The sequence below is a fragment of the Rhodococcus sp. p52 genome, from assembly GCF_000763325.2.
Classification (GTDB): Bacteria; Actinomycetota; Actinomycetes; order Mycobacteriales; family Mycobacteriaceae; genus Rhodococcus; species Rhodococcus pyridinivorans.
Genome location: NZ_CP016819.1, coordinates 3,204,854 through 3,319,644, shown reverse-complemented (window position 1 = coordinate 3,319,644; position 114,791 = coordinate 3,204,854). Strand labels below are relative to the sequence as shown.

Sequence of the window (114,791 nt, the reverse complement as noted above, 5' to 3'; positions counted from 1 at the left end):
GCGGAGTCGGCGCGCCGGACGAAGGCGTAGACCAGTCCCCTGCCCTGAGCAGCGTCGCGTTCGAGTGTGGCGGTGGCCAGCACCGACGACAGCATCGGCAACCACCCGAAGGGATGGGTGTCGAGCAGGGCCCGCGTGATCGACGTGCCGTCGATACCGGTGGCAAGCAGGCGCTCGGCAAGTCCGTGGGCCTGCGGGCGACCCCAGCGGAACGATCCGGTGTCGGTCACCAGGCCCGCGTACAGGCAGTGCGCGAGTGCGGCGTCGATCTCGACACCCCACACGTCGAAGAGGTCGGCGAGCACCATCGCGGTGGCCTCGGACTCCGGGTCGACGAGGTTGTGGGTGCCGAACCGCGTGTTGGACAGGTGGTGGTCGATCACCAGGACGTTCGGGGCGGTCTTCAGACGGTCGCGCAGGACACCGAGACGGCCCGCGGTACCGCAGTCGACGGTCACCACGAGATCGGCCTCACGGCGTACCTCCGCGACCGGCGTGACCAGGTGTGCGCCCGGCAGCGACCGCATCGAGTCCGGCATGTTCGCGGGCGAACCGAACGCGACCTGCACGGCGACACCGCGTCGCTCGAGCGCCAGCCCGAGGGCCAGCCCGCTGCCGAGGGTGTCGGCGTCGGGGTTGATGTGGCACAGCACCGTCACGGTGGCCGCCGCGTCGAGCAGTGCGGCGGCACCGTGCAGATCGACGGATCCTGCCGGGCCGGACGGGACGCCGGCATCGTCCCGGTGCGACGGGACCACCGGAGGAGTCGGGTCGGGCACCGGTGCGTTATTCGTCGTCGTCACCGGCGTCGCGCTCACGGGATTCCTTGTAGGGATCGGCATCGCCGGCCGGAACGGCGCCCTCACGGGCGCGTGCGACCTCGTCGTCGGCCGCGCGAGCGCGCGCGAGGAGTTCCTCCATGTGCCGTGCCGTGTCGGGCACGGTGTCGGTGACGAACGTCAGCGTCGGGGTGAACCGCACACCGGTGCCGGCGCCGACCTTCGAGCGGAGCACGCCCTTGGCCTTCTCGAGGCCGGCAGCAGCGGCCTCGTGATCGGGTTCGGTGTTCAGATCCGCGCCCCGGACCGTGTAGTAGACGGTGGCGTCGTGCAGATCCGCGGTGACCTTCGCGTCGGTGATCGTCACGAACTCGAGGCGCGGATCCTTGATCTCGAGGTCGATGGCGGTGGCCACGATGGTGGCAATGCGCTTCGCGAGTCGGCGAGCCCGTGCTGGATCGGCCATGTCGTTCGTTCCCTTCTGTAGCCGCCGGCAGGCGGCCTGTCGTGCGGCCGGGATCAGTCCTCGGGCCCGTACAGCCTGCGTCTGACCGACAGCAGGTCGAGTTCGGGCCGCTGGGCGACCAGCCGCTCACACTTGTCCAGTATCTCTCCGACGTGCGCGAGGTCGGGGGCGACGACCGCCACACCCACCTGCGCCCGGCGGTACAGATCGTGTTCCCCGGTTTCGGCGGCGGACACCCCGAGCCGGCGCAGTTCTGCGACCACCGGACGGATCGCCGATCTCTTCTGCTTGAGCGAATGCACGTCGCCGAGCAGCAGGTCGAGTTCGAGCGCTCCCAGATACATTCGCTTCTCTCCTCGAGGACACTCCGGTCGGCCGTCCGGTCGGCTCCGTGCCGGCCGGGTCGGGCGTCCCGACACACCCGTGGCGGCGAACGACGAATCGTTCACCGCCACGGGTGCGGGTGGATCAGTCGCGCGGCTTCTCGCGCAACTCGTACGCCTCGATCACGTCGCCGACCTTGATGTCGGAGTAGGTGATCGTCAAACCGCACTCGAAGCCCTCGCGGACCTCGGTGACGTCGTCCTTCTCGCGGCGCAGCGACGAGATGGTGACCGTCTCGGCCACGACGTTGCTGTCGCGGATGAGGCGGGCCTTCGCGTTGCGCTTGACGATGCCGGACTGCACGAGGCAACCCGCGATGTTGCCGACCTTCGACGACTTGAAGATCGCGCGGATCTCGGCGCGGCCGAGCTCGACCTCCTCGTAGATCGGCTTGAGCATGCCCTTGAGGGCCTTCTCCACCTCGTCGATCGCCTGGTAGATGACCGAGTAGTAGCGGATGTCGACACCCTCGCGGTTCGCGAGCTCGGTGGCCTTGCCCTCGGCGCGGACGTTGAAGCCGATGATCACGGCGTTCGACGCGGCAGCGAGGTTGACGTTGGTCTCGGTGACGCCACCGACACCGCGGTCGATGACCCGCAGGCGCACCTCGTCGTCGATCTCGATACCCATGAGCGCCTCTTCGAGGGCCTCGACGGTACCCGAGTTGTCGCCCTTGAGGATGAGGTTGAGCTCGTTGTGCTCCTTGAGAGCGGCATCGAGATCCTCGAGGCTGATGCGCTTACGGCTACGTGCTGCGAGCGCGTTGCGCTTGCGGGCATTACGCCGGTCGGCGATCTGACGCGCGATGCGGTCCTCTTCGACGACGACGAGGTTGTCCCCGGCGCCGGGCACCGACGTGAAGCCGACGACCTGGACCGGACGCGAAGGCAGTGCCTCGAGCACGTCCTCGCCGTGCTCGTCGACCATGCGGCGCACGCGGCCGTAGGCGTCGCCGGCGACGATCGAGTCGCCGACCCGCAGAGTGCCGCGCTGGATGAGCACCGTGGCCACCGGACCGCGACCGCGGTCGAGGTGCGCCTCGATGGCGACGCCCTGCGCCTCCATGTCCGGGTTGGCCCGCAGATCGAGCGCTGCGTCGGCGGTGAGCAGCACCGCTTCGAGCAGCTGGTCGATGTTGAGGTTCTGCTTCGCGGAGATGTCGACGAACATGGTGTCGCCGCCGTACTCCTCCGCCACCAGCCCGTACTCGGTGAGCTGCTGACGGATCTTCTGAGGGTTCGCACCCTCCTTGTCGATCTTGTTCACCGCGACCACGATCGGGACATCGGCGGCCTGTGCGTGGTTGATCGCCTCCACCGTCTGCGGCATGACGCCGTCGTCGGCTGCGACCACGAGGATCGCGATGTCCGTCGCCTTCGCGCCGCGGGCACGCATCGCGGTGAACGCCTCGTGACCCGGGGTGTCGATGAAGGTGATCAGGCGATCTTCACCGTTGAGGTGCGTCATCACCTGGTAGGCACCGATGTGCTGGGTGATGCCACCGGCCTCACCCTCGCCGACGTTCTCCTTCCGGATCGTGTCGAGCAGGCGGGTCTTGCCGTGGTCGACGTGACCCATGACGGTGACCACCGGCGGACGCTGCTGGAGGTCTTCCTCGCCGCCCTCGTCCTCGCCGTACTGGATGTCGAACGACTCGAGCAGCTCGCGGTCCTCATCCTCGGGCGAGACGACCTGCACGACGTAGTTCATCTCCGAGCCGAGCAGCTCGAGGATGTCGTCGTTCACCGACTGAGTGGCCGTGACCATCTCACCGAGGTTGAACAGCGCCTGCACCAGGGCCGACGGGTTCGCGTCGATCTTCTCGGCGAAGTCGGACAGCGATGCGCCGCGAGCGAGACGGATGGTCTCGCCGTTGCCACGCGGCAACCGCACGCCGCCGACCGACGGCGCCTGCATCGAATCGTATTCCTGCCGCTTCTGCCGCTTCGACTTACGACCACGACGCGGAGCGCCACCGGGACGACCGAACGCGCCGGCTGCACCGCCGCGACCGCGTCCACCGCCACCGCCACCGGGGCGACCGCGGAAACCACCGGGAGCACCTGCACCTGCAGGTGCGCCGCCACCGGCGCCGCCACCGCGGTAGCCGCCGCCACCGCCACCGGGACGTCCACCGGGAGCTCCGCCCGGACGACCCGGACGACCGGATGCGGCCGGACGCGCAGCACGCTGCGGCATCGCACCCGGGTTGGGACGCGGGGGCATCGAACCCGGGGACGGACGGGGACCGCCCTGTCCGGGCGCGGGGCGGGGACCGCCCTGTCCGGGAGCCGGACGCGGACCGGCCTGGCCGGGTCCGGGACGCGGGCCACCGGGGCCTGCTGCGGGACGTCCCTGTCCGGGCGTGGGGCGGGGGCCGCCCTGTCCGGGGGTAGGACGCGGTCCGCCCGGGCCGGGGCGCGGGGCACCCGGACGCGGAGCGGGACGCTCGGCCGGAGCCGAGGAGTACGGGTTGTTACCGACGCGCGGGGTCTTCGGACCCGGACGCGGACCGGCCGGCTTGGGGCCGGGCTTGGCCGCGGGAGCCTGCGGCGTCGCGCTGGGAGCCTGAGCAGCCGGGGACTGCGGTGCCGCCTGGGCAGCGGGGGCCTGCGGCGCGGGAGCCGCGGGCTCCTCCGGTGCCGGAGCGGGCTTGGGAGCAGCCGGCTTCGGTGCGCCGGGCTTCGGACGCGCGGTCTCGGCCGCGGGGGCCGGGCTCGCAGGGGTGGGCCGGGGACCCGGCCGGGGGGCACCGGGCTTCGGTGCGGGGTTGGGTGCAGCCTTCGCGGCTGCATCGCCTTCGGTCTTACCGAACGATTCGCGCAGTCGACGCGCGACCGGCGGTTCGACGGTCGACGACGCGGACTTGACGAACTCGCCCTGTTCCTTCAGGCGTGCGAGTAGTTCCTTGCTGGTGACACCGAGTTCTTTCGCCAACTCGTGCACGCGGGCCTTGCCTGCCACTGCTCTCCTCACTGATGAGGTCGAGCGGCCGACTGCCCGCACGACCTCGGGTTATCTCCGATGGACGTTCATCGCTGGTGCTTCACGGTGTGCTCATGAGTGTTCGTGCCTGTTCTTCTCAGAGTGCGATGTCACTGTTGGTGTTCCTCGTCGTCGTTCCCACGATCGTCGTACCCGGCCGAGGCCGACTCGATGCGTCCGTGATCACTGTGCCGCGGACCCGACCAGCTGATCCAGCGCTGTGGTGTCCGGATACCCGGTCACGCGCAGTGCCCTGCCGAATGCTCGACGCCGAACCGCCAGGCCCAGACATTCCGGGTTGGGATGCAACCAAGCACCTCGCCCGGGAAGCCTGCGTCGGGGATCGGGAATCACGGCGAAACCTGACGGTTCCTTCTCGCGCGCCACCACCCGGAGCAGTTCGGCAGCCAGCGTTCGCTGCCGACATCCGACACAGGTCCGCACCGTAGTGGCGCGTTCCCCGCCGGTCGAGGACAGGTCATGCTGAACCATCGACCACTGTACCGCTGATTTGCCCGGAATCCCGCATCCCACTCCTACGCGCCTGTCGAGCCGCCGCGCGAATCGTCGTTCCCGGCCGGTGCCGCGTCGCTGCGGATGTCGATCCGCCAGCCGGTCAGCCGGGCCGCGAGCCGGGCGTTCTGCCCTTCCTTGCCGATCGCGAGGGACAACTGGAAGTCGGGAACGACCACCCGGGCGGCGCGCGCGTCGGGGTCGACGACCGTGACCGACACCACCTTCGACGGCGACAGTGCGTTGCCCACGAACTTCGCGGGGTCCTCGTCGTAGTCGATGATGTCGATCTTCTCCTCGCCGAGTTCGCGCATCACGTTGCGCACCCGCTGCCCCATCGGTCCGATGCACGCACCCTTGGCGTTGAGGCCGGGGACAGTCGAGTGCACGGCGATCTTCGAGCGGTGCCCGGCCTCGCGGGCGACGGCGACGATCTCCACCGACTCGTCGGCGATCTCCGGGACCTCGAGGGCGAACAACTTGCGCACCAGATTGGGATGCGTCCGCGACAGGGTGATCTGCGGGCCGCGCTGTCCGCGGGAGACGCCCACGACGTAGCACTTGATGCGGTCGCCGTGCTCATAGGACTCCCCCGGCACCTGCTCGGCCGGCGGGATCAGTCCCTCGGCGTTGTTCGTCTCGCCGCCGATCTTCACGACGACCATGCCGCGGGCGTTGGCACGCGAGTCGCGCTGCACGACGCCGCTGACGATCTCACCCTCGTGGGTCGCGAACTCACCGAAGCGCTGTTCGTGCTCGGCGTCGCGGATGCGCTGCATGATGACCTGACGCGCGGTGGTCGCCGCGATCCGGCCGAAGTCCTCGGGAGTGTCGTCCCACTCGGCGATCAGGTTGCCGTCGGCGTCGCGCTCCTCGGCGAGGACCTGGATGGCGCCGGTCTTCGTGTCGACCACGACCCGCGCGTGCGGCTGGTGTCCGTCGACGTGCCTGTACGCCGTGAGCAGGGCCGTCTCGAGCGTCGCGATCAGCTCGTCGAACGGGATGTTCTTCTCCGCCTCGAGCATGCGCAGGGCGGCGATCTCGATATTCACTTGTCCACCTTCGTTTCGTTCGTCTCGTCGTGGTCGTCGCTGCCCGTCTCGTCCTCGGGCCCTTCGGCCAGCTCCCCGGCCGCGACCCGGCCGTCCGGAACCCCGCCCGCGAGCTCGAGTTCCCTCGGTGGCGGCGGGGAGAACTCCACCTCCACCACCGCTCTGCGCACCGCCGAGAGCGGGACCGAACGCACGACCGGCCCGGACCGATCGGGCAGGACGAGCCTGATCTCGTCGCCGACGAGCTCGCCGATGCGTGCGACGAGGGTCTCATCGGCCAGTTCCACCTTCGTCTTGCGACCCTGAGCGCGCCGCCAGTGGCGGGGCTCGGTCAGGGGCCGGCCGATCCCGGGGCTGGTGACCTCCAGGACATAGGGCGACTCGCCGAAGTCCGAGACTCCGTCGAAGGCCTCGGAGACGATCCTGCTCAGGCGGGCCGCCTCGTCGAGACCGAGACCTGCGTCGCTGTCGACGAGGAGGCGCACCGTACTGTGCTTTCCGGCGGCCGTGACCACCACGTCCTCGAGGTCGTATCCCTCTCTGGCGAGCAGATCGGAGACGAGCTCGACGATCCTCTCCGGGGGCGGCACAGGCATGGCGGGCGGGCTCCTCGTTCAGTTGTGGTCGCAGCGGACAGCGGGCCGGAACGGATGCGTACCGGCAGACATCAAGCCTACCCCGCGTCTCCTGCTGCTGTGACCAGGGCGGCGTCCTTCCTCGGACGACGCGACTGGCAGGATGGTCCGGTGCCGATGCCACTCGACCGTCCCACCGTCTCCCGACGAACCCTCCTGCGATGGTCGTCGGTCGCCGTCGGTGGATTCGGAATCACGACGATCACCGCGTGCGGCGCCTCCGACGAGGATGCCGCCGAACCGGATCCGCTGACGGGTCAGGCGACCCGCGCCCGCACCGACGCAGCGATCGCGACCGCGCTGGTCGCGCGGGCGCCGGAGCTGTCCGCGCCGCTCACCACGATCGCGGCCGAGCGGACCTCCCACGCCGACGCGCTCGAGGCCGAGATCGCCCGGATGGAGGGCGCCACCACGAGTTTCACTCCCCCGTCGACCACCGTGACCACTCCCACCGGTGAGCTGCCGACCGTCGAGGCGCTCCGTGAGCGGTTGAACCGGTCGCAGCGCGAAGCCGCCGACCTCGCACGCACGCTCTCGGGTTACCGCGCGGGTCTGCTCGCCTCGATCAGCGCGTCCTGCGCCGTGCAGACGGCGGTGATGTTGCCGTGAGCTCACCCGAACTCGGTTCCGAACAGCAGGCCCTCGTCGACGCCCTCGAGGCCGAACACGCGGCGGTCTTCGGATACGGCGTGGTCGCGGCCTTCGCGGATCCCGCCCGCGCGAACGCCGTGGCGGAGGACACCGCAGCGCACCGCGCACGCCGTGATGCAACGATCGAGGCGTTGCGCGCCGCGAGCGTCGAGCCGCCGGTCGCGGCACCCGGTTACACCGTGCCGTTCCCGGTGATCGACGCCGCGTCCGCCGCGCAGCTCGCCGAACAGATAGAGAGCGACACCGCGGTCGCGTGGCGGTCCGTCGTCGAACGGGCACGCAGCGAGGCCACCCGGGCCACGGCCGTGGACGCACTCACCGAGGCGGCCCTGCGGGCGGCGCGGTGGCGGCAGAGCCGCGGAGTCGTGCCGTCGGTGGCCTTCCCCGGTCAACCCTGATCCGGTCGGCCTCGATCCGGTCGACTCCGAAGCACGGGTCACCCGGTCACGACCGCCAGCGCGAAGCCGTCCCAGCCCTTCGATCCGACGGTCTGCAACGCCGTCGCATCGAGGCGCGGTTCGCGGGCGAGCAGTTCGAGCACGTCCCGCGACGCGCGGACCCGTTCGTCGTCGCTGCCCTGATCGACGATGGCCCCTGCCCGCACCACGTTGTCGACGACGATGACGGTGCCGGGTCGCGACAGCCCGAGCGCCGCGCGCACGTAGTTGCTGTTGTTCTCCTTGTCGGCGTCGATGAACACCAGGTCGAAGGGATCCTCGTCGACCAGGCCCGGCAGCGAGTCCAGGGCGGGGCCGACCCGGATGTCCACACGGTCACCGACGCCGGCGCGGTCGAGATTGGCGCGGGCCACCTCGGCGTGCTTGCGCTCGTATTCGAGGGTGACCACCCGGCCGGACTCCCCGACGGCCCGGGCGAGCCAGATGGTCGAGTATCCGCCGAGGGTGCCGATCTCCAGGACCCGGCGGGCACCCCGGATCCGTGCGAGCAGGTGCAGGAACTTGCCCTGCGGCGCGGACACGTCGATGGGCGGCAGTTCCGCTGCGGCGTTCGCCTCGAGCGCTGAGCTCAGCGCAGGATCGTCGCCGATCAGCACGTCGGTAAGGTAGTTGTCGGTCGCACTCCAGTTGTCGGCCATGCACCTCATTGTGGTTCGGCGCGCAGCGCACCACGGCGACTTCTGCCACATACGCCGGTGCCCCCGCGACGGCAGGTCGCAGGGACACCGGGTTCCGCCTGTATCGGCGAATAAGAGCGTCAGCGGTTGACGATGCGCTGGACGACCTCACCGATCGGCAGTTCGTCGGCCTCGCCGGAGAAACGGTCGCGGACCTCGACCTTGCCGTCGGCGAAGCCGCGGCCGACCACGACGACGAGCGGCATGCCGAGCAGCTCCGAGTCCTTGAACTTCACGCCGGGCGACGCCTTGCGGTCGTCGAGGAGCACCTCGAGGCCGGCGTTCGAGAGTTCCTCGGCGAGGTTCTCGGCGCCTTCGCGGGCCTGCTCGTCCTTGTTGGCGATGACCAGGTGCACATCGAACGGTGCGATCTCCGACGGCCAGCGCAGGCCCTTCTCGTCGTGCTGCTGTTCGGCGACCACCGCGACGAGGCGTGACACGCCGACGCCGTAGGAGCCCATCGTGGGGCGGACGGGCTTGCCGTTCTCGCCGAGGACGTCCACCGCGAAGGCATCGGTGTACTTGCGGCCGAGCTGGAAGACGTGGCCGATCTCGATGCCGCGGGCGGAGAGGAGCGGGCCGGCTCCGTCGGGCGACGGATCGCCGTCGCGCACCTCGGCGGCCTCGATCGTGCCGTCCGGGGTGAAGTCGCGACCTGCGACCAGCCCGAAGACGTGCTTGCCCTGCTCGTCGGCGCCGGTGATCCAGCTGGTGCCGTCGACCACGCGGGGGTCGACGAGGTAGCGGACACCGTTGGCGAGCAGCGCCTTCGGGCCGATGTAGCCCTTGACGAGGAAGGGATTGGCCTCGAAGTCGGCGTCGGTGAGCAACTCGACCTCGGCGGGTTCGAGCGAGGCCTCGAGGCGCTTGTCGTCGACCTCGCGGTCGCCGGGGATGCCGATGCCGAGCAGCTCCCACTCGCCACCGGGCTGCCGGACCTTGACCATGACGTTCTTGAGCGTCTCGGCCGCGGTGACCTCCCGGCCGAGGACCTCCGACGCCGCGGCGACGAGCGAGGCGATCGTCGGGGTGCCGGGGGTATCGTGCACGACCGCCTCGGGCTGTCCGTCGATCGGCAGCGGTTCCGGCGCGAGCGTCTTCACCGCTTCGACGTTCGCCGCGTAGCCGGATTGGAGGCACCGCACGTAGGTGTCCTCACCCGCAGGCGAGTCGGCCAGGAACTCCTCGGAGGCGCTGCCACCCATCGCACCGGAGGTGGCCGAGACGATCACGTACTTCACGCCGAGACGCGCGAAGATGCGCTCGTAGGCGTCGCGGTGCGCCTTGTACGAGTCGGCCAGGCCCTCGTCGGTGAGGTCGAAGCTGTAGGAGTCCTTCATGACGAACTCGCGACCGCGGAGGATGCCGGCGCGGGGGCGCTCCTCGTCGCGGTACTTCGTCTGGATCTGGTAGAGCGTGACCGGGAAGTCCTTGTAGGAGTTGTACTCGCCCTTGACGGTGAGCGCGAAGAGCTCCTCGTGGGTGGGTCCGAGGAGGTAGTCGCCGCCCTTGCGGTCCTTCAGCCGGAACAGGCTGTCGCCGTATTCCGTCCACCGGTTGGTGGCCTCGTAGGGTTCGCGCGGCAGCAGCGCGGGCAGAGCGATCTCCTGCGCTCCGATGGAGTTCATCTCCTCGCGCACCACCCGCTCGATCTGCCGCAGCACCCGCAGCCCCAGAGGCAGCCACGAGTACACACCTGGCGCGATTCGTCGCACGTATCCGGCTCGGACCAGCAGCTTGTGGCTCGCGACCTCGGCGTCGGCCGGGTCGTCTCGGAGGGTGCGGAGGAACAGGTGCGACATGCGGGTGATCACGACCGTGCAGCCTACCGTGGCCACCTTCCGCGACATCGGTACGGTTACCGGTTGTGCTGGTGCTTCTCCCCCCTTCCGAAACCAAGTCCGACGGCGGCGACGGCGGACCGCTCGATCTCGCCGACCTGTCGATGCCGCGGTTGACGGAGACGCGGGAGATGCTCGTGCAGGCCCTCGTCGACCTCTCCGCCGACCCCGAGGAGTCGAGCCGCGCACTCGGGCTGGGTACGAAGGGCGCCGACGAGATCGAACGCAACGCGAAGTTGTGGGTCTCCCCCACCCGCCCGGCGCTGGAGCGGTACACCGGCGTGCTGTACGACGCGCTCGACGCGGGAGCCTTCACGAAGGCGCAGCGCGACAAGGCCTATCGACGCCTGGGCATCGGGTCGGCGCTGTTCGGCGCGGTCCGGGCTGCGGATCCGATCCCCGCCTACCGCCTCTCCGGAGGGTCGAAACTGCCCGGCTTCGGCACCGTGAAGTCCGTGTGGCGGAACGAGCTCACCGACGCGCTGGTGGCCGAAGCCGGCGGCGACCTCGTGGTCGATCTCCGCTCCGGGATCTACCAGCAGCTCGGTCCCGTGCTGGGTGCGGTGACCGCAACCGTGCTCACCGAGCAGCCCGACGGCACCCGTAAGGTCGTCAGCCACTTCAACAAGCACCACAAGGGCCTGCTGGCCCGCGCGCTGGTCCTCACCCGCGCGGAGCCGAGCGATATCGGAGCGCTCGCCCGCGTCGCGACGAAGGCGGGACTGAGGGTCGAGGTGGAGTCGCCGACCGAGTTGGTCGTGCTCACCTGACCTCGAGTCCCATCGCCGCGACGATCCGGCGAGCCGTGTGCAGAACGGCGCCGAGTCGCGCGGTCAGGACCAGGTCGTCCGATTCGGTGGCGAACCGTTCGAGTTCGGTGAGATTGCTGCGGCACGTCCCGTCGGGGTCGACCTCCCGGCCCGCCCCCACGGCATCGACCATCTCGGCGAGGGCGTCGAGCATCGCTGCGATCCCCGTCCGCAGGCGGCCACGGTCGGCTTCGGCGACGTCGTCGCCGAGTACGGGGTCCAGAGCGTGCGCGAGTTCCTCGACAGCGCTGGACACCGACGAGAGGTCGTCGAGGGTCCGGTCCCAGCGACGTGCCCATTCCCCGGCCCGTGCAGCGGCGGGGCGTGGATTCATCCGGGCACTCTCGTGCGCCCACCGTGATTCCTCGAAGGCGCGTTGCACGAGGCTGTCGATGCCCCGCGCGCGCTGCACCCAGTCCCGCACCCCCGACGATCCCTCACGGCATCCGGACGCCATGTCCCGCAGCAGGTCGCGCAGCTCACCGGTGAGTTCGCGGGCCTCCTTGCCCGCCGAGTACACCGGCGGGAAGACCAGCGCCGTCACGGCCACGCCGATCGCCGCGCCGATCGCCGTCTCCGCGAGTCGTTCACCGAGCAGGATCGGGCTGTCCGAGGCGCCCGTCGCGATCACCAGCAGCGCGGTGATCGCCACCCAGATGCCACTGGCCCCGAACCGTCGCCAGCGACCCGCGAAGTAGCCGATCGCCACGGCGATGCCGATCGCAGCGGTCGTCGACTCCACGAGCCGCGTCACCACGACCGCGACCAGCAGACCCGCAACCACCGCCCCGACCTGCACCACCGCCTGCTGGAGCGAGCGCACGAGTGTCGCCTCGACGAGGAAGACCGCGACGTAGGGCGCGAGGAAGGCCTGCTGGAAGTGGAAGACCTCGGTCACGACGAGCCACGCGACGACCGCGGCGAGCGTGGACCGGAACGCCTGGAGGGCAACGTACCGCTCGTGTCCGGCCTCGCGCACCGCGCGGACCATCCACGATCCGACGAATCTGCCCCGTTCGAGAACACCGACCTGCATGAGTGTCGGGTACCCGGGGGTCGTGCGTGGCAGGCGTGAGCAAACTCATCCGCCGCAGCGGTCGCTCGTCCGCCACGGTGACGGTCCGACGGTCAGGAGGTCTGCGCGGCCTTCTCGGCCTCCTGCGCCTGCGCGACCTCTTCGGGAGTGAAGCGGATGAACAGCGCGGCGACACCGGCGATCACCGCGCAGACCGCGCAGCCGACGAGCGCGAACATGTATCCCTCGCCCTGGGCGACGAGCTGGGCGTCGGTCATGTCGGCGACGGCTCCGGAGACACCACCGAGCGACATCGTCCGCGAGGTGGCCATCGCACCGATCACCCCGAGGCCGACCGGACCTCCGAGAGTCTGGGCGACCTGCGCGATCGCCGAGAGCGGTCCGATCTCGTGCGGTCCCACCCCGGATATCGCGCACAGCGGCAGCGGGACCACGGCCAGGCCGACCCCGAAGCCGACAACGAGCACCAGCACGAACAGGGTCGGGAAGTAGCGGACGCTGCCGTCCATGGTCGAGCCGTAGAGCAGGCTGACAGTCATGATCGCCGAGCCGGTGACCACGAGCCAGCGCGGTTCGATCCGCGCGACCAGCTTCGACGACACCGCGGCGGCACCGCCGAGACCGAAGGCGAACGGCACGAAGGCCAGACCCGCGGCGAGCGGGCTGTAGCCGAGGATGTCCTGCACGAACAGGGCGACGAAGGCCGCGAGGCTGAACATCACGGCGCCCGCGAAGAAGATCGCCACGAAGGTCGCGACGCGGTCCTTGTTGCGGAACAGCACGAACGGCAGCAGCGGGTTCTCCGCCCGCCGCTCGACGAGCAGGAACACTCCGAGCAGCACGAAGCCGGCGACGATCGCGCCGATGACCGAGGGGCTCGACCAACCGATTTCGGGACCCTCCGTGAGACCGAAGACCAGGCCGGTGCATCCGAGTGTCGCGAGGATCGCGCCCGGCACGTCGAGCGCGAGGCGTTCGGAGGCGGTCTCACGCAGCGCGATCGCGGCGAGCACGACGATGAGGACGCCGATAGGGACGTTGATGAGGAAGATCCAGCGCCACGAAAGCTGGGTGAGCGCACCCCCGAGGATCAGTCCGGCGATGGACCCGACACCGGTCATGGCCGCGAAGACCGCGATGGCGCGGTTGCGTGCCGGACCTGCGGCGAAGGTCGTCGCGACGAGCGCGAGGGCGGTCGGGGACGCGACCGCGGCGCCGACGCCCTGCAGGGCGCGGGCGCCGATGAGCATCGCCTCGCCGGTCGCCAGACCGCACAGCAGGGACGCCAGGGTGAACAGGCCGACTCCGCCCATGAACGTGCGTTTACGTCCGTAGCTGTCGCCGAGACGGCCGCCGAGGAGCATCAACCCGCCGAAGGCGAGGGCGTAGGAGGTGAGGACCCAGTTGCGACCCGCATCCGACAGTCCCAGATCACTCTGCAGCGGCGCGAGCGCGAGGTTCGCGACCGTTCCGTCGAGCACGACCATCAACTGGAGGCCGCTGAGGACCAGCATGGCCAGAGCGACCGCGCGGGTGGCCGACGGATGCGAAGTGGCTGACACGTGATCCAACGTTACCCACCGTCCGAGTCGGAGCCGGTCCGCGGATCGAGTCCGAATCCGGCCACCGGCCCGATCACGACGATCGCGGGCGGGCGCACGGCCTCGTCCCGGACACGCTGCGCGACGGTCGACAGATCGGCACGCACCACACGTTGGCTGCTCAGCGTGCCCTCCTGCACGACGACCACGGGGGTGTCGGTGGGACGTCCGCCGGCGATCAGGGCGTCGGCGAACTGCTCGATGCGTTCGACGGCCATGAGCAGGACCAGGGTGCCGCGCAGCTTGGCGAGCGCGTCCCAGTCGGTGAGCGAGTCGGGATGTCCGGGCGCGACGTGGCCGCTGGCCACGACGAATTCGTGGGTGACCCCACGGTGGGTGACGGGGATCCCGGCCGCAGACGGCACGGAGATCGCGCTGGTGATGCCGGGGACGACGGTCACCGGGATGCCGGCCGCGGTGCACGCCTCGAGCTCCTCGTAACCGCGACCGAAGACGTACGGGTCGCCGCCCTTGAGTCGGACGACGAACTTGCCGGCCTTTGCGCGGTCGATGAGGGTCTCGTTGATGACCTGCTGGGCCATGGCCCGTCCGTACGGGAGCTTCGCCGCGTCGATCACCTCGACGTGCGAGTCGAGTTCCGCGAGCAGTTCCTGCGGGGCGAGATGGTCGGCGACGACCACGTCGGCGCGGGTGAGGAGGCGTCGACCGCGCACGGTGATCAGGTCGGGATCGCCCGGTCCTCCGCCCACGAGGGCGACGCCGACCGGCTTCGGCGCGGTCTCGGCGAACTCGGCGACGGCCGCTCCGGCGAGGGCGTCACGGATCGAGGTGCGCACGGCGGCGGACCGGCGGTGGTCGCCACCGGCGAGGACGCCGACGGTCAGACCCTCGTAGCGGGCCGTGGCGGGGGGGACGGCACTGCCGTGACGGGCGTTGTCCGCGCGGACGCAGAAGATCCTGTTGCGTTCGGCTTCGGCGACGACCGCTGCGTTGGTCTCGGGTTCGTCGGTGCAGGCCATGGCGTACCACGCGCCGTCGAGGTCGCCGTCGCGGTAGTCGCGCAGGTCGAGGGAGATGCGGCCCTTCGTCGCCATGCTCTCGACCACGGGGGTCGCGGCCCGGGCGACCACGTGGACGTCGGCACCGGACGCGACGAGCAGACCGAGACGCCGCTGCGCGACGCTGCCTCCTCCGACGATCACGACGCGGCGTCCACGGAGATCGAGTCCGACCAGGTAACTGGTCTCGTCCTCAGCGGCAGCGGACACGGGCATCTCCCCATCTCTCGTGTCGGGGCGAATCCGATCGGACCCACCTTCGGGACACCTGTGGCCCGGGCATCGCCCCGGGCCACAGGTGCAGTGATCGGATCAGACCGCGGCGGCCTCTGCGGGTGCCTCGGCCACGGTGTCGGAGACGACGTCGAGCTGCAGCGACTTCGTGCTGTGGTCCCATACCTGGCGGAACAGGTCGGGGTTGTCGGACAGCTTCAGACCGAGCGACGGGACCATTTCGCGGAGCTTGGACTGCCAGCCCGCCCACTGCTGCGGGAAGCAGCGCTCGAGGACGTCGAGCATGGCCGGAACGGCCGTCGAGGCACCCGGCGACGCACCGAGCAGACCGGCGATCGAACCGTCACCCGCGTTGACCACGGCGGTACCGAACTCGAGGACACCGCCCGCACCCTTGCGGCGGATGACCTGCACACGCTGGCCGGCGACGATGAGCTCCCAGTCCTCGAGGCGCGCCTCGGGCACGAACTCGGCGAGGGTGCCGATGCGGTCGGCGGGCGACTGCATGAGCTCACCGACGAGGTACTTGACCAGGCCGAGCTCGGTGACGCCGACGCCGAGCATCGACATCAGGTTTCCGGGCTTGACGGACTTGGGCAGGTCCATGATGCCGCCCTGTTTGAGGAACTTGGGCGACCAGCCGGCGTAGGGACCGAAGAGTAGACCCTGCTTGCCGCCGATGACGCGGGTGTCGAGGTGCGGCACCGACATCGGAGGGGCACCGACCGCGGCCTTGCCGTAGACCTTGGCGCTGTGCTGCGCGATGACCTCGGGATTGGTGCAGCGCAGGAAGGCACCGGAGACGGGGAAGCCACCGAAGCCCTTGATCTCCTTGATGCCCGACTTCTGCAGCAGGTGCAGCGCGCCGCCGCCGGCGCCGACGAAGACGAACTTCGCCTGGACCTTGCGCGACTCGCCGGTGCGGCGGTTGCGGACCTTCACGATCCAGCTGCCATCGGACTGCTTGGACACGTCGGTGACGTCGTGGCCGAAGAAGACGGTGCCGCCGGAGGCCGCGACGTGGTTGATGAGCTGCTTGGTGAGGGCACCGAAGTCGATGTCGGTGCCGGTCTGCGTCCAATTCAGGGCAACCGGGTCGGAGAAGTCGCGGCCCTTGCCCATGAGCGGCAGACGCTCGGTGAAGACCTCGGGGCTCTCGGTGTACTCCATGCCCTCGAAGAGGGGATGGCCGGCAAGGGCGTCGTAGCGGGCACGCAGGTACTTCACGTTCTCGGCGCCGTGTACGAAGCTGACGTGCGGAACCGGATTGATGAAGTTCTTGGGGTCGGACAGAATGCCGTTGTCGACGGCGTACGCCCAGAACTGGCGCGAGACCTGGAACTGCTCGTTGACGTTGACGGCCTTCGCGATGTCGACCGAACCGTCCGGCTTCTCAGGAGTGTAGTTGAGCTCACACAGCGCGGAGTGGCCCGTACCGGCGTTGTTCCAGGGGTCGCTGCTCTCGGCGGCCGCGGCGTCGAGGCGCTCGAACGCGGTGATCGACCAGTCGGGCTGCACCTGACGCAACAACGCACCGAGGGTTGCGCTCATGATGCCCGCGCCCACGAGCACTACATCGGTTTTCGCTACTACGTTCTCTGACACTGGGAAATCGACTTCCTTGTCTGGTTCGCACGCGCCGCCGAAGTACGGAGGTACCGTCTCGCGTGGGTGTCCCGTCAACGCGGCGCGCGAATGCGACCGACAGGTTACCCGCGCGTGGTCCGGCGTTTCATTTCACCTCATTGTGTACCCATGAGCGGTGGTCGGCGAACACACCTAGGGTGTGATAGTGACTACTTGGCGTCCTGACGTCCTCGGAGACGGCTACGAACAGCTCGAACTGCCGCTGGGCATCGACCCCGACGGCGAAGGCGAGATCTCGGCGACCCTGGTGCGCTACCAGCCTCCGTCTACCGATCTCCCCGACCGGGCGGTGCTCTACGTCCACGGCTTCACCGATTACTTCTTCCAGCAGCACCTCGCCGAGCACTTCGCGGCGCGCGGTTACCGCTTCTTCGCGCTGGACCTGCGCAAGTGCGGTCGTTCGCGGGCACCCGGGCACACCCCTCACTTCGTCACCGATCTCTCCCACTACGACGCCGAACTCGACGAGGCGCTGCGCGTGGTGCGCGAGGAGGTCGGTGGCGGTGTGCTGCTGGCGGCCCACTCGACGGGCGGGCTCGTCCTGCCGTTGTGGCTCGACCGTCTCCGTCGCCGGCCCGGCGGGGTTGCCGCAGCGGGCATCGTGGGTCTCGTCCTGAACAGTCCGTGGTTCGACCTGCAGGGACCGTCCTACCTGCGCAATGTCGGCACGGCGGCCGTCGACATCATCGGCCGCCTCCGCCCGCGCGCGCTCATACCGCTGCCGAAGACCGAGGCCTACGGCCGCAGCCTGCAGTGCGACGGCTGGCGCTACGACCTCGACTGGAAGCCGTTGACCGGGTTCCCCGTCCGCTTCGGCTGGTTACGTGCCGTGCGGCGGGGCCAGGCCGTCCTGCACCGCGGGCTCGACATCGGGGTGCCGTCGCTGATCCTGCGGTCCGGTGCCTCGCGCTTCGCTCCGCGGTACGACGCGAGCGTCGACACCGTCGACGCGGTCCTCGACGTCCGCCAGATAGCCCGATGGGCGGGATGCCTCGGCAACCGCACGACGATCGTGCCGATCGACGGTGCCCGTCACGACGTGTTCCTGTCCACACCCGGTCCCCTGGCGGAGGCCTTCCGGGAATTGGACTTGTGGCTGGAATGGTTGGACGGAGCGGACGAGGCGGACACCTCCGGTTCCCGAACCGAGGCCGACGACTCCGACGACTCCGCCACCGTTTCCGTACTGCACCGACTCACGGGAGAGCACGCGTGACCCACTACGACCTCGCGATCATCGGCACAGGATCGGGGAATTCGATCCTCGACGAGCGGTACGACGGGAAGCGCGTCGCTCTCCTCGAAGAAGGCACCTTCGGGGGCACCTGCCTCAACGTGGGCTGCATCCCCACGAAGATGTACGTCTACGCCGCGGAGGTCGCCCACACGGTCCGCACCGCGGCGAAGTACGGCGTCGACGCGTCGATCGACGGAGTGCGGTGGAACGACATCGTCGACCGGGTCTTCGGTCGCATCGATCCCATCGCTGCGGGCGGCGAGCGCTACCGCCGCGAGGACTGCGCGAACGTCACCGTCTACGACGGTCACGCGCGGTTCGTCGGCGAGCGCCGCATCGACACCGGAACCGGTGAGGTGATCACCGCGGACCAGGTGGTCGTCGCGGCCGGTTCGCGGCCCGCGATCCCGCAGGAGGTACTCGATTCCGGTGTGAGATATCACACGAGCGACGGCATCATGCGGTTGCCTAAACTGCCCGAGTCCCTCGTAATCCTCGGGACGGGTTTCATCGCGATGGAGTTCGCCCACGTCTTCTCGGCGCTCGGCACGCGGGTGTCGGTGATCGCGCGGACCGACCGTCTACTGCGGCACCTCGACGCCGACGTCTCCGAGCGGTTCACGGCGCTCGCCGCGGCCAAGTGGGACGTCCACCTCGCCAATCCGGCCCGGGCGTTCCGTCCGGTCGGCGACGGCGTGGAGGTCGAACTCGCCGACGGCACCGTCGTGAGCGGCGACGCCCTGCTCGTCGCGACAGGTCGGCAGCCCAACGGTGACCTGCTCGACGCCGCGGCGGCCGGCATCGAACTCGATGCGAAGGGCCGGATCGTGGTCGACGAGTTCCAGCGCACGTCCGCGGCGGGGGTGTTCGCCCTCGGCGACGTGTCGTCGCCCTACCAGCTCAAGCACGTGGCCAACCACGAGGCGCGGGTCGTCCAGCACAACCTGTTGCACGACGCGTGGAGCGGCGACACCACGGGTCTGCAGCGGACGGACCACCGCTACGTCCCCTCCGCGGTGTTCACCGATCCGCAGATCGCGTCGGTCGGTCTCACCGAGGCCGAGGCCCGGGAGGTGGGATTCGACATCTCCGTCAAGATCCAGGATTACGGCAACGTCGCCTACGGCTGGGCCATGGAGGACACCGAAGGTTTCTGCAAGCTGATCGCCGATCGGTCGACGGGTCTGCTGCTCGGCGCCCACATCATCGGGGCCCAGGCGTCGACGGTCATCCAGCCGCTCATCCAGGCCATGTCGTTCGGTCTGCCCGCGCGGGAGATGGCGACCGGGCAGTACTGGATCCACCCCGCGCTGCCCGAACTCGTCGAGAACGCCCTGCTGGGTCTCTGAACTTCGGGGTCTCCGAGCACCTTCACCAGCGCCGTGTGGCCTGCTGCCCTCTCCGGGCCGCAGGCCACACGCGTCTCACCAGCTTCCGGTGCGCAGCGCGATCGCGGACGCGAAGTCGGTGGGCGCCTCGGCGGGCACGTTGGCGACCCCGGCGAGTTCGACCACCCGGAACTCTCCCGTCACGTAGCGCATCGATGCGTCCGCTTCGGGTCGACGCGAGGCATCGCCCACGACGATCGTGGTGGGCACCTCCGCGGGCGGCGCCGACGCGTCGCGCACCGTGCCGTCACGATCCGCGACCGCGGGATGGCCGCGGTCGGCGACCACCAGGCTCGCGAAGCGTCCGAAGCGTCCTGCGGCGACGGCCCAGGCCAGTTCGGCTCCCGCGCCGCTGCCCGCCAGATGAACCCAGGGCAGGGCGAGGGCGTCCAGTAGGGCGAACACGTCGGCGGGCGCGAGTCCGTCGATCTTCTCGACCACGATCGTCCGCAGGTCGGACGTGTGCAGCCGCTCGCACACGACGTCGTACACACCTGCGTCCTCCCCCGCGTCGGGGAAGAGCAGCACCGTGTAACGACTTTCGGGGCCGCCGATCCGAACCTGCACGTCCCCACCGGGCGTGGTCACCGTCCTCGATTCCATGGGCAAACGCTACATGGCCGCAGTCCGTGCTCCGCCTCTTGCCGTATCGACGACGGGCTGGGGAGTGGACATGCGGAGGTTCGGGATCCTGCGTTTCGTCACCGACAGTTCCGTGGTGCAGTTCCTGGGCTTCTTCGCCACCATGCTCCTGATCGTTGCGCTGTCGATGCTCGTCGGGGCAATCCAGCACCGTTGGCGCGCAACGGGTCTGCTGACGGCCGCCGCGTCTGTCGTCGTCATCGGCGGTCTCGCCGCGACCCTCGTCACGTGGACCCGGTCGTGGTCGTCGCTGTGGTCGTGGATCGTCGACGCGTCGCCGACGACGACCCTGTGGTGCTCCCCCTGCTGGTGGCCGCGGTGTGCGTGGGCGCGACCTGACAGGTCGCCCGCAACGCGGCACCCCAGGCCGGCCGCCTTCCGGAACAGGTTCGGCCCCGACCCTTTCCGGGTCGGGGCCGAACTCCGTGCTCGCTCAGCGAGCGGAGGTCACGGCAGGGTGAGGATCTCGGCGCCGGTGTCGGTGACGACGATGGTGTGCTCGAACTGCGCGGTCCACTTGCGGTCCTTGGTGACGACCGTCCAGCCGTCGTCCCAGATCTCGTAGTCGGGCGTACCGAGGTTGATCATCGGTTCGATGGTGAACACCATGCCGGGCTCGATGATCGTGTCGATGTCGGGCCGGTCGTAGTGCAGGATCACCAGGCCGTTGTGGAAGGTCTCGCCGATACCATGGCCGGTGAAGTCGCGGACGACGCCGTAGCCGAAGCGGTTGGCGTAGGACTCGATGACCCGGCCGATGACGTTGAGGGCCCGGCCCGGCTTGACCGCCTTGATGCCGCGCATCGTGGCCTCGCGGGTGCGATCGACGAGCAGGCGGACGTCCTCGGAGACGTCGCCGGCCAGGAAGGTGGCGTTGGTGTCGCCGTGGACGCCGTCGATGTAGGCGGTGACGTCGATGTTGACGATGTCGCCGTCCTCGACGACGGTCGAGTCGGGGATGCCATGGCAGATGACCTCGTTGAGCGAGGTGCAGCACGACTTGGTGAAGCCGCGGTAGCCGAGGGTCGACGGGTAGGCGCGGTGGTCGCACATGTACTCGTGCGCGACGCGGTCGATCTCGTCGGTGGTCACGCCCGGCGCGACAGCCTTACCGGCCTCGACGAGGGCCTGTGCGGCGATCTTCGACGCGAGTCGCATCTTCTCGATCGTCTCGGGTGTCTGCACCCACGGCTCGTTGCCTTCCTTCGCCGTGGGCTTCCACACGTACTCCGGCCGTTCGATCGATGCGGGCACCTCCCGGACGGGAGTCGGAGTGCCGGGGACGAGCGGAGCGCGGGTAGCCATGACTTCCAGATTAGCCGCCGCGCCCCGCTCCCCTGTCATCCACCGATCGGGCCGTCGTGCGCCGATCAGCCCACAGCGCCCGCCTGGCGCAGCTTGAAGCGCTGGACCTTGCCGCTCGGCGTCTTGGGCAGGTGCGGCACGAAGTGCACCGCGCGCGGGTAGGCGTGGGCGGCGTACTTCTGCTTCACGAGCTTTTGCAGCTCCGCCTCGACCGCGTCGTCGCCCTCGACACCCTCCCGCAGCACCACGAACGCCTCGAGGACCTCCCCCCGCAGTTCGTCCGGCAGACCCACCACGGCAGCCTCGATCACGTCGGGGTGCATCACGAGCACCGACTCGACGTCGAACGGGCCGATGCGGTAACCGGCCATGATGATCACGTCGTCATCGCGGGACGAGAAGAAGAAGAAGCCGTTCTCGTCGACCTTGCCGGCGTCGCCGGTCAGGTACCAGCGGCCGTCCTCGCTGAACCGGTCGGCGGTCTTCTCGGGTGCGTCGACGTAGCCGGTGAACCACACGAGCGGGCTCGCGTGCACGTCGATCGCGACGCGTCCGACCTCACCGGGCTCGGCGATCTCGTCGCTGTCCTCGCGCAGCACCGCGCAGCTCCAGCCCGGCAGCGGCTTGCCCATCGAACGCGCCGGGGTGTCCTCGCGCAGCTCGTCCGCCCACGCGTCGACGACGAACATGCCGTGTTCGGTCTGTCCGTACTGGTCGCGCACCACGACACCGAGGGTCTCCTTCGACCACTCGAGGACGTCCGGGGTCAGCGGCTCACCGGCCGAGGAGGCACGACGCAGCCGCACCGGCGGGTGCTCGGCGGTGTCGGCCTTGAGGCTGCGGTAGACCGTCGGGGCCGCCGCGAAGTTGGTCACCCCGAAGGTGTCGAGGATCTGCCAGGTGAGCGCGGGCGAGAAACCGGCGTGCAGCAGGAGGCTGCGCCGACCGGCCGCGAGCGGCCCTAGTAGCGCGTAGTAGAGCCCGTACGCCCATCCCGGATCGGCCGCGTTCCAGAAGACGTCGTCCTTGCGCACGTCGAGGCCGAACTCCAGGTAGGCGTGGAAGGACGCCAGCGCCTTCACCGGGACGGGAACACCCTTGGGAGTGCCGGTCGTGCCGGAGGTGAACAGCTGGACCAGGCGCCCCTCGGCGCCGACGGCGACGGCCTCGCCACGCGGGTCGTCGGCCGACTGCGCGGCGACCAGCTCGCCGAAGTCGCGGGCCCCACGCCCGGACGCGTCGGCGTCTCCCTCACCGGCCACGACGACCTGCCACGGCACCTCGGCGGGAAGATCCGATCCGGCGGCGAGCTTGCCGGCCTGATCACGATCGGCCACGACCACCTTGGTGCCGCTCGCGTCGAGCCGGAAGGCGATCGCCGGCGGGGCGAAGGCGGTGAAGAGCGGCACGTGCACGGCGCCGCGACGCCAGATACCGAGAACCGCGACCACCAGGTCTGCCGACTTGCCCATGAGCGTCGCGACGTGGTCGCCGGGTTCGACACCGAGATCCGCCAGCGCCGCGGCGAAGCGGATCGACCGTTCGCGGAGCTCGCCGTAGGTGAGATCGGTGGAGCTCAGGTCCGCGTCGACGACGGTGAACGCCACCGCGTCGGCGGGATGGTCGTCGCACAGCAGTCGGGCTGCGCAGGCGTCTGCCGTGTCGTACCGCTCGAGCAGTGTCCGCACGCGGCTCGCTGTGTCGCCCATTGTGGTCCTTTCGTCCGTACCGGCCAGGGTGTTCCTGATCTGTGGAGCACACCCGTTCGACGTCTATGATTCGAGTCACACCATGTTCCCCGATACCCCCGGAAAGGGGTGGCGTTCGTGTCGTCCTCCTCGTCGGCGCTGCTGCGTCCCCGTGACGGTGATGCCCTGCGCGGTGAACTCCGCCGCACCGCGGCGCAGGCACAGTTGCCGGTGGTCTTCGCCGGCGAGGTCCAGCAGGGATCGCTGCAGCTCAGCGAATTCTTCGGCCCCCGCACCAACAGCCTGGCGGGGGTCGTGGTGCCTCCGCGGGCCGGTCTCGGCGGTCGCGTCCTCGCGGAGTCGCGGGTGGTGACGGTGTCGGACTACGGTCGCTCTGCGTCGATCACGCACCACTTCGACCGTCCCGTTCTGTACGAGGGATTGCGGTCCATCCTCGCCGTGCCGGTACTCGTCGAGGGCAAGGCCCGCGCGGTGTTGTACGGCGCCGCGCGCGAGTGCGCGCCGGTCGGTGATCGGGCGGTGACGGCGTTCGCGCAGGCGGCCGCACGTCTCGCGCACGAGATCGAGGTGCGCGACGAGGTCGATCGGCGACTTGCGATGCTCGAGCGGTCGTCCGGCGACCGCGATCCCGTCGCGACCGCGCAGGTCCGCGAGGTCCACGCCGAGCTGCGGGTGCTCGCGCAGGGTACGACCGATCCGGCGCTGCAGGAGAAGCTCCGCTCGTTGTCCGACCGTCTCGCCGGGGTGCTCGACGGAACGGAACCGGAACCGACGGACGTCGTGCTGTCCCCGCGCGAGACCGACGTGCTGTCCCATGTGGCGCTGGGGTGCAGCAACGCCGAGATCGCCCAGCGCCTGTCGGTCGGTGCCGAGACGGTCAAGAGCTACCTGCGCAGCGCCATGAGCAAGCTCGACGTCCATTCCCGCCACGAGGCCGTCGTCGCCGCGCGAAAATCGGGTCTGCTGCCCTGATATCCGGCCGGTCCCCCATCGGCGGACAGGGTGCGGAAGGGGGCCTGCGGTGGCCGAGACGACCGACTCACCCCAGCTCGTCCGCGTCCTCGGACCGGGTCTGCTCCTGCTGTTCGTCATCGGCGACATCCTGGGCACCGGCATCTATGCCCTCACCGGGGAGGTCGCGAACGAGGTCGGCGGCGTGGTGTGGCTGCCGTTCCTCGTCGCGTTCGCCGTCGCGACGGTGACCGCGTTCAGCTATCTGGAGCTGGTCACGAAGTATCCGCGGGCGGCCGGAGCGGCGCTCTACACGCACAAGGCGTTCGGCGTGCATTTCCTGACCTTCCTGGTGGCCTTCGCCGTGATGTCCTCGGGCATCACCTCTGCCGCCACTGCTGCGCGGGCGTTCGCCGCGAACTTCGCCGAGGCCTTCGGCCTCGACCTGACCGGCACGGCCGGGATCACCGTGATCGCGCTGGTCTTCGTCCTCGTCCTGGCGGTGATCAACTTCCGCGGGGTCGGCGAGAGCGTGAAGACCAACGTGGTGCTCACGATGGTCGAGTTGGGCGGCCTGCTCATCATCGTCGCGATCGGCATGTGGGCGTTGGGTTTCGGCGGCGGGGACTTCTCGCGTGTGGTCGAGATCGATCCCGGCGACCGGTCCGTCTTCTCCGCGGTGGTCGCAGGGACGGCCCTGGCCTTCTTCGCGATGGTGGGGTTCGAGGATTCGGTGAACATGGCCGAGGAGTGCAAGGAGCCCACCCGGATCTTCCCCCGGATGCTGCTGCTCGGCCTGGGTCTCGCCGCGTTGGTGTACGTGCTCGTTTCGATCACCGCGATCGCGCTCGTCGCGCCCGAGGAGCTCGGGGCGGGCGAGACGCCCTTGCTGCGGGTGGTCGAGGTCGGCGCGCCGGCGTTCCCGGTCGGGATCTTCGCCTTCGTCACGATGTTCGCGGTGGCCAACACCGCGCTGATCAACATGCTGATGGCGAGCCGGCTGGTCTACGGCATCGCCCGCGAGGACGTCCTGCCCGCCGTCCTGGGGCGGGGGCACCCCACGCGCCGCACGCCCTATGTCGCGATCGCGTTCACGACGCTGCTCGCGGTCGGTCTCGTCGTCTTCGTCGGCGGGGTGCCCGAACTCGGAGGGACGACGGCGCTGCTCCTGCTGGGGGTGTTCGCGATCGTCAACGTCGCCGCCCTGGTCCTGCGCCGGGACCACGTGGAGCACCGGCACTTCCGCGCGCCGACGATCCTTCCGGTGCTCGGGGCGGCCAGTTGCCTGTTCCTCGTCCTGCCGTGGGTCGACCGGCCCGTGACCCAGTACCGGACGGCCGGGGTGCTGCTCGGGATCGGTGTGGTGCTGTGGCTGGTGACGCGACTCGCGGGCCGGCGCGACGGTCGGCCCGCGAGTACGACCTGAGCTCAGGCTCCCTCGTCGTATTCCGGCGGCAGGGCGGCGAACATGTCGCGGGTGACCGCGACCGCATTGTCGGAGCTGCCGCCGCGCACGACGAGCGTCGCGAACGCCAGATCACCGCGGTAACCGACGAACCACGAGTGCGACCCGCCCTCGACCTCGGCCTCGCCGGTCTTGCCGTAGACGTCGCCCTGGTCCCGGATGCGGTCGGCGGTACCGCTCGTGATCACCAGGCGCATCATCTCGCGCAGACCCTCCACCATCTCCGGCGTCACCGGCGGCGGCGAACCGCTCACAACGGTCTCGCGACCCGCGATGAGATAGGGCACCGGGGTACGGCCGGCGGCGACCGTCGCCGCGGTGAGCGCCATCCCGAACGGGCTCACGACCACCTTGCCCTGACCGAAGCCGTCCTCGGTCCGTTCGACGAGATCCTCCGCGGGCGGAACCGAACCGGTGAAGGTCGGCATCCCGACCACCTCGTAGTCCACACCGATACCGAACTGCGAAGCGGCGACGGTCAGCGCGTCCGGGGCCATCTCGGAGGCGAGCTTGGCGAAGGAGGTGTTGCAGGATCGGGCGAAAGCGGTAGCGAGAGAGACCGTCCCGAGCTCGAACTCGTTGTAGTTCGGCACGCTGCGCTCACCGATCGTGATGCGGCCCGGGCACGGCACCATCGTGTTCGGGGTCGCGCTCCCCTCGGCGATCGCCGCACCCGAGGTGACGATCTTGAACGTCGAGCCCGGCGGGTACTGGCCGGCCAGCGCGACCGGGCCGTCCCGGTCGGCGGCCTTGTTCTGGGCCACCGCCAGCACCGCACCCGTGGACGCCTCGATCACGACCGTCATCGCCTGCTCGGTGCGGGCATCGACGGCCGCCTGGGCCGCGAGCTGGAGGGGACGGTCGAGACTGACCGAGAACGACGGCACCGGTTGCGGCGGCGTCTCGGTGAGCACCCCGGTGTCCACGCCGTACTGGTTCACCACGACGACGCTCCACCCGGCCGTGCCGTCGACCTCGTCGATGACGGTCTTCTTGATCTGACCCACGAGATCCGGCGCGAAGTTGCGATCGGTCGCGACGAGGTCGGCCTGCTCGGTCACCACGACACCGTCGATCCCGGCGAGACGTGGGGCGACGCGCTCGTAGTCGTCCTCGCGCAGACGCATCACCGAGCGCGGCCCGGAGGAGGCCGTCACCGATTCCGCGATCGCCTGCGCCGTGAGCGAGGAATCGAACTCCGACAACGTCGACGCGAGCTGTCGTGCGGCGCCGGCGACGTCGGTGGTCTGCGCGGCGTCGAAGGCGATGCCGTAGACCGTGCCGGGGACGAGGATGTCGCTGCCTGCGTGCTCGTTGACCCGGGCACGCGGCGCCGGGCTGCTGCGGAGCTGCATGGTCTGCCGTTCGCCGAGCTGCGGGTGCAGCGCGGACTTCGCCCACCGCACGATCCAGTCGTTCCCGCTGCGCCCCATGTTGAGCTCACCGGTGTACTGCCATACCCGTTCCTTCGGCAGGTGCCACTCGTAGCTGTAGCCCACGGTCGCGGAGTCGCCGCTGATCCGGGTGGATGTCGTTGTGGCGATGAGGGATTCGGCTTGAAGCCCGTCCAGGACCTCCTGCATCGCGACGGCCGCGTCGTCGGGGCGGTCGGTGCGATCCGCCGCCGACGCGACGTCCTGCGCGGCGAACGAGTCGAGAAACGCCTGGGCGGCGGCCTCCGGCCCGGCCGGCCGCGGCGTGCACGCGACGGCCAGGCCGAGGAGCACGACGGCCGCCGACCACACAGCGCCGATCCGGAGTGCGCGTGCGTACGGGGATGCCGGGGTGGAACTTCGAGGTCTCATCGCCCGTCATCGTAGGCAGAGCCGACGGGAAATCAGTCGAGCAGCACCGTGGAGAACGTCGCGACCTGACGGAAACCCGCGCGGGCGTAGGCTCCACGAGCCGGGGCGTTGAAGCTGTTGACGTAGAGGCTGGGCAGGCGACCACTGCGAGCGACCGCGCAGGCCACGGCGGCCGTGCCGATCGTGCCGAGGCCCGAGCCACGATGCGCGGGATCGACCCAGACGCCCTGGATCTGGCCCACCGTGGACGACTGCGAACCCACCTCCGCCTTGAACACGACCTGTCCGTCCTCGAACCGCGCCCAGGCGCGTCCCGCCGCGATCAGGCTCGCGACGCGGCGCCGGTAACCCGCACCGCCGTCGCCGGTGCGCGGGTCGATGCCGACCTCCTCGATGAACATCGAGATCGCGGCCGGCAGATAGACATCGAGTTCGTCGGGCCGCACGGGACGGACCTGCGGGTCGGGCTCGACGAGCGGCTCGCGGTCGAGAACGAGCAGGGGTTGTTCGGCCCTCACCTCGCGGGGAGCGCCCCACACCGATTCGAGCCGCTCCCACATCGGCAGCGCGTACTCGGCGCGACCGACGATGGACGAACACAGTCGCGGCCCGCGACTCGCGCGCTCGGCGAACGCCTGGATGTCGTCCGGACTGCCCAGCAGCGGAATGAGGTTCGCGCCGGAGAAGCACAGCGAGGTCTCGGGGCCTCCGCGGCTCCACATCTCGCCGCCGACGGCACGCCCGTCGAGTCCGTACTCCTCGACGCGGCCGGCCACCATGCACGCGGCCACGGGGTCGCGGGAGAGCACCCGGAGCACCTCGGCGGTGTCACGTCCGCCCAACGACCGGACGCCCAGAAGCTTGAGCACTCGCTCACCACCCGTCGAGAAGCCGATACGAGATCAGAGTGCCATGCCGGACGGCGGCGTGGAAACCTGAGTCCTCGAAAGTGAGAGAACGCCGTCCCGTGCGCCCCACCCGTATCAGCCGACCGACACCACGGGGCCGCCGCCCGAGTCGTTGCCGTCCATCTCGTCGGCGATGCGCATCGCTTCCTCGATGAGGGTCTCGACGATCTGCGCCTCGGGCACGGTCTTGATGACCTTGCCCTTGACGAAGATCTGGCCCTTGCCGTTTCCGGAGGCCACACCGAGGTCCGCCTCACGAGCCTCACCGGGTCCGTTGACGACGCAACCCATCACCGCAACCCGCAGCGGCACCTCCATGCCCTCGAGTCCGGCGGTGACCTCGTTGGCGAGGGAGTAGACGTCCACCTGGGCACGCCCGCAGGACGGGCACGAGACGATCTCGAGTTTGCGGGGACGCAGGTTCAGCGACTGCAGGATCTGCGTGCCGACCTTGATCTCCTCGGCGGGCGGCGCCGACAGGGACACGCGGATGGTGTCGCCGATGCCCTCGCTCAGCAGCGCACCGAAGGCGACGGCCGACTTGATGGTGCCCTGGAAGGCGGGGCCGGCCTCGGTCACACCGAGGTGCAGCGGGTAGTCGCACTGCGCGGCGAGCTGCCGGTAGGCCTCGACCATCACGACGGGGTCGTTGTGCTTGACGGAGATCTTGATGTCGCCGAAGCCGTGTTCCTCGAACAGGCTCGCCTCCCACAGGGCGGACTCGACGAGCGCCTCCGGGGTGGCCTTGCCGTACTTGGCGAGGAGCCGGGGGTCGAGGGAGCCGGCGTTGACGCCGATCCGGATGGGGATCCCGGCGTCTCCGGCCGCCTTGGCGACCTCCTTGACGCGACCGTCGAACTCCTTGATGTTGCCGGGATTGACGCGCACGGCCGCGCAACCGGCGTCGATCGCGGCGAAGATGTACCGCGGCTGGAAGTGGATGTCGGCGATCACCGGGATCTTGCTCTTCTTCGCGATGATCGGGAGTGCGTCGGCGTCCTCCTGACGCGGGCACGCGACACGCACGATGTCGCAGCCGGACGCCGTGAGCTCCGCGATCTGCTGGAGGGTGGCGTTCACGTCGTGCGTCTTCGTGGTGGTCATCGACTGCACGGACACCGGATGATCGCTGCCGACGCCGACATTTCCGACCATGAGCTGGCGGGTCTTGCGTCGGGGTGCGAGGACCGCAGGAATTTCGGGCATGCCCAATCCGACGGGGCTGGTCACAGTTCGCCTTCTTTCGTCGCTACTCGGCAAGTCTACCGGCGCAGATCAGAACAGCTTGATGGGGTTGACGATGTCTGCTGTAAGGGTGAGCACCATGTAGGCGCCACCGATGACCACCGCCACATAGGTCAGCGGCAGCAGTTTCATGTAGTCCACGGGAGGGCCGACCGGCAGTCCGCGCAGGCCGCGCAGCCAGTTGCGGGCCTTCTCGTAGATCGCGACGGCCATGTGCCCACCGTCGAGCGGCAGCAACGGGAGGAGGTTGAACGCACCGAGGAAGAAGTTCAGCTGAGCGAGCAACAACACGAACGACTCCCAGATGCCGCGCTCGGCGAACTGGCCGCCGATGACACTGGCGCCCACGACACTGACCGGGGTGTCGACCGCGCGCTCTCCCCCGGTGACGGCCGTCCACAGGTCGGCGACCTTACTCGGCAGGCTCACGAGGGCCTCGGCCGTGCGGACCGCCAGGTAACCGGTGAAGTCGAAGGTCGCGGGGATCGCCGAGAGCGGCGTGTACTCGATGATGCCCGGCTCTCCCCCGACCCCGATCGCACCGACGGTGCGGGAGACGGGTTCGGCGTCGAGCGACTCGCTCTCGTAGACCCAGCGCTGGACCTGCTGGACCGTGACGGGCACGGTGAGGGTCTCGTCACCACGCTCGACGGTGAACGGTACGGTGCCCGACAGGGGCTGCGTGGCCCGGACGAGGTCGTCGAAGGTCTCGACGGACTGCCCGTCCACGGCGACGATCACGTCCCCCGGTTCGATGCCGGCCTGCTCGGCCGGGCCGGGACCCGAGCAGTCGGCCGGGGTGTAGTCGGGCGGCCCGTCCTGGGTCGGCGCGGCACAGCCGACGGTGCCGACCACCGCACGGTTGTCGGTGTTGGGCAGTCCCGCGCTGGCAGCGAGGCCGTAGATGAGCACGATGCCGAGGAGGAAGTTCATCGCGATGCCACCCGACATCACGACGAGACGCTTCCACGTCTTCTGCTTGTACATCGCGCGCTCGACCTCGTCGGGTGCGAGTTCGTCCAGGGCCGTCATGCCGGCGATGTCGCAGACCCCGCCGGCCGGAACCGCTTTGAGACCGTATTCGGTCTCCCCGCGGCGGAAGGCGAACACACGGGGACCGAACCCGATGTAATAGCGCCGGACCTTCATGCCCAGCTTCTGCGCCGTCCACATGTGGCCGGCCTCGTGCAGGGCGATGGAGACGGCGATGCCGAGGGCGAACACCACCACGCCCAGTACGAACATCATGAGTGGCCGATCCTCCTATACGAGTGTGCGCGCCCGGTCGCGGGCCCAGCCGTCGGCGGCGAGCACGTCGTCCACGGTACTGGGTTCGGCGGACCACTCGTGTGCGTCGTTCAGCACGGCCTCGACGGTCTGCACGATCCGCGGGAACGACAGCGTCCCCGCGAGGAAGGCCTCGGCAGCGACCTCGTTGGCCGCGTTGTAGACGGCGGTGAGGCATCCGCCGCCCACGCCCGCTTGGCGCGCGAGCCGCACGGCGGGGAAGACGTCGTCGTCGAGGGGTTCGAACTCCCAGGTGGACGCGGTCGAGAAGTCGAGTGCCGGGGCGGCGTGCGGGACGCGGTGCGGCCAGCCGAGGGCCAGCGCGATCGGCAGCTTCATCGACGGCGGCGATGCCTGGGCAAGGGTCGATCCGTCGACGAAGGTGACCATCGAGTGCACGATCGACTGCGGGTGCACCGTCACGTCGATCCGGTCGTAGTCCACACCGAAGAGCAGGTGGGTCTCGATGAGTTCGAGTCCCTTGTTGACGAGGGTCGCCGAGTTGAGGGTGTTCATCGGCCCCATCGACCAGGTGGGGTGGGCGCCGGCCTGTTCGGGCGTCACCGATTCGAGGCGATCGGCGGTCCAGCCGCGGAACGGACCGCCCGAGGCGGTGAGCACGAGACGCGCCACCTCGTCGCCGCTGCCGCCACGCAGGCACTGCGCCAGCGCGGAGTGCTCCGAGTCGACGGGCACGATCTGGCCCGGCCCCGCCGCCTTCGTGACGAGCGACCCGCCCGCGACCAGCGACTCCTTGTTCGCCAATGCGAGTCGCGCGCCGGTGCCGAGCGCCGCGAGGGTCGGTTCGAGACCGAGGGAGCCGACGAGGGCGTTGAGCACGACGTCCGCGCCGACCTCACGCACGAGTTCGGTGACGGCGGCCGGGCCGCTCCGGACCGGCAGGTCGAGCCGGGCGGCGGCGTCGGGATCGGCCACGGCGACCTCGCGGACGCCGGTCGCGCGGATCTGTTCGGCGAGTAGGTCCGTCTTGCCTCCGCCCGCGGCGAGACCGACGACTTCGAAGTCGTCGGGATTGGCGGCGATCACGTCGAGTGCCTGGGTACCGATGGAACCGGTACTGCCCAGCAGGAGCACCCGGGTGCGGGAAGAAGATCGAGTCTCGGCCACGCGAGCATTGTTCCCCACGCACCTGAACGGTTCCTGAACCGCCCGGCTTCCACCCGTCGGAACGCACCGCACGCATGCCCCGCTTCGTACGACGCGGGGTCGTATGTCACGATAAGCAGCAACAGCAGCATCTGGTGAGCAGGAGGAAACCGTGGCCGGTACCGAGTTGCAGTCCACTCGTGGTGATGTGGCGGCGGAAGTGCCGTCCGCCGAGTGGGGTTGGAGCGGGGAAGCCCCCAGGTTCTTCCGCGTCATGGCCCTGATCGTCGCGGCGTTCCTGCTGCTGATGCTCATCGGCAACCACGAAGGACACGTGGAGAGCCTGTACCTGATCGGCTCGGCGGCCCTGCTCGTGTTCATCGTCGCGCGCGACGCGGTGCGCCGGCGCCGTCTGCGCTAGTTCCACGAACGTTCGGGGCCCGTCCGGAATTCTCCGGACGGGCCCCGTCGTGTATTCGGTGCCGCCTCAGCCTTCGGCGGCGAGCTGCCCGCAGGCTGCCGCGATCTCCTGGCCACGCGTGTCGCGCACGGTGCACGACACGCCCTGGGCCTGCACGCGCCGCACGAACTCGCGTTCGACGTCCTTCGGGCTGGCGTCCCACTCGCTGCCCGGTGTGGGGTTCAGTGGGATCAAGTTGACGTGCACGAGCGACCCGAGCGCCTTGTGGAGCTTCTTGCCGAGCATGTCGGCGCGCCACGGCTGGTCGTTGACGTCGCGGATGAGGGCGTACTCGATCGAGACGCGCCGGCCGGTCTTGTCGGCGTAGTATCGCGCCGCCTCGAGAACCTCGGCGACCGGCCACCTGTTGTTGACGGGGACGAGGGTGTCGCGCAGTTCGTCGTCCGGGGTGTGCAGCGACACCGCGAGGGTGACGCTCAGACCTTCGTCGGCGAGGCGCCGGATGGCCGGTGCGAGTCCCACGGTGGAGACGGTGACCGAGCGCTGCGACAGGCCGAGCCCTTCGGGGGCAGGTGAGGTGATGCGGCGCACCGCCGCGACCACGCGCTTGTAGTTCGCGAGCGGCTCCCCCATGCCCATGAACACGACGTTCGACAGCCGTCCCGGTCCGCCGGCGACGTCACCGTCGCGCAGGGCAGCGGCAGCCGCGCGCACCTGGTCGACGATCTCGGCCGTCGACAGGTTGCGGTCGAGACCGCCCTGGCCTGTCGCGCAGAACGGGCACGCCATGCCGCACCCCGCCTGGCTGGAGATGCACAGCGTGGCGCGGTCGGGATAGCGCATGAGGACGCTCTCGAGAAGGGTGCCGTCGTGCGCGCGCCACAACGTCTTGCGGGTCTCCCCTCCGTCGCACGCGATGTGCTTGACCGCGCTGAGCAGAGGCGGGAACAGCGACTCCCCCACCTTGTCGCGGACGGCGGCGGGAAGATCGGTCATCTTCGCCGGATCCGCCTCGAGCCGTCCGTAGTACTGGCGGGCGAGCTGGTCGGCACGAAAGGCCGGAAGCCCCAGTTCGCGCACCGCATCACGACGCTGATCTGCGTCGAGGTCGGCAAGATGGCGCGGCGGAAGACCACGCTTGGGCGCATCGAAGACCAGGGGCAGAGAAGAAGCCATAATCACCCATTGTCCCATGATCCGGGACGGATGGGTCGCGGTGTCGCTGTGATACTCGCCCCCCATTCCTGTGCCGGTGTCACCGCTCGGTCTCCCTCACGCCGAGTCACCCGGGCGCGGAGGGGGAATACGGGAGCATGGACATCATGACCGGTCTCGTCGCTCCCGAAGTCGCACGCTCGTGGTTGCTCGTTCCGGGCCGCTCCCCCGATCTCTTCGACGCCGCCGCCGACTCGCCCGCCGATGCGGTGGTGCTCGACCTCGAGGATGCCGTACCCGCCGCGGCCAAACCCGCCGCTCGCGACGGCATCGTGGCGTGGCTGCGCGAGGGTGGGAAGGCCTGGGTGCGGGTCAACGACGCCACCACGTCGTTCTGGGCCGACGATCTCGCCGCGCTCGCCGGCCTATCGGGCCTGCAGGGCGTCATGCTCGCGAAGGCGGAGAGCGGTCACCAGGTCGAGGCCACCGCCGACCTGCTGCCGGAGGGCACGCGCATCCTCGTGTTGATCGAGTCGGCGATGGGTCTCGAGGCGGCTCCCGAGATCGCCCGCGCGGAGGGCACCTTCCGCCTGGTCTTCGGCAGCGGCGACTTCCGGCGCGACACCGGCATGAGCGACAGCCCGATGGCGATGGCGTACGCGAGATCCCGGTTGGTCATCACAAGCCGCGCCGCGCGCCTGCCGGGACCCATCGACGGACCCACACTCAGCGACGACCCCGAGGTCCTCGAACGTGAGGCCGAGCTGACGCGCTCGATGGGGATGACCGGCAAGTTGTGCATGACCGGCGAACGCGCGTCGTACGTGAACGTGGCTCTGAGCCCGAACAGCACGGACGTGGACTGGGCGGAAGGCATCATCGACAAGCTCGGTGAGGACGGGCGCAACGTCCGCGACGGCAGCGACCTGCCGAACCTCGCGAAGGCGAAGAAGATCACCGAGCTGGCGCGGATGTTCGGTATCGGCCGGTAGCGCTGACCGGTCTCAGCTCAGTTCCAGGCCGCCGATGGGTCTGCGGCGCACGTGCAGCCGGTAGCGGACGGTGAGCGTCGTGCCGGGTGTCTCCCGGATCGCCCGGGTCGCGACGCGGGGTGCGAACTCGATGCCGAGCACCCGCTCGAGGGTCGCGCGGTCCGGGAACTCCCACAGCGTGTCGATGCGGCGCAGATCGAATCCCTGCGCCTCGAAGAACGCCTCGACCGCGGCCGGGTCGTAGTGCGGGAGGTCGTCGCGCATCCAGTCGCCGTAGGGATGGGCGGTGGCGTCGAGGTCGACGACGGCGAGCGCCCCGCCGGGACGCAGCACCCGCATGGCCTCGAGGATTCCGGCGCCGCACCCGGGGCCGAAGAAGTAGGCGGTGCGGGCGTGGACGAGATCGACCGAGGCGTCAGGCAGCGGCATGTCCGCGGCGGAGCCTTCCGTCACGGTGACCGACGGAAGACCTTTCACGCGGGTGCGGGCCGCGGCGACCAGCGGCGGGGGCGGCTCGATTCCGGTCACCGTGCGTGCGTCGGACGCGAACATCGGAAGGTGGAAACCCGAACCGCACCCGACGTCGACGACGTGGCGGCCGATCCAGTCCGCGGCCTCCCGCAGCGCCGCGTACACGGCGCCGCGGGGGTCCTGCGCGCGGTTCTCCTCCTCGTACACCTCGGGCCAGTGCCAGATGTTGGGGCTGGCGATCACACCACTTCCCGACTTCGGCGCACGAAGCTTCGACGGACGCACCATCGGCCGACTACACGAAGGCCGTGAGGATCAGCCAGGTGACGAAGGCCGACGGCAGGATCGAGTCGAGCCGGTCCATGATGCCGCCGTGACCGGGCAGCAAGGTGCCCATGTCCTTGATACCGAGGTCGCGTTTGACCTGCGACTCGATCAGATCTCCGGCCGTCGCCGTGAACACGAGCACCGCACCGAGGATCACACCGACCCACCACGGGCCGTCGAGCAGAAGCATGACCGTGAGGACGCCGACGGCGACGCACGCCACGAGCGACCCGCCGAATCCCTCCCAGGACTTCTTCGGGCTGATCGCCGGCACCATCGGGTGCTTACCGAAGAGCACGCCCGCTGCGTAGCCACCGATGTCCGACGCCACGCACACGAGCATCAGGCAGAACACGCGCTGCGCGCCCTGATCCTCGAGGACCATGAGGGTCGCGAACGACGCCAGCAGCGGCAACCAGGCGGCGACGAAGACCGCGACAGCGGTATCGCGCAGGTAGTTGCGTGGCTGCGCGACGAGACCGTGGTCGAACAGGCGCCACAGCATCGTCACGACGACCGTGCCCGCGAACGCGCCGAGCACACCCGTTGTGCCGTACGGCCACCCGAGCCAGATCATCGCCTGACCACCGGCCAGCAGCGGCAGTCTGGGGACGAGCACGTCGGCTTCACGCAGACGCTTGGTGACCTCCCAGGTCGCGATGCCGATGGCGATCGCGACGACGGCGAGCCACGCCTTCGGGGCGAACAGCAGGATCCCGATGACGAGCGCACCCAGCCCCCCGCCGACCGCGAAGGCGGCCGGCAGGTCGCGTCCCGCCCGTGAGGGTTTCTTCACCGGCTCCGACGCAGGGTCGGGGGCCGGTGCCGGGTCTGCAGGGGTGGCACCGGAGTCGGCTCCGGCACCGAGTGGAAGCTGCGGGTCGGAGGACCCGTCGGCTCGACCCACTGTCAGACCTCCATCAGTTCGGCTTCCTTGTGCTTGATCAACTCGTCGATCTGACCGACGTACTTGGCGGTCGTCTTGTCGAGTTCCTTCTCGGCGCGGTTCACATCGTCCTCGCCGGCCTCGCCCTCCTTCTGGATGCGGCCGAGTTCCTCCATCGCCTTGCGGCGGACGTTGCGCACGGCGACCTTGGCGTCCTCGCCCTTGGCCTTTGCCTGCTTGACGAGTTCGCGGCGACGCTCCTCGGTGAGCTGCGGGACCGAGATGCGGATGATGTTGCCGTCGTTGGTGGGATTGACACCGAGATCGGAGTTGCGGATGGCGGTCTCGATCGCGTTCAGCTGCGAGGCCTCGTACGGCTTGACGATGACCATGCGCGCCTCGGGAACATTGATGCTGGCGATCTGCGTGATCGGCGTGGGAGCCCCGTAGTAGTCGACGACGATGCGGTTGAACATGCCCGGGTTCGCGCGGCCGGTCCGGATGCCACCCAGATCGTCCCGGGCCACCGTGACGGCCTTCTCCATCTTCTCTTCTGCTTCGAAGAGGGCTTCATCGATCACGGCAGTTCCTCCATGTTCCGTTGTCCGTTCATGACCGTACGAGTGTTCCGATCTTCTCACCGGCGATGGCTCGGGCGATATTGCCCTTGGTCAGCAGATTGAAGACCATGATCGGCATGGCGTTGTCCATGCACAGGCTGAAGGCGGTCGCGTCGGCGACCTTGAGGCCCTGTTCGATGACCTCGCGATGGGTGATCTCCTCGAACAGCACCGCATCCGGGTTCGTGCGGGGATCGTCGGAATAGACACCGTCCACGGCCTTCGCCATGAGGACGACCTCGGCGCCGATCTCGAGTGCGCGCTGCGCGGCGGTGGTGTCGGTGGAGAAGTACGGCATGCCCATGCCGGCACCGAAGATGACCACACGCCCCTTCTCGAGGTGGCGGCGCGCACGCAGCGGCAGGTAGGGCTCGGCGACCTGCCCCATCGTGATGGCGGTCTGGACGCGGGTGTCGATGCCTTCCTTCTCCAGGAAGTCCTGCAGCGCAAGGGAGTTCATGACCGTGCCGAGCATGCCCATGTAGTCGGATCGCGCGCGTTCGAGACCGCGCTGCTGGAGTTCGGCGCCGCGGAAGAAGTTGCCGCCACCGATCACGACCGCGACCTCGGCGCCACCGCGCACGACCTCCGCGATCTGCTGGGCCACCGTCGTCACCACGTCCGGGTCGAGTCCGACCTTGCCGCCGCCGAACATCTCGCCGCCGAGCTTGAGCAGTACCCGGCGGAATCCGGGCCGATCGTGGGCGTGGTCGGACATGACTCTCCTCTGGTTGCGCATGAATCGGCCCTTATCATCCTGCCTCATCCGCTCGCGGGAACCGAGATCGGGCGGATAGACACGCCACACCTGTCACCGCGCAGCACGCGCGGGCGCCTCCGGGCCCCGAGGCGGCGTGGCCCGACACACCTCGACCCCGCCGGTAGCAGCACCGACGGGGTCGTGGAGTGGAAGAACTAGCTGGCGCCGACCTCGAAACGCACGAAGCGGACAACGTTCGCGCCGGCCTCGTCGAGGATCGCCTTGACGGTCTTCTTCGAGTCCGTCACGGACGCCTGCTCGAGCAGGACGACATCCTTGAAGTAGCCGTTGACGCGGCCTTCGACGATCTTCGGCAGAGCCTGCTCCGGCTTGCCCTCGGCCTTGGCGGTCTCCTCGGCGATACGACGCTCGTTGGCGACGATGTCCTCGGGAACCTCGTCACGGGTGACGTACTTGGCCTTCAGAGCGGCGATCTGCATGGCGGCAGCGCGAGCGGCCTCTGCAGCAGCGTCGCCCTCACCGGTGTACTCGACGAGCACGCCGACGGACGGCGGCAGGTCGGAAGCACGCTTGTGCAGGTAGACGGCGGTCTGACCGTCGAAAGCGGCAACGCGACGCAGCTCGAGCTTCTCGCCGATCTTCGCGGACAGCTCCTGGACGAGGGCGTCGACGGTCTTGCCGTCGGCCTCGACGGCCTTGAGCGCCTCGACGTCGTTCGCGCGGGCCTGTGCGGCAGCGGTGACGACCTTGTCGGCGAGAGCCTGGAACTCGTCGTTCTTGGCGACGAAGTCGGTCTCGGAGTTCAGCTCGACGAGAACGCCGTCCTTGGCGACGACGAGGCCTTCGGCGGTGGAGCGCTCGGCGCGCTTGCCCACGTCCTTGGCACCCTTGATGCGCAGCTGCTCGACGGCCTTGTCGAAGTCGCCGTCGTTGTCGGCGAGAGCGTTCTTGCAGTCCAGCATTCCGGAGCCGGTGAGCTCACGGAGACGCTTGACGTCGGCGGCGGTGTAGTTCGCCATGGAAGCGAGCCTCCTGTGTCTGTGGTGGAAAAGTCTCTGGGGGCGGCCCTGTCGCGCGGATGAGCTCGGGCCGCGATGCGACGGCCCCGACCAGGATCTCTCGATCGGAAGGTCGGGGCCGGGCAACGAATCAGGCCTCGGGGGCCGCGTCTGCTGCGGGGGCTACGTCCGCTGCGGGCGCCTCGGCGTCGGCGGCGGGGGTAGCCTGCGCGAGCAGCTCCTGCTCCCACTCTGCGAGAGGCTCGGCACCGGCCTCGGGCTTGGCCTCCGCGTCGCTGCTCTTGCCGGCGCGGGCCTGCAGGCCCTCGGCGACAGCGGAAGCGACGACCTTGGTCAGCAACGCCGCGGAACGGATCGCGTCGTCGTTGCCCGGGATCGGGTAGTCCACGAGGTCCGGATCGCAGTTGGTGTCGAGGATGGCGATGACCGGGATGTTCAGCTTGCGGGCCTCACCGACGGCGATGTGCTCCTTGTTGGTGTCGACGACCCAGATCGCCGACGGAACCTTCGCCATGTCGCGGATGCCGCCGAGGGTGCGCTCCAGCTTGTTCTTCTCACGCGTGAGCATGAGGATTTCCTTCTTGGTGCGTCCCTCGAAGCCGCCGGTCTGCTCCATCGACTCGAGCTCCTTCAGGCGCTGCAGGCGCTTGTGAACGGTCGAGAAGTTGGTGAGCATGCCGCCGAGCCAGCGCTGGTTCACGTAGGGCATGCCCACGCGGGTGGCCTCTTCGGCGATGGATTCCTGAGCCTGCTTCTTGGTGCCGACGAACAGCACGGTTCCACCGTGAGCGACGGTCTCCTTGACGAACTCGTACGCCTTGTCGATGTACGTCAGGGTCTGCTGCAGGTCGATGATGTAGATGCCGTTGCGGTCGGTGAAGATGAACCGCTTCATCTTCGGGTTCCAGCGACGGGTCTGGTGTCCGAAGTGGGCGCCGCTGTCGAGCAGCTGCCGCATAGTCACAACAGGCATGCCTGTTTCTCTCTTTCGTGTCGGTTTCCGCGGTGGATCTTCCGATCCCCGCCCTGGCGCCCACATGCCCGTCGAACCCTTGCGGGACCGGCCGACGGCCATTTCCGATGCGGCCCGAAGAAACGGGTCGGCATCGATGCGCGGACGCGCGAAGTCGATCTGCGTATACAGACCGCCCGACAAGTGTACGCGGAGCAGGCGCGGATCCCTAACCGGGAGTCACCGGACCTGTGGACGGATCCGGAGTTGTCCACAGATCGCGTCGCCCCCCTGGTGCGCAGCGACTCCGATTCACGAGGCTGGCGGGCATGCTCCTCACCGCTCCCCTCCGGTCGCTCGCCGTCGTGATCGCCGCGGTCGTCGTGCTCACCGCTGCGCCGGGACCCGGATCGGCCGACGCCGGACGGTTCGTGTGGCCGCTCGATCCCCGGCCGGTCGTGAGCCGGCAGTTCGACCCGCCCGAGCAGAACTGGCTCCCCGGTCACCGCGGTGTCGACCTCGACGCACACGTGGGGCAGACCGTCGTGGCCGCCGGTGACGGCGTCGTCGCGTTCGCCGGTGTCGTGGCCGGGAAGCCTGTGGTCTCCGTCGATCACGAGGGCGGGCTGCGCACCACCTACGAGCCGGTGGAGGCGGCGGTCGCCGCGGGTCGCCGGGTGACGAGGGGCGATCCCATCGGCACCGTCGTCGCCGGTCACGATGGCTGCGCCTCCCCCGCATGCCTGCACTGGGGACTCCGACGCGGCCGCGACGACTATCTCGACCCGCTGCCCCTCGTCGAGCGCCCGGTGATCCGCCTGCTGCCGGTATGAGACGTCCCGGGGCCCGTGCGCCCCGCCTGGCGCACGGCGTGTCGACCCGACTAGCGCCCCGCGTGTCGACCCGACAGTGCAGGGAAGTCGTCGGCGACCATCGCGGCGAGTTCGACGAACGCCGTGCGTGTCGCGGGGCGGAGGCGTTCGAGATCGATCTCGGCTCCCTCGGCGAGATGCTCGTCGAAGGGCAGCACCTTCACCGCCCGGCACCGCGCGAGGAAATGCGCGGTCAGCGCGTCCATGTCGATGCTCGCCGCACCCGGGCGCGGCGAGCTGATCACCACGACCGTGCGTTCGACCAGGTCGGAGTAGCCGTGCGCCTGCAGCCAGTCGAGGGTCGCCGCCGCACTGCGGGCCGCGTCGACCGCAGGTGAGGCGACGAGGACGAGGGTGTTCGCCAGGTCCAGCACGCCCCGCATAACCGATTGCATGATCCCGGTCCCGCAGTCGGTGAGGATCACGTTGTAGTAGACCTGCAGAATGCCGACGACGCGGCGGTAGTCCTCCTCGCTGAACGCTTGGGAGGCAGCGGGATCGCGTTCGCTCGCGAGCACTTCGAGCCGGCTCGGCGCCTGGGAGGTGTGGGCACGCACGTCCGAGTACCGGCGGATGTTCGACGCGTTCGCGAGCAGGTCCCGCACCGTCGAGGTGGTCTGCTGCGGAATTCTCTGCCCGAGGGTGCCGAAGTCCGGATTCGCGTCGACGGCGATGACGCAGTCGCCGCGCAGCGACGCGAACGTCGACCCGAGCCCGACGGTCGTGGTGGTCTTTCCCACCCCGCCCTTCAGCGACAGCACCGCGATCCGGTAGTCGCCCGGGATCGGCTGGCGGATCCGGGCGACGAGCTCCTCGCGGCGCTCACTGCCTCCTCCGTCGAGCCTGCCGCCGGTCAGCCGGTCGACCCGCTCCCGCCACCGCCGCGTGGAACGTCGTGACCTGCGGACGAGCACTCCCGACGCGAGGTCGACATTCGACGGCTGATGGTCGAACCGCTGGGCCTCGTGTTGCAGGTCGTCGACCGGAGCGTCCGTTCGCGCCGGTAGCGGGCCCGAGACCTCGGGTTCGACCGGTCCAAGAGCGACCTCCGTAGTCTCCGGGCCCGACACCTCAGGTGCAGGTGCAGGTGCAGGTGCAGGTGCCACAGTGTCGGGCTGCGTCTCCATGGCTTCGGGTGCCGCTTCCGAGAAGACGGGCTCAGGCTCGGGTTCGGTCACGGCTTCCGGAACCACCGCATCGGTCGCTGCCGAGACCGCCGCCTCGGGCTCCGACGATGGGAGCACCGGATTCTCGGGTCGCGCCGGTTTGTGCGCGACGAGCGGTTCGGACGCCTCCGGCTCCGGGTCGTCTGCGCTGATCCGGGGCCGCAACGCCATGCCGAGAGGCACGGAGGCCGTCATCTCGATCGGAGCGGAGGCAGTGGGCGGAATCGCACCGTCGCCAGGCGAAGTGGAGGAGCCGAGCGTCTCGGCGACTCTGGCCGCGCGGCGGAGGCCGCGGCGCGCGTGGTCGGTTCCGGATTCCGGTGGGTCCTGCAGCCAGGCGGGCACGGCAGGACCCGGTTCGTTGCGTCTCATCTGTTCCCCCGATTCGATGGTGCCGGCGCACGCTATCAAACCGGGACGGCTTCTCGGGCAGGCCGATCAGGCGCGGGGATGAGCCTGATCGTGCGCGGCGCGCAGACGCGCCACCGACACGTGGGTGTAGAGCTGCGTGGTGGCCAGACTCGAATGGCCCAGCACCTCCTGGACCACGCGCAGGTCCGCTCCCCCTTCGAGCAGGTGCGTCGCAGCACTGTGCCGCAGGCCGTGCGGTGCGAGGTCGGGTGCGCCCGGCACCGACGAGACGGCGTCGTGCACCACAGACCGGACCTGCCGCTGATCGATCCGGCCACCACGCTTGCCCAGCAGCAGCGCCGCACCCGACGACGGTCGTGCGAGATGCGGGCGTCCGTGACGCAGCCACGCGTCGAGCGCCTCTGCCGCGGGACCTCCGTAGGGAATGATCCGTTCCTTGTCGCCCTTGCCGAGAACCCGGACGACCCGCCGCTCGGCGTCGACGTCGTCGATGTCGACCGCGCACAGCTCACCGACCCGGATTCCGGTGGCATAGAGCAGCTCGACGATCACCCGGTCACGCAGTGCGACGGGATCGAGTTCACGCGCACCGGATTTCGCGGCCTCCATGATCTCCAGTGCCTGGTCGTCGCGGAGCACGGCGGGCAGGGAGCGGTGCGGACGTGGCGAGACCAGACGCGTCGCCGGATCGGCGTCGAGTCGGCGGGTGCGTACGAGCCATGCCGTGAAGACGCGTGCCGACGAGGTGCGCCGCGCGAGCGTGGTGCGGGCCGCTCCCGCCGCCACCATCCCGGCGAGCCAGGATCGCAGCAGATCGAGGTCGAGGTCGGTGATGCGCGCATCGGGATTCCGGTCGGCGAGGTGCTGCAACAGCGAACGGATGTCGGCGCGATAGGCGCGGATCGTGTGTTCCGAGCGGTTGCCTTCGAGGCGGAGGTGGTCGACGAAGTCCTCGAGGTGCACGTCCAGCGTCGCGGGGAGCATGTCGGATTCCTTGCCTCGCATGGGTCTACCGTGCGGCACGACCGCCTCGGGTGCAACGGCCCGCGCCGACTAAGGTGCTTTCGTGAACAAGACGATCCCGGTACCGATGTTGTGCGCCCTGGCGTTGCTGTCGGCGATCGCGCCGCTCGCCACGGACATGTACCTCCCGGGACTTCCCGTCATGGCGGAGAGCCTGGGCAGTTCGACCGTCGGCGTCCAGCTCACACTCACGACGTTCATGGCGGGTCTCGGACTCGGCCAGCTGCTCGTGGGTCCCCTGTCGGACGGCTGGGGCCGTCGACGGCTGATCCTCGCCGGCACGATCGTCCTGGCGGTGAGCAGCGCGATCTGCGCGATGGCACCCACCGTCGAGATCCTGATCGCTGCGCGTCTGGTCCAGGGCTTCAGCGGCGGCACCGGCATCGTCCTCGCCCGGGCGGTCATCGCCGACCGGGCGCGAGGCAATCAGGCCGCCAAGCTGTTCAGCCTGATGATGATCATCGGTGGCATCGCGCCCGTCGCCGCTCCTCTGCTCGGTGGTGTGCTGCTTGGACCGATCGGATGGCGCGGCATCTTCTGGGTGCTCACGGGCCTGGCCGTCCTGATGGCCGTCGGCGCCTTCGCGTTCGTCCCGGAGACCCTGCCGCCGGAGGAGCGGCACGGCGGCGGTCTGAAGACGATGGCCGGCAACTTCGGGTACGTCCTCCGGCAGCGACGCTTCGTGGGTTACGCCGCCGCGATGGCCCTGGGCTTCGGCGCCATGTTCTCGTACATCTCGGCCTCGCCGTTCGTCACCCAGAACATCCTCGGTCTGAGCCCCGGCCAGTTCTCGATGGTGTTCGCCGTGAACTCGGCCGGTCTCGTGCTGGCCAATGCCGTCAACCCCCGCCTCATCGGCCGGTTCGAGGTGCGGACACTGCTGCTCTTCGGTGTGACCACCATGTTCACGGCGGGCGCCCTGCTGTTGCTGACGATGGTCGTCGTCGGCTACGTCGCGGCGCTGATCCTGCCGCTGCTGTTCGTCGCGATCAGCATGATGGGCCTGACGCTGGGCAACGCCACCGCGCTGGCCCAGTCGCAGGTCCCGAAGGCGGCCGGTACGGGCTCCGCCGTGATCGGCGCCTCCCAGTTCGGTCTCGCCGCCGTGGTCTCCCCCCTCGTCGGGCTCGGCGGCGAAGGCACAGGTATCCCGATGGCCGTCGCCATCGTCGTGTGCTCGGGACTCGCGCTCACCTCCGCTGCGGTGCTGGCGCGTGACTCGGCCGCGGTGCCGGCGCGCGAGTCCTCGAGCTGACGCGAACCGCCGCCGTCAGTTGCTCTCGACGGCCGCCAGTTCGCTCTTCCATACGCGGAAGCCCTCCTCGGTGCGTCCGCGACGCCAGTAACCCGAGATCGACGCGCGTGCCGGCGGTACGGCCCGTTCCTTCCGCAGGTACGGCCGGATGTGCTTCATGACGGCCTCGGCCTCACCGTGCACGAAGACCTGCACGTCGCCGCCCGGCCAGGGCAGGGCCTTCACCGCTGCGACGAGCGGCGAGTTGCCGTCGATCAGGTCGGCACCGGCGTCACCGGCCGCGACACCGCGATGGAGCCACGTGATGTCCACACCCGCCGGCGCGTCGAGTTTCAGTTCGTCGCCTGGACCGATGACCTCCAGGAAGACCGCGCCCCGCGCGTCGGCGGGCAGGTCCTCGAGCGCAGTCGCGATCGCAGGGATCGCGGTCTCGTCGCCGGCGAGCAGATGGAAGTCGGCGGAGCGATCGGGCCGGTATCCCGCGCCGGGTCCCCGCACCACGACCTGCGTGCCCGGTTGCACCGAGTGAGCCCACGGCCCCGCGACACCCTCGTCGCCGTGCACGACGAAGTCGATCCAGATCTCCCCGGCGTCCGGGTCCACGCGCCGGACGGTGTAGGTGCGGACGACCGTCTCGTCCCCCGCGGGCAGCTCGATCTTCACGTAGCTGTCGGTCTCCGCACGGGCCTGGAACTCGCCGAAGCCGTCTCCGCCGAGCACCACGCGGACGAAGTGCTCGCCGATCGCCTCGGTCCGCAGAACCGTGAGTGTCGTCCCCATGGGCGCTTTCCGTGCCACCGAACCTCCTATTAGGGTTACCTATCTCGCGTCACCGTACTCTGTCGCGGGGTGCGGCGGGGAGGTCACGATCGGCGAGGCTCTAGGCTCGAGAACATGAGCACCACCGCGGCCGACATCGCCACATGGATGACCGACATCATCACCACCGAACGCAGGGTCACCCAGACCGACATGGTCGACGCGATCGAGGCCAAGTTCGGCTCCGAGTGGATCTACGTGAACGACAACGGCCACCCCTCGATCGACCGCGCCGTCCTCAAGGAGTTCCGCAAGGCCCACCGCGGTGCCGTGAAATGGGACCGCGAGGACCGCGCTTGGTACGTCGAGGACGAGCCGACCGCCGACACCTCGGCCGAGTAGGCGGTCCTCCTCCGAATTCACCCTCGCGCGTCCCCGCGAAACGTCTCGGAGTCTGTGAACATACGGTCACGACTCCTTCGCGCGACCGTCTCCGGCACCGCCGGGCGGATCGGCGCGTCGGCGGCAGGTCGGAGGGCGCCGGGTGGACATCGAGAACGTGCGGGAACCTACCGTTCCCGCTCGCGAACTGGCGACGATCTGTGTGCTGGCGATCGTGGCCGGCGCCGTCATCGGCGTCGTCGGCGGGGCCTTCCGCTGGTGCCTGGAACGGCTCGAGCGATGGCGGATCCACACCGCGGAGTGGGCGCACGAACTTCCCGGTCCGGGATGGCTCGTGCCGGTGGGAATCACGATCCTTGGCGCTCTGCTCGCAGCGCTGATCGTCCGGATGGTCCCCCTCGCCTCGGGTAGCGGAATCCAGCACGTCGAAGCCGTCGACCGCGGGCAGGCCGAGCCCCCACCTCTGTCGGTGCTGCCCTCCAGATTCGTCGGGGCGCTCCTGTCGATCGGGTCGGGTCTCGTCCTGGGACGGGAGGGCCCGATCGTGCACATGGGTGCCGCGGTGGGCGCCGAGACCGCACGCTGCGCCCGGCGTCCCGAGCACGAACGTCTGCTGCAGACCTCGGTGTCCGGTGCCGGACTCGCGGTCGCGTTCAATGCCCCGATCGGCGGTGCGCTGTTCGTCTTCGAGGAGGTCACCGGCAGCTTCCGTTTCCGCACGGTCGTACCCGTCGTCCTGTCGGTGGCCGCCGCGGTGGTGTGCTCGCGGACGATCGTCGGCGACACCCCCGACTTCGCCGTGGACCCCATCGCTCCCCCGTCGATCGTCCTGCTGCCCGTGTTCGTGGTGTTCGGTCTGCTCACCGGACTGCTCGGCGCGGCCTACAACCGGATGGTCCTGGGCTCGCTGAGCGTGGTGGAGTCGGTCCGGTCGCTCTCCCCGGTGATGAAGGCTGCAATCATCGGCGGACTCGTCGGGTTGTTGTCCGTGGTCGCACCGTGGGCCGGCGGTGGCGGCGACTCCCTCGTCCAGCACGTGGTGAGCGGTGGTGCGCTCGCACTGCCGGTGGTCGCCTGGTACGTCCTGCTGCGGTTCGTCGCCGGCCCGCTGTCGTACGCGGCCGGGACACCGGGCGGACTGTTCGCGCCGCTCCTCGCACTGGGCGCTCTCTGGGGTCTGTTGTGCGCCGGGATCTGTACCGCGATCGTCCCCGGGATCGGGTCGTCCCTGGCCGTGCCGATGGCCATCGCGGGGATGGCCGCTCTCTTCGGCGCGTCGGTGCGGGCCCCGATCACCGGAGTCGTCCTCGTCGTGGAGATGACCGCGGCGACGGGAGTGACGGTCCCGATGCTCGCCGCGACGATCTGCGCCGTCGTCGTGGCGTATTCCACGCGGGTCCCGCCCATCTACGACAGCCTGCGCGACCGCATGTTCGGCCCCCCTCCCGACCGGGGGTAGACCGCCCCGGGCGTCGATCCGCCGTCACGTCCGCCGCCACCCTCCGTCCGTCACCACCACCAGACCGTCGAGTTCGAGCAGGGGCAGCGCCGCCCGCACCCGCTCGATCGGCAGCCCCGCGGACTCGGCCACCATCGCCGGATCACAGACATCCGACGCCGGAAGCGCCTCGTAGACCAGGGCCATGTCGCCCGACAATCCGTCCAGGTCGCGGCGGAACAGGCCGTCGAGGTCGTCGTCCCCGCCCGCCAGCAGCGGACCGCACTCCTCGACGACGTCGCGCGCCGCGCCCACCAGACGCGCCTCGCCCTCCCTGATCATGCGGTGACAGCCCTGCGAGGCCGCCGAGGTCACCGGTCCGGGCACCGCCATGACAGGCCGCCCGAGTCGTCGCGCCCACGCCGCGGTGTTGCGCGCCCCGCTGCGCCAGCCCGCCTCGACGACGACCGTGCCGGCGGACAACCCCGCGATCAGCCGGTTGCGGGCGAGGAACCGGTACCGCGCCGGAGTCGTGCCCGGGGGATACTCGCTCACCACCAGACCCGATTCGGAGATCCGCCGCAACATCGTCGCGTGTGCCGCCGGATACGCCCGGTCGACACCGCAGGCCAGGATCGCGACGGTGGTGCCACCCACCCCGAGCGCCGCGCGGTGTGCGGCCGCGTCGACGCCGAAGGCCGCGCCGGACACGACCGTCCATCCGTCGGCGGCGAGATCCCCGGCGATCTCGGCGGTGACGTGCTCCCCGTAACCGCTCGCGGCGCGGGTCCCGACGATGCCGATCGCGCGTTCGGCGAGGTCGTCGATCCGCCGGCTCCCCCACACCCACAGCGCGAGGGGTGGCCCTTCGGCGTCGGTCGCGGTGTCGAGAGTGCCGAAGCCGAGCATCTGCCAGGCAGGCCATTCGTCGTCGTCGGGCGTGACCAGTCGCCCGCCGGCCCGTCCCAAACGATCGAGATCCCGTGCCGCGGTATCGAGGTGTGCCCGCACCGAGTACCGCGACGAGAGTTCGTCGAGGCCCGCACCCGACCGGATGGCGGCTGCCACCTCGAGTACACCCTCCGCTTCCACTGCCGCCGACAACGAACGCGACGCACCCTGTGCGACGGTCGACAGATAGGCCCAGGCCAGGCGCCGTTCGTCGCCGTGCCCGCTCATGCGACACCCCGATCCCGGAAGTCGAGTGCGGCAGCGACGTGCGTCGCCGTCGGCGAATCAGAACCGTCGAGGTCGCTCAGCGTCCACGCGACCCGCAGTGCCCGATCCGCTCCTCGCGCGGTGATGGCGCCCTTGCGCAGCGCCCATTCGACGGGTTCGAGCGCAGCACGTGGAAGACGGAACTTCTGCCGGAGAGCCGGCCCGGGCACCTCGGCGTTGGTGGCCCAGCCGTGCTCGGCCCACCGCTCGCGTGCCGCGGCTCTCGCCCGGGCGACACGCGCCCGTACGTCGTCGGTGCTCTCGCCGGTCTCCCCCATCAACGCGCTGGTCGCGACGGCTTGCATCCGGACCCGCAGGTCGACGCGGTCGAGGAGCGGGCCCGACAGACGCCCCAGATAGCGGCGACGTGCGGTCGGCGCACACACGCAGTCGGCGTCGCGTGGTGGTGCGCACGGGCACGGGTTGGCGGCGAGGATCAGCTGGAAGCGGGCCGGATATCGCGCGACACCGTCCCGGCGGGCGATGCGCACCTCCCCGTCCTCGAGCGGCGTCCGCAGCGCTTCGAGTGTCTTCGTCCCCATCTCGGCGACCTCGTCGAGGAACAGCACGCCACGGTGTGCCCGGCTCACCGCGCCGGGTTTCGCCATGCCGGTACCGCCTCCGATCAGCGAACTCACCGACGCCGTGTGATGGGGCGCGATGAAGGGCGGCTCCGTCACGAGCGGCCGGTCGCTGGTGAGGGTGCCCGCCACCGAATGGATGGCCGTCACCTCGAGGGCGTGACTTTCGTCCAGGTCCGGCAGGATCCCCGGAAGTCGCTGCGCGAGCATTGTTTTCCCGATTCCCGGCGGGCCGGTCAACATCAGGTGGTGCGCGCCGGCCGCAGCGACCTCGATCGCGCGACGCGCTTCGTGCTGGCCGACCACTTCGCTGAGATCGCCGCGCACCGCCCGCGGTGGCAGCGCGCGCGGATCGGGCCGTTCGAGCGGACCGTCGCCCTGGAGCCAGAGCACCAACTCGCGCAGTGTCTCGGCGCCGTAGACGTCGATGCCGTCGACGAGCGCCGCTTCGGTCATCGTCGCGGTCGGCACCACCACGCGCGCCCAGCCGTGTTTCTTCGCCGTGAGCACGGCGGGCAGCACACCGCGCACCGGCCTGACGCGCCCGTCGAGCGCGAGTTCGCCGAGCAGCACCGTCCGGGAGACGGCCTCGGTCGGCACGACATCCGCTGCGTCGAGCACCGCGCACGCCAGTCCGAGATCGTAGACACTGCCGACCTTCGGCAGCGTGGCCGGCGACAGTGCGAGCACGACCTTCGAATCCGGCCACTTGGCACCGGAATTCGACACGGCGGCGCGCACCCGGTCGCGCGACTCCTGGAGCGCGGTGTCGGGCAGCCCGACCATCGTCACGCCCGGCAGACCTCGCCCGATGTCGGCTTCGATCTCGACGACCTGCCCGTCGATCCCGGAGACGGCGACCGACCAGGCACGGCCGAGCGCCATCAGAGGACCTGCTTGCGATGGGTGATCTCCGGGGCGTGTCCCCGCGCGAGCAGGACGGTGACCACATCGACGCGGATGTGCGACCAGCGGCGCGTCTGCTCGGACAACCACAGTCCGGCGAGGCGACGGATCCTTTCGGCCTTCGCGGGCGTCACCGCCTCGGCGGGGGTGCCGTAGCCGGTGCCGGTGCGGGTCTTGACCTCGACGAAGACGACGGACGCGCCGTCCTGTGCGATGAGATCGAGTTCGCCGTATCGGCTGCGCCAGTTCCGTTCGAGCACGACCATGCCGGTCGACTCGAGGTATTCGGCGGCAAGATCCTCGCCTCGCGCGCCCAGATCCCGGTTGTGTGATGTCCGATTGGTCCCCTGCATGCCCCCACTGTGGAGGACCGGGACACGCGGAATCGGGGTCCGAGCACGAAGATCGGGGAAACTGTGGATGAGTGCGGTGCCTGTGCACAACGGCGGGCGACGAGCCACGGAGAACGGCTCGGTGTCGGCGCCCCGGCTAGGATGCGGCCGCTGTGCGCAGGGTCATCCCCGAGGGCGTCAGCCCAGCTTGTCGGGCAGTCTCAGTTCGGGCTTGTCGAGCTCTTCGATGTTGACGTCCTTGAAGGTGATGACACGGACGTGCTTGACGAAGCGGGCGGGACGGTACATGTCCCACACCCAGGCGTCGGACATGCGCACTTCGAAGTACACTTCGCCGTTGGCGTTGTGCGGCAGCAATTCCACCGCGTTCGCCAGGTAGAACCGGCGTTCGGTCTCCACGACGTACGCGAACTGACCGACGATGTCCCGGTACTCCCTGTACAGCGAGAGTTCCATCTCGGTTTCGTACTTCTCGAGATCCTCGGCACTCATCGGTCTCGGTGTCCTCCCAGTCTGGTGTGTCCTGCAATCATCCCGCATCCGCCTCGTCGGTGAACAATCGACGCCCCAGGTCGTCTGCATACGATCGACGAACCAGGTCGTCGGCGAACAGCCGACGTCGCACTGCGGGCACTCCGCACACCGAGCGCACATTGGCCCACGACCGCCGGTGCTGCGGTGACGGGCCGTGCTCGGCCAACGCCGCCATGTGCGTCGGAGTGCTGTAGCCCTTGTGTACTGCGAAACCGTACTCCGGTAGCTCGCCGTCGAGGTCGACCATCATGCGATCGCGTGTGACCTTCGCGAGCACGCTGGCCGCCGCGATGCACGCGGCCGCCGCGTCGCCGCCGATCACGGGCAGCGACGGCGCGGGCAGTCCGGGCACCCGGAAGCCGTCGGTCAGCACGTAACCGGGCGGAGTCGACAGACCTGCCACCGCGCGTCGCATGCCTTCGATGTTGGCGACGTGGATGCCGATCGCGTCGACCTCCTCCGCGGGGATCACCACCACGCTCCACGCCCGGGCGCGTCGCACGATCACCGAGTACAACTCCTCGCGGATGCGTTCGGTGAGCTTCTTCGAATCGTCGAGCCGGTCGAGCGACGCGTGCGGCCGGTCGCCGAGCACGCACGCGGCGACGACGAGCGGCCCGGCGCAGGCACCGCGGCCGGCTTCGTCGACCCCCGCTACCGGACCGAGACCGCACCGCGCGAGCGCGGACTCCATGGTGCGCAGTCCGGAGGAGCGACGGATCACGGGTCGAGGTGGCCAAGCAGTCACGAGGGAAGGATCTCCGGTGAGTCGATGAGGCCCCATCTGCCGGGAGGCAGCACGATGAAGCGGGCTTTTCCGATGACATTGTCCAGCGGGATAGAGCCCTGGTGCTCGTCCCCGACGTGGTAGCGCGAGTCGGCCGAGTTACTGCGGTTGTCGCCCATCACCCAGACGTGGCCCTCGGGCACGGTGACGGGCCCGAAGCAACGCCCGGAGGGGACCTCGGTCTCGCAGGTGACGACACCCGGGGTGAACGGGAAGTCCATGGTCACGTACGGCTCGTCGAGCGGGACACCGTCGACGAGGACACGGCCCTGGTCGTCGCAGCATTCCACCGTCTGCCCGCCGGTCGCGATCACGCGCTTGACGAGGTCGTTCTCGTCCGGCGGCACGACGCCGACGAGCGAACCGATCTCCTGCAGTCCCCGCACGACGACGTTGTCGGAACGGGTCGAGGTGTAGCCGGCCGACCACGAGTCGGGGCCTTCGAAGACGATGACGTCGCCGGGACGGGGGTCGGTGAAGCGGTATCCCACCTTCTCGACGACGATGCGGTCGCCGGTGCAGCCCGGGCAGCCGTGCAGTGTCGGCTCCATCGACTCCGAGGGGATGAGATAGACCCGCGCCACGAAGGTCTGCAGCAGGAAGCTCAGGGCCAGTGCGACGACGACCAGGATCGGCAGTTCACGCCAGAACGACTTCTGCTTCTTCGCCTTCGGGGCGGTGTCCTTCGCTGCGGGGTCCTCGCGCCGGTGGTGTGCACCGTCGGCTCGATCGCTCCGAGCCGAACCTCGAACATCGTTGCGGTTCACATCCGGTCGAGCCGGATCGTGCGGGGAATCTGCCACCTCGACAGACTAGCGTCTGCGGCACGGCGGCCCGCCGAGGACGACCGTCGACCGGACGGGAGAGGGACAGACCGCTGCCCACAACGACGACGACCCGGCCGGGACGGAAGTCCGGGCCGGGTCGTCGGATGCTGTATCGAGTGGCTCGGGAGCCGTGCCGAGCAGCCCGAGGGGCTGGTCAGCGGCCGAAGATCAGCGCTTCTCCTTGATCTTGGCAGCCTTGCCGCGCAGCTCACGCAGGTAGTAGAGCTTCGCGCGACGGACGTCGCCACGGGTCAGCACGTCGATCTTGGCGAGGTTGGGGCTGTGGACCGGGAAGGTGCGCTCCACGCCGACGCCGAAGGAAACCTTGCGGACGGTGAAGGTCTCGCGGATGCCGCCGCCCTGACGCCGGATCACGACGCCCTTGAAGACCTGCACACGCTCCTTGCTGCCCTCGATGACCTTGACGTGCACGTCGAGAGTGTCGCCGGGACGGAAGTCCGGGATGTCGTCGCGCAGCGACTTGGCGTCCAGAAAGTCCAGGGTGTTCATCGGTTTTTCATCCTCTTGTTCGCTCGAGCAGAGGAACCTGGCGGCGACCGCCGTGTGGCGGGCTCGACCGGTTCGTGCCCAGGTCAGGTAGGCGTGCCCGAACGGGGCAACCCGTCCATTGTGCCAGACGGAACACCGATCGATGAAATCGGCGGTGGCGCCGGCTTGACGCGACGGTCCAGTTCGGCCTCGGTCGCGGTGCGCGAGTGCTCGACACTGCCCCGCACGGTTTCGAGCGTCGGTGCGCCCGCGACGAGATCCTGCACGAAGATCTTGGCGCGGATCACCGGGCGCCGCAGTCGACGTTCGCGTTCGAGCGCGCGCGCCATGCGACGGGGCCGCTTGCCGTACCGCCAGCGAGCCCAGGGCGCGCCGGGCCGGGAGAGCCGGATCGCGCCGACCCACAGCAGCGGAACGACGAACAGCCCCACCAGGCCCGTCCAGATCTTTCCTTTCACCAGGACGATCGCGGCGAGCAGGAGGTTCACGAGCACAGCCACCACCAGCGCGGCCCGTCCGGCCCAGTCACCGCTGTCCTCGAAGTTCGTGGTGTCCCCGAGTTCGAACGGTCGCAGACCGAGCAACCACATCCCGGTCACGGCGATCGCCACGAAGACGGCGTCGACGGACACCCGTCCCTGTTCTTCCCAGTACACGTCGTTCAGATAGAAGATCAACGCGAACTCGTCGAGTGTCAGTGCGGCACCGACTCCGAAGAGCGCCGCGAGGATGCACGCGGCGACGCGGTTCGCGTCCTCCGAGATCGCGATCAGTCCCCCACCGGCGATCACCATCGTGACGACACCGAACACCACGTGGTGCACGTGCTGACCGCCCGGGGTGATGTTGCCGGGCCACCAGCGCACCTGCGCGCGGATCAACCGCACGCTGATCCGGATGAAGACGAACGCGGCCACGAAACCGAGCAAGAAGAACAGCAGCGGCAGGCGGCCCTGATCGACGATCTCGCGCCGCATCCAGTCGAGCATCACCGGATCACCCCGGCCACCGTGGATCTCATGTCCACAGCATTGCAGGAGTGACCCGGTGATTCGCGTCAGTTGTTGCCGAAACCGGCGCGTCGCAGGGCGTCGGCCAAGGATCCGGAGGCGGCCGGCGTCGAACGGCGGTCGCCGCCACGGCCCTGCTGCCCACGATTGCCCTGACCGCTGCGTCCACGACCGCCGCCCTGGTTGCCGCTGCCCTGACCTCCGGGGCGACGGCCACCTCCGCGCGGCTGGCCGCCCGACTTCTCGGCGCCCGGGGTGGGGACCTCGTCGTCGAGGCGCAGCGTCAGACCGATGCGCTGGCGCGCGACGTCGACCTCGAGAACCTTCACCTTGACGACCTCACCGGACCGGACGACGTCGTGCGGATCCTTCACGAAGCTGCGCGACATCGCGGAGACGTGCACGAGGCCGTCCTGGTGCACACCGACGTCGACGAACGCACCGAAGGCCGCGACGTTGGTGACCACTCCTTCGAGGACCATGCCGGGCTTCAGGTCGGCGACCTTCTCGACACCGGCGGCGAACGTCGCGGTCTTGAACTCCGGACGCGGGTCGCGGCCGGGCTTCTCGAGCTCGGAGATGATGTCGGTGACGGTCGGGACACCGAAGCGGTCGTCGGCGAACTCGTCGGCGCGCAGCTTCCGCAGGGTCGCGATGTTGCCGAGCAGTTCGCGGACGCTGCTGCCGGTCCGGTCGACGATCCGCCGCACCACCGGATACGCCTCGGGGTGCACCGCGGACGCGTCGAGTGGGTCGTCGCCGTTGGGAATGCGCAGGAAGCCCGCGCACTGTTCGAAGGCCTTCGGGCCGAGTCGCGGAACGTCCTCGAGCGCTCTCCGTGCACGGAACGGACCGTTCTGGTCGCGGTGAGCGACGATGCTCTCCGCGAGCGAGCCGGTGATACCCGAGACCCGCGACAGCAGCGGGACAGATGCCGTGTTGACGTCGACACCCACGGCGTTCACCGCGTCCTCGACGACCGCGCCCAGCGACCGCGCGAGCATCGTCTCGGACACGTCGTGCTGGTACTGGCCGACACCGATCGACTTCGGGTCGATCTTGACCAGTTCGGCGAGCGGATCCTGCAGGCGGCGTGCGATGGAGACCGCACCGCGGATGGACACGTCGAGATCCGGGAGTTCCTTGGTGGCGTACTCGGAGGCCGAGTAGACGGACGCGCCCGCCTCGGACACCACGATCTTCGTCAGCCCGGGCACCTTCGCCAGCGACACGAGTTCGGCTGCGAGAGCGTCTGTCTCACGCGACGCCGTGCCGTTGCCGATGGCGATCAGTTCGACACCGTGCCGCGCGACCAGCGCGGCGAGCACCGCGAGGGCCTCGTCACGCTTGTTGTGCGGCTGATGCGGATAGATGGTGGTGTGGTCGACGACCTTGCCGGTCGCGTCGACGACGGCGACCTTCGTGCCGGTGCGGTAGCCGGGGTCGAGGCCCATCGTCGGTCGCGTTCCGGCCGGTGCGGCGAGCAGCAGGTCCTTGAGGTTGGCGGCGAAGACGTCGACCGCGTCCTTCTCGGCGGACTGCCGCAGCCGCATCCTGATGTCCAGCGACAGCGACATCTGCAGCTTGGTGCGCCACGCCCACCGCACGGTGTCGAGCAGCCACTTGTCGGCGGCGCGTCCCTCGTCGGCGATGCCGAAGCGCGTCGCGATCCGGCCCTCGTAGTAGCTGCGCTCACCGGGCACCGGCTCGTCGATCTCGGGATCGAACGACAGCGACAGCACCTCCTCCTTCTCGCCGCGCAGGAGGGCGAGAATGCGGTGCGAGGGCAGCTGGGTGAACGGTTCCGAGAACTCGAAGTAGTCGGAGAACTTCGCGCCGTCGTTCTCCTTGCCGGACCGCACGGTGGAACTCACCTTGCCGCGCGTCCACATCGCCTCGCGGAGCTCGCCGACGAGGTCCGCGTCCTCGGCGAAGCGTTCGACGAGGATGGCGCGCGCACCGTCGAGCTGCTCGGAGGTGTATCCGGCGGGGTCGGTGGTGGGGTCGCCGATGAGCGCGTCGGCGACAGGTTCGTGACCGGCCTCGCGCGCGATCTGCGCCTTGGTGCGCCGCTTCGGCTTGAACGGCAGGTAGATGTCCTCGAGCCGCGCCTTGGTGTCGGCGAGCATGATCTGTCCGCGCAGCGTGTCGTCGAGCTTGCCCTGCGCCTCGATCGATTCGAGGATCGCGACACGGCGCTCGTCGAGTTCACGCAGATAGCGGAGGCGTTCCTCGAGGGTGCGCAGCTGGGCGTCGTCGAGCCCGCCGGTCGCCTCCTTACGGTAGCGCGCGACGAACGGCACGGTCGCGCCGCCGTCGAGCAGTCCCACGGCCGCAGCGACCTGGTCTTCGCGGACGTCGAGTTCCTGGGCGATCCGCTGGTTCACGGTGTCGAGTTCGGTCGTCACGTCGAACGACCCTACAGTTGCCGTCCCCCGCCCGCGCCTGTGACCGTGGGGCGCCTGCGCGCGTAACGGCACTCGCGCTCGCGAGCGGGGTCCGTGCAGGCTGCCGGGTGGACCGGCGCTATCGTCCACAGCACAATGGAATGCAGGAACCGGACATGAAGCACGGGCGCGGACGCGCACGATCGGGCGCGATGATGCTGTGCGTGGCCACCGCACTGGCCGTATCCGGCTGCGAATCGATGGGCTCCCATCCGCTCCCGCACGAGGCGCTCGGTCTCGCCTCGGTGACGGACACCGATTCCGACGAATCGACCGTGACGCTGTCGACGGCCGAACTGCCCCGACAGATCGACGCGGCCGTCGCGCTCGCCGACAGCCGCGGAGCGCGCCTGACTGTCGCCGTGCTCGACCGTGAATCCGGGACCCGCGTGCTCGGCGGTTCGGACGAACCCTTCGAGACCGCCTCGACGGTGAAGCTGTTCATCGCCGAGGAGGTCCTGTACCGCGAGGTGACGGGCGAGGCGACGCTCGCCGACGAGGACCACGAGTTGATCCGGTCGATGCTGCGGTCGTCGGACGACAACGCGGCGACGCTGTTGTGGGAGACCTACGGTGGTCCCGAGATCGTCGAGCACGTCGTGGAGCGGCACAACCTGACCGGCACGACTCCCCCGGATCCGGGGTCCTGGTGGTGGAACACGACCACGACGGCGTCGGACCTGCTGACCTGGTACGACGATCTGCTCGGCGACAGTGCCTCCGGTGATGAGAGCGCGGCCCGGATCGTCGGCCATCTGGTGGAGTTCACCGACGAGGGCATCGACGGATACGACCAGCGTTTCGGGCTTCCCGAGGGTCTCGGCGACTCCACGGACCTGGGTGTGAAGCAGGGGTGGATGTGCTGCCCGGCCGGTGAATGGCTGCACCTGTCCACCGGGTTCTTCGGCGACGACCACCGGTACGCGGTCGTGGTCGCGGCGCGGGAGACCGTCACCTACGAAGAGTCGGATCCCTTCTACGACACCGGTTTCCTGCCCGACACGGCGATGTACGACGCGACGGACGACGGGAGCGCGCAACACGCGCGCGAGACCGTCACGCTGGCGGTCGAGACGACGCTCGGAAGCGCGCACCGGCCCTGAGGACCGTCGGGCCCGGCGTCAGTCGTCGGACGGGAGCAGATCGGGTCGTCGTTCGCGGGTGCGTTCGAGCGACTGCTCGTGGCGCCAGCGAGCGACCTTGCCGTGGTCGCCGGACAGCAGCACCGGTGGCACCTCGAGGTCGCGCCACACCGCCGGCCGAGTGTAACTCGGCCCTTCGAGCAGTCCGTCGGAAAACGAATCCTCTTGATGCGACGCCTGATTGCCGAGTACACCGGGCAGCAGACGGACGACGGCCTCGACCATGACGAGGACGGCGACCTCCCCACCGATGAGGACGTAGTCGCCGATGCTCACTTCTTCGACGCGCACGCGCCGCGCGGCATCGTCGAAGACGCGCTGGTCGATTCCTTCGTAGCGGCCGCAGGCGAAGACGATCCGCTTCTCCTTCGACCACCGTTGTGCGGTGGCCTGATCGAAGCGGCGACCGGCGGGCGTCGGGACGACGAGCAGTACGTCGGGATCGGTTTCACCGTCGGGCCCGGCGAGCACGTCGTCGAGCGCCGGTCCCCACACGGTGGGTTTCATGACCATGCCCGGTCCGCCGCCGTAGGGCGCGTCGTCGACGGCCTTGTGCACGTCGTGCGTCCAGTCGCGCAGGTTGTGCACACCGACGGAGATGAGCCCCTTGTCGATCGCCTTGCCGAGCAGGGCGACGCGCAGGGGTTCGAGATATTCGGGGAAGATGGTGACGACGTCGAGCCGCACGGACTACTGCTTCCCCTCGGTCGACTTCTTCTTCTTGGACGGCGGTTCCCCGAAGTCGGGGTCGAGGAGTCCTTCGGGCGGATCGATCTCGATCACGCCGTCCCGGACCGACACCGTCGGGACGATCTCGGTGACGAACGGGACGAGTAACTCTCCGCGCTCCTGGCCGGCTGGCCGGATCGACAGCAGTTCACCGGCGGCCGTGTGCAGGACCTCGCGGACGGTGCCGACCTCGGTTCCGCCGTCGGGGCGACCGGCGACGATCCGCACCGTCAGCCCTTCGAGTTCGTGGTCGTAGAACTCGTCCGGGTCGTCGGACGGCGGAAGGTCGGCGCTGTCGACGACGAACAGCACCCCGCGCAGTGCGTCGGCGGCGTCGCGACCGTCGATGCCCTGCAGGCGCAGCAGAAGCCGCCCGGAGTGCTCCCGGGCGGCTTCCACTGTGTACTCGTGCAGGTGCCTGTCGCGAGGCTTACGGCCACGCAGGACCGCGCCGACGGCGAAGCGCTCTTCGGGTTCGTCGGTGCGAACCTCGACGACGACTTCGCCTCTGATGCCGTGCGACTTGGCCACACGGCCCACGACGAGCTCCATCGACGCTCGCCTAGCGGTCGGTGTCGACGACGTCGACACGGATACCTCGGCCACCGATTCCGGTGACGAGGGTCCGCAGCGCGGTCGCGGTGCGACCGCCGCGGCCGATGACCTTGCCGAGGTCGTCGGGATTGACGTGCACCTCGACGGTGCGGCCCCGACGGCCCGCGATCAGGTCGACGCGGACGTCGTCGGGATGGGCGACGATTCCACGAACGAGATGCTCGACGGCATCGGCGACCACGGCGCTCATTACTCGGCGGCCTCGGTGGACTCGGCCTCGGTGGACGCCTCGGCGGTCTCTTCCTTGGCAGCCTTCTTCTTCTTGGGCGTGACGGCCTCGGCAGCCGGCTCGTTCTCGGCCTGCGCGAGGGCGGCCTGGAACAGCTCGAGCTTGGACGGCTTCGGCTCCGCCTTCTTCAGCGTGCCCTCGGCACCCGGCAGGCCCTTGAACTTCTGCCAGTCACCGGTGATCTTGAAGAGGTTGAGGACCGGCTCGGTCGGCTGCGCGCCGACGTTCAGCCAGTACTGCGCACGCTCCGAGTCGATCTCGATCAGCGAAGGCTCTTCCTTCGGGTGGTACTTGCCGATGGTCTCGATGGCCCGGCCGTTGCGGCGGGTGCGCGAGTCCGCGACGACGATGCGGTACTGCGGGTTGCGGATCTTGCCGAGACGGGTGAGCTTGATCTTGACAGCCACTGCTGTGTTCTCCTTCGGGGTGCGCCGAGGCGCGTGTCACGTGCAATTCGGACGACGCGCCCTTCTGGCACGCCCGGTTTTGCCTCTAGCCTGTGACCGCCGCGCGGTACGTAACCGGATGCGACGACAGCGAACCATTCTGCCAGACGCGCGAGCCAGGACGAAACCGGCACCCGGTGACTCCGCGCACCCTCTCTACAGCCGCGGGGCGCCCCGAGACCACCCGGCCGCGGAGCACCACAAGATCGGGACGCGCGGCCGCGGGGTCGCTGCGCGGATCCTCCCGGTACACGACGAAATCCGCCGACGTCCCCGATTCGAGACTCGGGTGCCCGAGCCATGCGCGGGCCTTCCAACTCGCCGCAGCGTACGCCTCGGTCGGGTCGAGACCCACGCGCACGAGCGATGCGATCTCGTCGGCGATGCGCCCGTGCTGCACCTGGTGCCCGCGTAGATCGGGATGCCGGCCTCGTGGGCAGCAGCGCCGATGGTCCCGTCGACGCGCGCGTACCGTACAGAGTGCGCATGTGCGCCGCATACACCGGGAATCGCGTCGCCGATGAGTTTGACCCAGCCGTCACCGGCCCGGGCCTGACGGGCCACTTCGTCGGGCAGCTACGACTCGTCCTCGAGGTCGACGGGTGTAGGGATGCAGCGAAGACTGGCCGGACACGCTGCTGCACATCGACAGATCCCGGGTGTGTCAACAGTACTCGTGCAAATGCGCGACTCGGTCGACCGCAGCGCCGATCGTGCGCGGCGGCAGCGTGTCGGGCACGCTGGCAGGGTGACAGAGCCTGACCAGGTGTGGCGTCCGCAGACTCGGCTACCGGTGTTGGTGACCACCGTGTCGATCGAAGACGGGGAGACACCGCCCCCGGAGGTCGGTGCCGTCGCGGTGTTTCCGTTGTTGTTCGAGGAGATGCCCGCCGATCCGGCGGATCCGTCGATTGTCACGCTTGGCGCTGTGGCCGAGCCCCTGCATTCGGGAAAGCCCGCGTTGCAGCAGCCCGGGGACGGACGGCAGTGGTGGGACTGGACGGTGCTGCTGCGCGGTGTGGGGTGGACGGCGACCTGGTACACCCGTCGTCCGGTGCTCGGTCAGGTCGAGGTCACCGGCCGGTTGATCGGTGATCTGTCCTACGCCACTATCGGGCGGATCCGCGGCCGGGTCAGGCGTATTCGCGTCGCATCCGATCGGTACCGGCGCGAGGTCGATCAGCCGCACTCGCCGTTCAGGCCGGTGCCCGGCACCCGCCGCTATCGGCAGGTCACCACGTCCCCACGATCGTTCGCCCATGTTGCCCGGCCCAGCGGCCCCGACCCGCTGGTCGAGCGCACTCACGAGGTGGGCGTGCTGGTGGATCTCGACTTGACCGATGTGCCGCCACCGCCGCTGCGGCCGAGCATGATCCCCGCCGCGATATCCGCGCACGAGTCGGACCTGTGGATCGCCGACCGTGAGCTGCCCCTGGTCGTGCATCTCGACGCCGGCCGGCGCGTGCGCGAATACATCGTGCCCGGGCAGATCTTCGATACTCCTCCGGCCGATCGCACCCGCTCGGTGTGGGCACACGCCGACGGCTGCTGGGTGGGCGGCTGGGACGGAATCTTCCACTGCACCCGGGGCGGCACCGTCGAGACAATTACCGATACACCGATTCGAGACGGCGCAGCCCATGCCCAGACCCTGCTCGCCGTGGCGGTGCCGGACCGCGGCACCGCCGAGCTGATCCTCGCTCGCCCGGGACAGGACCTGGTGAGGCATCCTGCCGAGCAGTGGGGCGACCTCGAATCGATGACCACCTGCGAAGGTGGGTTTGTCCTGCTGTTTCGCCGGCGTGACCCGAGCACCGGCGCGCTCGGAGCGGCGCGCCTGGTCCGGGTCGATCTGCACGCCGCCGTGACCGTCGGTGCGCCGCTGGAGACCGCGGGGATGTCCTATCGGCCGTTTCTGACGGGCCTTCCACCGACGATCGTCGACGGCACCTTCGCATACCGGATACTCGACGATCTCACCCTCGCCCAGCCGAACTCGCTGCCTGATCATGTCCTCGGCGGCGGACAGATCGATGACCTGCTCTGGATCGTCGGCCATCCCCCGGACGGTTCCGGCCGTAGGCAGTGGTGGCCACTGCCGGGGCCGGCCGTGTATCCGGCCGATCACCACCAATACTGGCTGTTCCCCCGCCTCGATCCGGTCACCTGGGAGCCGATCTCGAGCATCCCGATCCGCAGTCCCCGCCCGGACGTCACCATCGACGGAGCCGGCACCGTGTGGGTCACCGCTGCGGGCGTGCATGCCTTGCCGCACCAGCACATGAACCCGCCGGAACTGCTCGATGTCGCCGAACTCCTCGACCGCTCCCGCCTCCGGTAGCCGAGCACTCACGAGGCGCAGGTCCGTGTACGCACGCCGCCCGATCACCGGTCCGGCCGCGTCCGCCCACCTCCATTCTCCTTGCTCCGCAAGGCAGACCAGTGGTTCGAGGGGGCTACGCTCCTACATAGACCGTGGCACGTTCACAGCACGCGGGAAAACGCAGGTCGGGCGCAGGAACACCGCGGCGGCCACGGGGCGAGCCGATGATTCAGTCGTCCTCCCAGACCAGTTTGTGCAGACGCATCGCTTCGATCAGATCGGAATCGTGCTCCTCGACAGGGCCGTAATCCAGCACCGTGACGTTCTTGCTGACCGGTCCGTCACCGGGACGCTCGTCCAGCGCCCAGAGCACCAACCCGTCACCGTGCCAGGACTCGAACTCGATGCCGGCCACCGGCTCACCGCCGGGATCGGAGAGAGTGTTGATCCACTGGGAGATCGCCCGGGTCAGGGCACGCGGGCGGGCATTGCGGATCGCCGCGGTGTCGAGGTCGAGCAGACCGTGTCGGATCGCATGGGGCCGGACAGGGTGCGCAGGGTGGCCACCGATTCGGGGTCGCCGGGCACGACGCAGCGGACATCCCCGCGCGAGGTGGAGATCAGCGTGCGGTCCGGTGCACTCATCCGACCGTCGCGAACTGCCGGGCAGCGGCGAGGACCTTCGGGCCGACGTCGGACAGCTCGCCTTCGCGCAGCAGCAGCGCCGGCGGGCGGTCGTCGAGGATCGAGTTCAGGCCCTGGAACCACGTCTGCGCTACGGCGGGGGGGTCGCGTTCGGCGATCAGCCGGGCGGCGCGGTAGGCGATGCGCAGGCGTTCGACGTCGGTGTCGTTATTGATAGTGCGGGTGCCCTCGGCCCACTGGCGGACCACGCGGGTTTCCTTGACCTTCCCCAGGTAGGCGACGAGCTTGGCGCCGAGCAGGTCGCGCAGTGCGGTGACCAGCTGTGATTGGGCCATGTGGGCGGCGTCGTTGGAGGCGGCGAGGTCAGGGCGTGGGTGTGCGGCTGTCATAACAATCCACCTCCTGATCACAGGGTAAATCACAGTCTTGATGCCGTTGAAGTTCCCACCTCGAGTGACTGTTCAGGGTTGATTCTTCGAGTGTCGGTCCGTGCGAGCTTCGCCGAGTACGGCGCGGGCAACGACTGTGAACATGCAATGTGTCACCGCGCTGAACGCCTACGGATTCCAGGCCATGCCTCACCAGCGTGGACGCGGCTCTGCGGTGACTCCAACCGCAGATCGTCGTCTGTGTGGCTGTGAGTCAGTCGCTGGGGGTGGACGCGGCGGGGTGTGTGGTCAGGGCGGGCAGGACCGTGGCCATGATCGAGGCGGCGAACTCGGTCATCGGCTGCTGGGGATGGTCGGGTCCGTAGAACTGTTCGAGGAACGCCCGCAGGTAGCAGGCACCGGCGATCGATGCGGCGACTCCGTCGATGGGGGCGTCGGCGGCCACGGTGCCGGCGCGCTGTTCGTGCTCGAGGAATCGGGCCACGGCGGCGGGCAGCAGAGCCGGGCCGGCGCCGTGCGCGATGACGGCTTCGCGGTGGCGTTCGAGCAGGGCGGCGTCGGAGAACAGGGAAGCGCCGATCGCGAAGGTTTGCCGGTAGAAGGCGGTGATCTGCTCGATCGTCGCCCCCAGTCTGCCGTCGAGGGTGTCGGCGTCACCGGGGGTGCGGTCGGTGCGGGTGAGGATGTCGACGGTGGGCACTCGTTCGCGCAGGACGCTGAGGAACAGGTCGACCTTGTCGTCGAAGAGTTTGTAGATCATTGCTTCCGAGTAGCCGGCGGACGCCGCGATCTGCTTGGTGGTTGCCTTGGCGATCCCGCGGTCGCGCATGATGCTCGCCGCGGCGTCGAGGATGCGATCACGTGCGGTGGGGGCGTGGTCGGGCATGCCCTGACGGTAACCTACAATTATGGTTAGTGAGTACCCACTAACCAGGGAGTCCGCATGCTGATCCTCGCAATCGAGGTCCTTCTCGCGCTCTGCGTTCTTCTCACCACATGGTTCGTCGGATACGTGGTCTACCGCCTGGTCACCGACGAACAGCGCTGAACGCACCCGCCTGCGCGCACCTTCGCCGCAGCCGGTGAGCGCACCGGCAGCGCGCCACACCATCACCGTCACAGCCGCGCAACGACCCAGACTCCATCACCACCCGGCACCCGCGTCGAAAGGCGCGATCAGCATCGAAAAGGAATACGCGCGTGAACACCACCCCGCCGCTCGGCTACCTGATCAAATCCGTCGACAACGCCCTGCACCGCTACGTCGACCACACCCTGCACCAAGCACACGGCGTCGGCCGCGGCCACTGGCAGGCCCTGCGCACCGCACAGGACGACCCCGAGTTGACCCTCGAACAGTTCTCCGTAGAAGCCGCCGCCTTCTATACCCCCGCCCGGATCGACCGCCTGCTCGCCTCCTTGACCGACAACGGCTGGCTGCACCTCGATCCGGTCGCCCCGGGCACCACCGCCATGCGGATCACCGATGCGGGCCGCGAGCTGCTCGAGCAGATGAGCCGCACGCAAGCGCGCACCGCGCAGACCCTGACCGACGGCGTCTCCGCCGAGGACTACGAGACCGTCCTGCGGACGCTGGCCACGATGCTCGACAACCTCGAAGCGGCGACACCACGATCCGAGACGAACCCGACCGGATGATCGCCCGGAAGTGCTTGTCCACCACGATTGGCGGATGCTCCACACGGGTCTGCTTGTCAACACGGCTGGGTGGGTCTTGGCTATGGTGCCGAGATGACCACTACCGATGCTGCGCACCCCTCGTCCTCCACCATCGACCTCGAGGGCAGAGTGTTCACCGGTGTCAGCAACTCGCCCACCGGACAGGTCAGTAGCGCCACACATTTTCGGTACCACCAGGACAACGCTGTCATCTGGGCCGACTACGACGGCGGAGAGATAGTGCGGGGTTTCCTCGTCGGGACACGTGACGGTGAACGGCTGCACTTTCGCTACACCCACCTCAGTGTCGACGGCACTACCGCGAGTGGAGTCTGCGACAGTCGGATCGAAGTGCTCACCGACGGTCGCCTACGCGTAGAAGAGAACTGGGCCTGGGAATCCCGCCCCGGAAAGGGTACGAGCGTGATCGAAGAAATCCGCTGACCCGTCGGACCCGCTGCATCGACGGACGCCTACAGCACGAACGCGAACCAGTACGGGATGCGCTGCGCTCTGCGTAGATGACACGTCCCCCGCGCCCCCGGGTGGAGAGCGCGCCGGCGGACACAGAAACGAGCCCAACCTCGGCGGTGGTCACGGCGTCGAGGGCCGTCCCGCGGCCGCGCGGGACGATCCGGCGTCGGTCGCGGCGGATCGAGGACCACTGCGCAGGGAAGCGGCCGTCGGCGGAGACCCGGATCGACATTGCGATCGCCGGCGCGACCGTCGGACATCGCCTGGCTGGGATGGAGCGAACCGTAATAGACCGCAGAAGGTTGTCGTGGACGGGCCTGATCCCGGTATGGACGACGTCATCGAGTCCGTGATTCGTTGTGGCGGCAGCGCCGGCTATCAGATGGGACTCGACGATGCCGGCCAACTACAACTGACCGCAACGGACGATACGCCCGTCGATCCACCGGTGAAATTCGTCTTCAGTGAGCAGGAACTGTGGAACTACTACGTCAGCTGCACCGCGCCCTCCTCGATCAGCCGGGACACCGTGGGAAACATGGCTCATGTCGATCCCGACTCGTCTCGACGAACCTGCCTGGAAGGCAACGACTCTGAACATGAAATGTGTCATCGCGATCAGCCCCTACGGATTCCACGCCGTGTCTCGATCGACGTGGGTGTGACACTCGTGATTGGTCGAATGTGCGCTGGACTGCCCCGACGGCATGGGCCCCTCCGACGCGGTCGAAGCGGTGTCGTTGCTCAGTTGCATCCGCGATCGCGCAACCATTCCAGTGCGGCCACCTCCGCGCCGTCGCTGGAGGTGCGGTGATCGGCAGCGACGGGTTCCTCAGCGAGATTGACGCCGTCGCGGTCGACATACGTACTCTCGGTGAGAACCAACAGTGCTCCGTCGTAGAGCGGGTGCACCGAATTCGCTGACGTGTATCCCGCGCTGTCCGCCCCGAACGACCGGGCGTTGTCGAGACCACGGAACGCCGTGAGCACCGCCTCACCACTCGAGACCGTGTCACCGTCCTGGAGCACCACAACAGGCTGATCGGCGATCTTCGCGACAGCACCGACCGAGATGACGGTCCCGCCCATCCCGGCACCGTCGTCGAAGATGGTCACTGGCATGTCCTCGCCCGCGCGGGTGCGAAAGGTCATCGCGGTCCCGTTCGGTAGCAGCGGGGTCAGGCCGGACAACATCGGGTACATCGTGCCGCCGGTGTTGCCGCGCAGATCGACAATCCACCCGCAGGTCCGATCCGCCGCGCCGAGAATGCCGACCGCCGCGGCGTCGGCGTAGCGCTGCTGCAACTCGTCCGACACCGCACCCAAGGCAGGAATCGTCACGGTGGTGATGCTGTCCACTGTGGTGACCGTAGGTTCGGAAAGCTCGGCGGTGGCAGCCGAGGACGACCGGGCCGCTTTCGCCGGATCGAGGAAGACCGAGTGCTTCCCACCGGCCACTTTCACCGCCGCCGCCAACGGGCCATGCAACTCCTGGATGCTCGCAGCGCCGTCGGCGGCAGCCTGTACGCGGGCCCGCCGCGCGTCCCACTCCAGACCGGTCTCGTAATAGCCGTTCTCCCATCAGGTCCAAAGCGATCTCGGCGTAGCGCTGCGGCGACGGATGCCACCGGCCCGCACTCGGCAGCGTCGTCGCCTGCCGTCGGCTGCGCAGTGAGAACACCGGTGACGACGCCGTGACGCTCGTCCTCGCCGAGTACCAGCAGCCCCGGCACACCCGCCGCTGATCCCTATCTGCCAGGAGGCCCCGTGATCGTAACCGTCGTGCTGATGCTCGGAGCGCTGGTAGCTGCTGGCCGGATTCCTGGGAACCCGCACCGCCACCGAACCCCCCGTTACCTTCTTCGTAGCCCTGCAACACAGGGCGACGGTCGCCAAGCGGAACTTGTCAAGGTGATTGAGTCCAACGGGTGTTACGCGGCCGCCTGATCTGCCGCAGGTTCGGTGCCGTCGATGACGGCGGGCTGGTTGATCCACGCCTCGGTGGGCAGGTCCAGGATCTTCGGCCCTCGGTCCGTGGCTCCGAATCGTTCGGGATGGGCGCGACGAGCCTCAGCGAGGACGATGGAGCGCTCCGCGGCCTTCTGGGCAGCGAGCCCGAAGTGAACGTCTGCGGGGGTGTGCAGACCGATTCCGCTGTGCCGGTGATCGTGGTTGTTCCCCCGCAAGCGGGAGGTGCCCCCACAGGTGACGAACGTTTCCATGAACTGTCGGGCGTGGTGGATCGACCCGAAGCGCTCCGGGAACGCCGGCCCGTACTCGAGGGTCTTGAACAGCGATTCGGAGTACGGGTTGTCGTTGGAGACCTTCGGGCGCGAGTGTGAGCGGGTCACCTCGAGATCGGCGAGTAGGGCAGCGACGGGTTTGCTGGTCATCGACGTCCCCCGGTCCGCATGCACGACGTTCGGGATACCGTGCACGGCAAAGATCTCGGTCATGAATTCCACCGCGAGCAAACCGGATTCGCGGGTCTGGACGTGTACTCCGACGATGTAGCGGGAGTAGATGTCGACCATCACGTAGGCGTCGAAGTAGACGCCCTTGGTCGGGCCGGGCAACTTGGTGATGTCCCAGGTGTAGACCTGCCGCGGCGCGTCGGCCACCAACTCCGGACACGCCTTGGCGGGAGCCGGGCCTGCCGCCGGCGGTAGCTGACCTGCGTGTTCTCCCGCAGGACCCGGTACATCGTCGACACCGAACACAGGTAGGTGCCCTCGTCGAGGAGTTGCGCGTAGACCTCGAGCGGGGCCTGGTCGACGAACCGGTCGCAGTCGAGCGTGCTGAGCACAGCGGCGCGTTCTTCGGGAGTGAGCTTGTTCGCCGGCCCCCGCCGCGGGGGCGCCGTATCCCGCGCCGGGGCCGCGGCCCGGGTCTTGTCACGGGCGGCCGTCGACCGCACAACCGACGTCAATGTTGTTGCGGCCCTGGTGCTGACACCGGCTGCGGTGAGAGTGTGGTGGGCGGCCATCAACGCTTCTTGCGCGGCTCGTCGGTGTCCGCGCTCTCTTCAGATCTGTTCCAAGAGCGCGTGCGCTTTTCCCATGATCTCGAGGGCCACCTCGGTCGTCGCGAGACGCTTGTTGGTGCGGTCGAGTTCACGCCGCAGGCGGGCGATCTCGGCCTGCTCGGCGGTCAGCTTCCCGACCTTCGCGTCGGCCGGCTTGTCGTCGAGGACACCGGCGTCGCGTTGCTTGCGCCACTCACTGATCAGGGACGAGTACAAACCCTCCCGGCGCAAGTAGGCGCCGCCCTCGCTTCGCTCGCAGGCCTGCTCGTACGCGGCCAGATACGCGAGCTTGTCCGCCGGTGAAAAAGCGCGGCGTCGGCGCGGGCCATCCGATCGGGGATGCGAAGAGTCCATGCGGGCATTGTCCCCGGCCACGGCCAGGCTGGAAATCGTCATCGAGGAGTTGATCCGTATCTCGCCCTGCAGGCGGGGGTGCTGTGAAGCGCTGGACTCAACTCACCCTGACACGCAGGGCAGGGGCAGGTGTACCTGCGGCGGGGGCTCGACCACCGTGCAGCGGGTGACGGTGGTGGTGATGAGCACATCGAAGTACTACGGACTCATGACCGACCCCGTCGATGACGAAACGTGCGGACGGCGCTGCGACCTTCAGGGAGGTCACGGCGGTTAGGGCAGAAACGTCCGCGAAAGACGAATGGAATCGTGAGTGGGTCCGACTGCCTGTAATGCCTAGGTACGGGCTGTACGTAAGCGAACCTAGGAACTCGAACCGAACTGACGATCATTCGACAGGCATCGAAGTTCCTGGGCCAGGGACACACCTAGCTCCTCGCATCGACCCGCTCATCGACCGACGTCGGGACTCCCCCTCGACATATGCTGCAGAGCGCTCGGAGTATCCCAGCGGGGCTCCTGTCGATCCAGGTGGCGGCCCGCGTCGGCAGCCGAGTTGCACCGGCATTAGCCGCCCGGTTTGATCCGGGAGATCCACGTCGCCCCTCGCGGTGCCTACAGCCACCGCCGCATGCCCGCCGACCCAACCATGGCTATGGGTGTCACGTGCAGCTCGGTTGCGACCGAACGAGTTGTAGGTCAGCAGCAGTCCCCTGAGCGCTTCGTGCCGAGTGGTTCCCCCACCGAACATACGACGCGCGCGGGAAGGTGTTCTGTGTCGTGATCCCGGACGCGTTCAGTCGGCGGATCAGAGTGGAAGAGCGACTCGCGACACTGTTCTGCATCCGTCATCTGGTGGGTGCGCCTTTGTTTCGGAAACAGCCTGTCGGGCGCCTCACCTTGAGTCCGGTGGGTTATCCGGTCAGCGATCCGTGACGAGTCACCAACTACAACTGAGGGCGAAAGCCCGAGCCTAGGGATCCGTTTTGTTGCACTTGCGAAGCCCCGATCGGGCGCTATAGTTGCCCGAAAGAAACCGCTCGGATGGTTTCTTTTCGATGTCCGGGGGCCATCACCACAGCATCTGTTCCGCCTGCTCGTGCACGTCTCGACGCAGGTTTGGTCCATGCCGGGTTCTTTGCCTTCGACGTGATCAGAGGGGGAAATGTGTATCCACGGGAAGTGCTGTTCGGGCGCATGCTGGGGTTGGTTACAGAGGAACAGCTGCGCGCACTGGGCAAGGCCACAGTGGCGATACCCGGTTGCGGCGGAACGGGGTACACGTATGCGGAGTGCCTCGCACGGATGGGCATCGGCAACTTCCGCCTCTCGGATACGGACCGTTTCGGGCCGGAGAACATGAATCGCCAATTCGGTGCGACAGTGGACACCGTCGGACGTCTGAAGTCCGAGGTGCTGGAAGAGCGCTTGCGCTCGATCAATCCGGAGATCACCGTCACGCGGTTCCCGGACATCGACGAAGACAATGTCTCCGACTTCGTCGCCGGCGCCTCGGCGCTCTGCGACACCATCGACTTCTTCGCCATGAACGAGCGTCGGATGCTGCACCGTCAGGCTCTCATTCACAAGGTGCCCACCGTGTTGTGCTGCCCGGTCGCCTACGGCGTGACGGGGCACTACTTCAACTATCACGAGAACGATCGAATCGACTTCGACGTCCTGTTCCACCAGTCCGATTCGAACGACGAGCAGCAGAACCTCGAGAACTTCGGAAACACACTCGCTCCGAACGCGTTGCATCGCGCCTATCTCGACGATCCGAATCTCGACTTCGAGAACCACAAGGTCGCCTCAGTGAGCGCCTCGTGCCTGCTGGCCACCTCGTGGGGGTCGATGCAGGCCGTGTGCGCAATCCTCGGACTGCCGTCCCAGTTCCGTCCCGTTCCCGAGATGTACGAGTTCGATCTTCGTGCAATGCAATTCGTTTCCAGCTCCATGTCCACGGCTGTTCTCGGCTGATCCCTTAGCGACCTTCGGAGATCTCATGGCATCCCTCTCTTCTGGCCTGCTCGAGCAGCCCGCCGAAATCAACGACCTACCCGAACTCCTCGACCGCGCATACACGTATGGCGACAGTGACGCCTTGCTGCGGGTTCAGCAGCGCCTTGCGGACGTTCATGCGCGTTCGTTCGAAATTCCTTCTTCCGTGCCCCGGACCGGCTTGGACACCTTGCGTTCCGACCTGCACTGTGCGTTGCAGATCGAAGAGCGCATGCTCTCATACGAGGACCGATTCATCGACCACGCCGCATGCCCGTCAACGTCCGGGGGCGGGCTCGAATTCGTGCGCAGTCTGAAATCGATCGTTCGCGAGCACCCAGCGAACCGGCACCCGTTCTACATCGAATTCCTGCCCGACAGTGCTGAAATCGGCGACATCGCCTACTACCTTGCGCAGGAGTCGGCGCTGGATCCGCGGTTCGACGACTTCATCGCTCTGATGCAAATCGGGATGTCCGTACGCCCGAAACTCGAACTGGCCGGCAACTACTGGGACGAGATGGGAAACGGTACCGAACCGCGCGTGCACACCGTGATGTTCCAGAACGCTCTCAACGAGGTCGGTGCCACCGACGACTTCATCCGCGAGAATCTCAGTGTCGACGCCATGGTATGCGGGAACCTCTCAGCCATGCTGGCATTGCGCAGGCCTTTGATCTTCCGTGCCGTGGGCAGCTTCGCCGTGACCGAATTCCTGTTTCCGCGCCGGTGCGCGCAGCTGCTCGAGGCGTGGCGGCGTAACGCGCTCTCCGTCGAGGGAATCGAGTACCACCGCGAGCACATCGGCATCGATGCGCGCCATGCGTCGGGGTTCTTCAAGAACGTCATCATTCCCTTGGTCGAGGAACGTCCCGAGGTGGCACCCGAGATCTATTGGGGCGCCGTGGCGCGCCTCAACTCGTCGCAGCGCTACCTCGACTCCACCCTGCAGACCCTGACCTACGGAAGTGCCCGATGAACACAGATCTCGCACAGCGCGGCTACGCACTCGTGGACGGCTTGTTCGCCACCGCCGAGCAGCTGATCTCCTATGAGAACTGTCCGCACGATCCGTTCATGGGCAACGGCACCCGATACAAGCGGTTTTCCCAGTTCAAGCTCGTCCACGATAGCGATGGTTGGGGCACCGAGTTGCTGCCGGCACGCGCCTACACCGCGCCAAAGGAGTTCAACCCGGTCGGTGGCGGATTCAAGCGCCCGTACGAGCCGCTCGAGGTGGACTTCAGCGGGATCGTCACCGAACTGGCGGACCAGCTCGGCCTCGACCGCACGACCGCCTGGCAGATCAACGTGCACCAGAACCGGAGCATCGCCGAACCCCGGCGCTCCGGCCAGCTGACTCCGGAAGGCCGGCACAAGGACGGTCACGAGTTCGTCACCATCAGCGCGTTCGCCCGTTCGAACGTCACCGGCGGCTGCACTCGGGTGTGGAGTGACGAGGAGGCCGGACAGCCGCTATGGGAACACACGATGACCCCCGGTCAAACGTTGCTGCTCGACGATCGGGCGGTCCTGCATGATGTGACCGACATCCAGGCGGCCACCGATGTCCGCGGCACCCGGGACATCCTCATCGTTGCCTACTCACGGTGGGACGAACGGTGGTACGGCGACGAGCACGACACGGCCGTGCTCGAACCGCACGTTGTCCCGGGCCGGATGTGATCGGCCGGCGAGGACATCACTTATGAGCATCTCCTTGTTCCTCGACGGGGCAGCCGGCACCACAGGTCTTCTGATCGAAGACCTGCTGCGACGCCATCACCCCGAGTTCGAAATCCTGCACTTGTCGGACGACGATCGAAAGGATCTCGCCGCCAAGCGCGCTCTCCTCGCCGAGGCCGAATGTGCGGTGCTGTGCCTTCCCGACGCCGCTGCGATGGAATCCGCTGCTCTGGCAGACGAACTGGGTGTGCGCGTGCTCGACGCCAGCAGTGCACACCGGGTGTCGGACGGTTGGGCATACGGGCTGCCCGAACTGGACCGCGGTGCCCAGCGACATCGGATCAGTGGTGCGTGGCGGGTAGCCAACCCCGGGTGCTACGCCACTGGGGCGCTCCTGTTGCTCAACCCGCTCTCGCGCGCCGGTCTCCTCCGCCGGAATGCGCACGTTCCCATCTTCGGAATCTCCGGCTACAGCGGAGGCGGTCGCGCGATGCTGCAGCGCTTCGAACGCGCCGGCGAGACCTTGCGCACCGGCAGCTACACCCACGACCACGAGCACAAGCACGTGCGCGAGATCGTGAGACACAGCCCACTCGGCCGCAAGCCACAGTTCGTACCGTCCGTCGGTGCCTTCGAACGCGGGATGTCGGTGACGATCACCCTCGGTCGCGAAGCCCTGACCGACGAGACCGACGCCGTCGCCGTCCTGAAGCAGTACGAACAGTCCTATGCGGACGAGCAATTCGTCCAGGTGCGCACCGCGCAACCGGATGACCCGAACGGTCTGCTCATGGTCGACGACGTTGTGGGCACCAATAACGCTGCCGTCTACTGCTTCGACGACGGCACCGACCTGACCTTGGTGTGCCACCTGGACAACCTCGGCAAGGGCGCGTCGCTGGCCGCAATTCAGAATCTGAACATCATGTTCGGCTACCCGGAAGGGCTCGGTATCGATGACCAGCACTGAGCATCTCCCTTTCACGAAGTACACCGCGCTGGGCAACGACTACCTCGTCTTCGACGGCGGTCACTTCGGCACGACCTTGGACGTACAGCAGATCGTCAGGCTGTGCGATCGCCGATTCGGTGTGGGCGCCGACGGTATTCTCGTCCACTGCCCGTCCCTGGCGAGCGGGCCGTTCCGAGTGCGCATCTTCAATTCCGACGGCAGCGAATGCGAGCGCAGCGGCAACGGATTGCGCATCTATGCTCAGTGGCTGCTCGATATCGGCGCAGTCGATCGCGATCGATTCGAGATCGACTGCCTCGCCGGAACGTCCCCGGTCGAGGTCAACAACGATGGCACGCTCACTGTGGCAATGGGACCGGCGGTGTTCGAGCCCCACGCGATCGGGCTGACCGACCCCTCGATCGATCCACAGCGGTTCGTGCTCGATACTTCCGCCGGCGCTCTCGACGTGACCGCATTGTCCGTCGGAAATCCACATACGGTCGTGTTCACCCCGGTCGAGCCCCATATCCAGAACACCCTCGGACCGCAGATCGCCACTCATCCTCTGTTCGCCTCCGGCACCAACGTCCAGTTCGTCGCACGGATCGACGCAGCCGGGATGGACATCGACATCTGGGAGCGTGGATCCGGCCGTACTCTCGCCTCGGGTAGCAGCGCGTGCGCCGCCGCGGCGGCCGCACTGTCGCGCGGTTCGACCACCGCCCCGGTGACCGTTCGGATGCCCGGTGGCCAGCTCACCGTCGATCGGCGCGGCACACAAATTTGGCAGACCGGACGAGCGCACCATGTGTTCGCGGGCACCGTCCGACCCCGCTCCCCGAAGGCGGTAGCTGCATTATGACCACACTGACTGTCCGTCACGCCACAGTCGCCGACGCGCAGCGCATATGCGAGATCTACAATCACGCAATCGAATCGCGTGCCAGTACGTGTGACCTCGAGTCGCGTGGCGTGCACGATATCGAAGGATGGTTCTCCGGAAGAGATTTCGGGTCCCGACCTATTTATGTGGCTGTCGACGATGGCACGGTCACCGGATATCTGTCCGTATCCGATTTTTGGAACGATCGTCCCGGTTACCGCGTCACCGCAGACTGCGGCGTCTATCTCGATCCGGCCTTCCAAGGTCGCGGGATCGGATCGACGTTGCTACGCACCTTCCTGGACGACGCTCCTCGCCTAGGCATCCGCACGGTCGTCACCAGCATGTTCGCCGACAACGCTGCGAGCGTCCAGTTGTTCGCCAGATTCGGTTTCGATCGCGTCGGCATGTGCACGGGGGTGGCGGACCTCGAAGGTGTCCGGAAGGACCTCGCTATCGTCCAACGAAGGATCACACCAGCATGACACTGACGATGCAGCAATGGATCTTCGTCGAGAGCTACGGTCGTTACACCCTCGATCTTGGTGACAGCAACGTCGAACTCGCGGACATTACCACTGTCCCGGGCTTCGCCGAGATCACCACCGTGCCACTCGGATATGGTCACCAGGCCGGGCTGCCCGAACTGCGTGCAGCTATCGCTGCGCGCTACCACAATGTCGACCCGGCAGACGTTCTTGTCTGCCACGGTGCCCAAGAGGCATTCTCCCTTCTGGTCCGCAGCCTCGAAATCACCGATCGCAGCGAAGCGGTAGTGATCGGGTCGGGCTGGAGCCAGCACACCTATTATCCGGCCGAGGTCGGGCTCTCGGTTGTGACGGTCGCACTCGATCCGTGTGAGCACACTCTGCTGGCTGCGGTCGCGGAGGCCGTGACCTGGCGAACGAAGGTCATCGTCGTCGCCACACCGGAGAACCCGACCGGTTGGACCGCGTCCCGCGACTTCATCGAAGCGGTCGCCGACATCGCCGATGCCTACGACGCCGTGCTCGTGGTCGACGAGGAGTATGTTTGCGATCCCGATATGTCGGCGGCGGGGATCTCCGACTGCGTTGCCGTCATCAGCGGGTTGTCGAAGCTGCACGGTCTGCCGGGGCTTCGTATCGGTTGGTGTATCGCCACTGCTGACCTGGTCGACCGCTGTACGCAGCGGAAGCACCTGACCACCATCTCCAACTCGGTACTGTGCGAGTCCATCGCGACGGCCGTCCTGCGCGACGGCGACCGGTTTCTCGCCCGAGCCCGCACCCTCTGTCGAAGTGGTGCTCGCACTCTGCAGGAATGGGCGTCTGTGCTCCCGCAGGTCAGCATCGTCAATGCTCGGGACGATCTGCCATTCGCGTGGCTTCGGATCGACAAGTCCCTCGACAGTCTCGCCGTGGCCCGACGGGCGCTTGATGAGGGTGTACTCGTCATCCCCGGGGAGGTGTTCGATCGGCCCGGGTATCTGCGTGTCGCCATCGCTCGGCCTCCCGTAGATCTCGACCGCGGCTTGAAGGTTCTGGCCCGAGCCGTGTGCGGTCCTCGATTGGATCTCCTCACGGCCGGAGGCCGCGCATGAACGATTCGGAACCGACCGCGTCATCCGGGACCATCGAACCAAGCGAGTCCGGCTGGGACATACGTTTATGGGCAGTCCTCGTCGTGGTGTGTGGTGCGTTGTTCCTCGATGGCCTCGACAGCGCCATGATCGGTGTGGCTGTACCGTCGATACAATCCGAGTTTGCGACATCAGCCAGCGCCGTGCAGTGGACCGTCAGCGCCTACGTTCTCAGCTTCGGCGGTCTGCTGCTGTTCGCCGGCAGGCTCGCCGATGCGATCGGCCGCCGTGTGGTCCTGCTCGTCGGCGTGGCGATCCTGCTTGCTGGATCTCTGCTCGGAACGTTCGCTACCACCGTCGAGTTGATCATCGTTGCCCGGTTCGGTATGGGTGTGGGCGCAGCGCTGACCGCACCAGCCGGGCTCGCGATCATCACCACGACTTTCCCTGAAGGACCAGCCCGAAATCGTGCCGTCGGCATCTACACGGCCTGCGGAGCCGTCGGCTTCTCGGCCGGCCTTCTCGGTGGCGGCCTGCTCAGCAGTGTCGGGGGGCGCTGGGGATTCGCGCTGTCAGTGGTGATGGCCGCTGTAGTCTGGGCCGGCGCAGTGACCTTCGTCCCCCCTGATCGACCAATCCGCACCGAGCGGAGAACATTGAACCTGCCCGGATCGCTCGCTCTTACTGCGACGATGCTGCTGCTTGTCTACACCGTGGTTGAAGCGCCACAAGCAGGCTGGACCTCGACGTCGACACTCGCCCTGGCAACCGGTGTGCTCGTTCTCGCCGCAGGGTTCGCATACACGGAACGGCGTAGCGTCGCACCTCTGTTCCCCCGGCACCTGTTCCGGGGGGGGGACTTGCTCTCCGCCGCTCTGTTCAGCGCTGCAATCATGGGAACCTACACAAGCTTTCAGTTCCTCAGTGCGCTATATCTGCAGCAGAACCTGCACTGGTCACCGCTGCAGATGGCGCTTGGGTTCCTCCCGTTGAGTGTCCTGGTGGCAATCATCGGACCTAAGGTCGGCGTATTGATCAGCGCTGTGGGAACCCGCCTCGTCATCGCTACCGGTTTCGGCATCTATGCAGTCGCGTACCTGTTGTTCCTGCGAATCGGCGGTGGGGGTTCGTTCTGGGATCTCGTCCTTCCCACTGTGGTGCTTGTCGGTTTCGCTTTCCCGATGAGTTTTACCGGCGCTTATGTGCAAGCCACCTCCGGAGTTCCCGATCGGGACCAGGGCGTGGCTGCCGCGGTTGCCCAGACCGGCTATCAGTTGGGCTCAGCGCTTGTGCTGGCGGTCGTGACACTCCGGCTCCCGCAGGGAACTTCGGTCGGTGTCGTAGCCACACCCGCCGACTATCGCGACGGGATGATTGTCGTCTGTGCTGTCGCTTTTGCTGCCTTCGCCTGTGCAGTTCTCCGCGTGGTCCGACCTCACCGGCGGGCTCACGCCGTCAGGGGGTCGGAGGACGTGTCCGCAGCAAAGGGGATGCCACGATGACCAACGAGCCGCTCTGCCACGTGCTGTCCGTGTTCGACATCGAGGCCGAACCGGTCACCGACGGCATTCTGCGGCGGCGCATTCATCGTTCGGATTTCGCGTCGAGTTGGCTGATCGAATTCGCCCCCGGCAGTTGTTGGCCCGAGGTCGGTTGTCACACCGGGAGGAATGGTACTACGTTCTTCGGGGCGAAATCCTTGAAGGAAATCGGTGTCATCCCGCAGGAACGTACGTCCGGTTCCTTCCCGGCTCCTCCCACCGTCCCCGCAGCCGTACCGGAGCTGTCATTCTCGGGATAACCCAGGAGCAAGCGGACTATCGGTCGGAGTAGTCACGGTACCTCTGAAAATCGCGAAACCGGCGGAGCACTGTTCGATCGGGTGCCCGTTGAGCGATCCCGACCTCTGGAGCCGCGTTGTAGGGGTCCCACGCACGAGTCGTGAACTCGTACCGGCCGGAATCGCTGGACACCGGGGAAGATGATCATCCGGGGAGACGACATCATGAAGCGCAGTACATTCATAATGCAACGCCATTTAACTGCATCGATGACACGTCCCCGCGCCATCGACGGTGGCAGTGCGGTCGCGTGCGCGGCACCCGCACGCCACGGCGATGAGCCGAATCACGGTCAGCAGACCCGCGCCGACACCGGGACCTGCCTGACCGGAAGCGGCGAACCACATCGCGAAGGCGACCTACAGCACCGCGATCATCATTCCGGTGGCGGTACGCGGCCGGAGCGGCGTCACATCGTCGGTGGGCATCACCACGGTTCCGGATGGGCTCGGGACGCAGCAGGGACATCGAGATCACGGGGCGGTACGGCGGTTTCCGTCACCGGGGGAACAGCGCGCACGGTCGAGGACCACCGCAGCCGACCGGCGCGCACCCCTTCATACTTGCGGCCTTGGGCGCGGGTGATCTCCCGCAACCGGTCCGCCTCGGCGAAGTGCACTAGCTGCCAGTCGCCGGTGACGAGTTCGGCGATCACCGGCGCCGGACCCCGACCGACACCGCCTATGCGGCGCGCGGTCTCGGCGAGAGCGTGCACATCGACCGAGTTTGCCACCGGATTCGATCCGGGTACCGAGAAGTGCTCCCGGCTCGTCCGCATTCCGTACATCCCCGCTCCTCGCTCCACGGACTCGACCGGAGCCGGGCCGTCTCCGGTCTGCACTTGCAGGTGCACAGTGTCGCCTCCACAGTCCTGCCGAGACGAGGGCGGGTCGATACCCGATCCGCACCGCCGCCGACAGCGCCTCTCTCGGTCCATGTCTGCATCGTGCACGACGTCGTTGTTCGCTACCGTGCCGAAGCATGGGCACGACCCTGCACGCACCTCACCCCTGGCCTGCCATCACCGCGGCCCTGCGCCGGCCCGGACCCCGGCGCGTCGCCATCGCCTACCTCGACCACACCGCGCCAGACCTGCTGCCGCTGCGCAGCGAGGGCCAGTTGATCGTCGACACCGCCCGCGCCGCCGTGCGCGCACACGCCACCTCCCCACCACCCTCGCCCACTTCCTCGACGCCGGCGTGCAGGTGCTGTCGACTGCGAACCTGCACACCGGCCTGATCGTCACCGCAGAGAAGGTGATCGTCGGCCCGGCCAGCGCCTCGCACGCCTCCACCGTCGCCGACAAAACCGCGCTGATCGCCGACGATCCCGGCGCCATCGCAGCAGCACATGCCTTCCTCGACCGTCTCGAGGACACCGTCGTCGACGAGGTGTTCCTCGACAGCGCCACCGCCATCTGGCAGATCGGCCGCGTCGTACCCCTGGCCGGGATCGGACCCGGGCTATCGCACCCACTGGGTCCGCGAGGACAACCCCGGTCCCGACCGCCGCACCCGTCTCCAGCCCGGCGACGTCGTGATCCGGATCAGCAACGACGACACCCGGCTGGACCCACCGGCCGTCGTCGCAACCGGCCCCCACCGCATCCCCCACACCCGCCACGCCCGCGCCGACCTCGACCCCATCGCCATATCCGACGCCACGCGCATCCTCACCGACCGCGGTCACTCGAACCCGCGCCTGCACCGCGACCACCGCATCATCTCTGCGAGCCTGCGCGCCGCGGTGCTGGCTCTGTGGAAGATGTGACCATCTTTGGACCGTTGACCGGCGGCCCACCCGGTACACCCCCACTGACATGCGTAAATGGCACGTCCCCTGCGCCTTACACTGCCGGCTGCATCGCCTCGGCGGCGAAGGCTTGTGTCCACCACTGGTCGACGTTGGCGTGCTCTTTCGGTAACGCCAGGGCCGGGGCGACGACGAAGTACCGCTCGACGGTCGGGAACACCGGGCCACGTTCGTGCTGGTAGACACGCACGATTTCCATCGTCCCCGATGTCCGGGCGAACCTTGTTCTGTGCGGCTCCGTCGGCCGCGAAGCGACCGAGGATGTTGTGCATGCTGGCCCGGGAGCCGCGGCCGCGGATGCGGACCGAGCGGGCGGCATCGCCGAGTTCGGTCGGGTCGGTCTTGCGGGGCCGCAGAATGCGGCGAATCTCGTAGATAGCGTGCTCGTGGCTCTCGAGGATTGCCTCGACGGCATCCAGGACGTTGTCGAGCTGGTGCTCGCGGAGCATCTCGATCAGGCGGCGGCCGCCGACGAGGCCCTGCGCTGGATTGAGCGCGAGTGCGAGGTGTTCCATCAACAGGGTTCTCGCGCCGACTTCGGGTGCTTCGGCATAACGAGCGAAGTTCTCGGCGCGACTGCTCTTGTTGGCAAAGCTGAACGGACAGAATGTGCACGCGCTCCTACCGACGCTGGTGCCGAGGATCGAGCGGGTGTAGTCGATCACGTCGGCGCGTGACCACCCCCAGTCGATCAACGGGTACTCGCCGGTGCGTCGGTCGGTGTTGAAGAGTGCCGCACCGACGACCGCGGCCGCCGCACCGACACCAGCGATCTCGGATCCGGGGCACCCATCGAGCGCCATTCCCACAGCGCCGGTGCTTCATCACCAGCGAGGCGAAACCACCATTGTGAAGTCACGAAAGGCCCCAGTTGCCGAGTGCGGGACATGACCGCCCATCCGCAGAACACGTATGCGGACCCATACACGGGCTTCCCGCGGTCAGGGATGTACTTCCGTCCTTCCCATCATCGAGGGATCGGCTACCTTAGCGGGCTACATCAGCGAGCGCTGGGCAGGGCGATGTGCCGGCCGGCCCGGATGATCCGGGACAGGTCCGTCCGCTGATCGAGGGCCCGGGTGTCGACAGGCGACCCGGCGTCGCGGAGCAGCAGGACACCCGCGTCGCGTTCGGTGACGGCCTGCGCGAGCAGACCCTCCTCGGCCTCCGCTCCCCCACCGAACCGGAGGCCGACATGGCAGTGCGCGTCGACGAGGCCCGGCAGGATCCAGCCGTCGGCGCAGAGCACCTCGGCGTCGCGGCCGGGCTCGGCCGTGAACGCTCCGTCGGCCCCGACGAACAGTTCGGCGGGTTCGCCGTCGGCCGACGACCGGCCTCACACGACGAAGGAACGCGCATCACCCTCGGTCACGGTCATCCCCGGACCGGCTCAGTTCTTGGGGAACTTCAGCTTCGACAGGTCGAAGTTCTCGAGTCCCGGAGGAAGCTCGTCGAGGCCCTTCGGCATCTTCGACAGGTCGGGCATCCCGGCGGGCATGCCGCCTGGGAGACCGGGGAAGCCGCCGGGCATACCGCCCCGCACCTTCGGCGGCGTCGGTCCGCGACCGCCCTTCTTCCCCTTCTTGCCCTTCTTGCGCTGATTCTTGCGTGCGCCCGGCATGCCCATCTGGCCGGCCATGGCCGTCATCATCTTCCGGGCCTCGAAGAACCGGTCGACGAGCTGGTTGACGTCGGAGACCTTCACACCGGAACCGTTGGCGATGCGCAATCGCCGCGAGCCGTTGATGATCTTCGGGTTGGCGCGCTCCTCCGGCGTCATGCCGCGGATGATCGCCTGGATGCGGTCGAGCTGCTTCTCGTCGACGTTGGCGAGGGCGTCCTTCATCTGCCCGGCTCCGGGCAGCATGCCCAGGAGATTGGCGATGGGGCCCATCTTCCGCACGGCCATCATCTGCTCGAGGAAGTCCTCGAGGGTGAGCTCGCCGGAACCGATCTTGTTGGCGGTGGCCTCGGCCTGCTCGGCGTCGAAGACCTGCTCGGCCTGCTCGATCAGGGTGAGCACGTCGCCCATGCCGAGGATGCGGCTGGCCATGCGCTCGGGGTGGAAGACGTCGAAGTCCTCGAGCTTCTCACCGGTGGAGGCGAACATGATCGGCTGGCCGGTGAGCTCGCGGACGCTGAGCGCGGCACCTCCGCGAGCGTCGCCGTCGAGCTTGGTGAGCACCACGCCGGTGAAGCCGACGCCCTCGCGGAACGCCTCGGCTGTGCTCACGGCGTCCTGACCGATCATCGCGTCGAGGACGAACAACACCTCGTCGGGCTGCACTGCGTCGCGGATGCCCGCGGCCTGCGCCATGAGTTCCTGGTCGATACCGAGGCGACCGGCGGTGTCGACGATGACCACGTCGTACTGCTTGTTGCGCGCCTCGGCGATGCCCTGCTCGGCCACGGCGATCGGGTCGGCGGCGGTGACTCCGAGTTCGTTCTCGCCTCCGCCGATGGAGGTGCCGGGATGGGGCGCGAAGACCGACACGCCGGCACGCTCACCGACCACCTGCAGCTGGGTCACAGCGCCGGGGCTCTGGAGGTCGCAGGCGACCAGCATCGGGGTGTGCCCCTGCGCCTTGAGCCACTTCGCGAGCTTACCCGCGAGCGTGGTCTTACCGGCACCCTGCAGACCGGCGAGCATGATGACCGTCGGCGGGTTCTTCGCGAACTGCAGACGACGGGTCTCGCCGCCGAGGATCCCGACGAGTTCCTCGTTGACGATCTTGACGACCTGCTGGGCCGGGTTGAGCGCGCCATGCACCTCGGCGCCCTTGGCGCGCACCTTGATCTTCTTGATGAACTCGCGCACGACGGGCAGCGCGACGTCGGCCTCGAGCAGGGCGAGGCGGATCTCACGGCAGGGCGCGTCGATGTCCGCGTCGGACAGCCGCCCCTTGCCGCGCAGGTCCTTCAGGACCCCTGTCAACCTGTCGGAAAGGGATTCGAACACCGAATGCGCTCCTGAGCTCTGACGAAGATGCGGACATTGCTGCGAACCAGGGTAACCGCTCCCGATCCCTCGCGATCGCGGGTGGCCACACCACAGCGCGGGCCACCCGCGCTGTCACGATCCGTCGGTCACGCTCTGTCGACGGGTGCGGGCGGCTCGGGAGCAGGCAGGACCGACAACAGTTCCTTCTCGAGATGTTCCCGGGAGACACGGGTGTGGGCACCGGCGAGATCGACGCAGAACGAGTCGATCACCGTCGAACCCAGCGTGCTCACCCGCGCCCACCGCACGTCGGCTCCGACACGCTCGAAGACGTCCGCGAGACGGCACAGCAGACCGATCCGGTCCTCCGACCGGATCTCGAGCACGACCTGGTCCGATTCGGATCCTTCGAACCAGATGATCCGCGGCGGCGCGAGAGCGGCGCTGACCGGAACCGCCCGGGCCGTTCGCTCGGGAAGCCGGCTCTCCCGTTCGGCGCGGTCCTTGGCCTCGAGGGCACCGAGGAGGTCGAGATCGCCGGAGCGCGCCCGCACGAGTTCCTGCCGGAGCAGGGCCGCTTCGGGCGGTGAACCGAATCTCGGAGCCACGACGAAGCTGTTGACCGTGCTGCCGGCGTGACTGCCGATCGAGGCCGACAGCACCCGCAGACCGTGCAGGGAGAGCACACCGGCCTCGTCGGAGAGCACGCCCCGCTCGTCGGGCGCGACGAAGGTCGCGGAGAAGCTGCGGCCGTCCTCGCGTGGTTCGAGCGCGACGTGCAGGGCGCCGTCCTCGGCGAGGTTCGCGAGGGCGGGATCGATCGGATCCGGTGCCGGCAGCTCGTCCCCCGCCATCATCATGCGGCAGCGGCGCACGAGTTCCCGGATCAGCGACGCCTTCCAGTCCCCCCACACCCCCGGGCCGGTGGCCTGCGAATCCGCCTCGGCCAAGGCGTGGAGCAGGTCGAGCAGCACCGGATCCCCGTCGAGGGCGCCGACGACCGCGGCCACGGTCTCCGGATCGTCGAGATCGCGGCGGGTCGCGGTGTGCGGCAGGAGCAGATGGTGCCGCACCATCGAGGTGAGCAGCGCCAGATCCGAAGGCCACAGGCCCATCCGCCGCCCGATCTGCAGGGCCAGTTCGGCACCGACCACGCTGTGGTCGCCGCCGCGTCCCTTCCCGATGTCGTGCAGCAATGCGCCGAGGACGAGCAGGTCCGGACGGGAGACCCGCGTCGTCAGTTCGCTCGCGTACACGGCGGTCTCGACGAGGTGCCTGTCGACGGTCCACGTGTGGACGGCGTCGCGGGGCGGCAGGTCGCGCACCGCACCCCATTCGGGGAGCAACCTCCCCCACAGTCCGGTGCGGTCCAGCGACTCGATGACGTCGACCGCGCGACGTCCCGAGCCGAGCAGCACCAGGAAGTCGTCGAGGGCTTCCCGGGGCCAGGGTTCGCGCAGCTCCGGTGCGTGATCGGCGAGTCGGGTGAGCGTGGCCGCCGAGACGGGCAGTCCGGCCTGCGCAGCGGCCGCCGCGACCCGCGTGATCAGGCCCGGATCGCGACGCGGATGCGCGTCGCGTGCGAGGGCGACCTCTCCCCCGTGCTCGACGACCCCTTCGTCGAGCGGACGCCGCACCGGTCCGCGGCGCAGACGCGACAGACCCTTGCGCGGCAGCGAATTGGCCGCGGTGCGCAGACCGACGTCGACGGAATAGCTGATCGTGCGGGCCGATTCGGTGAGCACCCGCGCAAGATCGAAACGGTCGCCGATCCGCAGCGCCGCGGCGATCTCGTCGGCGTCCTGCGCGCGCAGCTGGTCGCGGGAGCGGCCGGCGACGCGGTGCAGCTCGGTGCGTACATCGAGCAGTCGCCGGTGGGCGGCCGCGAGCCCGCCGCCCGGGACGTCGGGTCCGAGTCCTGGCATGCCGTCGGTGAGCTGCGCAACGGACAGGGCATTGAGCAACTGCACGTCCCGCAACCCGCCGCGACCGCTCTTGAGGTCGGGTTCGGCCCGGTGGGCGATCTGCCCGCTGCGCTGCCATCGCACCTCGGTCGTCTCGATGAGTTCGTCGAAGCGGGACCGGATGCCGGTGCGCCACTGCCGTCGCACACCACCGATGAGCAGATTGCTCAGCTGGGCGTCGCCCGCGATGTGCCGCGCCTCGAGCATTCCCAACGCGGCCGTCAGATCGGACGAGAACACCTGGAGGGCCTGGGGCACCGTCCGGACACTGTGGTCGAGCTTGATGTGCGCGTCCCACAGCGGGTACCAGAGCTCGTCGGCGACCTTCGACACGACGGACGGCGCCATGTCGTCGTGGAGGAGGATGAGATCGAGATCGGAGTACGGGAGCATCTCGCGGCGTCCGAGACCCCCGACGGCGACGATGGCGAAGCCTCCCTCGCGCTTGATGCCGAGTTCGGAGCCCTTCGTCGTCAACCAGAATTCGTGCAGGTCCACGAGGGCGTGGCGCAGGGCCACGGTGTCGAGGCGGCGGCTGCGGGGGCCGCCGGAGAGCAGGGTGTCGCGGGCGGCCGCCAGATCGGCGGCCCCCGCCGGTGCGGTTGTGCGGGCCGAGGACACCGAAGGCCCCGATCCCGCTGCCGAAGCAGCGCGATCAGGGCCTCGAGTGCCGGACCCCTGGGGGTCAGAGCGCATCCGAACCTCGTTCTCCGGTGCGGACCCGGACAACGGCTTCCACGGGCGTGACCCACACCTTGCCGTCGCCGATCTTGCCGGTACGGGAGGCCTCGACGATGGTCTCGACGACCTTGTCGACAGCGGAGTCGTCGATGACGACCTCGACACGGACCTTCGGCACGAAGTCGACGGAGTACTCGGCTCCGCGGTAGACCTCGGTGTGGCCCTTCTGGCGGCCGTACCCCTGCACCTCGCTGACTGTCATTCCCAGCACACCGGCCTGCTCCAGGCCTGCCTTGACGTCCTCGAGCGTGAACGGCTTGATGATCGCCGTGATCAGCTTCATATCCTCATCCTTCCCAGAGCCCGCTGGCCGCTGTCATCCCTGCTCACTGTCGTGGTCTTCTTATCACTTGAGAGCCGGCGCGAAGTCGTATGCGGATTCCGCATGTTCGGCTTCGTCGATACCGCGGGCCTCTTCCTCGTCGCTCACACGCCAGCCCATGGGCTTGAGTGCGAAGGCGATCACTGCGGTGACGACGGCGGTGAACACCAGGGCGACGACTGCGATGACGATCTGGATGACGAGCTGCTTGTAATCGCCACCGTAGAACAATCCGGTCTCGGTGCCGAGGAAGCCGATGGCGACCGTGCCCCACAGGCCGGACACGAGGTGGACACCCACGACGTCGAGCGAGTCGTCGTAACCGAACTTGTACTTCAGACCCACCGCGAGGGCGGACAGGACACCGGCGATGACGCCGAGGGCGATCGATCCGACCGGGCTCAGCGAGCCTGCAGCGGGGGTGATGGCGACCAGGCCGGCGACGGTACCGGACGCGGCACCGAGGCTGGTGGCCTTGCCGTCACGGATGCGCTCGGTGAGGAGCCAGCCGAGGATGGCGGCGGCGGTGGCGGTGGTGGTGTTGACCCAGGCCAGGCCGGCAGTACCGTCGGCGGCGAAGGCCGAACCGGCGTTGAAGCCGAACCATCCGAACCACAGCAGCGCGGCACCGAGCATGACGAACGGCAGGTTGTGCGGACGGAAGGCGGTGCGACCGAAGCCGGCACGCTTGCCGATGACGACGGCCAGGACGAGAGCGGCGATACCGGCGTTGATGTGGACGACCGTGCCACCGGCGAAGTCGATCGGCTCCACCGCGGCGCTGACTTCTCCGCCGTCCTCGACGGTGCCGAACATGGCCGCTGCGATGCTGTCCTCGGAGCCCGAGAGCAGGCCGCCACCCCACACCATGTGGGCGAGCGGGAAGTAGGCGCAGGTGACCCAGATGGCCGCGAACGCCATCCACGTACCGAACTTCACGCGCTCGGCCAGCGCACCGCTGATCAGGGCGGTAGTGATGATCGCGAAGGTCACCTGGAAACCGATGTCGATGATCTGCGGGTAGTTGCCCGAACCACTTGCAAGGAACTCACCATCCTCGCCGTACATGGCTCCCTGCAGACCGAACTGCTCGAAGGGGTTCGCGAAGATCCCGAGTACGCTCTCGTTGCCGTAGGACATCGACCAGCCCCACAGGACGTAGATGACCCCGATCACGGCCATCGCGCCGAAGGACATCATCATCATGTTGAGCACGGACTTGGAACGGGACATCCCGCCGTAGAAGAACGCCAGGCCCGGGGTCATCAGAAGCACGAGCGACGCTGCTATCAGCATCCACGCTGCGTCGCCGGTGTTCACCACTTCCTCCACTTGCAACCTCCCTGTAGGCCGCGCCGAGCGGCGCGTTGTCGAGGGAAAGCTTGCTGCCCGGATGTTTCCGTGGGGGCGCCGCGCTGTTTCGTGGGCGTGAACGCAGGAACCGACCTTGTTTCATCCTTGTTTCACACTTTTCGGACACCGCATCCCCACCGACGGAACCGGCCGCTGCCCGCATGAGCGGACAGCGGCCGGAACAACGGACGCGGTGCGGATCAGCCCAACAGGGCGTCCACGAAGGCTTCCGGTTCGAAGGGGGCGAGATCGTCGGCGCCCTCACCGAGACCCACCAGCTTCACCGGGACGCCGAGTTCGTGCTGCACCTGGAAGACGATGCCGCCCTTGGCGGTTCCGTCGAGCTTGGTGAGCACCACACCGGTGATGTCGACGACCTCGGCGAACACGCGGGCCTGCATCAGACCGTTCTGGCCGATCGTCGCGTCGAGGACGAGCAGAACCTCGTCGACGGCGGCCTTCTTCTCCACGACGCGCTTGACCTTGCCGAGCTCGTCCATCAGGCCGGTCTTGGTGTGCAGGCGGCCGGCGGTGTCGACGAGGACCGCGTCGACACCGTTGTCGATGCCCCTCGCGACGGCATCGAACGCCACCGCGGCCGGATCGGCGGCCTCCTTGCCGCGGACGACCTCGGCGCCGACGCGTTCGGCCCAGGTCTGCAGCTGGTCGGCGGCCGCGGCACGGAAGGTGTCGGCGGCACCGAGCAGCACCCGGCGTCCGTCCGCGACGAGCACGCGGGCGAGCTTGCCGGTCGTCGTGGTCTTTCCGGTGCCGTTGACACCGACGACGAGCAGCACCGCGGGATGGTCCTCGTGCGGGAGGGCCCGGATGGAGCGGTCGAGCTCGGGGCGGAGCTCATCGACAAGCACGCTGCGCAGCACGGCGCGGGCGTCGGCCTCGCTGCGCACGTTGTTCACGACCATCTCCTCACGCAGACGGTCGACGATCTTGGTGGTCGTCGCGGCACCGAGGTCGGCCACGAGCAGCGTGTCCTCGATCTCCTCCCAGGAGTCCTCGTCGAGATCGCCACCACCGAGCAGGCCGAGCAGGCTCTTGCCGACCGCCGACTGCGAGCGGGCCAGACGGCCGCGCAGGCGGACGAGGCGACCTGCGGTGGGTTCGATCTCCTCGATCGGGGCTGCCGGAGGAACAGCGGCCGGTCCGGCCGGTTCGACGATTTCCGGTTCGACGACCTCGGGTTCGGTGACCTCGGGTTCGGCAACGGTCTCTGTCGCCGGGGCGGGCTCGACCTCGGGCTCGACGGGCTCGGGAGCGGGACGCTCCGGCTCCGGGGCGACCTCGGGCTCGACCGGCTCCGGTTCGGCAGGCTTCGGCTCCGCAGGCTCCGGCTCGGGCTTGGGCTCGACCTTCGGCTCGGGCTTCGGTTCCGCCTTCGGCGCAGGCGCAGGTTCCGCCTTCGGCTCGGCGGGTGCGGGTGCGCTCGGCGGAGCTTCGGTGATCTCCTCCGGCAACGGCACCGTGCGGGGCGCCGGCTCCGGCTTCACCGCAGGCTTCGGTGCCGGTTTCGGCGCAGGTCGGGGGGCCGGCGCCGGTGGCGCGGCCGTGCCCTGCGAGAAACTGAATCCGCTCTGCGCCTTGTAACCGCCCGAGCGGTCCTTTGTCTCGGCGGAATCGAGCTGCGGGGTCTCGGGCGCCTTCAGCGACACCTGCCGCCGCCGGTAGAGGGTCAGACCGACGACGAGCGCGACGAGAACGACCGCCAGCGCGGCGGCGATGACTATCCAGGCTCCGGTACTCACGCACCCATACTGTCAGGCCTGGAGCTCTTCCTCCGGTTCGGGGACCGGTGTCGCGATCTCGCGTCCGCGCAGTCGCTGCGAGATGACCCGGGTGATGCCGTCGCCCCGCATGCTCACGCCGTACAGCGCATCGGCGACCTCCATCGTCGGCTTCTGGTGGGTGATGACGATGAGTTGGGACTTCTCGCGCAGCTGCTCGAACAGCCCGATCAACCGTCGCAGGTTGGTGTCGTCGAGCGCGGCCTCGACCTCGTCCATCACGTAGAAGGGCGACGGACGGGCCCGGAAGATCGCGACCAGCATCGCCACCGCGGTCAGGGATTTCTCGCCGCCCGACAGCAGCGACAGGCGCTTGACCTTCTTGCCCGGCGGGCGGGCCTCGACCTCGATGCCGGTGGTGAGCATGTCGCTCGGGTCGGTGAGCACGAGCCGCCCCTCACCGCCGGGGAACAACTTCGCGAAGACCTGTTCGAACTCGCGCTCGACGTCGGCGTACGCCTCGGTGAACACCTGCAGTATTCGCGCGTCGACCTCCTCGACGACAGCGAGCAGGTCCTTGCGGGCGCTCTTGACGTCCTCGAGCTGGGTAGACAGGAAGTTGTACCGCTCCTCGAGCGCCGCGAACTCCTCCAACGCGAGGGGGTTGACGCGTCCGAGCGTCGCGAGATCCTTCTCGGCGCGCTTGGCCCGCCGCTCCTGGGTGACCCGGTCGTAGGGCATCGGTTGGGGAGCGACGACCTGTTCGCCGCGTTCGCGGGCCTGCTCGTACTCGGCCATCTCCAGCGGCGTCGGCGGCAGCGGCACGTCGGGGCCGTACTCGGCCACGAGGTCGTCGAGGGCGATGCCGTGCTGCTCGAGGATGGTCTGTTCGAGTTGCTCGATCCGGAGCGAGGCCTGCGCCCGGGCCACTTCGTCGCGATGCACCGCGTCGGTGAGCTGGTCGCGCTGCACGGACAGTTCGCGGACGAGTTCGCGGGCCCGTTCGAGTTGCTCGGCGCATTCGGCGCGGCGCCGGTTCAGGTCGTCGCGCTGTGCGAGTGCCGTCGTCACGGCCACCTCGAGTTGTTCGGCGAGTCGCTGCCCTGATTCGGCCACCGCCGCGGCGACGGCCGCCGCCTGACGACGCGCGACGCGGGCACGTTCGGCACGAGCGCGGGCCTCGCGCTCGGCCTGCGCGGCGCGGCGGAGCGAATCCGCTTTGCCCCGAAGCGCTTCGGCACGTTCCTCGGCCGTGCGTGCCGCGAGTCGCGCCTCGACCTCGACGGCCCGGACCTCGGCGAGCGCGGACGCGGCCATCTCCCGCTCGGCGGCGGTGTGATCGGTGCCCGCACCGTCGCTACTTCCGGCCGAGTCGTCCTCGGCCAGGCGCAGTCGCTCCTCGAGCTCGACCAGCTTCTCCCGTGCCGCGTCGCGTTCCTTCTCTGCCTCCGTGCGTTGGGCTGCGAGGCGTCCGGATTCGGCGTGAGCGGTGCGTGCCGCCTGGCCGAGCCGACCGAGTTGTTCGTAGACGGCCGACATCGCCGCGTCGGACTCGTTGAGCGCGGCAAGGGTCTGTTCGACGTGTTCGGCGCGTTCGGCCTGTTCCGCGAGTGCGCCCGCGAGGGCTGCGGCCAGTTCCTCGGAGCGACGTTCGGCCTGTTCGAGGCCGGCACGGGAAGTATCGATCGCCGCCTGGATCTCGAGGGTGCTCGGGGCGCGGTGCGAGCCGCCGACCACCCAGCCCGCGCCGGCGAGGTCTCCTCCGCGCGTCACGGCGCGCAGATCGGGCCGGGCAGCGCAGACCCCGAGGGCAATGGGCAGGTCGTCGACCACGACGGTGCGGGCCAGCAGGCCGTCGACGCCTCCGCGCAGGTCGGCGGGGCACTCGACGACCTCGCGGAGCCATCGGGCACCGGACGGCAGGTCGCCGGTGTCGGTGGGACCGGCAGTGCCGGGCAGGACGAATGCCACCCGGCCCTGGTCGGCTTCGGCGAGCGCTGCGACCGCCGAGATCGCGGCGTCGGCCGACTCCACCTCGAGGGCGTCGGCCGCGGCGCCGAAGGCAGCTGCGACGGCGGCCTCGTATCCCGAGGACACCCGGAGCCGGTCGGCGAGGCGCCCCACGAGTCCGTCGCCGGAACGCGTGTCGATCAGCCAGGCCGCGCCGTCGGTGCGTTCGAGTCCCAGCGACAGGGCTTCGATACGGGCGCCGAGCGAGGCGACCACCTTGCCCGCGGCGCGTTCTGCCTCCTGGAGTTCGGTGACCCGCTCGTCGGCGAGCCGCTGTGCTTCCAGCGCTCGTTCGTGCTGCGCGTCGGCGTCGATCTCACCGGCGTCGAGATCGTCGATGCGTGCCTGAGCGGTCTCGAACTCGGCCTGTGCGGCGACGCCGCGGAGCCGGGCCTCCTCGATGGCGACGGTCAGGCGTGCGATCTCCGCGTCGATCGATTCGGCGCGGGTGCGCATCGTCTCGACCTGGCCTGCGAGACGCGCGAGGCCCTCGCGCCGGTCGGCGACGGCACGCACCGCGGCCAGATGTGCGCGTTCGGCGGCCGCTGCAGCCTCCTCCTGCGCGGCGAGCTGCTCGCGGGCCGCCTCGAGGGCTCCGTGCGCGATCTCGACGGCCTCGACCAGTTCCGCTTCCTCGGCGGCGATCCGGTCGGCACGGGCTTCCATCTCGTCGGGATCCTGACCGGAACGGTCCTCGGGTTCGGCGTGCAGGTGCCGGGCGCGTTCCTGCGCGACCCGCACGGTCGCCGAGACGCGCTCGGCGAGGGCGGACAGGCGGAACCAGGTCTGCGACGCCGCTTCGGCACCGGGGGTGAGCTGCGCGAGGGCCTGTTCGTGGCGGGCGAGTTCGGCGTTAGCGTCGTCGAAGGCCGCGAGCACGGTGTCGAGCCGCTCCCGGACCATCTTTTCCTGCTCGTCGTGCCCGGCGAGTTCGGCGCGGCGCGTGACGAGGTCGTCGGCGGCCAGACGTAACCGCGCGTCGCGCAGGTCGGCCTGGATGGTCTGGGCGCGACGCGCGACCTCGGCCTGCCGGCCGAGCGGTTTGAGCTGGCGGCGCAGCTCGGCGGTGAGGTCGGTGAGGCGCGCGAGGTTGGCCTGCATCGAGTCGAGCTTGCGCAGCGCCTTTTCCTTGCGCTTGCGGTGCTTGAGGACGCCGGCGGCCTCCTCGATGAAGGCGCGTCGGTCCTCCGGGCGGGATTCGAGGATCGCGGCGAGGCGGCCCTGACCGACGATGACGTGCATCTCGCGGCCGATACCGGAGTCGGACAACAGTTCCTGTACGTCCATGAGACGGCAGGAACTGCCGTTGATCTCGTATTCGCCCGCGCCGTCGCGGAACATGCGGCGAGTGACGGAGACCTCGGAGTACTCGATGGGCAGCGCACCGTCGGAGTTGTCGATGGTGAGCGTGACCTCGGCGCGTCCGAGCGGCGGGCGGCCGGCGGTTCCGGCGAAGATGACGTCCTGCATCTTGCCGCCGCGCAGGGCCTTGGCGCCCTGCTCCCCCATCACCCAGGTGAGTGCGTCGACGACGTTCGACTTGCCGGACCCGTTGGGGCCCACCACACAGGTGATACCCGGTTCGAAACGGAGAGTCGTCGACGAGGCGAAGGACTTGAAGCCCTTCAACGTCAGACTCTTGAGGTACATGGGTGAGAACTCTACCGGCGGGTTGTGACCGCTTTCCTAGGCCGGGTGCACCGCGCGGACCGTCCCGTCGAAACCGGTCGTGTACAGGACGTTCGGGTCCCAGCCCGGTCCCGAACCGAAGGCGAGCGAGGACATCAGTGGGATGCCCTCGGCGATGCGGCAGCTGTGCCCGGTCGCCGGATCGACCCGCAGGACCGCGCCGGCGAGGTTGAGCGCGATGTACAGCGCGCCGTCGGGACCGATCGTGAGGTCGTCGGGCATAGAGAGCAGCCCCGGCCCGGGCAGGTCGATGCTGCGCACGGGTCCTTCGAGGTCGCGTGCGTCGAGGATGTGGAGCCGGTTGACGTTCTCGAAGGTCGTCACGGTGTAGACGGTGTCGCCGTCGACGGCGATGCCGTTGACGGATCCGAGATCGGTACGGACGACGCGGGCCTCGCCACCGCCGGCGGGCACGAGGGTGAGTCCGACCTCGCCGAGATCGCGTGAGGTGAGCATCGATCCGTCCGACAGCTGGCCGAGGCCGTTGGGCATGACCAGCCCGGTGCCGTGGGTGCCGCGTTCACCCGTGTCGAGGTCGAGCGTGTCGATCGTGCCGTCGGCGATCCCGGCCAACCCCGAGACGGTCGTGTTGCCCACGTTCAGGTACACGGTGGGAACGTCGACGACGATGCCGCCCGGACCGGTCACCTCGGACAGCACGGTGGTCACGCTGCCGTCGGGAGTGATCCGGCGCAGCGCTCCGGGGCCGACGAAGGAGGTGTCCGAGACGAGCAGACCGCCCCGCTCGTCGAACGCCAGGTTCTCGAGGACACCGAGCCCCGACGCGACCGTCGTGACGGACCGCGGTGCGCAGGCAGCCGGAACGAACGCCGCCGGTGCTGTGGCAGCGGGACCGGCCGCCGCCGGTGCTGCGGCAGTGGGACCGGCCGCCGCCGGTGCTGCGGCCAGGGGTGCCACTGCCACAGCGGCGGCTGCTGCCGCCACCATCGTCGAACGTGCACGCCTGCCCATATGTCTCCCCCTCGCCGACCGCGACCCCCCGGCCGCTTGCACCCGATCGGGGCAGGATACCAAGCCGAACGGACAAACAGGACGGATGTCAGCGTTCGACGAAACCGTCGAGGTCGCCGCGCGCGGGATCCCACGATTCGACGACGAGCCGCACCTCACCGGGGGTGTCGCCGGATCGCAGCCACGCGAGGAGCTGTTCGAGTGCCGGCCGGGGGCCTTCGGCCACGACCATGACGCGACCGTCGGGATGATTCGTCGCGTGCCCGACGAGACCGAGTTCGAGTGCGCGGGCACGCGTGAACCAGCGGAAACCGACCCCCTGGACGCGGCCGTGCACCCACGCCGTGAGCCGTTCGACGTCTGCGGGGGCGCTCATCGATCAGTCCTCGGGGGTGATCGTCAGCGAGACCTCGGTGCCCGCCTCGAGGGTGCGGCCCACCGTGCACACCTTGTCGACGGAGCGTTCGACGAGGGCGATGAGGCGGTCCCGTGCGTCTGCGTCGAGCTCCGACAGGTCGAGGATCATCTCCTCCTCGAGGTGCGGGTAGACCTCGTTCTCGCGGTCGGCGGCACCGGAGACGCGGATCGTCGCGTCGTAGTCGTCGCCGAGTCGGCGGGACAGCGGGAAGTCCGAAGCCATGCCGGAGCACGCGGCGAGCGCGATCTTGAGCAGCTCGCCCGGGGTGAAGACGCCCTCGACGCTCTCCGAGCCGATGAGCACCTCGGCGCCGCGGGAGCTGCGTCCGGTGTAACGGCGCGTGCCGGTGCGCTCGACCCACAGCTCGGTGGTGGGAAGGTCGGAAGTCTGGTCAGCCATGGAGGAAATCCTGCCATGTCCCGTCGACCGCGATGTCGCGCAGGATGGTCACGAAGTCCTCGACCTCGGCGGACGACGCGTCGGCACTGCGTCGCAGCACTCCGACCGGTTCGACGGTGCCCGCGGTGGGTAGGTCCAGGCGCCGGACCACGCCGTCGGCGAGGTCGTCCCGGGCTGCGCGTTCGGTGGTGATCCACACGGCGTCGCTGCGCCGCACCACCCCGCGTGCCACGGCGAGGTCGAGTGTCTCGATCAGCCCGACCGGCAGTCGCAGGCCGTGACGTTCGAACAATGCCTCGGTCGCGTGGCGCGGTACGGTTCCGCTGGTCGCGACCACCAGGGGGTGTTCGAGCGTGTCGGCGACGGAGACGGAACGCCCGGCGAGGGGGTGGCCGGGCCGGACGACGAGGATCAGCGTCTCCGCGTACAGGAGCTCGAACGACAGCCCCACCATCCGGGACGGTTCGGCCATGCGCCCGAGGACGACGTCGAGGGCGCCGGCGGCGAGCGCCGACAGCAGGACGGCATTGGGGTCGGTGCGGATCCGGATGTCCAGATCGGCGCGCACGCGGCGCAGCTCCGCCAGAGCTTCGGGGAGTACGTACCCGGCCACGGTGGGTAGTGCCCCGATCCGCAGCGGCTCGCGGGCGGGTTCGGCCGCTCCCGCCAGTGCGGCCACAGCTGCGTCCAGTGAGGTGGTGACGTCCTGCGCGTATCGCAGGAAGCGGTGACCCGCCGCGGTGAGGCGCGCACCGTGTCGGCCGCGGTCGAGGAGTTTCGCTCCGGCGAGCACCTCGAGCTCGTTGAGTGTCTTCGTGACGGCCGGCTGACTCAGCTGCAACAGCTCGGCGGCCCGACCGACCTGACCCTCGCGCGCGACGGTGACGAAACATCTCAGGTGCCGGAGGCGGATGCGTCGCACCTGCTCCGGGACGGACGAGGACGGACCGAACGCGGATTGCATTACTGAAAGTTATGAATCAACTGCCGTTTTGTCAATTTACATGAGTTTTTATTCACCTTATGGTTGTGTCCACAGCTCAGAGATCGGAGATCGCATGTCCACCGGCGAATACGTCGAGCGCGACCACACACTGCACCCACCCGCGCTCACCCCCGGCTACCGCACGTCGGTGCTGCGCGCACCGCGCAACGCGCTCATCACGCCGAAGCCGACCCTGTCGGAGATCACCGGACCTGTCTTCCGCAGCGACGAGCTCGGCGCCCTCGACAACGACCTGATCCTGAACTTCTCGAAGGACGGCCTGCCGATCGGTGAGCGCATCATCGTCCACGGCTTCGTCAAGGACGAGTTCGGCAATCCGGTCGAGGGCGCACTCGTCGAGGTGTGGCAGGCCAACGCCGGTGGCCGGTACCGCCACAAGAAGGACACCTATCTCGCTCCCATCGATCCGAACTTCGGCGGTTGCGGGCGGATGCTCACGGACGCGAACGGCTACTACCAGTTCCGGACGATCAAACCCGGCGCATATCCGTGGGGCAACAGCCGCAACGCCTGGCGCCCGGCGCACATCCACGTGTCGATCCTCGGCCGTGGGTGGGCCCAGCGCCTGATCACCCAGCTGTACTTCGAGGGCGACCCGCTCATCGAGAAGTGCCCGATCGCGCGGACGATCCCGACCGTGGATCAGCTCCGCAGCCTGATCGCCCAGGAGGCCCCCGCCTCCAACGCGCCGTTCGACGCCCGCGCCTACCGCTGGGACATCACCCTGCGCGGTCGCCGCGCCACCTTCTTCGAGAACACCGACCTCCCGGGAGCCCCGCGATGAGCCTGCCCACCGATCCCTACCGGCCCGTGCCCCCGCTGCTCCCCCGCGCGATGGTCACGCGTTTCCCGGAAACGCCCTCGCAGACCGGCGGCCCGTACGTCCACATCGGGCTCGCGCCGCAGCAGGCCGGCTTCGACATCTTCGACAACAACTTCGGCAACGTCCTCGTCACCGACGAGACCGAGGGCGAGCGAATCGTGTTGGAGGGCCGCGTCATCGACGGCACCGGCACCCCGGTGCGCGACGCCCTGCTCGAGAACTGGCAGGCGAACGCGCACGGCCGGTACGCACATCCGGACGACGCACAGGACAAGGATCTCGATCCGAACTTCCGCGGCTGGGGACGCACCGGCGGCGACTTCGAGACGGGCGTGTTCACGATCGAGACGATCAAGCCCGGGGCCGTCACCAACCCCGACGGCTCCGTCTCGGCACCCCACATCCTGCTGGTGATCTTCGCGCGCGGAATCAACCTCGGGCTGCACACGCGGGTCTACTTCGAGGACGAGGCCGGGCTCAACGCCGAGGATCCCGTCCTGAAGGGCATCGAATGGGAGGTGCGGCGCAACACCCTGATCGCGTCGCGTTCCGAGCGCGACGGACGCACCGTCTACACGATCGACATCCGGCTGCAGGACACTCCGGACGGTGGCGCCGAGACGGTCTTCTTCGACATCTGAACCACCACCTTTCCGAACGGCCCGGTATGCGCGTGCGCTACCGGGTCGTTCGCGGTCGTGGCTGACACTTCGGGCAGCTGTACGACGAGCGGTTCATGAACTTCTCGCGGCGGATCGGCGCGCCGCAGCGTCGGCACGGCTCGTTCTCGCGTCCGTAGACGTTCAGGGAACGCTCGAAGTAGCCGGACTCCCCGTTGACGTTGACGTACAGGGCGTCGAACGACGTACCACCCTGCCCGAGGGCCTCCGCCATCACCTCGGTGGCCGCATCGAGAGCCGACCGGAGCTTCGGACGCGACAGCGCGTCGGTGGGCCGGTTCCCGTGAATCCTTGCGCGCCACAGCGCTTCGTCGGCGTAGATGTTGCCGATGCCGGAGACGACGGTCTGGTCGAGCAGCGCACGCTTGATCTCGGTGTGCTTGGTGCGCAGCACGGCCACGACCGCATCCGGGTCGAACCGGGGATCCATCGGGTCGCGGGCGATGTGCGCGACCGGCAGCGGCAGACGATCACCGTCCACCTCCACGAGCGGGGCCAGGGCCCAGCCTCCGAAGGTGCGCTGGTCGACGAAACGCAGATCGGCACCGTTGTCGAGGACGGCGCGGATACGCAGATGCTTCTCGTCCGGCACGGTCGGAGGCTGCACGAGCATCTGCCCGCTCATCCCCAGATGCACCACGAGAGCCAGATCGGCCGGTTCGAGCACGAGCCACATGTACTTGCCGCGGCGCTCGACCGAAGCGACCTTCTGACCGGTCACCTGCAGTGCGAGATCGCGCGGACCGGGCTCGTGCCGTCGGACGGCACGCGGATGCAGCACCTGCACCGAGTCCACAGTCGCGCCGACGACGTGCGCGTCGAGTCCGCGACGGACCACCTCGACCTCGGGAAGTTCGGGCACCTGCGGTCAGTTGTCCTCGGTGGGCGTGTCGGCGGATCCGGACTGCTGGTCGGAAGCCCCGGCATCACCGGTCTCGGCAGCAGTGCCCTCGGTCAGCGCGTTCCATGCGGCCGACGCGGCCTTCTGCTCGGCTTCCTTCTTGGTGCGTCCGACACCGGTGCCGTAGGGATTGCCACCGATGAGGGCGGTGGCGGTGAATTCCTTGTCGTGATCCGGACCGGTGGCGGTGATCTCGTAGGCGGGAACACCGAGACCGCGCTCGGCGGTGAGTTCCTGCAGACTCGTCTTCCAGTCCAGACCGGCACCGAGGCGCGGGCCGCGTTCGAGCAGCGCGGCGAACAGGCGCAGAACCACTTCGCGCGCGACATCGATGCCGTGCGCGAGATGGACGGCGCCGAGGAGCGATTCCATTCCGTCGGCCAGGATGCTGGCCTTGTCGCGTCCGCCCGTCAGTTCCTCGCCCTTGCCGAGCAGGAGATGCACTCCGAGCCCGCCTTCTCCGAGGCCGCGCGCCACCTCGGCGAGCGCGTGCATGTTGACAACGCTCGCGCGGATCTTGGCGAGTTCGCCCTCGGACTTGTCCGGGTGGGTGAGGTAGAGCTTTTCGGTCACCGCGAGCCCGAGGACGGCATCGCCGAGGAACTCGAGACGTTCGTTGGTGGGCAATCCGCCGTTCTCGTAGGCGTACGAGCGGTGGGTGAGCGCCAAGGACAGGAGTTCTGCGTCCAGAGGCACGCCGAGGGCGGCGAGGAGAGACTCGTGGCTCTCTTCGCCGCCCTCGGTAGCTGTTTCGGAGGACTTGCTCGTCACGTGAATACCGATTAGACGGGCGCGGTCACCTGACGGCCGTTGTAGGTGCCGCACGACGGGCACGCCACGTGGGGCAGCTTCTTCTCTCCGCAACCCCGGTTCGGGCAGGTGACGAGCGTCGGCGCAGTGGTGTTCCACTGGCTGCGCCGCGACCGGGTGTTGGAACGCGACATTCTGCGCTTGGGGACGGCCACGTCTACTTCTCCTCGTTGTTCGAGCTGTCGATTTGACTGCTGGGTTCTTCGGAGCCCGCGCCGAACTTGGCTGCCAACCCAGCCCAGCGAGGATCCATTGTCTCATGACGGTGCCCGGATTCTGCAATCGCCAGGCGAATGCCGCATTCGGGGCACAATCCCGCACAGTCGTCACTACACAACGGCTGCAGCGGAAGTTCCAGACCAACCGCGTTCACGAGGACCGGTTCGAGATCGATCAGATCGTTCTCGACGCGGTACACCTCGTCGTCCTCGGTGGTCTGCTCAGTGACGCTGTTCGGGTAGGCGAACAGCTCGGTGAGGTACACGTCCACCGGCTCGGTGAACGACTCGAGGCATCGAGAGCACTCGCCGAGGGCGTCGACACGAACACTACCGGTGACCAGGACGCCCTCGGACACCGACTCCAGGCGGAGATCGAGATCGATCTCGGAGCCTTCCTCGATCGCGATCAGATCGAGCCCGATGCGCGAGGGTGACGGCACCTTCCGCTCGACCGTACGCATCGAACCGGGCCGGCGGCCCAGGGAGAGCGTGTCGAACACCAGCCCCGAGTCCCGGCCGGAACGGGACGTGCTGGAATCACGGGTGGACACGGGGAACTCACCTTCTTCGGACGACGCAGGACACGACTCGGTCGTGATAGGGCAACCGCTCCATGATACGCGATGGGCGGCAGGAGCGAAAATCCCGCGGGTCAGCGGCGACGGCTCGCCCGGTGGTCGGCCTCCGCGAAGTCGGGAGCACCCGACAGCCGCAGCTGCTGCCGGCCGCGGCCGACGGACCGCAGCGTGGTGCCGAGCAGTTCCTCGAACTCTCCCAGCTTGCCGTCGATGTACTCGTCGCACTCCGTCCGGAGACGGTCGGACTCGGCGTGGGCCGAATCGATGACACGCGCCGACTCGGCGTGTGCGGCCTGCACGACCTCGGTCTGCGACACCAGACGTGCCTTCTCGGCCTCGCCCTCGGCCACGGAACGCTCGTAGGACGCCTGCCCGGACTCGACCAGACGGTCGGCCTCGACGCGGGCACGTCCGGTCACGCTCTCGTACTGCTTGTTGCCCTCGGCGACGAGATCGTCGGCCTCGGCCTGCGCATCGCGCACCAGTTCCTCGGCGTGGGCGCGGGCCTCCTTGACCATCCGGTCCGCTTGGGCCTTCGCGTCCGCGAGCATGCGGTCGGCGTCGGCGCGCGCGTCCTCGAGGAGGGTGCGTGCCTCCTCGTCGGCGTCCCCGACCGTCTTGTCGGCCTGAGCCCGCGCGTCGTTGATCAGCTTGTCACGGTGATCGAGGACGTCCTGCGCGTCGTCGAGTTCGGGCGGCAACGCATCGCGCACGTCGTCGAGCAATTCGAGGACATCGCCGCGCGGTACCACGCAGCTCGCCGTCATCGGAACGCTACGTGCCTCTTCGACGATTGCGACCAGCTCGTCGAGTGCCTCGAATACCCGGTACACGCCCAACCCCAATCACTCGCTCGACACGACCGGTGCGGCCGCGCCGCCGTCCAGTCTGCCGCAGCGCAGGGCACGCTCGTGTGCCCTGCGCTCGGTGTGTCGGGATACGGCCGTCACAGGCCGTGCGGAGGTCCGGTCTATTTCGCGGCGGCTCGCTCGGCCAGGCGCGTGAGCAGACGATCGTGCACGGAGCCCGGCAGCATCTCGGAGACGTCGCCACCGTAGGTCGCGACCTCCTTGACGAGCGAGCTCGAAAGGTAGCTGTAGACCGGGTTGGTGGCGACGAACAGCGTGTCGACGCCGGTGAGCTTGTGGTTCATCTGCGCCATCTGCAGCTCGTAGTCGAAATCGTTGGCGCCGCGCAGGCCCTTGACGATCGCGGTGATCCCCCGCTCGCGGGCGTAGTCGACGAGCAGGCCCTGCCAGGCGTCGACCGTGACGTTCGGCAGGTGCGACGTGGCCTCGGTGAGCATCTCGAGGCGTTCGTCGATCGTGAACATCCCCTGCTTGTTGGGATTGATCGTGACGGTCACGACGACCTCGTCGAACTGGGCCGAGACCCTGCCGATGACGTCGAGGTGTCCGTTGGTGACCGGGTCGAAGGATCCTGGGCAGACCGCGCGGCTCATGACCCAGCACCGTAGCAGGTGGCGATTTCCACTCTCGTCTCGCCGTAGCGCTTCGACCTGCCGACCTCGAATCCCTGCGGCCACACCGTTTCCGGTGATCGCGACGACCGTTCGACCACGACGATCGAGCCGTCCTCGACCCAACCTCCGGACACCAGCGTCCCGAGCACGCCGGTGACGGCCTCCTCGGTCACGGCGTAGGGCGGGTCGGCCAGGACGAGGTCGTAGACGCGGTCGGGGGTGCCCGCAAGCACGGCGGATACCGGTGCGGTGCGCAGCACCGCACCGGACAGTCCGACCGTCGCGATGTTCTCGCGGATCACGCCCGCCGCCTTCGCGTCGGACTCGACGAGCATCGCGTGCTCGGCGCCGCGGGACAGCGCCTCGAGGCCGAGCGCCCCCGACCCCGCGTAGAGGTCGAGGACGGCGGCCCCGTCGATGTCCATGCGTGCGTCGAGCGAACTGAACAGGGCTTCGCGCACCCGTTCGGAGGTGGGCCGGGTTCCGCGGGGCGGCACCTTCAGGCGCCGCCCCCCTGCCCGGCCGGCGACGATCCGTGTCACTCGGCGCTGTCTCCCGTGGACACCTCGACGAGCAGGTCGCCACCTTCGACCTGTTGCACCGGCCCGATCGCGACGCGCGTGATGCGGCCGCCGCGCGGCGCGGTGATCGCGGCCTCCATCTTCATGGCCTCGATCGTGGCGACGGTGTCGCCCGCCGAGACGCTGTCGCCCTCGGACACGACGAGGGTGACCATGCCGGCGAACGGCGCCGCGACGTGACCGGGATGGTTGCGGTCGGCCTTCTCCGCGGCAGGGGTCTCCGCGGCCACCGAGCGGTCGCGCACCGACACCGGGCGCAGCTGCCCGTTGAGGATGCACATGACCGTGCGGTAACCCTTCTCGTCGGCATCGGAGATCGCCTCGAGGCCGATGAGCAGTTCGACACCCTTGTCCAGGCGCACCCGGTGCTCGTCGCCGTGCCGCAGACCGTAGAAGAACTGGTTGGCCGACAGCTCGGTGGTGTCGCCGTAGGTCTCGCGGTGCTGCTCGAACTCCTTCGCGGGGCCCGGGAAGAGCAGGCGGTTGAGCATGCGGCGACGCTCGTCGGACGAACCGCCGAGGGCCTTCTCCTCCTCCGGCGCGAGCGGGGTGATCGGCTTGGGCTCGGCGCGGCCCGACAGCGCCTTGCTGCGGAAGGGCTCCGGCCAGCCGCCGGCCGGGGTCCCGAGATCGCCGCGCAGGAAGCCGATCACCGAATCGGGGATGTCGTACTTGCCGGGCTCGGCGGCGAAGTCGTCGACCGAGACGCCCGCGCCCACGAGGTGCAGCGCGAGGTCGCCGACGACCTTGCTCGACGGCGTGACCTTGATCAGGCGGCCCAGGAGGCGGTCGGCGCCGGCGTAGGCGGCCTCGACTTCTTCGAATCGGTCGCCGAGGCCCAGCGCGATGGCCTGCTGGCGCAGGTTCGACAGCTGACCGCCGGGGATCTCGTGGGTGTAGACGCGGCCGGTCGGTGCGGGCAGCCCCGACTCGAACGGTGCGTACACCTTGCGCAGCGCCTCCCAGTACGGCTCGAGATCGCACACGGCCTGCAGGTCGAGACCGGTGTCGAACTCGCTGTTCGCCGCGGCGGCGACGATCGCCGACAGGGCGGGCTGGCTCGTCGTACCGGCCAGCGCCGCGGACGCACCGTCGACGGCGTCGGCACCGGCGTGCCAGGCCGCAAGGTAGGTGGCGAGCTGACCGCCCGGGGTGTCGTGCGTGTGCACGTGCACCGGCAGATCGAAGTTGCTCCGCAGCGCCGACACGAGCGTCGCGGCGGCCGGGGCGCGCAGCAGACCCGCCATGTCCTTGATGGCCAGGACGTGCGCACCGGCCTCGACGATCTCCTCGGCCAGACGCAGGTAGTAGTCGAGCGTGTAGATCGACTCGTTCGGGTTCGACAGGTCGCCGGTGTAGGACATCGCGACCTCGGCGAGGGTGGTGCCGGTCTCGCGCACCGCGTCGATTGCCGGACGCATCTGGTCGACGTTGTTCAGCGCGTCGAAGATGCGGAAGATGTCGATGCCGGTGTCGGTGGCCTCCTGCACGAAGGCGCGGGTGACGGCCTCCGGGTAGGGGGTGTAGCCGACGGTGTTGCGTCCGCGCAGCAACATCTGCAGGTTGATGTTCGGGATCGCCTCGCGCAGCGCCGCGAGCCGCTCCCACGGATCCTCGTGCAGGAAGCGCAGTGCGACGTCGTAGGTCGCGCCGCCCCACGCCTCGATCGACAGCAGTTGCGGCGTCATCCGGGCCACGTGCCCGGCCACCGTCAGCAGGTCCTTGCTGCGCACGCGGGTCGCGAGCAGCGACTGGTGGGCGTCGCGGAAGGTGGTGTCGGTGACGCCGATCGCCTTCTGGTCACGCAGCGCACGGGCGAAGCCCTCGGGTCCGAGCTCGAGCAGACGCTGACGCGAACCGGCCGGCGGCTCGGCGTTCAGGTCGATCGCGGGCAGCTTGTCGTGCGGGTAGACCGTCGTGGTGCGCTCGCCGTGCGGCTTGTTCACCGTCACGTCGGCGAGGTACCGCAGGATCTTGGTGCCGCGGTCGGCGGACGAGCGCAGAGTCAGCAGGTGCGGGCGCTCCTCGATGAACGAGGTGTTGACGTTGCCGCCGCGGAAGTCCTCGTCGTCGAGCACCGCCTGCAGGAACGGGATGTTCGTGGCGACACCGCGGATACGGAACTCGGCGACCGCGCGGCGCGCGCGGGCGACGGCGGTCTCGAAGTTGCGGCCGCGGCAGGTGAGCTTGACGAGCATCGAGTCGAAGTGGGCGGAGATCTCCGCGCCGACCGAGGTGCCGCCGTCGAGACGGATACCGGCACCGCCCGGAGTGCGGTAGCCGGTGATGCGGCCGGTGTCCGGACGGAACCCGTTGGCCGGGTCCTCGGTGGTGATGCGGCACTGCAGCGCCGCGCCGCGGATGGTGATGCCCTCCTGCGACAGGCCCAGTTCCTCGAGCGACTCGCCTGCGGCGATACGCAGCTGGGACTGCACAAGGTCGACGTCGGTGATCTCCTCGGTGACCGTGTGCTCGACCTGGATACGCGGGTTCATCTCGATGAACACGTGGTTGCCGCGTTCGTCGACGAGGAACTCGACGGTGCCCGCGCACTGGTAGCCGATCTCCTTGGCGAAGGCGACGGCGTCGGCGCAGATGCGGTCGCGAAGCTCGGGATCGAGATTCGGGGCGGGGGCGAGCTCGATGACCTTCTGGTGGCGGCGCTGCACCGAGCAGTCGCGCTCGTACAGGTGGATGACGTTGCCGTGCTTGTCGGCGAGGATCTGCACCTCGATGTGCCGCGGGTTGACCACGGCCTGCTCCAGGAAGACGGTGGGATCACCGAAGGCCGCGTCGGCCTCGCGGGAGGCGGCTTCGATGGCCTCGCGCAGTTGGGAGGGCTCGGCGACCCGGCGCATGCCGCGTCCGCCACCGCCGGCGACAGCCTTGACGAAGACCGGGAAGTTCATCGTTTCCGAGGCGGCGACCAGCTCGTCGACGTCCGACGACGGCTCCGACGACGCCAGCACCGGGAGGCCGGCGGCCTTCGCCGAGGCGATCGCGCGGGCCTTGTTGCCCGTCAGTTCGAGGATCTCCGCCGACGGACCGACGAAGGTGATGCCCGCTTCGGCGCACGCCGCGGCGAGGTCCGGATTCTCGGAGAGGAAGCCGTAGCCGGGGTAGATCGCGTCGGCACCGGCCGACACGGCCGCTTCGACGATCTTCTCGACCGACAGATATGCGCGGACCGGGTGCCCCTCCTCACCGATCTGATAGGCCTCGTCGGCCTTCAACCGGTGCAGGGAGTTCCGGTCTTCGTACGGGAACACCGCGACCGTCCCGGCGCCCAGTTCGTAGGCGGCACGGAATGCGCGGATCGCGATCTCGCCACGGTTGGCGACAAGCACTTTCGAGAACATTGGTCGACGGTACCGCGACGTAACATGCCGCCTTCGACGCGCGTTCCACATCGTGGGACAAGGCGCCCGGATGGCACGACTGGAACGATGCAGTCGGCCCCGTCGTAACACGGCGTCAACATGCCGGGCACGGCCACCGAAACCTCACCGCGGGTTCTGCGGCACGGTGTACGGAACGTAACTCAGGACTTGTCGAGATAGGCCACGCGCTCGGCGTCGAGCGCGGCCCGCACCATGCTTGCGAGCCCCGGGTGGTGTTCGAGGCCAGGATCCTTCTCCGTCACCGTCCGGGAGAAGTCGCGAGCCGCCTCGATGACGTCGGCGTCGTCGACGAGCGAGAGTAACCGCAGCGTCGACACGGTGCCGGACTGGGCGACGCCGAGGACGTCGCCCTCCCGGCGCAACTGCAGGTCGAGCTGGGCGAGTTCGAACCCGTCGGTGGTGCCGGCGACGGCCTCGAGCCGCATCATCGTCGGGGTCGCGGGCTTCGCGTCGGTCACGAGCAGGCACAGGCCCTGATGGCCGCCACGACCGACGCGACCCCGCAGCTGGTGCAACTGGCTGACACCGAACCGGTCGGCATCGACGATCACCATCACGGTCGCGTTCGGCACGTCGACACCGACCTCGACGACGGTCGTGCACACGAGCACGTCGAGCTCCGCGGCATTGAAGGCCTGCATCACCGCGTCCTTCTCGTCGCCGGGGAGGCGACCGTGCAGCAGCCCCACCCTCAGATCCCGCAGCGGACCGGAAGTGAGGAACTCGAACTGCTCGAGCACAGAGACGGTTTCGGGCGGGGCCTGCTTACCCTTCCCCGATCCCGACGGCTCGGGCCCGTCCGGATCGAAGAGCGCGTCGTCGTCGGAATCGCCGTCGCCGATGCGGGAACACACCACGTAGGCCTGCCGCCCCTCGGCGACCTCCTCGCGGATGCGTTCCCACGCGCGGTCGACCCACTTCGGATGCACCTTCGCCGGCACCACGCGGCTGACGATCGGCGACCGTCCTCTGGGGAGTTCGCGCAGGGTCGAGACCTCGAGGTCGCCGAGCACCGTCATCGCGATGGTGCGCGGGATGGGTGTTGCGGTCATCACCAGCACGTGCGGGGACGCGCCGTCGCGACCCCGCGAGCGCAGTGCGTCGCGCTGTTCGACACCGAAGCGGTGCTGCTCGTCGATCACCACCAGGCCGAGGTCGAAGAACTGCACCGTGTCCTCGATCAGCGCGTGCGTGCCGATGACGATGCCGGCATCGCCCGTCACCGCCTCGTTGAGCGCGGCCCGCTTGCGTGCGACCCCCATCGAGCCGGTCAGCAGGGTCACGCGGGTCGCGAGTTCGTGAGCGCCGAGTTCGCCCGCCGCGGCGAGATCGCCCAGCATCTTCGTGAGCGAGCGCGCGTGCTGCGCCGCGAGCACCTCGGTGGGTGCGAGCAACGCGCACTGCCGACCGGAGTCGATCACCTGCAGCATCGCCCGTAGCGCCACGATGGTCTTGCCGGAACCGACCTCGCCCTGGAGCAGCCGGTTCATGGGGTGTTCGCGTGCGAGATCGGCCGCGATCTCGTCGGCCACCGAGAGCTGCCCGGCCGTCAGTTCGAAGGGCAGCCGCCGGTCGAACTCGTCGGCGATCCCGCCCTCGCGGCGCGGGCAGGACGGCGCCGACCGCACCTCGACGTCGTGCCGGCGTCCGGCGAGCACGAGCTGCACCGCGGCGGCCTCGTCGAACCGCAGACGGTCGCGTGCCCGGTCGATCTCCTGCTTCGTGTCGGGCAGGTGGATCGAGCGGAGCGCCTCGTCGAGGCCCACGAAGCCGTGCTCGTCGCGCACCCACTCGGGCAGCGGATCGTCGACGTGGTCGAGCTGGTCGAGCACCTGCCGCACGCAGCGCATGACGGTCCACGACTCGACCTCGCGGGTCGCGCGGTACATCGGGATCAGCGCGCGGTCGAAGACCGACATGTCGACTCCCGATCCGTCCTGCGCGGTGCGGGCGAGACCCGCCAGGGCGCCGGCGCCCCGCACCCGCGCGGGGGTCGCCGAGACCAGGTCCTCGGCGTCGCGCGGTTCGGGCAGCACGAGATAGCTCGGATGGGTCAGGCTCCACTTGTCGCGGAAGTACTTCACGGTGCCGGAGAACATCGCGCGCACGCCGGGCTTGATGTTGTGCTTGACCCGGTGCGGGTTGAAGAAGGTGACGTCGATGCTGTGGCGATCGGAGCGCAACCGCACCGCGAGGCGTTTGCCGGCGCGGGATTTCATCGGCACCTCCTGCGCCGACTCGACCCGCGCGATGATCGTGATGTGCTGGCCCTCCGCGGGCTGGCTCTCGCCGAGTTCGGCGCCCTGGGTGGCGTAGCGGTGCGGATAGTGCCTCAGTAGATCCTCGACGGTGGTCATCCCGAACGCGTCGTGCAAGGCGTCCGCCGTCTTGCGGCCGAGGACATGATCGAGCCGGTCCGCGAGTGTCGCCACTGCCGTCCCTTCCGCTACTCCTGCGGTGGCCTCGCGGCGCACCGGCTACTCGACGCCCAGCTGCAGCAGGTCGCCGCGCTGACCGCCCTGGTAGACCACCACGTCGATCTCCGGGTGACGGCGATCGAGGTGGGCGGCCAGTTGCTCGACGAGTCCGTCGGGGGCGTCGGCGCCGACCAGCATCGTCACGAGCTCGCCGCCCGCGGCGAGAATCCTGTCGAGCAGCGACGCTCCCGCTGTCACCAGATCATGCTCGATCACTACGACATCATGGCCGGCCAGTCCGAGACTGTCGCCGGGCTCGCACGTTCCGACCCAGGTCAGCGCGCGTTCGTTCGCGTACCGCAGCGATCCCCAGCGCACGCACGACGCCGCCTCCGACATCGCGAAGGCGTCGTCGACCGTCGCGCGCATCGGATCGTGCACGGCCAACGAGGCCAGCCCCTGGACGACGGAGGAGGACGGCAGGAACATCACGTCACGGTCGTCCCGCCGCGCCCGGGCGCCCACGGCGACGACGTCCTGCGCGGAGAGCGCACCGTTGGGCAGCACCAGGACGTCCCGGCTCGGCAGTGCCCGGATCGCCTCGAGCAGTTCGTCCGGGGCTGAGATCTCCTCGGCCCGCAGCACCCGGGCACCCTCCGCCTCGAACAGTTCGGCCGCGCCCTCGCCGCCCACCACTGCGAGGACCGCCCGGGACTGTTCCTCCGCCGACTCGGCACGGACCCGGGCGGGAGCCGTGCCCAGCGCCACGGGACCGTCGCCGCACCCGCGACGCGCGGACTCGAGCGCGAAGCACGTGATGTCGATGCGGCTCAGCGACCCCGCCGCGAGACCGGCCTCCACGGCAGCTCCGGGCTCGCAGCAGTGCACGTGAACGGACCAGCACCCCGATCCCCCGGACACGATCGCGACCGAGTCGCCGAGCGCGTCGAGGGAGGACCTCAAGGCATCCATGCGCGCGTCGTCGGAATTCCCGACGAGATACATCACTTCGTACTCCTGCTGGTCGCTGTCGTGACGTTCGTCGACGATCTCGGGTTCGACGACAGGCCGCGAGGTGCCGGCGAGCACCATCCGGCGATCGGGCCGTATTCCGGTGGTGACCTCCACCAGGCAGTCGAGCAGCACGAGCAGGCCGAGGCCGCCGGCGTCGACGACCCCTGCCTCGGCGAGGACGTCGAGCTGGGTGGTGGTGCGCTGCAGCGCGTCGGCGGCGGCGTCGGCACTCGCGACGGCGACATCGCACACGGTCGCATCCGTCTCCGAGGCGACGCGGGTCGCGCCCTCGGCCGCAGCTTCGAGGACGCTGACGATGGTGCCCTTCGCGGGTGCGCTGAGCGCTCCGGTCACGAGCGTCGCGGCGTTGGAGAAGGCGGCGGCGAGGTCCCGGGCGCCGACCGTCGTCAGTCCCGCGATCGCGTCGGCGAGACCGCGCAGTGCCTGTGCCAGGATGATCCCGGAATTGCCCCGCGCCCCGGCGAAGGCACCACGCGCGAGCCCTTCGGCGACGTCGGATGCGGTGAGCGCGCCGTCCACGGGCCCGCCGATCCGGGCCGCCGCGGCCTGCAGGGTGATCAGCAGATTGTTTCCGGTGTCCCCGTCGGGCACCGGGAAGACGTTGAGCGAGTTGATCTCCGCTCGGCGCTGTTCGAGCGCTTCCACACCGAACTCGACCCACCGGCGCAGCGCCCGCCCGTCCACCGTGTCCTCGGCTCCGAGCAACGATTCCACCCCCTTCGCCTCGTCCTGCGAGCATCGTCCACCTCTGCGATCGGTACCGTTGCGCACGGTGCCGAGCCCTGGCGAACAGGTTAGCCGCGAGTCGTCGCACCGTCCGGTTTGGCCAACCGCCCTCGAGTTCGCTAAGCTTGCCGGGTTGCCTCGCACGGGCGGCTCGTTCCCCGTGTTCGCAAGGCGAAACAACAGACAGAAGATCTATCCACTAGACACAAGGAGTTCGCGACATGGCTGCCGTCTGCGACGTATGCGCCAAGGGCCCCGGCTTCGGGAAGTCGGTCTCGCACTCGCACCGGCGTACCAACCGTCGCTGGAACCCGAACATCCAGAGCGTGCGCGCTCAGGTTGCACCGGGCAACACCCGCAAGATGAACGTGTGCACCTCCTGCCTCAAGGCCGGCAAGGTCGTCCGCGGCTGATTCCCGGTCGAGTCGTCGCGAAGGCCCCCTGCGCTGATTGCGCAGGGGGCCTTCGCCGTTCGATCCTGCGGCCCGATATCGTGCGGGAATGACCGAGAACCAAGTTTCCTTCCCCGACAGCGACTCTCTCCGTTCACTGGTGAGCGTGGAGGACCGCGTCCTGCGGATCGCCGTGGCGACCTCCGAGCACGGCACCTCCCTGTCCCCCGCAGGGATGGAGCAGGGCATCGCAGCCCTGCGTGCGGCAGGCCCGGAGATCGGCGCCGTGCTGCTCGTCGGTGAGGGTGCGAACTTCTGCGCGGGCGGCAACGTCCACGGATTCGCCGCGGCCGAGGACCGTGGCGCCCACCTGCTCGAGATCGCGAACCTTTTCCATGACTTCGTGCGCGCACTGGAGAAGGCGGCCGTGCCGGTCGTCGCCGCCGTGCACGGCTGGGCCGCCGGCGCCGGCATGAGCCTGGCGCTGCTCGCCGACATCGCGCTCGCCGGCCCCGGCACGAAGATGCGCGCCGCGTACCCGTCGATCGGCTTCTCCCCCGACGGCGGCATGTCGTGGACCCTGCCGCGGATCGTCGGCCCGTCGCGGGCACGGGAGATCATCATGACCGACGCCGTGATCGGCGCCGACGAAGCCGTGCGCCTGGGTCTGCTCAGCCGGCTCGTCGCCGACGGCGAGATCCAAAGCGAAGGGTTGCGACTCGCACGAACCCTCGCGCACGGCCCCACGCAGTCCTACGCCGCCATCCGCTCGCTCGTGGCGGGCTCGGCCGGACGATCGCTGTCCGACCACCTCGATGCCGAAGCCGCCTCGATCTCCGCGGCCGCGACGACGCCCACGGGTATCGAGGGTGTCGACGCCTTCGTCGCCAAGCGGCGTCCGGACTGGGATTCGGCCCGCGCCTGACATCCCGGCGGCGGATCGGTGGTCAGGGCAGTCGCCAGTCCACCGGTTCGCCGCCCTGCTCGACGAGCAGGGCGTTCGCGCGGCTGAACGGACGCGACCCGAAGAATCCGCGTGAGGCCGACAGCGGGGACGGGTGCGCCGACTTCACGGTGGGCACACCACCGAGCATGGGTTCGAGGGTCGCCGCGTCGCGGCCCCACAGGATCGCGACGAGCGGGGTACCGCGCGCGACCAGCGCGCGGATCGCCTGCTCGGTGACGGCCTCCCAGCCCTTGCCGCGGTGCGAGGCCGGCTGGCCCGGCGCGACGGTGAGGACCCGGTTGAGCAACAGGACACCGTGCTCGGTCCACGGCGACAGGTCGCCCGTGGAGGGCTGCGGCAGACCGAGATCGTCGGTGTACTCGCGGTAGATGTTGGCGAGACTGCGCGGGATCGGCCGGACGGCCGGAGCCACCGAGAAGCTCAGTCCCACAGCGTGACCCGGAGTGGGATAGGGATCCTGCCCGACGATCAGGACGCGGACGGACTCGAACGGCTGTGTGAAGGCACGCAGCACGTTCGGACCGGACGGCAGGTAACTGCGGCCCGCGGCGAGTTCGGCGCGGAGGAACTGCCCCATCGCGGTGATGTCACCTGCGACGGGTTCGAGTGCTCGCGCCCAGCCCGGGTCGACGAGTTCGGACAGGGGCCGACCGGCACGGGGCTCGTCCGCTCCCCCGTCCGCGGACTGTGTGTCGACGGTGTCGGCCACCTGTCACTCCTGGTCGATGCGGCGGAGAGCGGTCCGGTAGTAGGCGGCGTTCGCCGCATACATCTCGGCGTTGGGGTCGAATTCGTTCTCGGGGATCTCGTAGCCCTCGCGGACCTTCGCGGGGATGCCCATCGCCATGCGGCGGGGCGGAAGTTCGAAGCGCGGTGGGATCAGGGCGCCGGCGGCGACCTGCGCTCCGGCGCCGATGACCGATCCGTTGAGGACGAGCGAACCCGAGCCGATCAGCGCGCCGTCACCGATCGTGGAGCCCTCGATGTGCGCGTTGTGCCCGACGACGCACCGCGCGCCGATGACGGTGGCCTCGATCGCGGTGCAGTGGATGATCGTGCCGTCCTGGATGTTGGTCTTCTCCCCCACGGTGATCGTGCCGTAGTCCCCGCGCAGCACCGCCGAGGGCCACACGGAGGCACCGGCACCGAGGGTGACGTTGCCGATCACGACCGCGTCGGGGTGAACCCACGCGTCGGGATGGATATCGGGGACACGCTCGCCGAGTGCGTAGACAGCCATGACTGCAGAACCTATCTCGAGCGAACCCCACCCGAAGTGGTCGCCCTAGTGCCCAGCGCCCGCCGCAAAGCTCTCCCAGCCTCCGGATCCGTCGCGGCGCTGCCCGTCGACGGTGACGCCGAAGCCTTCCAGGACCACGCCGATCGGCCGCCATCCGTCCGGCAGTGCGACCTCGCGAGGGAAGCACGCTGCGAGGGCATGGTCCTCGCCGCCGGTGAGGATCCACTCCCACGGGTCGGCCGCCAGCACCCGACCGGTCTCGCGGAGTTGCGTGTCGGGAGCGAGCGCACCGGAGTCGAGGTCGATCGCGACCTCCGAAGCCGTGCAGATGTGCTCGAGATCGGCGACGAGACCGTCGGAGATGTCGGTGCATGCGTGGGCGCCTGCTGCGGCCGCTGCAGGACCTGCGGCGTAGGGCGGAGTGGGCACACGATGCGCCGCGACGAGTTCGGGGAAGTTCCGGTTGCCGGCCAGCAGTAGGGCCAGCCCCGCCGCGGAACGACCGATGCGACCGGCGAGGGCGACGACGTCGCCGGGGCAGGCGGTGGAGCGGAGCAGCGGTGGCCGTCCGTCGAGTTCGCCGAGCACGGTGACCGAGACGATCACCTGACCCGCTTGCACGAGATCGCCTCCCACGACTCCGGCGCCGATCTCCTCCGCAGCCTCCCCGATGCCCGCCGAGATGCCGTCGAGCACGGCGACGGGAGTCTCGGGCGGACAACCGAGGCCGACGACGAAGGCCGTGGGGCGGGCGCCGACCGCGGCGACATCGGCTCCGTTCTGGGCGACCGCCTTGCGTCCGACCTCTTCCGGGCTCGACCAGTCGAACCGGAAGTGACGTCCTTCGACCAGCATGTCGGTCGAGATCGCGATGCGCCCGTCGGATGCTGTCACGACCGCTGCGTCGTGGCCCGGCCCGACGAGTGTGCTGTCGGGTTGCCGCCGTGCTCTCACCGCGCGCTCGATCACTGGGAATTCGCCGATGTCGGCGACGGTGGGTCCGCTCGGGTTCGTCACGGTGACGGTCGCCTCTTTCTCGGTCGGCGGTGGGAGAGAGCCGGCACGTGCCCTGCTACGTTCGATCACGCTACCGCCCCCTGTCCCCGAGCCCGGATGCTGGACACGATGAACGACACCTCTGCTTCCGATCGCGAACCTTCCGACGACGCCCCCGTCGAGGCACCCGGATCGGACGGGATGCGACGCAGTCCCGCTCTGATCGCCACGGCGATCGCACTGCCCGTCGCCCTGCTGGTCGGAGTGGTGGTGGCGGCCGTGATCGTGTCGCAGTCACCAGTGAATACACCCGTGGGTCTCGGTCCCGTGCCCGCTCCGGAGGCGGAATCCGAATCCTGCTCGCAGTTGCTCGACGCGCTGCCGGAGGAGCTCGGCGACTACACGCGCGCCGAACTGGCCGATCCGGCACCGGTGGGTGCTGCGGCCTGGCAGTCGGACGACGGCGAGGAGGTCGTCCTGCGTTGCGGTCTCGACCGGCCCGACCAGTTCGACCGAGCGGCGGCGCTGCAGGTGATCGACGACGTGCAGTGGTTCGAGGTGTCGGGCGCCGAGCAGGGCATCCCGGCGAGTACGTGGTTCGCCGTCGACCGTCCGGTCTACGTGGCCTTGACCGTGCCCGACGGATCCGGGCCGACCCCGCTGCAGGACATCACGGCGACGATCTCCGCGGCGCTCCCGCAGCAGGAGATCGATCCGGCGCCGATCCGCTGAGCCGGACGGACGAGAAAGGTCGGCCCCGGCACCGTGGTGTGGTGCCGGGGCCGACCGTGTTCGTCGCCGCGTCGATCAGGACGCGTGCATGGTCCCCGTGCGCTGGTAGCGCTCGTGGAAGGAGAACGCCTCACCGAGCAGGTGCGGGGTGTGACCTGCTCCGGGGGTGGCTTCTGCGCGCTCGATGTAGTCGAGCAGTTCGGCGCGGTAGTCGGGATGCGCGCAGCGCTCCACGACGACCCGCGACCGACGGCGGGGGGACAGTGCGCGCAGATCGGCGAGACCCTGTTCGGTCACGATGACCTGCACGTCGTGCTCGGTGTGGTCGACGTGCGGCACCATCGGGACGATCGACGAGATCGCGCCGTCGCGGGCCGTCGACGGGCTCAGGAACATCGACAGGTAGCCGTTGCGCGCGAAGTCGCCGGAGCCACCGATGCCGTTCATGATGCGGGTGCCCATCACGTGGGTGGAGTTGACGTTGCCGTACACGTCGGCTTCGAGCATGCCGTTCATGGCGATGATGCCGAGTCGGCGGACGATCTCGGGGTGGTTGCTGATCTCCTGCGGCCGCAACATGATGTGGTCGCGGTAGAAGTCGATGTTCTCGACGAAGTCGTTCAGCCCCGCTTCGGACAGTGCGAGGGAAGTCGCCGAGGCGAACCGGACGGTGCCGTGTTTGACGAGGTCGAGCATGCCGTCCTGGATGACCTCCGAGTAGCAGGTCAGCCCCCGGTACGGTCCGCTGTCGAGACCGGCGAGAACGGCGTTGGCGACGTTGCCGACACCCGACTGCAGCGGAAGCAGCGTGTCGGCGGGCAGCCGTCCCGCGGCGACCTCGTGCGCGAAGAAGTCGAGGACGTGGTCGGCGATGGCCCGGCTGGTGGCGTCGGGCGCCGTGAGCGCGGTGGCGCTGTCGGGACGGTCGGTCTCGACGACCGCGACGACGCGTTCCGGATCGATCCGGAAGTAGGGCTGGCCGATGCGGTCCTCGACGTCGGTGAGGTCGATCGGACGACGGTTCGGGGGAAGCGCGGTGCCGTAGTAGACGTCGTGCACGCCGTCCATGGCGGCGGGGATCCACGAGTTGACCTCGAGGATCACCTTCTCGGCGACGTCGAGCCAGGTCTTGTTGTTACCGATGGACGTGGCGGGGATCAGCTCGCCCGTCTCCGTGATGCCGGAGATCTCGACGACGGCGACGTCGATGTGTCCGTAGTAGCCCTCCCAGACCTGCTGGGCGACGTGCGACAGGTGTATGTCGACGTAGTCCATCCGGCCTTCGTTGATCCGCCCTCGGGCGGTGGGCTCTGCCTGGTACGGCATACGCAGCGCGATTCCGTCGACGTCGGCGAGCATGCGCTCGGTGTCGGAGGCCACCGACGCTCCGGTGAGCAGGTTGATCCGGAAGTCGCCGCCGGTCGCCCGCGTGCGCCGGATGTGTTCGGCGAGGGCCGGGGTCACTGCCTTCGGGGTGCCTGCGCTGGCGAAGCCGCTGATGGCGACCGTGTCGCCGGGGCGAATCCACTGGACGGCGTCCTGAGCCGACACGATCTTCTTGCGGTAGGTCTCATGACGTACCCGAGCCTCGGCCGGGGTCACGACGACCGACTCCACAGACGGCGCTGCGGGGGATGAAAGGGCTGCGTACATGACGACGACCATAGCGGCGCGGATGATCCGCTCATCACACTCGGTCCGGAGCAGCGATCGCCGTCACCACTTCGGACACAGAGTGCCACGAGTCGCACTCCAAGATCGATGCAATCGGAAGTTGTTGTTTCGCAAGCTTTTACATCATGATCTCTGCCACGCCGACTGACACTGGGTGCCACCCTCTTTCGTGAGAGCCACTCCGTCGCCATCTCTACGGTATCCCCGTTCGCCGCCGCGTCAGTACCGTTCGCCGCCCCCGGAGAACCGTTCACCGTCGCAGTGACGGAACGTCGTCGGGCACGATTGCAGCATGACGAACTCCACCGACCTGTTGCGCGACGATGCCGAGCACCTCCTCCGCGAGCTGGCAGGCCCCGATGCCCGGCTCCGCGCCGACCAATGGGTCGCGATCGAGGCGCTCGTGGTACACCGTCGCCGCGCCCTCGTCGTCCAGCGCACAGGCTGGGGAAAGTCGGCCGTCTACTTCATCTCCGCCAAACTGCTGCGCCGGCAGGGCCGCGGTCCCACGGTGATCGTCTCGCCGCTGCTCGCCCTGATGCGCAACCAGGTCGCGGCCGCCGAGCGGGCGGGCGTCCACGCCGCGACCATCAACTCCGGCAACGTGACGGAATGGGCGGCGATCCACGAGCGGATCGCGGCGGGTGAGGTCGACGTCCTCCTCGTCAGCCCCGAACGCCTCAACAACCCCGACTTCCGCGACCAGGTCTTGCCCTCCCTCGCCCGCGACGCCGGATTGGTGGTCGTCGACGAGGCGCACTGCGTGTCGGACTGGGGTCACGACTTCCGGCCCGACTACCGCCGCATCCGCACCCTCGTCGCCGAACTCGGCGACGACATCCCGGTCCTGGCGACGACCGCGACCGCCAACGACCGGGTGGTCGCCGACATCGCCGCCCAGCTCGGTGTCGGCGGAGGCAGCGACCTCGG

The 114,791-nt window shown here is 68.7% G+C and carries 111 protein-coding genes and 2 pseudogenes (2 of these 113 running past the window's edge); 35 read left to right on the top strand and 78 right to left on the bottom strand.

The window, feature by feature from the left end:
• From IM25_RS15355 to rimP, 7 genes are all read right to left on the bottom strand, one after another.
• A protein-coding gene (locus IM25_RS15355) for a DHH family phosphoesterase (protein ID WP_052039970.1) crosses the window boundary here: on the bottom strand, positions 1-758 show its 5' portion. It extends 250 nt beyond the left edge of the window; the window shows 758 of its 1,008 coding nt (coding positions 1-758); the start codon lies at positions 756-758; its stop codon lies off the left edge, out of view.
• 28 nt (positions 759-786) lie between these two features.
• A complete protein-coding gene (gene rbfA / locus IM25_RS15350) occupies positions 787-1,245 on the bottom strand; it encodes a 30S ribosome-binding factor RbfA (RefSeq protein WP_006551274.1) in 459 nt (152 codons plus the stop codon).
• A gap of 53 nt (positions 1,246-1,298) precedes the next feature.
• Positions 1,299-1,589: a DUF503 domain-containing protein gene (locus IM25_RS15345; protein ID WP_006551275.1), complete on the bottom strand. Its 291-nt coding sequence runs from the start codon at positions 1,587-1,589 to the stop codon at positions 1,299-1,301.
• Between the two features lie 124 nt (positions 1,590-1,713).
• On the bottom strand, positions 1,714-4,593 hold the full coding sequence (infB, locus tag IM25_RS15340; RefSeq protein ID WP_024100657.1) for a translation initiation factor IF-2: 2,880 nt from the start codon (positions 4,591-4,593) through the stop codon (positions 1,714-1,716).
• Positions 4,594-4,797: 204 nt separating this feature from the next.
• Entirely contained in the window at positions 4,798-5,106 is a 309-nt protein-coding gene (locus IM25_RS25565; RefSeq protein ID WP_084295091.1) for a YlxR family protein, read from the bottom strand.
• Positions 5,107-5,150: 44 nt separating this feature from the next.
• Complete coding sequence (nusA, locus tag IM25_RS15335) at positions 5,151-6,179, bottom strand: transcription termination factor NusA (RefSeq protein WP_006554228.1); 1,029 nt, start codon at positions 6,177-6,179, stop codon at positions 5,151-5,153.
• Positions 6,176-6,775: a ribosome maturation factor RimP gene (gene rimP, locus IM25_RS15330; RefSeq protein WP_033096519.1), complete on the bottom strand. Its 600-nt coding sequence runs from the start codon at positions 6,773-6,775 to the stop codon at positions 6,176-6,178. Before rimP ends, nusA begins: the two co-directional genes overlap by 4 nt.
• 156 nt (positions 6,776-6,931) lie before the next feature.
• On the opposite strand from rimP, the gene IM25_RS15325 reads away from it, so the two are divergent.
• Both IM25_RS15325 and IM25_RS15320 read left to right on the top strand, forming a co-directional pair.
• Positions 6,932-7,423 carry a hypothetical protein gene (locus tag IM25_RS15325; protein WP_198162579.1) on the top strand — a complete coding sequence of 164 codons (492 nt, stop codon included), beginning with the start codon at positions 6,932-6,934 and terminating at the stop codon, positions 7,421-7,423.
• Positions 7,420-7,863: a ferritin-like domain-containing protein gene (locus tag IM25_RS15320; RefSeq protein ID WP_006554231.1), complete on the top strand. Its 444-nt coding sequence runs from the start codon at positions 7,420-7,422 to the stop codon at positions 7,861-7,863. The genes IM25_RS15325 and IM25_RS15320 overlap by 4 nt, the downstream gene beginning before the upstream one ends.
• 38 nt (positions 7,864-7,901) lie before the next feature.
• On the opposite strand, the gene IM25_RS15315 is transcribed toward IM25_RS15320, so the two are convergent.
• Together IM25_RS15315 and IM25_RS15310 are read right to left on the bottom strand one after the other, a co-directional pair.
• Positions 7,902-8,561 (bottom strand): O-methyltransferase, encoded by a 660-nt coding sequence (locus tag IM25_RS15315; protein ID WP_033096518.1) that lies wholly within the window; start codon positions 8,559-8,561, stop codon positions 7,902-7,904.
• Positions 8,562-8,680: 119 nt separating this feature from the next.
• A complete protein-coding gene (locus IM25_RS15310; protein ID WP_024100656.1) occupies positions 8,681-10,414 on the bottom strand; it encodes a proline--tRNA ligase in 1,734 nt (577 codons plus the stop codon).
• A 53-nt stretch (positions 10,415-10,467) separates the two neighbouring features.
• Between IM25_RS15310 and yaaA the strand changes: the two genes are divergently transcribed.
• On the top strand, positions 10,468-11,211 hold the full coding sequence (yaaA, locus tag IM25_RS15305; RefSeq protein WP_033096517.1) for a peroxide stress protein YaaA: 744 nt from the start codon (positions 10,468-10,470) through the stop codon (positions 11,209-11,211).
• Here yaaA and IM25_RS15300 read toward each other — a convergent pair.
• From IM25_RS15300 to mqo, 4 genes are all read right to left on the bottom strand, one after another.
• On the bottom strand, positions 11,204-12,286 hold the full coding sequence (locus IM25_RS15300) for an FUSC family protein (protein ID WP_033096516.1): 1,083 nt from the start codon (positions 12,284-12,286) through the stop codon (positions 11,204-11,206). The two genes, yaaA and IM25_RS15300, sit on opposite strands and share 8 nt — an antisense overlap.
• 92 nt (positions 12,287-12,378) lie before the next feature.
• Positions 12,379-13,800, bottom strand: a complete 1,422-nt coding sequence (locus IM25_RS15295) for an MFS transporter (protein WP_230826315.1) — start codon at positions 13,798-13,800, stop codon at positions 12,379-12,381.
• A 59-nt stretch (positions 13,801-13,859) separates the two neighbouring features.
• Complete coding sequence (gene cobA / locus IM25_RS15290; protein ID WP_065996156.1) at positions 13,860-15,122, bottom strand: uroporphyrinogen-III C-methyltransferase; 1,263 nt, start codon at positions 15,120-15,122, stop codon at positions 13,860-13,862.
• Between the two features lie 96 nt (positions 15,123-15,218).
• The gene (gene mqo, locus IM25_RS15285; protein ID WP_024100652.1) at positions 15,219-16,745 is read right to left on the bottom strand and encodes a malate dehydrogenase (quinone); all 1,527 of its coding nucleotides are present in this window, start codon (positions 16,743-16,745) and stop codon (positions 15,219-15,221) included.
• 187 nt (positions 16,746-16,932) lie between these two features.
• Here mqo and IM25_RS15280 point away from each other — a divergent pair, with 187 nt between their 5' ends.
• Both IM25_RS15280 and mtr read left to right on the top strand, forming a co-directional pair.
• Positions 16,933-18,003 carry an alpha/beta hydrolase gene (locus IM25_RS15280; protein WP_033096515.1) on the top strand — a complete coding sequence of 357 codons (1,071 nt, stop codon included), beginning with the start codon at positions 16,933-16,935 and terminating at the stop codon, positions 18,001-18,003.
• Complete coding sequence (mtr, locus tag IM25_RS15275) at positions 18,000-19,373, top strand: mycothione reductase (RefSeq protein ID WP_006554243.1); 1,374 nt, start codon at positions 18,000-18,002, stop codon at positions 19,371-19,373. Before IM25_RS15280 ends, mtr begins: the two co-directional genes overlap by 4 nt.
• A gap of 75 nt (positions 19,374-19,448) precedes the next feature.
• On the opposite strand, the gene IM25_RS15270 is transcribed toward mtr, so the two are convergent.
• From IM25_RS15270 to IM25_RS15260, 3 genes are all read right to left on the bottom strand, one after another.
• Positions 19,449-20,015, bottom strand: a complete 567-nt coding sequence (locus IM25_RS15270; protein ID WP_024100650.1) for an alpha/beta fold hydrolase — start codon at positions 20,013-20,015, stop codon at positions 19,449-19,451.
• 486 nt (positions 20,016-20,501) lie between these two features.
• On the bottom strand, positions 20,502-21,359 hold the full coding sequence (map, locus tag IM25_RS15265; RefSeq protein ID WP_033096514.1) for a type I methionyl aminopeptidase: 858 nt from the start codon (positions 21,357-21,359) through the stop codon (positions 20,502-20,504).
• Between the two features lie 65 nt (positions 21,360-21,424).
• Entirely contained in the window at positions 21,425-23,068 is a 1,644-nt protein-coding gene (locus IM25_RS15260; RefSeq protein WP_019289131.1) for an AMP-binding protein, read from the bottom strand.
• Between the two features lie 108 nt (positions 23,069-23,176).
• Between IM25_RS15260 and IM25_RS15255 the strand changes: the two genes are divergently transcribed.
• Together IM25_RS15255 and IM25_RS15250 are read left to right on the top strand one after the other, a co-directional pair.
• Positions 23,177-24,040 (top strand): LuxR C-terminal-related transcriptional regulator, encoded by an 864-nt coding sequence (locus tag IM25_RS15255; protein WP_065996155.1) that lies wholly within the window; start codon positions 23,177-23,179, stop codon positions 24,038-24,040.
• 49 nt (positions 24,041-24,089) lie between these two features.
• A complete protein-coding gene (locus IM25_RS15250) occupies positions 24,090-25,445 on the top strand; it encodes an APC family permease (RefSeq protein WP_065996154.1) in 1,356 nt (451 codons plus the stop codon).
• A 2-nt stretch (positions 25,446-25,447) separates the two neighbouring features.
• Here the strand turns inward: IM25_RS15250 and IM25_RS15245 are convergent, their stop codons facing one another.
• The 5 genes from IM25_RS15245 to dxr form a co-directional block, all read right to left on the bottom strand.
• The gene (locus IM25_RS15245; protein WP_183079142.1) at positions 25,448-27,289 is read right to left on the bottom strand and encodes a penicillin-binding transpeptidase domain-containing protein; all 1,842 of its coding nucleotides are present in this window, start codon (positions 27,287-27,289) and stop codon (positions 25,448-25,450) included.
• A gap of 32 nt (positions 27,290-27,321) precedes the next feature.
• On the bottom strand, positions 27,322-28,158 hold the full coding sequence (locus tag IM25_RS15240) for a GNAT family N-acetyltransferase (RefSeq protein ID WP_033096511.1): 837 nt from the start codon (positions 28,156-28,158) through the stop codon (positions 27,322-27,324).
• A gap of 114 nt (positions 28,159-28,272) precedes the next feature.
• Positions 28,273-29,427, bottom strand: a complete 1,155-nt coding sequence (gene ispG, locus IM25_RS15235) for a flavodoxin-dependent (E)-4-hydroxy-3-methylbut-2-enyl-diphosphate synthase (protein ID WP_024100645.1) — start codon at positions 29,425-29,427, stop codon at positions 28,273-28,275.
• 45 nt (positions 29,428-29,472) lie between these two features.
• Positions 29,473-30,690, bottom strand: coding sequence for a M50 family metallopeptidase (locus tag IM25_RS15230; protein WP_065996153.1), 1,218 nt, complete (start codon positions 30,688-30,690; stop codon positions 29,473-29,475).
• Between the two features lie 15 nt (positions 30,691-30,705).
• Positions 30,706-31,857: a 1-deoxy-D-xylulose-5-phosphate reductoisomerase gene (gene dxr / locus IM25_RS15225; RefSeq protein WP_033096510.1), complete on the bottom strand. Its 1,152-nt coding sequence runs from the start codon at positions 31,855-31,857 to the stop codon at positions 30,706-30,708.
• A 151-nt stretch (positions 31,858-32,008) separates the two neighbouring features.
• On the opposite strand from dxr, the gene IM25_RS15220 reads away from it, so the two are divergent.
• Positions 32,009-32,257, top strand: a complete 249-nt coding sequence (locus IM25_RS15220) for a DUF2631 domain-containing protein (protein ID WP_006550982.1) — start codon at positions 32,009-32,011, stop codon at positions 32,255-32,257.
• Positions 32,258-32,323: 66 nt separating this feature from the next.
• On the opposite strand, the gene rlmN is transcribed toward IM25_RS15220, so the two are convergent.
• Positions 32,324-33,433, bottom strand: a complete 1,110-nt coding sequence (gene rlmN / locus IM25_RS15215) for a 23S rRNA (adenine(2503)-C(2))-methyltransferase RlmN (protein ID WP_006550981.1) — start codon at positions 33,431-33,433, stop codon at positions 32,324-32,326.
• 137 nt (positions 33,434-33,570) lie between these two features.
• Here rlmN and IM25_RS15210 point away from each other — a divergent pair, with 137 nt between their 5' ends.
• Entirely contained in the window at positions 33,571-34,404 is an 834-nt protein-coding gene (locus IM25_RS15210; protein WP_033096509.1) for an HpcH/HpaI aldolase/citrate lyase family protein, read from the top strand.
• 12 nt (positions 34,405-34,416) lie between these two features.
• Here the strand turns inward: IM25_RS15210 and IM25_RS15205 are convergent, their stop codons facing one another.
• The 6 genes from IM25_RS15205 to rpsB form a co-directional block, all read right to left on the bottom strand.
• Positions 34,417-35,163 carry a class I SAM-dependent methyltransferase gene (locus tag IM25_RS15205; protein ID WP_065996152.1) on the bottom strand — a complete coding sequence of 249 codons (747 nt, stop codon included), beginning with the start codon at positions 35,161-35,163 and terminating at the stop codon, positions 34,417-34,419.
• Between the two features lie 7 nt (positions 35,164-35,170).
• Entirely contained in the window at positions 35,171-36,109 is a 939-nt protein-coding gene (locus IM25_RS15200; RefSeq protein ID WP_006550978.1) for a phosphatidate cytidylyltransferase, read from the bottom strand.
• A 2-nt stretch (positions 36,110-36,111) separates the two neighbouring features.
• Positions 36,112-36,669 carry a ribosome recycling factor gene (frr, locus tag IM25_RS15195; RefSeq protein WP_006550977.1) on the bottom strand — a complete coding sequence of 186 codons (558 nt, stop codon included), beginning with the start codon at positions 36,667-36,669 and terminating at the stop codon, positions 36,112-36,114.
• Between the two features lie 28 nt (positions 36,670-36,697).
• Positions 36,698-37,426: a UMP kinase gene (gene pyrH / locus IM25_RS15190; protein WP_006550976.1), complete on the bottom strand. Its 729-nt coding sequence runs from the start codon at positions 37,424-37,426 to the stop codon at positions 36,698-36,700.
• Between the two features lie 197 nt (positions 37,427-37,623).
• Positions 37,624-38,448 carry a translation elongation factor Ts gene (tsf, locus tag IM25_RS15185; protein ID WP_006550975.1) on the bottom strand — a complete coding sequence of 275 codons (825 nt, stop codon included), beginning with the start codon at positions 38,446-38,448 and terminating at the stop codon, positions 37,624-37,626.
• A gap of 130 nt (positions 38,449-38,578) precedes the next feature.
• On the bottom strand, positions 38,579-39,421 hold the full coding sequence (gene rpsB / locus IM25_RS15180; RefSeq protein ID WP_024100637.1) for a 30S ribosomal protein S2: 843 nt from the start codon (positions 39,419-39,421) through the stop codon (positions 38,579-38,581).
• A 308-nt stretch (positions 39,422-39,729) separates the two neighbouring features.
• On the opposite strand from rpsB, the gene IM25_RS15175 reads away from it, so the two are divergent.
• Positions 39,730-40,233: a M23 family metallopeptidase gene (locus IM25_RS15175; RefSeq protein WP_006550973.1), complete on the top strand. Its 504-nt coding sequence runs from the start codon at positions 39,730-39,732 to the stop codon at positions 40,231-40,233.
• 50 nt (positions 40,234-40,283) lie between these two features.
• Here IM25_RS15175 and IM25_RS15170 read toward each other — a convergent pair whose 3' ends face one another.
• Together IM25_RS15170 and IM25_RS15165 are read right to left on the bottom strand one after the other, a co-directional pair.
• A complete protein-coding gene (locus IM25_RS15170) occupies positions 40,284-41,810 on the bottom strand; it encodes a MinD/ParA family ATP-binding protein (RefSeq protein WP_033096507.1) in 1,527 nt (508 codons plus the stop codon).
• A 66-nt stretch (positions 41,811-41,876) separates the two neighbouring features.
• Positions 41,877-42,815 carry a tyrosine recombinase XerC gene (locus IM25_RS15165; protein ID WP_033096506.1) on the bottom strand — a complete coding sequence of 313 codons (939 nt, stop codon included), beginning with the start codon at positions 42,813-42,815 and terminating at the stop codon, positions 41,877-41,879.
• An 85-nt stretch (positions 42,816-42,900) separates the two neighbouring features.
• Between IM25_RS15165 and IM25_RS15160 the strand changes: the two genes are divergently transcribed.
• Positions 42,901-44,088: a multidrug effflux MFS transporter gene (locus IM25_RS15160; RefSeq protein WP_065996534.1), complete on the top strand. Its 1,188-nt coding sequence runs from the start codon at positions 42,901-42,903 to the stop codon at positions 44,086-44,088.
• 15 nt (positions 44,089-44,103) lie between these two features.
• Here IM25_RS15160 and IM25_RS15155 read toward each other — a convergent pair whose 3' ends face one another.
• Complete coding sequence (locus IM25_RS15155) at positions 44,104-44,868, bottom strand: siderophore-interacting protein (protein WP_033096505.1); 765 nt, start codon at positions 44,866-44,868, stop codon at positions 44,104-44,106.
• 114 nt (positions 44,869-44,982) lie between these two features.
• Here IM25_RS15155 and IM25_RS15150 point away from each other — a divergent pair, with 114 nt between their 5' ends.
• Positions 44,983-45,249 carry a DUF6953 family protein gene (locus IM25_RS15150; protein WP_006550968.1) on the top strand — a complete coding sequence of 89 codons (267 nt, stop codon included), beginning with the start codon at positions 44,983-44,985 and terminating at the stop codon, positions 45,247-45,249.
• Positions 45,250-45,391: 142 nt separating this feature from the next.
• Positions 45,392-46,708 carry a ClC family H(+)/Cl(-) exchange transporter gene (locus IM25_RS15145; protein WP_065996151.1) on the top strand — a complete coding sequence of 439 codons (1,317 nt, stop codon included), beginning with the start codon at positions 45,392-45,394 and terminating at the stop codon, positions 46,706-46,708.
• Positions 46,709-46,732: 24 nt separating this feature from the next.
• Here IM25_RS15145 and dprA read toward each other — a convergent pair whose 3' ends face one another.
• The 9 genes from dprA to IM25_RS15100 all read right to left on the bottom strand — a co-directional run bounded on the left by dprA (position 46,733) and on the right by IM25_RS15100 (position 55,821).
• Positions 46,733-47,866 carry a DNA-processing protein DprA gene (gene dprA, locus IM25_RS15140; RefSeq protein ID WP_033096503.1) on the bottom strand — a complete coding sequence of 378 codons (1,134 nt, stop codon included), beginning with the start codon at positions 47,864-47,866 and terminating at the stop codon, positions 46,733-46,735.
• A complete protein-coding gene (locus tag IM25_RS15135; protein ID WP_065996150.1) occupies positions 47,863-49,371 on the bottom strand; it encodes a YifB family Mg chelatase-like AAA ATPase in 1,509 nt (502 codons plus the stop codon). The genes dprA and IM25_RS15135 overlap by 4 nt, the downstream gene beginning before the upstream one ends.
• Positions 49,371-49,745: a YraN family protein gene (locus IM25_RS15130; RefSeq protein WP_006550964.1), complete on the bottom strand. Its 375-nt coding sequence runs from the start codon at positions 49,743-49,745 to the stop codon at positions 49,371-49,373. Before IM25_RS15130 ends, IM25_RS15135 begins: the two co-directional genes overlap by 1 nt.
• A gap of 177 nt (positions 49,746-49,922) precedes the next feature.
• Positions 49,923-50,237, bottom strand: coding sequence for a DUF2469 domain-containing protein (locus IM25_RS15125; protein WP_006550963.1), 315 nt, complete (start codon positions 50,235-50,237; stop codon positions 49,923-49,925).
• Positions 50,238-50,274: 37 nt separating this feature from the next.
• Positions 50,275-51,027 carry a ribonuclease HII gene (locus tag IM25_RS15120; RefSeq protein WP_024100630.1) on the bottom strand — a complete coding sequence of 251 codons (753 nt, stop codon included), beginning with the start codon at positions 51,025-51,027 and terminating at the stop codon, positions 50,275-50,277.
• Positions 51,024-51,833 (bottom strand): signal peptidase I, encoded by an 810-nt coding sequence (gene lepB, locus IM25_RS15115; protein WP_006550961.1) that lies wholly within the window; start codon positions 51,831-51,833, stop codon positions 51,024-51,026. Before lepB ends, IM25_RS15120 begins: the two co-directional genes overlap by 4 nt.
• A 228-nt stretch (positions 51,834-52,061) precedes the next feature.
• Positions 52,062-52,403, bottom strand: a complete 342-nt coding sequence (gene rplS / locus IM25_RS15110; protein WP_006550960.1) for a 50S ribosomal protein L19 — start codon at positions 52,401-52,403, stop codon at positions 52,062-52,064.
• A gap of 83 nt (positions 52,404-52,486) precedes the next feature.
• Complete coding sequence (locus tag IM25_RS15105) at positions 52,487-53,392, bottom strand: hypothetical protein (protein WP_033096501.1); 906 nt, start codon at positions 53,390-53,392, stop codon at positions 52,487-52,489.
• 68 nt (positions 53,393-53,460) lie between these two features.
• Positions 53,461-55,821, bottom strand: a complete 2,361-nt coding sequence (locus IM25_RS15100; RefSeq protein WP_033096500.1) for a Tex family protein — start codon at positions 55,819-55,821, stop codon at positions 53,461-53,463.
• Between the two features lie 155 nt (positions 55,822-55,976).
• Between IM25_RS15100 and IM25_RS15095 the strand changes: the two genes are divergently transcribed.
• Positions 55,977-56,963: a hypothetical protein gene (locus IM25_RS15095; RefSeq protein ID WP_232333335.1), complete on the top strand. Its 987-nt coding sequence runs from the start codon at positions 55,977-55,979 to the stop codon at positions 56,961-56,963.
• A gap of 18 nt (positions 56,964-56,981) precedes the next feature.
• On the opposite strand, the gene trmD is transcribed toward IM25_RS15095, so the two are convergent.
• From trmD to IM25_RS27635, 5 genes are all read right to left on the bottom strand, one after another.
• Positions 56,982-57,689 (bottom strand): tRNA (guanosine(37)-N1)-methyltransferase TrmD, encoded by a 708-nt coding sequence (gene trmD / locus IM25_RS15090; protein WP_006550956.1) that lies wholly within the window; start codon positions 57,687-57,689, stop codon positions 56,982-56,984.
• A gap of 3 nt (positions 57,690-57,692) precedes the next feature.
• A complete protein-coding gene (gene rimM, locus IM25_RS15085; RefSeq protein ID WP_019289112.1) occupies positions 57,693-58,283 on the bottom strand; it encodes a ribosome maturation factor RimM in 591 nt (196 codons plus the stop codon).
• A gap of 10 nt (positions 58,284-58,293) precedes the next feature.
• Complete coding sequence (locus IM25_RS15080; RefSeq protein ID WP_006550954.1) at positions 58,294-58,536, bottom strand: RNA-binding protein; 243 nt, start codon at positions 58,534-58,536, stop codon at positions 58,294-58,296.
• Entirely contained in the window at positions 58,536-58,982 is a 447-nt protein-coding gene (gene rpsP / locus IM25_RS15075; protein ID WP_033096498.1) for a 30S ribosomal protein S16, read from the bottom strand. Before rpsP ends, IM25_RS15080 begins: the two co-directional genes overlap by 1 nt.
• Before the next feature lie 85 nt (positions 58,983-59,067).
• A complete protein-coding gene (locus IM25_RS27635; protein ID WP_052039968.1) occupies positions 59,068-59,421 on the bottom strand; it encodes a hypothetical protein in 354 nt (117 codons plus the stop codon).
• Between the two features lie 348 nt (positions 59,422-59,769).
• Here IM25_RS27635 and IM25_RS15065 point away from each other — a divergent pair, with 348 nt between their 5' ends.
• A complete protein-coding gene (locus IM25_RS15065) occupies positions 59,770-61,362 on the top strand; it encodes a hypothetical protein (protein ID WP_232333334.1) in 1,593 nt (530 codons plus the stop codon).
• Positions 61,363-61,573: 211 nt separating this feature from the next.
• On the opposite strand, the gene IM25_RS26930 is transcribed toward IM25_RS15065, so the two are convergent.
• The 4 genes from IM25_RS26930 to IM25_RS15050 form a co-directional block, all read right to left on the bottom strand.
• The gene (locus IM25_RS26930) at positions 61,574-61,759 is read right to left on the bottom strand and encodes a hypothetical protein (RefSeq protein WP_019289108.1); all 186 of its coding nucleotides are present in this window, start codon (positions 61,757-61,759) and stop codon (positions 61,574-61,576) included.
• A gap of 53 nt (positions 61,760-61,812) precedes the next feature.
• Complete coding sequence (locus tag IM25_RS26925) at positions 61,813-61,989, bottom strand: hypothetical protein (RefSeq protein ID WP_019289107.1); 177 nt, start codon at positions 61,987-61,989, stop codon at positions 61,813-61,815.
• Complete coding sequence (locus IM25_RS15055) at positions 61,986-62,378, bottom strand: hypothetical protein (RefSeq protein ID WP_065996149.1); 393 nt, start codon at positions 62,376-62,378, stop codon at positions 61,986-61,988. The genes IM25_RS26925 and IM25_RS15055 overlap by 4 nt, the downstream gene beginning before the upstream one ends.
• Before the next feature lie 253 nt (positions 62,379-62,631).
• Entirely contained in the window at positions 62,632-63,264 is a 633-nt protein-coding gene (locus IM25_RS15050; RefSeq protein ID WP_033096496.1) for a TetR/AcrR family transcriptional regulator, read from the bottom strand.
• A gap of 314 nt (positions 63,265-63,578) precedes the next feature.
• Between IM25_RS15050 and IM25_RS15045 the strand changes: the two genes are divergently transcribed.
• Both IM25_RS15045 and IM25_RS15040 read left to right on the top strand, forming a co-directional pair.
• On the top strand, positions 63,579-64,037 hold the full coding sequence (locus IM25_RS15045) for a MarR family winged helix-turn-helix transcriptional regulator (protein WP_033096494.1): 459 nt from the start codon (positions 63,579-63,581) through the stop codon (positions 64,035-64,037).
• Positions 64,038-64,130: 93 nt separating this feature from the next.
• Positions 64,131-64,502: a hypothetical protein gene (locus IM25_RS15040; protein ID WP_052039967.1), complete on the top strand. Its 372-nt coding sequence runs from the start codon at positions 64,131-64,133 to the stop codon at positions 64,500-64,502.
• A gap of 774 nt (positions 64,503-65,276) precedes the next feature.
• On the opposite strand, the gene IM25_RS15035 is transcribed toward IM25_RS15040, so the two are convergent.
• Together IM25_RS15035 and IM25_RS25545 are read right to left on the bottom strand one after the other, a co-directional pair.
• Complete coding sequence (locus tag IM25_RS15035) at positions 65,277-65,891, bottom strand: S41 family peptidase (RefSeq protein ID WP_198162496.1); 615 nt, start codon at positions 65,889-65,891, stop codon at positions 65,277-65,279.
• Between the two features lie 572 nt (positions 65,892-66,463).
• Positions 66,464-67,911 (bottom strand): annotated as a pseudogene (locus IM25_RS25545) (DDE-type integrase/transposase/recombinase).
• Positions 67,912-69,078: 1,167 nt separating this feature from the next.
• Here IM25_RS25545 and IM25_RS15015 point away from each other — a divergent pair.
• From IM25_RS15015 to IM25_RS26920, 9 genes are read left to right on the top strand one after another with little or no spacing between them, the layout of a single operon-like run.
• Complete coding sequence (locus tag IM25_RS15015) at positions 69,079-69,891, top strand: ThiF family adenylyltransferase (RefSeq protein WP_198162495.1); 813 nt, start codon at positions 69,079-69,081, stop codon at positions 69,889-69,891.
• 25 nt (positions 69,892-69,916) lie between these two features.
• Positions 69,917-70,891 carry an iron-containing redox enzyme family protein gene (locus IM25_RS15010; RefSeq protein WP_230826425.1) on the top strand — a complete coding sequence of 325 codons (975 nt, stop codon included), beginning with the start codon at positions 69,917-69,919 and terminating at the stop codon, positions 70,889-70,891.
• Entirely contained in the window at positions 70,888-71,598 is a 711-nt protein-coding gene (locus tag IM25_RS15005; RefSeq protein WP_006551232.1) for a 2OG-Fe dioxygenase family protein, read from the top strand. Before IM25_RS15010 ends, IM25_RS15005 begins: the two co-directional genes overlap by 4 nt.
• A 22-nt stretch (positions 71,599-71,620) precedes the next feature.
• Complete coding sequence (gene argC / locus IM25_RS15000) at positions 71,621-72,568, top strand: N-acetyl-gamma-glutamyl-phosphate reductase (protein WP_033096491.1); 948 nt, start codon at positions 71,621-71,623, stop codon at positions 72,566-72,568.
• Positions 72,555-73,415: a diaminopimelate epimerase gene (gene dapF, locus IM25_RS14995; protein ID WP_033096490.1), complete on the top strand. Its 861-nt coding sequence runs from the start codon at positions 72,555-72,557 to the stop codon at positions 73,413-73,415. The genes argC and dapF overlap by 14 nt, the downstream gene beginning before the upstream one ends.
• Positions 73,412-73,921 carry a GNAT family N-acetyltransferase gene (locus IM25_RS14990; protein ID WP_006551229.1) on the top strand — a complete coding sequence of 170 codons (510 nt, stop codon included), beginning with the start codon at positions 73,412-73,414 and terminating at the stop codon, positions 73,919-73,921. Before dapF ends, IM25_RS14990 begins: the two co-directional genes overlap by 4 nt.
• Positions 73,918-75,018 carry a pyridoxal phosphate-dependent aminotransferase gene (locus tag IM25_RS14985; protein ID WP_019289092.1) on the top strand — a complete coding sequence of 367 codons (1,101 nt, stop codon included), beginning with the start codon at positions 73,918-73,920 and terminating at the stop codon, positions 75,016-75,018. Before IM25_RS14990 ends, IM25_RS14985 begins: the two co-directional genes overlap by 4 nt.
• Positions 75,015-76,499, top strand: a complete 1,485-nt coding sequence (locus IM25_RS14980; RefSeq protein ID WP_065996147.1) for an MFS transporter — start codon at positions 75,015-75,017, stop codon at positions 76,497-76,499. The genes IM25_RS14985 and IM25_RS14980 overlap by 4 nt, the downstream gene beginning before the upstream one ends.
• On the top strand, positions 76,496-76,798 hold the full coding sequence (locus IM25_RS26920; RefSeq protein ID WP_231913179.1) for a hypothetical protein: 303 nt from the start codon (positions 76,496-76,498) through the stop codon (positions 76,796-76,798). The genes IM25_RS14980 and IM25_RS26920 overlap by 4 nt, the downstream gene beginning before the upstream one ends.
• 467 nt (positions 76,799-77,265) lie before the next feature.
• Here IM25_RS26920 and IM25_RS14970 read toward each other — a convergent pair whose 3' ends face one another.
• Positions 77,266-77,625 (bottom strand): hypothetical protein, encoded by a 360-nt coding sequence (locus IM25_RS14970; protein ID WP_033096489.1) that lies wholly within the window; start codon positions 77,623-77,625, stop codon positions 77,266-77,268.
• Between the two features lie 194 nt (positions 77,626-77,819).
• On the opposite strand from IM25_RS14970, the gene IM25_RS27490 reads away from it, so the two are divergent.
• Both IM25_RS27490 and IM25_RS27485 read left to right on the top strand, forming a co-directional pair.
• Positions 77,820-78,077 carry a hypothetical protein gene (locus tag IM25_RS27490; protein ID WP_264721985.1) on the top strand — a complete coding sequence of 86 codons (258 nt, stop codon included), beginning with the start codon at positions 77,820-77,822 and terminating at the stop codon, positions 78,075-78,077.
• Positions 78,078-78,374: 297 nt separating this feature from the next.
• Entirely contained in the window at positions 78,375-78,608 is a 234-nt protein-coding gene (locus tag IM25_RS27485; protein WP_052039964.1) for a hypothetical protein, read from the top strand.
• A gap of 76 nt (positions 78,609-78,684) precedes the next feature.
• Here the strand turns inward: IM25_RS27485 and IM25_RS26100 are convergent, their stop codons facing one another.
• Positions 78,685-78,840 carry a hypothetical protein gene (locus IM25_RS26100; RefSeq protein ID WP_024100467.1) on the bottom strand — a complete coding sequence of 52 codons (156 nt, stop codon included), beginning with the start codon at positions 78,838-78,840 and terminating at the stop codon, positions 78,685-78,687.
• A gap of 190 nt (positions 78,841-79,030) precedes the next feature.
• Between IM25_RS26100 and IM25_RS26095 the strand changes: the two genes are divergently transcribed.
• Positions 79,031-79,327 carry a hypothetical protein gene (locus IM25_RS26095; protein WP_156665151.1) on the top strand — a complete coding sequence of 99 codons (297 nt, stop codon included), beginning with the start codon at positions 79,031-79,033 and terminating at the stop codon, positions 79,325-79,327.
• 335 nt (positions 79,328-79,662) lie between these two features.
• Here IM25_RS26095 and IM25_RS14955 read toward each other — a convergent pair.
• The 11 genes and pseudogenes from IM25_RS14955 to IM25_RS14905 form a co-directional block, all read right to left on the bottom strand.
• Positions 79,663-79,953 (bottom strand): annotated as a pseudogene (locus tag IM25_RS14955) (amidohydrolase family protein); the annotation flags it as partial.
• Positions 79,954-80,040: 87 nt separating this feature from the next.
• Entirely contained in the window at positions 80,041-81,609 is a 1,569-nt protein-coding gene (gene ffh / locus IM25_RS14950) for a signal recognition particle protein (RefSeq protein ID WP_065996146.1), read from the bottom strand.
• A 128-nt stretch (positions 81,610-81,737) separates the two neighbouring features.
• Complete coding sequence (locus IM25_RS14945; RefSeq protein ID WP_024100623.1) at positions 81,738-84,251, bottom strand: [protein-PII] uridylyltransferase; 2,514 nt, start codon at positions 84,249-84,251, stop codon at positions 81,738-81,740.
• Positions 84,241-84,579 (bottom strand): P-II family nitrogen regulator, encoded by a 339-nt coding sequence (locus tag IM25_RS14940; RefSeq protein WP_006551220.1) that lies wholly within the window; start codon positions 84,577-84,579, stop codon positions 84,241-84,243. The genes IM25_RS14945 and IM25_RS14940 overlap by 11 nt, the downstream gene beginning before the upstream one ends.
• A gap of 63 nt (positions 84,580-84,642) precedes the next feature.
• Positions 84,643-85,950, bottom strand: coding sequence for an ammonium transporter (locus IM25_RS14935; protein ID WP_006551219.1), 1,308 nt, complete (start codon positions 85,948-85,950; stop codon positions 84,643-84,645).
• Positions 85,951-86,171: 221 nt separating this feature from the next.
• Positions 86,172-87,731 carry a signal recognition particle-docking protein FtsY gene (gene ftsY / locus IM25_RS14930; protein WP_033096487.1) on the bottom strand — a complete coding sequence of 520 codons (1,560 nt, stop codon included), beginning with the start codon at positions 87,729-87,731 and terminating at the stop codon, positions 86,172-86,174.
• A gap of 12 nt (positions 87,732-87,743) precedes the next feature.
• Entirely contained in the window at positions 87,744-91,370 is a 3,627-nt protein-coding gene (gene smc, locus IM25_RS14925; RefSeq protein WP_033096486.1) for a chromosome segregation protein SMC, read from the bottom strand.
• A gap of 36 nt (positions 91,371-91,406) precedes the next feature.
• A complete protein-coding gene (locus tag IM25_RS14920) occupies positions 91,407-92,381 on the bottom strand; it encodes an SMP-30/gluconolactonase/LRE family protein (RefSeq protein WP_084295021.1) in 975 nt (324 codons plus the stop codon).
• Between the two features lie 88 nt (positions 92,382-92,469).
• A complete protein-coding gene (locus tag IM25_RS14915; RefSeq protein ID WP_019289083.1) occupies positions 92,470-92,757 on the bottom strand; it encodes an acylphosphatase in 288 nt (95 codons plus the stop codon).
• A 3-nt stretch (positions 92,758-92,760) separates the two neighbouring features.
• Entirely contained in the window at positions 92,761-93,198 is a 438-nt protein-coding gene (locus IM25_RS14910; RefSeq protein ID WP_033096484.1) for an OsmC family protein, read from the bottom strand.
• Positions 93,191-94,162, bottom strand: a complete 972-nt coding sequence (locus IM25_RS14905; RefSeq protein WP_033096483.1) for a LysR substrate-binding domain-containing protein — start codon at positions 94,160-94,162, stop codon at positions 93,191-93,193. Before IM25_RS14905 ends, IM25_RS14910 begins: the two co-directional genes overlap by 8 nt.
• A gap of 94 nt (positions 94,163-94,256) precedes the next feature.
• Between IM25_RS14905 and pcaH the strand changes: the two genes are divergently transcribed.
• Together pcaH and pcaG are read left to right on the top strand one after the other, a co-directional pair.
• Positions 94,257-94,988: a protocatechuate 3,4-dioxygenase subunit beta gene (gene pcaH / locus IM25_RS14900; protein ID WP_065996145.1), complete on the top strand. Its 732-nt coding sequence runs from the start codon at positions 94,257-94,259 to the stop codon at positions 94,986-94,988.
• Positions 94,985-95,668 carry a protocatechuate 3,4-dioxygenase subunit alpha gene (pcaG, locus tag IM25_RS14895; protein WP_033096482.1) on the top strand — a complete coding sequence of 228 codons (684 nt, stop codon included), beginning with the start codon at positions 94,985-94,987 and terminating at the stop codon, positions 95,666-95,668. The genes pcaH and pcaG overlap by 4 nt, the downstream gene beginning before the upstream one ends.
• A 37-nt stretch (positions 95,669-95,705) precedes the next feature.
• Here pcaG and mutM read toward each other — a convergent pair whose 3' ends face one another.
• The 10 genes from mutM to IM25_RS14845 form a co-directional block, all read right to left on the bottom strand.
• Complete coding sequence (gene mutM / locus IM25_RS14890; RefSeq protein WP_006551210.1) at positions 95,706-96,569, bottom strand: bifunctional DNA-formamidopyrimidine glycosylase/DNA-(apurinic or apyrimidinic site) lyase; 864 nt, start codon at positions 96,567-96,569, stop codon at positions 95,706-95,708.
• A gap of 6 nt (positions 96,570-96,575) precedes the next feature.
• Positions 96,576-97,379, bottom strand: a complete 804-nt coding sequence (gene rnc, locus IM25_RS14885; RefSeq protein WP_006551209.1) for a ribonuclease III — start codon at positions 97,377-97,379, stop codon at positions 96,576-96,578.
• Between the two features lie 11 nt (positions 97,380-97,390).
• The gene (gene rpmF / locus IM25_RS14880; protein ID WP_006551208.1) at positions 97,391-97,573 is read right to left on the bottom strand and encodes a 50S ribosomal protein L32; all 183 of its coding nucleotides are present in this window, start codon (positions 97,571-97,573) and stop codon (positions 97,391-97,393) included.
• Between the two features lie 2 nt (positions 97,574-97,575).
• The gene (locus IM25_RS14875; protein ID WP_006551207.1) at positions 97,576-98,190 is read right to left on the bottom strand and encodes a YceD family protein; all 615 of its coding nucleotides are present in this window, start codon (positions 98,188-98,190) and stop codon (positions 97,576-97,578) included.
• A 101-nt stretch (positions 98,191-98,291) separates the two neighbouring features.
• A complete protein-coding gene (locus IM25_RS14870; RefSeq protein ID WP_006551206.1) occupies positions 98,292-99,050 on the bottom strand; it encodes a DivIVA domain-containing protein in 759 nt (252 codons plus the stop codon).
• Between the two features lie 137 nt (positions 99,051-99,187).
• On the bottom strand, positions 99,188-99,679 hold the full coding sequence (gene coaD / locus IM25_RS14865) for a pantetheine-phosphate adenylyltransferase (protein ID WP_006551205.1): 492 nt from the start codon (positions 99,677-99,679) through the stop codon (positions 99,188-99,190).
• Complete coding sequence (gene rsmD / locus IM25_RS14860) at positions 99,676-100,242, bottom strand: 16S rRNA (guanine(966)-N(2))-methyltransferase RsmD (protein ID WP_006551204.1); 567 nt, start codon at positions 100,240-100,242, stop codon at positions 99,676-99,678. The genes coaD and rsmD overlap by 4 nt, the downstream gene beginning before the upstream one ends.
• The gene (locus tag IM25_RS14855) at positions 100,239-103,640 is read right to left on the bottom strand and encodes a pyruvate carboxylase (protein WP_006551203.1); all 3,402 of its coding nucleotides are present in this window, start codon (positions 103,638-103,640) and stop codon (positions 100,239-100,241) included. Before IM25_RS14855 ends, rsmD begins: the two co-directional genes overlap by 4 nt.
• 182 nt (positions 103,641-103,822) lie before the next feature.
• On the bottom strand, positions 103,823-106,114 hold the full coding sequence (gene recG, locus IM25_RS14850; RefSeq protein ID WP_033096481.1) for an ATP-dependent DNA helicase RecG: 2,292 nt from the start codon (positions 106,112-106,114) through the stop codon (positions 103,823-103,825).
• A gap of 45 nt (positions 106,115-106,159) precedes the next feature.
• Positions 106,160-107,848, bottom strand: coding sequence for a DAK2 domain-containing protein (locus IM25_RS14845; RefSeq protein ID WP_033096480.1), 1,689 nt, complete (start codon positions 107,846-107,848; stop codon positions 106,160-106,162).
• A gap of 233 nt (positions 107,849-108,081) precedes the next feature.
• On the opposite strand from IM25_RS14845, the gene rpmB reads away from it, so the two are divergent.
• Both rpmB and IM25_RS14835 read left to right on the top strand, forming a co-directional pair.
• Positions 108,082-108,273: a 50S ribosomal protein L28 gene (rpmB, locus tag IM25_RS14840; protein WP_006551201.1), complete on the top strand. Its 192-nt coding sequence runs from the start codon at positions 108,082-108,084 to the stop codon at positions 108,271-108,273.
• 88 nt (positions 108,274-108,361) lie between these two features.
• The gene (locus tag IM25_RS14835; RefSeq protein ID WP_006551200.1) at positions 108,362-109,177 is read left to right on the top strand and encodes an enoyl-CoA hydratase/isomerase family protein; all 816 of its coding nucleotides are present in this window, start codon (positions 108,362-108,364) and stop codon (positions 109,175-109,177) included.
• Between the two features lie 22 nt (positions 109,178-109,199).
• Here IM25_RS14835 and IM25_RS14830 read toward each other — a convergent pair whose 3' ends face one another.
• From IM25_RS14830 to IM25_RS14820, 3 genes are read right to left on the bottom strand one after another with little or no spacing between them, the layout of a single operon-like run.
• On the bottom strand, positions 109,200-109,928 hold the full coding sequence (locus tag IM25_RS14830) for a uracil-DNA glycosylase (RefSeq protein ID WP_052039962.1): 729 nt from the start codon (positions 109,926-109,928) through the stop codon (positions 109,200-109,202).
• A 3-nt stretch (positions 109,929-109,931) separates the two neighbouring features.
• Positions 109,932-110,459, bottom strand: coding sequence for a gamma carbonic anhydrase family protein (locus tag IM25_RS14825; protein ID WP_033096479.1), 528 nt, complete (start codon positions 110,457-110,459; stop codon positions 109,932-109,934).
• A 45-nt stretch (positions 110,460-110,504) separates the two neighbouring features.
• Positions 110,505-111,476 carry a thiamine-phosphate kinase gene (locus IM25_RS14820; RefSeq protein WP_052039961.1) on the bottom strand — a complete coding sequence of 324 codons (972 nt, stop codon included), beginning with the start codon at positions 111,474-111,476 and terminating at the stop codon, positions 110,505-110,507.
• A gap of 96 nt (positions 111,477-111,572) precedes the next feature.
• On the opposite strand from IM25_RS14820, the gene IM25_RS14815 reads away from it, so the two are divergent.
• A complete protein-coding gene (locus IM25_RS14815) occupies positions 111,573-112,187 on the top strand; it encodes a DUF3515 domain-containing protein (protein ID WP_024100608.1) in 615 nt (204 codons plus the stop codon).
• A gap of 75 nt (positions 112,188-112,262) precedes the next feature.
• On the opposite strand, the gene IM25_RS14810 is transcribed toward IM25_RS14815, so the two are convergent.
• Positions 112,263-113,804, bottom strand: coding sequence for an acetyl-CoA hydrolase/transferase family protein (locus tag IM25_RS14810; protein WP_033096702.1), 1,542 nt, complete (start codon positions 113,802-113,804; stop codon positions 112,263-112,265).
• Positions 113,805-114,153: 349 nt separating this feature from the next.
• On the opposite strand from IM25_RS14810, the gene IM25_RS14805 reads away from it, so the two are divergent.
• Positions 114,154-114,791 carry the start of a RecQ family ATP-dependent DNA helicase gene (locus tag IM25_RS14805; protein ID WP_033096478.1) on the top strand. Its footprint extends 1,495 nt past the window's final position, so only the first 638 of its 2,133 coding nucleotides appear in the window; the start codon lies at positions 114,154-114,156; its stop codon lies off the right edge, out of view.

Coding starts and splice junctions, on each gene's coding strand:
- rbfA (WP_006551274.1), bottom strand. CDS start 1,245: ATGGCCGATCCAGCACGGGCTCGCCGACTCGCGAAGCGCATTGCCACC.
- IM25_RS15345 (WP_006551275.1), bottom strand. CDS start 1,589: ATGTATCTGGGAGCGCTCGAACTCGACCTGCTGCTCGGCGACGTGCAT.
- IM25_RS25565 (WP_084295091.1), bottom strand. CDS start 5,106: ATGGTTCAGCATGACCTGTCCTCGACCGGCGGGGAACGCGCCACTACG.
- rimP (WP_033096519.1), bottom strand. CDS start 6,775: ATGCCTGTGCCGCCCCCGGAGAGGATCGTCGAGCTCGTCTCCGATCTG.
- IM25_RS15325 (WP_198162579.1), top strand. CDS start 6,932: ATGCCACTCGACCGTCCCACCGTCTCCCGACGAACCCTCCTGCGATGG.
- IM25_RS15315 (WP_033096518.1), bottom strand. CDS start 8,561: ATGGCCGACAACTGGAGTGCGACCGACAACTACCTTACCGACGTGCTG.
- IM25_RS15300 (WP_033096516.1), bottom strand. CDS start 12,286: ATGCAGGTCGGTGTTCTCGAACGGGGCAGATTCGTCGGATCGTGGATG.
- IM25_RS15295 (WP_230826315.1), bottom strand. CDS start 13,800: ATGCTGGTCCTCAGCGGCCTCCAGTTGATGGTCGTGCTCGACGGAACG.
- cobA (WP_065996156.1), bottom strand. CDS start 15,122: ATGCCCGTGTCCGCTGCCGCTGAGGACGAGACCAGTTACCTGGTCGGA.
- IM25_RS15270 (WP_024100650.1), bottom strand. CDS start 20,015: ATGGAATCGAGGACGGTGACCACGCCCGGTGGGGACGTGCAGGTTCGG.
- map (WP_033096514.1), bottom strand. CDS start 21,359: ATGGCTACCCGCGCTCCGCTCGTCCCCGGCACTCCGACTCCCGTCCGG.
- IM25_RS15260 (WP_019289131.1), bottom strand. CDS start 23,068: ATGGGCGACACAGCGAGCCGCGTGCGGACACTGCTCGAGCGGTACGAC.
- IM25_RS15245 (WP_183079142.1), bottom strand. CDS start 27,289: ATGAGACCTCGAAGTTCCACCCCGGCATCCCCGTACGCACGCGCACTC.
- IM25_RS15230 (WP_065996153.1), bottom strand. CDS start 30,690: ATGATGTTCGTACTGGGCGTGGTGGTGTTCGCCCTCGGCATCGCCGTC.
- rlmN (WP_006550981.1), bottom strand. CDS start 33,433: ATGGCTTCTTCTCTGCCCCTGGTCTTCGATGCGCCCAAGCGTGGTCTT.
- IM25_RS15210 (WP_033096509.1), top strand. CDS start 33,571: ATGGACATCATGACCGGTCTCGTCGCTCCCGAAGTCGCACGCTCGTGG.
- IM25_RS15205 (WP_065996152.1), bottom strand. CDS start 35,163: ATGGTGCGTCCGTCGAAGCTTCGTGCGCCGAAGTCGGGAAGTGGTGTG.
- pyrH (WP_006550976.1), bottom strand. CDS start 37,426: ATGTCCGACCACGCCCACGATCGGCCCGGATTCCGCCGGGTACTGCTC.
- tsf (WP_006550975.1), bottom strand. CDS start 38,448: ATGGCGAACTACACCGCCGCCGACGTCAAGCGTCTCCGTGAGCTCACC.
- rpsB (WP_024100637.1), bottom strand. CDS start 39,421: ATGCCTGTTGTGACTATGCGGCAGCTGCTCGACAGCGGCGCCCACTTC.
- IM25_RS15175 (WP_006550973.1), top strand. CDS start 39,730: ATGCTCCTCACCGCTCCCCTCCGGTCGCTCGCCGTCGTGATCGCCGCG.
- IM25_RS15170 (WP_033096507.1), bottom strand. CDS start 41,810: ATGAGACGCAACGAACCGGGTCCTGCCGTGCCCGCCTGGCTGCAGGAC.
- IM25_RS15165 (WP_033096506.1), bottom strand. CDS start 42,815: ATGCGAGGCAAGGAATCCGACATGCTCCCCGCGACGCTGGACGTGCAC.
- IM25_RS15160 (WP_065996534.1), top strand. CDS start 42,901: ATGTTGTGCGCCCTGGCGTTGCTGTCGGCGATCGCGCCGCTCGCCACG.
- IM25_RS15155 (WP_033096505.1), bottom strand. CDS start 44,868: ATGGGGACGACACTCACGGTTCTGCGGACCGAGGCGATCGGCGAGCAC.
- IM25_RS15150 (WP_006550968.1), top strand. CDS start 44,983: ATGAGCACCACCGCGGCCGACATCGCCACATGGATGACCGACATCATC.
- dprA (WP_033096503.1), bottom strand. CDS start 47,866: ATGAGCGGGCACGGCGACGAACGGCGCCTGGCCTGGGCCTATCTGTCG.
- IM25_RS15135 (WP_065996150.1), bottom strand. CDS start 49,371: ATGGCGCTCGGCCGTGCCTGGTCGGTCGCCGTCTCCGGGATCGACGGG.
- IM25_RS15130 (WP_006550964.1), bottom strand. CDS start 49,745: ATGCAGGGGACCAATCGGACATCACACAACCGGGATCTGGGCGCGCGA.
- IM25_RS15125 (WP_006550963.1), bottom strand. CDS start 50,237: ATGAGTGCCGAGGATCTCGAGAAGTACGAAACCGAGATGGAACTCTCG.
- rplS (WP_006550960.1), bottom strand. CDS start 52,403: ATGAACACCCTGGACTTTCTGGACGCCAAGTCGCTGCGCGACGACATC.
- IM25_RS15105 (WP_033096501.1), bottom strand. CDS start 53,392: ATGCTCGACTGGATGCGGCGCGAGATCGTCGATCAGGGCCGCCTGCCG.
- IM25_RS15095 (WP_232333335.1), top strand. CDS start 55,977: ATGAAGCACGGGCGCGGACGCGCACGATCGGGCGCGATGATGCTGTGC.
- rimM (WP_019289112.1), bottom strand. CDS start 58,283: ATGGAGCTCGTCGTGGGCCGTGTGGCCAAGTCGCACGGCATCAGAGGC.
- IM25_RS15080 (WP_006550954.1), bottom strand. CDS start 58,536: ATGAGCGCCGTGGTCGCCGATGCCGTCGAGCATCTCGTTCGTGGAATC.
- IM25_RS26925 (WP_019289107.1), bottom strand. CDS start 61,989: ATGAGTGCACCGGACCGCACGCTGATCTCCACCTCGCGCGGGGATGTC.
- IM25_RS15055 (WP_065996149.1), bottom strand. CDS start 62,378: ATGACAGCCGCACACCCACGCCCTGACCTCGCCGCCTCCAACGACGCC.
- IM25_RS15050 (WP_033096496.1), bottom strand. CDS start 63,264: ATGCCCGACCACGCCCCCACCGCACGTGATCGCATCCTCGACGCCGCG.
- IM25_RS15040 (WP_052039967.1), top strand. CDS start 64,131: ATGACCACTACCGATGCTGCGCACCCCTCGTCCTCCACCATCGACCTC.
- IM25_RS15010 (WP_230826425.1), top strand. CDS start 69,917: ATGGCATCCCTCTCTTCTGGCCTGCTCGAGCAGCCCGCCGAAATCAAC.
- IM25_RS15005 (WP_006551232.1), top strand. CDS start 70,888: ATGAACACAGATCTCGCACAGCGCGGCTACGCACTCGTGGACGGCTTG.
- argC (WP_033096491.1), top strand. CDS start 71,621: ATGAGCATCTCCTTGTTCCTCGACGGGGCAGCCGGCACCACAGGTCTT.
- dapF (WP_033096490.1), top strand. CDS start 72,555: ATGACCAGCACTGAGCATCTCCCTTTCACGAAGTACACCGCGCTGGGC.
- IM25_RS14990 (WP_006551229.1), top strand. CDS start 73,412: ATGACCACACTGACTGTCCGTCACGCCACAGTCGCCGACGCGCAGCGC.
- IM25_RS14985 (WP_019289092.1), top strand. CDS start 73,918: ATGACACTGACGATGCAGCAATGGATCTTCGTCGAGAGCTACGGTCGT.
- IM25_RS14980 (WP_065996147.1), top strand. CDS start 75,015: ATGAACGATTCGGAACCGACCGCGTCATCCGGGACCATCGAACCAAGC.
- IM25_RS26920 (WP_231913179.1), top strand. CDS start 76,496: ATGACCAACGAGCCGCTCTGCCACGTGCTGTCCGTGTTCGACATCGAG.
- IM25_RS14970 (WP_033096489.1), bottom strand. CDS start 77,625: ATGTACGGAATGCGGACGAGCCGGGAGCACTTCTCGGTACCCGGATCG.
- IM25_RS27490 (WP_264721985.1), top strand. CDS start 77,820: ATGGGCACGACCCTGCACGCACCTCACCCCTGGCCTGCCATCACCGCG.
- IM25_RS14945 (WP_024100623.1), bottom strand. CDS start 84,251: ATGCGCTCTGACCCCCAGGGGTCCGGCACTCGAGGCCCTGATCGCGCT.
- IM25_RS14940 (WP_006551220.1), bottom strand. CDS start 84,579: ATGAAGCTGATCACGGCGATCATCAAGCCGTTCACGCTCGAGGACGTC.
- smc (WP_033096486.1), bottom strand. CDS start 91,370: ATGTACCTCAAGAGTCTGACGTTGAAGGGCTTCAAGTCCTTCGCCTCG.
- IM25_RS14920 (WP_084295021.1), bottom strand. CDS start 92,381: ATGGGCAGGCGTGCACGTTCGACGATGGTGGCGGCAGCAGCCGCCGCT.
- IM25_RS14915 (WP_019289083.1), bottom strand. CDS start 92,757: ATGAGCGCCCCCGCAGACGTCGAACGGCTCACGGCGTGGGTGCACGGC.
- IM25_RS14910 (WP_033096484.1), bottom strand. CDS start 93,198: ATGGCTGACCAGACTTCCGACCTTCCCACCACCGAGCTGTGGGTCGAG.
- IM25_RS14905 (WP_033096483.1), bottom strand. CDS start 94,162: ATGCAATCCGCGTTCGGTCCGTCCTCGTCCGTCCCGGAGCAGGTGCGA.
- pcaH (WP_065996145.1), top strand. CDS start 94,257: ATGTCCACCGGCGAATACGTCGAGCGCGACCACACACTGCACCCACCC.
- pcaG (WP_033096482.1), top strand. CDS start 94,985: ATGAGCCTGCCCACCGATCCCTACCGGCCCGTGCCCCCGCTGCTCCCC.
- coaD (WP_006551205.1), bottom strand. CDS start 99,679: ATGAGCCGCGCGGTCTGCCCAGGATCCTTCGACCCGGTCACCAACGGA.
- IM25_RS14855 (WP_006551203.1), bottom strand. CDS start 103,640: ATGTTCTCGAAAGTGCTTGTCGCCAACCGTGGCGAGATCGCGATCCGC.
- rpmB (WP_006551201.1), top strand. CDS start 108,082: ATGGCTGCCGTCTGCGACGTATGCGCCAAGGGCCCCGGCTTCGGGAAG.
- IM25_RS14835 (WP_006551200.1), top strand. CDS start 108,362: ATGACCGAGAACCAAGTTTCCTTCCCCGACAGCGACTCTCTCCGTTCA.
- IM25_RS14825 (WP_033096479.1), bottom strand. CDS start 110,459: ATGGCTGTCTACGCACTCGGCGAGCGTGTCCCCGATATCCATCCCGAC.
- IM25_RS14815 (WP_024100608.1), top strand. CDS start 111,573: ATGCTGGACACGATGAACGACACCTCTGCTTCCGATCGCGAACCTTCC.